Genomic DNA, 114,087 nt, shown 5'->3' on the forward strand with positions numbered 1-114,087 from the left:
GGAGACCGAGGTCGAATGGATCTCCAAGACCACCGGAGTCACCGCACCCGACCTGGTCGGTCACCCCACAGGGGCACATGTGATGATTGGCGAAGTGCGTGTCGATCTCATCCACACCCCTGGTCACACACCCGGATCGCAATGCTTCTTGGTTCACGATCACCTCGTTTCGGGCGACACGTTGTTTCTCGAAGGGTGCGGGCGAACGGATCTGCCGGGCGGTAATGCCGAAGACCTGTACTACAGCCTGACCCAGCGGCTTGCGAAGGTCCCCGACAGCGCCGTGTTGTATCCCGGCCATCGGTACTCGGCGATGCCGTCGGCGCCGATGGGGGAGACCCGAGCCCAGAACTTCGTCTTTCGGCCCCAGTCGGTCGAGCAGTGGATGATGATGTTCGGCAATGGGTGACGAAACCTCCGACCTGTCGATCTCGTCTCCAGCCTCCTCGGCGTCCGACGTGGCGTCCGATGCAGCGTCGACGATGATGAACGACGGATTGCCCGACACGTGGAACGCGACACGCCCGCCGCGATGGTTCCCGCGTGCGGTGCTCTACGTGATGCTCGGGGCCATCGGATTCATGGTGAGCCGAACGGTATTCGCCAATCTCTCGGACCTGTTGGTGCTGCTGTTGGTCTCACTGTTCTTGTCCTTTGCTGTCGAGCCTGCGGTGGACCGCCTCTCGGCCAGAGGGATGAAGCGCGGACTTGCTACCGGCCTGGTGTTCCTGTTGTTGCTCGTCGGTTCGTTCGTGCTCGTGTGGGTCATCGTCGATCTCGTGGTGCAGCAGGTCACCTCGTTGGTCAACGACGCACCGCGGCTGATCGAGGACGCGACCCGTTGGTTCAACGACACGTTTCACGCCAACGTCACGACCGACGATCTCGTGAAGCAGGTCCGCGAGTACGAAGGAGACCTGACGAGGTATGCCGGCGACGTCGGCGGTCGGGTCATGTCGGTGACCGGCACCGCGCTCGGCGTGGTGTTCAACATGTTCACGGTGTTCCTCTTCACCTTCTACCTAGTGGCAGAAGGACCGCAGTTCCGGCGCACGATCTGTTCGGTGGTTCCACAGGATCGCCAGGTGATGGTGCTCGGACTCTGGGAGCTGGCGATTTCCAAGACCGGCGGCTACCTGTACTCACGCACGATCCTGGCGGTGGTGTCGTCGATCCTCAGTTGGATCGCATTCGCCATCATCGGTGTGCCGTCCCCGCTGGCGCTTGCGGTATGGATGGGAATCGTGAGTCAGTTCGTTCCGGTCGTCGGGACCTACATCGGTGGTGCGCTGCCGGTGGTGATCGCATTGCTCGACAGCCCACCGAGAGCGCTGGCGGTGTTCGTGTTCATGATCGTGTATCAGCAGTTCGAGAACTACGTGCTGGCACCACGCGTCACCGCTCGCACGATGGAGATCCACCCGGCGGTCGCCTTCGGTGCGGTGCTCGCCGGCGGCAGCATCATCGGTCCGATCGGAGCGCTGTTGGCGCTGCCGGCAGCGGCAATCATCCAGGCCTTCGTTTCATCTTTCCTTAACCGACACGAGTTGGTCGAAAGCGAACTGACCCAACGGATGGTTTCGAGCAGTGGCAGCGACGATGCCATCCCGCCGACCGAACACCGCGGCGGCGCCTTCTGGGAACGCCTTCAGCGCGGGGCCAACAAGGCATCGAGTGCCCACGACGCTACGGTGTCGCGGGACTCGGACTCCCAGGACTGACGCTCGAGCGACCAGTACACACAGAGCGCCCCGATCGGATGACCGGTCAAGGTGAGCGGCACCATCAGCGCAGCACCGACCCCCAGATCGGCACCTGAAACGACGCGGTGTTCGGGTCGCTCCGTATGGTCAACGAGGGCCATCGGGAGCGCACCGGCATTGCGTACGAAGAGGTACTCGCGCGGCCGCACCGAGCCGAGGGACCACGGAAACCAGTGCAGTGGTACATCTCGGCGCTCGGCCAATGCAATCGCCATGCCGGACGCGACCCAACGGTCCAGCAGCGTTGCGCGGTGCTCGTCGACCTCGAACAACTCGCAACGCTGCGCCTCAAGGCGAACTGCGATACGAGCGAGGGTGGTGCGCAAATTGTCGGTGTCGTGGATGCCACCATCGCATCGCCTGCGATCCGATGGCACGTGATCGGTATTCCCCATGCACAGAAGGCTTCGGAAGGGGTGTTGCCCGATCTGAAGAATTCTGCGCCGGGTTCACCGGAATGCAGACGCCGGGGGTGCCGGACTATGAGGTCTTCGCCGGAGGGCGGTAGAACACCACGAGTTGGCCGATGCCGCCACCTACGCCGACGATCAGGGCGATGATCAGACCGGTCCAGCCCGACAAGGTGTCGGCGATGCCGAACGCGTGGTCGAGGGAATACTCACCCGGGCCGACCATGGCGATTCCCAGGCCGAATACCGCAAGGATGAAGTTGTATTCCCACCCACTCTTGACGATGAAGAAGCCGTTTTCGGCATGCACGGTGTAGCCGGCCACGATCATCAGGGCGATGAACAGACCACCGGCAAACGGTGTGAGTAGACCCAGGGCGATGGCGAGGCCGGAAGCAACCTCACTCGTCGCAGCCAACACGGCGTGCACCTTGCCGGGCCGCATGCCCATCGAGTCGAACCATCCGGCGGTGCCGGGGATACGCCCACCCTGAAAGAACTTCCCGTATCCGTGTGCGGCCATCGTGAGGCCGAACGCGACCCGCAGGATCAACAGGCCGACCGACAGTTCGGTCATCGACGAAAAAGCGACATCGGTAGCGAACATCATCGTTCCAGGTGCTTGAGGGGTGCAGGACCCCGTGGCTGCTTGCGCCGGTCGAACCTAGTCCCTTGCCGAACTTCTCGCACCTGACGGGGCGTGAGCACCGCCGGTAACCTTGCGTATCCCGTGCGATACCGCAGACCTGGAGAAAATCTGGTGACCACCTCGGAGTTGACGCTCGCCGCAGAATTCCCATCCGGCAGTCGAGAGCAGTGGCTGGCACTCGTCGACACCGTGCTCAAGGGGGCCGATTTCGATCGCAAGCTCGTCTCGAATACCTACGACGGGATTGCGATCCAGCCGCTGTACACCCAACAGGACCGCCCTCCGGCCGAGCAGCTTCCCGGCCAGGGCGACCTGACCCGGGGGGTCGGCGGACCGCGTGGAGATCTGCCATGGTCGATCGCCACGATCCAGCGACATCCGCTCGTCGAGGAGGCGAATCGCCAGGTTCTCACCGACCTTGAAGGCGGAGCGAACTCGCTGGTGCTGCGACTCGACGTTCACGGCGCCGGGGCCGTCGACGGAACGGTCATCGGTGCGGCCGACGACCTCGCCGCGGTGCTCGAGGGCGTCTATCTCGATCTGATCTCGGTCACGCTCGAGGCGGGACCCCTTGGCGCAACCGCCGCTGAGTTGTTGGTGGCGCTCTATGACGTCAAGGGGGTCAGCCCCGCGGAACGCGCAGGGTCGCTCGGGCTCGACCCCATCGGGGCGCTCGCTGCGACAGGCGCGTTGCCACAGGGCCTCGATGGGGCCTTCGCTGAGCTCCGCGAGTTGGCGAATCGGGTATCTGATGCGCCGAATCTCCGCACGATCAACGTCGATACCGCAGCGGTGGTCGACGCCGGGGCCAGCGAGGTCGAGGAACTTGCGGTGGCGATCGCGACGGCGCTCGAGTACGTCCGGGCGCTCTGCAGCGACCGACCTCTCGAGGCGGCCTTCGGTGAAATCGCGTTCACGTTGCAGTCCGACGCCGATGTCTTCGCTGGAGTTGCCAAGTTGCGGGCGGCTCGTCGGCTGTGGGCCCATGCGATTCGAGCAGCGGGTGTCGACCCGGTCGCGCTGGCAACACCGTTTGCGAGCCGGACGGCGACTCGCATGATGAGCCAGCGCGATCCGTGGGTGAACATGTTGCGCACGACAGCGGCGTGTTTCGCGGCGGGGGTCGGTGGTGCGTCATCGGTGGCGGTGCAGCCCTTCGACTCGGCGGTTGGACTGTCGGACGATCTGGCGCGACGCATTGCTCGAAACACACAACTGATCCTGCAGGAGGAGGCGAACCTCGGAGCGGTGATCGATCCCGCTGGTGGATCGAACTACATCGAGGCGCTCACCACGGAACTGGTCGAGCGGTCATGGGCCCGTTTCCAGGAAATCGAAGCGGCCGGAGGCATGGTGGCGGTGCTGACGAGCGGGGCCGAGGCGGAAACGCTGCAACTCACCCGTGAGGCGCGCCTGCTCAACATCGCTCGGCGCCGCGACCCGTTGACGGGGGTGAGCGAGTTTCCGAACATCGACGAGGCACCGCTCACTCGCGAGCAGATCGATCTCGTCGCGTTGCGGAACGCAGCGGTGGCCCATGGTGTCGTGCCCGCCGGACCGGCGACCACCATCGAGGCGCTTCCTGCGGTGCGCAACGGCAGCGAATTCGAGGCGTTGCGCGACGCGTCGGACGCGTTGGCAGCAACCGATGAGCGTCCGTCGATCTTCATGGCGAACCTCGGCCCAGTCGCCGCTCATACGGCGCGAGCGACCTACGCCAAGAACTTCTTCGAAGCGGGCGGAGTCAAAGCGGTTGGCGATGTCGGTCACGACACGGCCGACGCCGCCGCCGAGGCGTTCATCGCGTCGGGGCTCGAGGTCGCCGTCATCTGTGGCTCCGACTCGCTGTACGCCGAGTTGGCCGCGCCGGTGGCAACGGCACTGAAGAAGGCCGGCGCACGGCGCGTCTATCTGGCCGGCAATCCCGGCGATGCTCGAGGTGACTATGAGGCCGCCGGAGTGGATGAGTTCGTTTACGTGGGCGTCAATGTGCTCGACACCCTCACCCGACTTCTGAAGATGCAGGGAGCTTTGTCATGACCGGTCTTCCGGATTACACCGCCGTCGCCGGTCCCATCGTTTCCGATGATGCGGTCGATGGCGCTCCATCGCGATCCGCCGCGGCCGGCGAGGTCTGGGAAACGCCTGAGGGCATTGCGGTCGCGCCGCTGTACACCGCTGCGGACACCGCGGGCCTCGACTTCCTCGACACCTACCCGGGTATGGCGCCGTTTCTGCGTGGGCCGTATTCGACGATGTATGTCAACCAGCCGTGGACGATTCGCCAGTACGCCGGCTTTTCCACAGCCGAGGACTCCAACGCGTTCTACCGTCGCAACCTGGCGGCGGGCCAAAAGGGCCTGTCGGTAGCGTTCGACCTTGCGACGCACCGGGGGTACGACTCGGATCACCCACGCGTCGGCGGCGACGTCGGTATGGCCGGCGTCGCGATCGATTCGATCTACGACATGCGGGTGCTCTTCGACGGGATTCCGCTCGATCAGATGTCGGTGTCGATGACGATGAACGGTGCGGTGTTGCCGGTGCTGGCGCTCTACATCGTGGCGGCTGAGGAGCAGGGGGTGGCCCCGGACAAGCTTGCGGGCACCATCCAAAACGACATCCTCAAAGAGTTCATGGTGCGCAACACCTACATCTATCCGCCGGCACCATCGATGCGGCTCATCGGCGACATCTTCGCCTACACCAGCCAGCGGATGCCGAAGTTCAACTCCATCTCGATCTCCGGCTATCACATGCAGGAAGCCGGTGCGACCGCCGATCTTGAACTCGGATACACGCTTGCCGACGGGGTGGAGTACATACGGACCGGGCAGGCCGCAGGCCTTGAGGTCGACGCATTCGCACCGCGCCTGAGCTTCTTCTGGGCGATCGGCATGAACTTCTTCATGGAGGTCGCGAAGATGCGAGCGGGTCGCCTGCTGTGGGCCAAGCTCGTCAAGCAGTTCGACCCGCAGAGCAACAAGTCGTTGTCGCTACGCACCCACAGCCAGACCTCAGGGTGGTCGCTCACCGCTCAGGACGTCTACAACAACGTGATTCGCACCTGCGTCGAGGCGATGGCGTCGACCCAGGGCCACACCCAATCGCTGCACACGAACGCGCTCGACGAGGCGTTGGCATTGCCGACCGACTTTTCGGCGCGAATCGCCCGTAACACTCAGCTGTTTCTGCAGCAGGAATCCAACACCACTCGCGTGATCGATCCGTGGGGCGGCTCGTACTATGTCGAACGCCTGACCTATGAGCTGGCGCGTAAAGCCTGGGCGCACATCGAAGAGGTCGAACAGCTCGGCGGCATGGCCAAAGCCATCGAGGCCGGCATTCCGAAGTTGCGCATCGAGGAGGCGGCGGCTCGCACGCAGGCCCGAATCGACTCCGGACGCCAGTCGGTGATCGGTGTGAACAAGTTCCGTCCGGACGGCGACGAGATGATCGAGGTTCTCAAGGTCGACAACGCGACGGTACGCGCGAATCAGATCGCGAAACTCGAACGGCTGCGCGCCGAACGCAGCACCGACTCGGTGCAGTCCGCACTCGAGGCGTTGACGAAGTGCGCCGACAGTGGTGCGGGCAACCTGTTGGATCTTGCGGTCGATGCCGCTCGCAAGATGGCCACTGTGGGCGAGATCAGCGACGCGCTCGAAAAGGTGTGGGGCAGACATCGGGCCGAGATCAAGTCGATCTCTGGTGTGTATCGGAGCGAGATGGGCGCAGACAACGAAACGGTCGAACGGGTTCGGCGCAAGGTCGAGGCCTTCGAGGCGGCCGACGGCCGGCGACCGCGCATCCTGCTCGCCAAGATGGGTCAGGACGGCCACGATCGTGGCCAGAAGGTCGTGGCTTCCGGCTTTGCCGACCTCGGCTTTGTCGTCGACATCGGTCCGCTGTTCACCACGCCTGAGGAGGCGGCGCAGCAGGCGGTCGACGCCGATGTGCACATCGTCGGCCCATCATCGCTGGCCGCCGGTCACCTGACCCTGGTGCCGGAGTTGGTGGCGGCACTCGAGAAGTTGGGGCGGTCCGACATCATGATCGTCGTCGGCGGGGTGATTCCACCGCAGGACTTCGACGCGTTGTACGAAGCCGGAGCGACGGCGATCTTCCCGCCGGGGACCGTGATCGCCGCTGCGGCCGACGACCTGCTCGACAAGCTCGCCGCACAGTACGGCTACGACCTCGGCGTCGCCTGACCGGCGGGCGCCGATCGGGCGATCGGGCCTCGGTTGCGCCGATGCTCGCCGAGCTCTCCGATGAACGGTCGAGTTCAGTCGTCGGGCAGTGTCGCGAGCGGCAGGCGGATCCGAAATGTGGTCGGCGACGTCACGATGACGTCGAGCCGTCCTCCTTCGGCTTCGACGACTCGACGCGCGAGCGGGAGTCCGATCCCGTGTGCGGAATGACGTTCGGCCTCGGTGAAGAACCCGCCGACGGTCTCGGGGTCGACCGACCCTTCGTCGGTGACGGTGATGATGGCCCAGCGGGAATCCATCTCGGCTCGAACGACGATGAGCCCGCGGCCGTGGCGCACCGCGTTCCACAACAACACGTCGATCGCCTGGCCGACGGCGCCCGGCGCGGCCGCGATCGATAAGGCCGGACCCGGGGCGAATTCGATCGTACGGCGTTGGTCGCGCAAGGTGATTGCGACGTCGTTGATGTGAGCGGTGATGAACGGCCGCAGTTCGAAGCGCGTCGTCACCCCCGCCCGTCCGGTTCGAGAGAGCCGCAGGAGGTCGTCGATGGTGGATGAGAGCCGGTCCGCCTGCTCGAGTGCGGCGATCGCTTCCTCGCGAGTGTCCGGATCGTCGGTCATCGTGAGTTCTTCGATGCGCAACCGAAGGCCGGTGAGCGCCGAGCGCAACTGGTGCCCGGCATCGCTGGTGAAGCTGCGTTCGGCCCGGACCAGCTCGTCGATTCTTGAGGCGGTCCGGTCGAGGGTCGTGGCGAGGCTGTCGAGTTCGGCGATACCCGAGCGAGGGGCGGTCACCGAGAAGTCGCCGGAACCGAGGCGTTCCGCGGTCTGGGCCAGGTCGCGCAACGGCCCGTCGAGGCGTCGCGCTTCGGCCTGGGCGAGCAGCCACGTCGCCATGAGGCCGGCGAGACCGAGACCCCCGAGCACGAGCAAGGGCTCACGCATGCGCTGTTGGATGGCATCGACACCGGTGAAGGTCCGAACGGTCGAAACGTTGCCCTCGTTTCGAATCGTTGCGGAGATCACCTCGGAATCGCCCTCGGGGTTGCTCTGAACGACCGCCCCATCCGCGTAGCGAATCTCGGCTCCGGTGTCGCCAAGGACGAGCGCCTCAAGGTCCGAAACGCTCAGTCGCACACCGTCGTGATCGGCGGCGACCGCGCGATTCAGGACAAAGGATGCCTGATCGGCGAGCTGTGACCGAACCTCGTCGGTGGCGACGCGCTGGAGCAGGTAGCCCATGGGGATCGCCACAAGGACGAGCACGATAGCGGTGACGCCGAGGAACGAGGTGACGAGCCGCCGACGCATGGATGCTTACGCGCCGGTGGCCTCGAAGCGGAACCCCACACCGCGGACGGTGTGGATAAACCTCGGGGTGTCGGTGGCCTCCCCGAGCTTCTTGCGAAGCGACGACATGTGAACATCCAGGCTCCGGCTGGCTGCCTCGAGGTCGCCGGTCCACAGGTCGAGCAGAATCCGCTGACGAGAGACCACCTGGTCGCGACTCGTCATCAACATGACGAGTATCTCGTACTCCTTCGGAGTGAGGTGGAGTTCGTCACCGTCGAGCGTGCTGCGCCGGGCCCGGGTGTCGATCGACAGACCATCGGCCACCAGGATCGAGTCGTCGTGTTGGTTCAGGCGCAGACGGGCCCGAAGGCGGGCGGTCAGCTCGGCCATGGAGAACGGTTTGCCCAGGTAGTCGTCGGCACCGGCATCGAATCCGACGATGATGTCCAATTCGTCGCTGCGGGCGGTCAGCATCACGATCGGCGTCGTGTTGTCGATTTCACGCAACCTGCGGCACACGTCGAGCCCGTCGATGTCGGGCAGCGTGAGATCCAACAGCACCAGATCGACGTTTCCCCCGCGGAAGGTTGCGACCGCGTCGGTGCCGTTTGAGACTCGGGTGACCTCGAAGTCCTCGCGTGCGAGTGCTCGAGCGAGAGGCTTCGCGATCGCGTCGTCGTCTTCGACCAACAAAAGGCGTGCCATTTCATCGAGGGTAAACCGAAGTCGACGGTCGTGCACCGTTGGGGAGCGGATTCCTTGAACCATGCGCGGTTGCCTACCATCTCGCTATGCGTTCGTTGCCGTCCGCCGTCGAGTTGACCGAGGGAATTCTGCGGGGGGACCGAACCGTGTTGGCCCGCGGGATCACCATGATCGAGAGTCGCCGCGGCGATCACCGTGCCATCGCCGCGGAGGTGCTCGACAACATCATGGCGGCCACAGGCTCCGCGGTGCGCGTCGGAATCACGGGTGTGCCGGGTGTCGGCAAGTCGACGTTCATCGACCAGTTCGGCACCAACCTGACGGCCGCGGGCCATCGGGTGGCCGTGCTCGCGGTCGACCCGACCTCGCAGCGCACCGGTGGTTCGATCCTCGGCGACAAGACACGGATGGATCGGCTGGCCGTGGATGCCCGCGCGTTCATTCGTCCGTCTCCCGCTGGATCGACCCTCGGCGGCGTGACCCGCTCGACGCGAGAGACCATGTTGTTGTGTGAGGCGGCCGGATTCGATGTGATCCTTGTGGAGACGGTCGGGGTGGGCCAGTCCGAGACGATCGTCGCCGACATGGTCGACTTCTTCCTGGTGTTGATGTTGCCGGGTGCCGGCGACGAACTGCAGGGCATCAAGAAGGGGGTGCTGGAACTCGCCGACATGGTGGCGGTGAACAAGGCGGAGGGGGACAACGCGGCGCGGGCGCAACAGGCGATCGTCGACTATCGCCACGCCCTGCACCTGATGGCGCCGGCGACGCCGACGTGGACCCCGCCGGTGCTCGCCTGTTCCGGGCTGACGAACATGGGTCTGGCCGACATCTGGGAACAGATCCTGGTGCACCGGGCCAAGATGTCGGCGACCGGCGAACTCGACGACCGTCGGCGAACCCAGCAGGTCCACTGGATGTGGGCGATGGTGAAGGATCGTCTTCTCGAACTCTTTCGTGACGACCCGGGCGTGGCCGCGCTGCTCGTCGAGGTCGAGGCGCGGGTGGGTGCAGGCGAGATGCCGGCAACCGCCGCCGCCGATCGGCTACTTGAACGATTCGAGCACCGATCAACCTGAGCGCACTCACGAATGTGATGTAGTGAAAGGCCTTGTCATTCGTTGAGAAATCTGGTCATCTCACGGAGTGCTTCGCCGTGTTCCCCCTTCATCTCGCCCGCCTTTCGATGAGCGCACCAACGTTGCGAAGCCGCTCCTGGTCATCGGTGTGGCGGCACTGATCGGAGCGGCGATCGGAACCGAACTGGGCCGAGACGCGAATCAGGGCACCGGCGTCGGCGCTCAGGAGGTGTCGGTGCTGGGGGTCAGTATCGAACGCTCTGAACACGGCGAGGATGATTCGATGATCGGCGTCGACGTCGGCCGCGAAGCGTGGAGTGACTCGGTGGTTCGCATCCGCACCGATCGTTGCGATGCTCGCAATACGGTTGCCACCGGTGTGGTAATCGACGGGGTGGTCCTCACCAATCGCCACGTCGTGGAGGGTGCGGCGACCATCGAGGTGGAAACGTTGGATGGCCGACGCTTCGATGCGGTGTCGATGCGGCAATCGACCTGGATCGATCTCGCGGCGTTCAGCGTCGCCGAACTCGACGGGGGATTGGAGTTGGCGCTGGCTCAGTCTGCGCAGCGGCAGGTGCAGCACCCGGAGGGGCCGACGTGGACGATGCCGGGGTTCCCCGAAGGAGGCGCACTCGTCGTCGAGTCCGTCGCCGCAGTCGCAACGCGACGCGGCGTGGCATTTCCGGATCCTCCCGAGGCGGTTGAACTCAGCGACCGCGTGGTCCCCGGTCAGTCGGGAAGCCCCGTCATCGACTCGGACAACAAAGTCGCGGGGATCTTGTACGCGAGCGCCCATGACAGTGGGGCCGGACTGATGATCGACGCCGCGACCATCACTCAAGCCTGGCCACAGATGCGGCGCGTCGGGTTCAGTTCCTGTTCGTAGCGTCCCCGTCGGGTAGCGGGCGGGCCAAGAACTCGTCCGTAAGTCGCAGTGCCTCACGGGGTAATCGATCGCGGTCGAACAGGTCGAGTGCCGAGGTCATCAGTTCACGGGGTGACGCGTGTGCCAGGTCGCGGTCGAGTTCTACACCGATCGATGCCAGAAGCCACCACAGCACCGCACTCGTGGAGTCTCCGATCGCGTGGCGATCGGCCAGTGTGACCGCCCCGTCTCGCTTTGCGAGCCGCGTACCTCGCTCGGACATCACGAGTGGCACATGCGCGAAGCGCGCGCGAGCCGCCCCGAGCACCTCTCGCAAGAGCGCCTGAGTTGGGACCGTGTCGACGAGGTCGTCGCCCCGTACGACGAGGTCGATGCCCTGAGCGACGTCGTCGATGACCACGGCGAGGTTGTAGGCGGGCACTCCGTCGTTGCGTCGCAGCACGACGTCGTCCACGCATCCGCTGCGCTCGCCGAGCACCTCGTCGACGAAGACCGTGCATCGGTGGTCGCTTCGCAGCCTGATCGCCGCGGGGCGACCCTCGTCGCGGAGCCGTCGACGCCGTGCCTCGCTGAGGTTTCGACAGGTGCCTGGGTAGGCGCCGCTGGTCGCGGGGCCATTCGGCGCGCTCGCGGCCTGCGCGATCTCTCGACGCGTGCAGAAGCACTCGAAGGTCAATCCGCGTGCCTCGAGGTCGACCAGCACCTCGTGATAGCGATCGAATCGTTCCGACTGACGAACGACCACACCGTCCCAGTCGAGGCCGAGGGCCTCGAGGTCGGCGAGTTGCGACCGTTCGAACTCGGGCCGCGAGGTCACGCGGTCGAGATCCTCCATCCGCACGATGAAGCCACCGCGGTCGCGTCGGGCCCACAGCCATGCCAGCACGGCGGTTCGGAGGTTGCCGAGGTGGAGGTCGCCGGTCGGGCTCGGTGCGAATCTCCCGGTACTCACGGTGGCCATCATGACATCGCCGACCGGAATCAACCATCGCTTGGCGGCGCACCATCCGGCGCATCGCCGTAGTGTGCCCACATGCCTCGCCTGAAAGAAATCCGCCGAGCCGACGCACCCTCGCCGCTCGTCGAAACGATGTACGAATTCTTGTTCGGAGACCGTGATCCCGTGGAAGAGCCCGGAACGACCACCGGGACCCCCGGAAACTGGTGGACGGTCTTTGCCGCCGTACCGGACATCTTCCAGCATTCGGTCGACGGGTTCCGGGTGTATCGCAGCTCGCGCCGTTCACTCGACCCGGTGTTGCGTGAACTCGGCCAGACCCGCGCCGGATGGGCGTGTGGGAGCCAGTTCGTGTTCAGTCAGCACTGCAAGTCGCTTCGCTTGCTCGGCGTGCCGGAATCCAAGATCGAGGCGGTGGCGTACTGGCCGGCGTCGGACGAGTTCACCGACATCGAGCGTGCGGTGCTCGGCTACACCGACGCGCTCGCACTGCAGCAGGGTCGGGTGCACGACAAGTTGTTCGCCAAGCTGCAAGAGCACCTCAGTGACGAGGAGATCCTCGAACTGACCTACATCACGGGGCTGTACATCATGCACGCCATCATGAGTCGCGCGTTGCACACCGAGTGGGACGAGCGGGACGATCCGATCGTCGAGGTGGAGGGCCCCGACGGGTTCGCCGGCTACGACATCGGCGCCACCATCGCGGGTGGCAGCGACAAGGTGGAGGGATGACCTCCGCGCTGACCCCGACGGAGGCCGATGCGCTCCTCAGCGCGATGATCACCGACCCGGAGGCTCGCCAAGACCCTCCGGCCACCTTCCGACGCCTTCATGCGGAGCTTCCGGCGTGGGACAGCGCCTTGGGTATGACGGTGCTCGCGGGCTACCACGACGGACTTGAGACGTTGCGAAGCCCGAAGTGGGGCCGGGCCGAGGACGACATGGATCTGCCCGAGTCCTTCGGTACGGCCGAACGGGGCGATCGCGAGCGGATTCCGTCGATGCTGCTCATGAATCCGCCCGATCACACTCGGGTTCGTTCACTCGTGGCCCGAGCGTTCACCCCGAGGATGGTCGAACGACTTCGACCGCAGATCGAAGCCATTCTCGACCCGCTCCTCGATTGTTTGGCCACCGAACGCGAGTGTGACCTGATGACGACACTCGCGGTGCCGTTTCCGGTAGCGGTGATCTCGGCGCTGCTCGGTGTCCCGCCGGAGAAGGGGGCAGATCCGTCGTTCGTCCAACAGATTCGCCACCTGACGTCGTTCATCGATTCTGGGGCGAGTGCGGAGGACATCGCCGCAGCCCAGTTGGCCGCGGTCGAGGTGGCCGGATACTTCACCGAACTGGTCGAGGTGAAGCGGGCCGACCCCGACGACGCGATGCTGAGCGCGTTGATCGAGGTGGAGGAAGCGGGTGATCGACTCAGCCATGAGGAGCTCATCATCAACTCGATCCTCATGTACGCGGCCGGGTTCGAGACGACCTCGAACCTCATCGGCAACGGGATGTGGGCGTTGCTGCGCAACCCGGATCAACTCGAGCTGCTGCGTTCGGATCGGTCGCTCATGCCGGCGGCGATCTGGGAGATGCTGCGCTTCGACAGTCCGGTTCAAATCAACATGCGTTTCTCGCTCGAGCCGGTGGAATTCCTTGGCCGGACGGTGGAGCGGGGGCACTCTGCGATGGTGTTGCAGGGGGCGGGTAACCACGACCCGGCGGTCTACGACGATCCCGATCGCTTCGACGTGGGTCGATTCGCCGCCGAGGGTGTCCCGCAACCATTGAGTTTCGGATGGGGCGCCCACCACTGTCTGGGGGCTCACCTCGCCCGAGCTGAAGGTGAGATCCTGTTCACTCGGTTGCTGGACCGGTTCGGTTCGATCGAGTTGGTCGGCGAGCCGCCGCGGTATCGGGCCCATGCCACGCTTCGCGGCCTCGAATCGCTCCACGTACGCCTCGCGGAATAACGAAAGAACCTGTTCTCCGATAACCAGTGGTCGTGATCACGACCACTGGTTATCGGAGAACAGGCCTAACGAGAGTCTTTTGGTCGGGTTGAGAGGATTTGAACCTCCGACCTCTGCGTCCCGAACGCAGCGCTCTACCAAGCTGAGCCACAACCCGATGCGGTAGGGCAGTGTACCCCGTCGGCCGGTCGAGTACGAACCGCGTTCGACCGCCGCAAACCGTGTCTATGAGGTCACACCTCGAAGAGGGCGGAACCCTCTTCGAACACCTCGCCGCGCAACACCGTGTCGACGCCACGCTGAATCCGACGTGGCGTGAGTGGCTTGACCAGCCAGCCGTCGGCCCCCGACCGTTCGGCAAGGAACGTGTCGACGTCGCGATCCAACAACAGCACGATGTTCTGCGGGTCGATGCGACCGGCACCTTCCTCGTTGCGCAGGTCGTAGGTGACGGCGTAGGCACCCATCGATCCGATCTGCAGGTCCAGCAACACGATGTCGGGCTGCACTTCCTGAATCGCTGGGCGGACGTCGACCCCGGCGCGGACACGCACGACGGCGACATCGTTCGATCCGATTGCGGAATCAATCTCCGCGAACAGTTCATCGGAGTCGGTGGCTAACAAGACTCGTTGCACGCACGTCAGGGTAGTTCCCTGGCCGGGTAACTCCCAACCTGATGGTGCTCGCGGGGTGAACGGATTCTTTCGGGCGGACGCGGTGTCGACATCGCGGATCGGACCACTACCATCGTGGAACCACATGGCCGGCAACCGGAAGGAGCAGACCGTGGTCGAGGTGATGATCGTTCGAGAAGAGGCGGCGACGGTGTGTCGTCCGGCAGGTGAACTCGATGCGTACAGCGTCCAGGCTTTTCGAGACCATCTGGCCGAACTCGCCGGCGAACCCTCGGTGGTGATCGACCTGTCGGAGGTTCCGTTCATGGATTCCGCCGGGCTCGGAGCGCTGATCGGCGGTATCCGCAAGATCCGTGAGGCTGAAGGCGAGGTGGTGGTGGTGTGCGATCGCGCCGCGGTGTTGCGACTCCTTCACACCACTCGATTCGATCGCATGGTGAGCGTCGTGGCCTCCTGCGACGATGCCTACGCCGAGTTCAACTCGACCTTGGAGTAGACGGCACTTCGGCTAGTCGGCTCGCCCGAACATGTGGTCGGCGAGCAGCGCGAGTGAGTCGAGGTCGTGTACGTCAGTGCTCAAGAGCGGCACTTCGACGATCGGCGCCGGCTCGACCTGCATCGTGAGCGGTGCCAGTTCAAGTCGTTCGGCGCGCCCCAGGGCGTCGAGTTCGTCGAGGTTGCGCAGGTGGGCCCGCAACGCTCCATCGCCAGAGGCCTCGGCCGCGGTTCGTACGTCATCGGCCACTGGCTCGAAGGTTGGGTACATGCGGTTGACCACCACTGCAGCCACCGCCTGTTTCATGGAGGCCAGCTTGTTGGCGAAGAAGCTCGCCTCGATGACGGTATCGCGACGAGGTGAGGCGACGAGCACGAACTCGGTGCGCTCCTCGCCGAGCAAACGATCGACGAGACGAGCGCGTTCTTTGAACCCCTCCTCCATCCCGTCGAACGCTGCGAAAAAGGCGATGGCATCGGCGATGACCTCGCCACCGATGGCCTTTCCGAGTCCGCGCAAGATCGGCTGAGCGGCGTAATTGACCGCTTTGACGATGCCGCGCCCGGGGGCGGTCATCATCCGATATGCCGGATGATCGAGGAACCGCACGATTCGACCGGGTGCGTCGAGGAAGTCGAGCGCGTTGCGGCTCGGTGGGGTATCGACGACGATGAGGTCGAAGTCTCCGCTGGCGGCGAGTTCGTAGAGTTTCTCGGTCGCCATGTATTCCTGGGTGCCGCTGAGCGCCCCGGCGATGTTTCGGTAGAAGCGGTTCGACAGGATCTTCTCGGCCTGCTCGGCCGAACCGGCGTAGCGGGCGATGAGGTTGTTGAACGTCGACTCGGTGTCCAACATCAACGCCGCCAACGTCCCGATCCAGGGGCCGTCGATCGGCTTGGGTTCGTTCGTCAACTCGTCGAGACCGAGGGCGTCGGCGAGCCGCTTCGCCGGGTCGATGGTCACCACGACGGCCCGACGACCGAGCGTGGCGGCCTCCATGGCGAGAACCGCCGCTGTGGTGGTCTTGCCGACACCACCGGACCCACAGCACAGGATCACGTCGGAGTCGGCGCACAATCGCTCCAACGACTCCTGCGGTGTCGGTCCGCCCGCGGTCATATCGCCCTCACTTGATCGAGTACCGAATCGGACAGCGTGATGAGCGCATCGAGATCGAGGTCGGTGCGAAAGACGAACGGCAGCCGAAGCTGTGGCAGCGGCAGCTCTCGATTGAGCCGCTCGATTTGTGACACCTGGGCCGCTGTGCGTTCACGGCGAAGTGCGGACGCCGCAGCGAGGTCGGCGCTGAGCCGGGCGTCGAGGGTGACGCCCGCGGCGGCAGCGGCGTCGCCGGGAGCCACCTCGATGCCGTCGAGGTGCTCGTAATCCCCGTTGATCACCACGGGGCCGAGTTTGATGCCGATTCGATCCTCGAGGTTGTAGGCGGTTTCGACGAGTTCGTTGACTGGCGTCTCCTCCGGCAGGGTCACCAGCACCACCTGACAACGGGTCTCGTCGGTGAGCATGTCGTTCACCTCGCGGGCCTGGGATTCGATGGGGCCCACGTGAACGGCATCGAGGAGGCCCTTCGCGCTCGACAGGAACGTGATGGCGTGTCCGGCCGCCGGAGCGTCGACGATGATCGCGTCGTAGGTCCGCGATCGTTCGAGTTGTTTGACCTTGCCCAGCACGAGCACGTCCTTGATCCCGGGGGTTGCCGTGGCGACGATGTCGACCGCTCCGGAATCGGCGAGCCGCCTCGAGAGTCGCCGCATCCCGTGATCGCCGAGAAACTCCAACAGCGCGGCGTCGGGGGTGAGGGTCCGCGCCTGCACCGATCCGGCTCCGTGCAGGTCCTCGAACAACACGAGTTCCTCGTAGGAAAGCGCCGGCTTGTCGAACAGCGCCGGCAGACCGAACTTCCCCTCGATCTCGACGACGAGCACCCGCAACCCTGCCCGCGCGGCGGCGAGCGCCAGGGTGGCGGTGACGGTCGTCTTGCCCACCCCGCCCTTCCCGGCAACGATGGTCAGTCGTGGTGCAGTGAAAAACTGCGCAGGATCCACTTTTCCTCCGGAGGCCTACGGGTGCGCACAGTACTCAGCCGAACCATCTTCGCGGTATTGCTCGCGCTCTTTTCCTCGCTTGGCGTTGCTGCGTCCGCCCGTCCGGCCTCGGCCGCGGTGGCTCCATGCCCGAATGAAAACGGGTGCGTGCGGGCAATCACGGTCAACGGCTTCATCGATCAGATCAACGCTGATTTCATTCGTCGGGCCGCGTCGGAGGTCGCCGATGTGCCCGGATATTCGGCGATCATCCTGGTCATCGACAGCGAAGGGTCGGTCATCAGCGCTGAAGAACTGAACGATCTGGTCGTCGACCTGGTCGACCTTCCGTTGAAGGTCACCGCATGGGTCGGTCCGTCGGGGGCACAGGCGCTCGGCGGCGCCGCCGAGCTCGTCGCCGCGCTCGAACCGTCGATGGCCCCCAACACGAGGATCGGCGACGTCGGCGTGCCACAGCTCGACCAGCAGCGGTTCGGCGATCTGGTCACGTCGACCGACACCAGCCTTCGCGAAACGGTGATCGACAACGACGAGGCCGAACAGCGTTCATTGTCGTTGCGCACCGACGCCATCTTGGGCGACCACGCGCTCAACCGGGGCGACGTTGCGTTCAAGGACGTGACCGATGATGAGGGCCGCCCCAAGCGCGAACTGCTCACCACCAACATCACGATCGGCCTGCCGGTCACGACCCAACTGCTGCACACAGCGGCGAGCCCGGCGGTCGCCTACCTTGCGCTCGCCATAGCGATCGGCCTGCTGCTGTTCGAGTTCTTCACCGCTGGCGTCGGTGTGGCCGGCGTCGTCGGCGCGATCTGTGCGGTGATGGCGGGCTATGGGCTTGCCGAGTTGCCGCTTCGCTGGTGGGCCCTGGCTCTGTGCCTGTTCTCGGCGTTCGCGTTCGCCATCGACATCCAAACAGCGATACCTCGGTTGTGGACGTTGATCGGGCTGGTCAGCTGGTCGGTCGGCTCGCTGTTCCTGTTCGACGGCCTCCGTGCACCGTGGTTGGCGCTGTTGACCGGCCTGGGTGGCATGGCGGTGCTGATGCTGTCGGGGATGCCGTCGATGGTGCGGTCTCGCTTTGCGACCCCGACGTTGGGGCGAAGCTGGATGATCGGCAAGATGGGGACCGCGATCAGCGACATCAACCCGGAAGGCACCGTCGACGTCGACGGTGGCATCTGGCGAGCGATCACCAACCGTGCGACCCCGGTCATGGCCGGAGGGGAGCTTCGGGTGGTTGGCATCGACGGGATGACCCTGGAAATAGAACCTCCCGAAGGCGGCGCGATCGACTACCGCGATCGGCGGCCAGCAGCTTCCGATGACCCCGGTGACGAGCCCGATTCTGTGACCTGATTCACAGAAACTCTTTTCTCAACCTTGTTTGCATAATCCCGGCGGCGTATCCTGCGCCGTTGAAAAGGGGGAACAACGTTGAGTGCACAACCATCTTTTGATTCATGGCATCACCGGGGGGCATGCCGCGGACCACAGTCAGCGGTCTTCTTTCCGCCGCCGCACTTCGAACGCAAGCACGATCGAATCGCCCGGGAGCACCGGGCAAAGGAGATCTGTGCTCAGTGCCCGGTGGTGAGTGACTGTCTGAGCTTCGCCTTGGAGATCCGTGAACCACACGGAATCTGGGGCGGAACCAACGAGGTCGAGCGTCGAGCGATGCTCGAGGTCCGCAGCGCCTGAGGGTGTTCATCGTTCTCGGCACCGGGTTGCACGGAAGTCACGGAATCCAGCGGGGTACCATCGGATCGTGACTTTCGTGCTCCTGGCGCTGCTGGCGCTGTTCGTCGTCGAAGTCACCGTGATGATCGCGGTGGCGAACGCAACGTCGGTCATCACCATGTTCCTGGCGCTGACGCTGCTGTGCGCCGCTGGGGCGTGGGTCGTGAAGCGTCAGGGGTTCGCGACGTGGCGACGGATCAATGACGGGTTTGCTCGGGGTGAAATGCCGACCGACGCCGTGCTCGACGGATTGATCTGGATGGTCGCCGGTGCACTGTTGCTGGTGCCGGGATTCGTGTCGGACCTCGCGGCGCTCGTGTTGGTGCTCCCACCTACGCGGGCCCTGCTGCGACCGCTCGTTGTTCGACGTGCCCAGGTGCGTGCTGAGTCGACCTTCAACGGTTCTGCGGTGCGGTTCGCAACCTTCGGGTTCTCCACGGCCCGGGGCGGTTTCGACGACGACTTCCTGCGTCGGCGGCCGCGACACGATGACGGCATCATCGACCTGGACGCCGAGGAGATCTTCCTCGACGAGCCCCGCGGCGAACTCGGCCCGGGAACCTGACGCAATGTCGTTGAGCCTCCAGGTCGACGACCCACACGAGATCCCGATTCGCGACGCGGCCACGGTGATGCTGGTTCGCGACGGACGCCACGGTGTCGAAGTGTTCATGCTCCGACGCAATCTCAACTCCGATTTCGTCGGTGGCGCGTATGTCTTTCCCGGCGGGGCGGTCGACCCGGGCGATAGCGACCGTGCGATCGAGGCCCTGAGCGTTGGACTGTCCGACGCTCAGGCGTCAGAGTTGCTCGGTGTGGGTCGCGGAGGGCTTGCCTACTGGGTTGCAGCGATTCGGGAGTCGTTCGAGGAGGCCGGACTGTTATTGGCGGTCGACGAGGACGACCGCATGGTCGGGTTCGCCAACCCGGAGGTGGCCGGTCGATTTCATCGTCACCGGATCGATGTCGACACGGCGGTTCGTGCCCTGCGAGATGTCGTTCGCGAGGAACGGCTGCGTCTCGCCACCGATCGGATGCACTACTTCAGTCGCTGGATCACGCCGCTGGGTTCACCTCGGCGCTACGACACCCGCTTCTTCGTGGCCCACGCACCCGAGGGTCAGGTGCCATCTCACGACGACCGCGAGACGATCGCGAACCTGTGGATCCGGCCGACCGAGGCCCTCGAGCGCAACGAGGCGGGGGATTTCACGTTGATCTTCCCGACGGTTCGTACCCTCGAAGTGCTGGCCCGCTTCGATTCGGCTGAGGCCGTGGTGGCTCACGCCCGTTCGATCGCCGAGTTCCCAGCCATCCTGCCCCGGATCGTCGAGGACAGCGGGGGGCTGCGGATCGTTCTGCCGGGGGACGAGGTCTACGACGCGTTCAGCTCGAAACGTCTGAATTGACCGAGTCGTCGCAACGGTCTCGTTCGGCACTGTCGTGGGCATCGAGCGCCGCGGCGACCGCGTCGAGCAGGCGGGCCGAGCATCCAGTCAGATCGGTTGGGGGCGCGATGTCGGTGGTGATGCGCCGAGCGAGGTCGCGAAAGGCCTCGGCGGCGGGCCCGTCGCCGAGCGCGATCGGTGAGCCGGTGTCGCCGCCCTCGGCCACCGCATTTTCGATGGGGATCCGTGTCAGCAGCGGCGCCCCCGTGGTGGCGGCCAGGCGGTCGCCACCACCAGACCCGAAGATCGGGAACCGTTCGCCGGACGGTGCGACGAAATAGCTCATGTTTTCGATGATGCCGAGTACCCGCAGGTAATTCTTGCGGCCCATCGAGACGGCTCGTGCCGCCACCTTCTGGGCGGACAGCGAGGGCGTGGTGACCACGAGCATCTCGGCCCTCGGCAGGAGTTTCGCGAGGCCCATCTGGACATCGCCGGTTCCGGGGGGCATGTCGATGAGCAGGTAGTCGAGGTCGGATCCCCAAGCGACGTCTTCGAGGAAGTGCTGGACGGCTCGCTGCAAGATGAGCCCACGCCACATGAGCGCGTCTTCCTCGTTCTGTACGAGGAACCCCATCGACACCACTCGTAGTTCTCCGTCGCCGACGGTGCGGATCCTCGGTTCGATGGTGGCGTCGGAAGCGTCGGATCCGCCGACGCTGCCCGCGGTCCGCTCGTGCGCCTCAAGGCGTCCGTGAACGCCGAGCATCCGCGGTTGGCTGAAGCCCCAGATGTCGGCATCGATGACGCCGACGCGGTAGCCGAGGGCGGCGACCGCTGTTGCCAGATTCGAGGTCACCGCCGACTTGCCGACGCCGCCCTTGCCCGACGCCACCATGAGCACTTTGGTCGTGGAGGGAACCGCTGTTTCTGGCGGATGCTCGGCGATGTTGCGCCGGGCGACGGCCATCGCCGCGGCCTTCTCATCGGCGTCGAGTTCGGTCCAATCGAGTTTCACCTTGGTGACACCGGGCAACGACAGGACCCGATCGCGGACATCGCGCTGAATCTGGGCACGCAGCGGACAGCCTGCGGTGGTGAGCGCGATCTTCACAACGACGAGTCCGTCGTCGCCCACGCGCACGTCTTTGACCATGCCGAGCGCGACGATGTCGGACCCCAACTCGGGATCGATGACGCCTCGTAACAGTCCGGTGATCTCGGAGGTGCTCGGGCGGGGCGAGTCGGAGGGAATGCCCATCGGTCACGAGTTTACGACCCGGGGACTGGAAAATCTGCGGCCGAACCGGGAATATGTAGCGCCGAAACGGTGTTTGCGGAAGTGCCCGAGGTCCCATTTCGGCGCTCGGTTACACTGGCTTCACCCCTCGTCACGGCACCGCTTTGCAGGAGGCGCACGAATGATCACGCTCACCGATTCAGCCGCAACCAAGGTTCGACAGCTCATCGACCAGGAGGGCGACGAGTCGCTCGCATTGCGTGTTGCCGTTCGTCCCGGTGGGTGTTCGGGCTTCTCCTATGAGATGTACTTCGACAACGAGATCAAGACCGAAGACCAGACGAACGACTTCGACGGCGTGAAGGTCGTGGTCGACCCGACGAGCCTGCCCCTGCTCGTCGGCGCGGAGCTTGACTACAAGGACGGTCTCGAGAAGTCCGGGTTTGAGATCAACAACCCGAACGCCTCGAAGACCTGCGGCTGCGGCTCATCGTTCAGCTGAGTCGCTGAGCGTTCTCGTTGCAATTCGAACTCAACGGCGAACAGGTTGAGGTCGCCGATGACGGCGCCAGCCTGCTGGAGGTGCTTCGAGATCGTCTCGGTGTCACCTCGGTCAAACCAGGATGCAACCCGCAGGGTCAATGTGGATGTTGCACCGTGCTTGTCGACGGTGAGGCTCGTGTCGGTTGTGTGACCCCGGCGCGCCGCGTTGCGGGCCGGTCCGTGGTGACCCTTGAGGGGTTGAGCGACGAGCGCCGCGAGGCCTGGGGTGAGGCGCTGTGCGCGACCGGGGGCAGTCAATGCGGCTATTGCACCCCGGGCATCGTGATGCGCCTCGAAGGGACCGCAGGCAAGGGTGGCGATCTGTGCGAACGCGCCGTTGTCGATCGCGCCCTCGCTGCCCACCTGTGCCGTTGCACGGGCTGGCAGACGATCCGCGAGGCGGCCGTGATGGTCGCTACCGGCGCGGAGGTGCGATCAGAGAGTCGTGACTTCGACGCAGCGTCGCGGCGCGCAACGATCGAGGGGCACGCGCACCAGCGCGTCGGGCCCGATATCGGCTTGGGCATGGGTGGGTTTGCCGATGACGGCGCACCGAGCGATGCGCCCGTCGCGCTGCTCGCCGCGGATGGAACCTGGACGGTCGCCCCGACGATGACCGAGGCCCGCGCCGCGATCGGCAAAATCCAGGGACGCAACACGACGGTCGATGCCGTTGCGCCGATTGAGGTGCCCGACGGGGACTGGGCGCTCACCCTGCAGACGAACTGGGTCGAACCCGCGTATCTCGAGACCGACGCGGCCTGGGCGATTCCGGGTTCGGATCCGACCGATCCGTTGGCGAATGGTGGGGCCTTCGGTGGCAAGGTCGATTCGCCGGTGCCTGGTGACGCTGTCGAGCTGGCGGCTCGCGAAGGTGGTCCCGTGCGGTTGCGCTGGTCGCGCGAGGACGTGGTGCGTCGTGGCCCGAAGCGACCGCCGATGGCGCTGGGCATGCGCTCGGATGGTTCCGGTGTGGTGCGGGTCGCTCGCACGCCCGGAATCGTCGAAGCCATCGTCTCGGTAGCCCCACTGATCGAGGTCGAGGAGGTCGACATCGTCGGACCGCCGACCTCGACGGCGATTCGAGGGGCCGGCTGGGCCGAGGTCGCAGCCGTGCTCGCCTCGCTGGAATCCCTGGCCACGGACCAGCCCGGCACCGCAACCGTGAGGTCTCCCGAGGGTGCGTCGGCGACGGTTCGCATCGACGACGAGGGTGCGCACGTCGTCGTGCGCTGCGGCGAGGTGCTCGACACCTCCGTCGTACGTGCATATGCCATCGGCGCCGTGCATATGGGGTTGGGTCTCGTGACGTCGGAGCAGTTGTCGGTGGATGACCAGGGCAATCCGTTGAATCTCACGATCCGCAGCTTCGGTGTGGTGCGTCCCGTGGACATGATTCCGGTCGAGGTGACGGTGGTGGACGAACCCGGCATCGAGCCGGTGTCAGGGTCGGACGCGGTGTTCGCTGCGACCGCTGCGGCGATCTGGACGTTGCAGGGCACCCCGGGTGTCTGGCCGACGAAGCTCCCGGTCCGATTTTCGGATCCAGCCACGGCCTAGCCTTGAGCCATGAGCACGCCGGTTGGTCCCTACACACCCATCGTTCGAGCGGGATCGTTCCTGTATGCGAGCGGCCAACTCGGACTCCTCGACGGCGCGCTCGTCGAGGGCGTCGCAGCCCAGACTGCGCAGGCGCTGCGAAACCTGGCAGCGCTCGTCGAATTGGAGGGGGCAACGTTGGATCAGGTGGTGAAGACCACGGTGTTCCTCGCGGACATGGAGGACTTCCTCACGATGAACGAGGCGTACGTGGCCGGTTTCGGCGATCACCGGCCTGCCCGGTCAGCCGTCGCTGTGGCAGCGTTGCCGCTCGGTGCCGCGGTGGAGATCGAGGCGGTCATCCACATCGGCTGATCGTCGGCCCCGCCGGCCAGAACGTTCGGTGGACCGCGTCGGTATTGGCCCACGTGGGTTACTTCGGCCACAATGTGGCCATGGTTGGAGCCATCATCATCGTGATCGTGCTGCTCGTCGTGATCCCCGTGAGTGTCCTGGTATCGGGCGGCGCGCTCGCCGGCGTCATCGGTTTCTTTGTGCAAAAGGACGTCGACGACACGAACGAGGGTTCCGAACTCATCGACCTCAACGGCTAGCGGTCATGAGTCCCAACGGGCTGTATTCATGAGTCCCAACGGGACTTGCCAAACCGGTAGCCCACGCTTCTGACCGTGCCGATCATCTGAGCGTGTTGTTCGCCGAGCTTGGCGCGGAGGCGGCGGATATGGACATCCACCGTGCGGGCGCCGCCGTAGTACTCATAGCCCCACACCCGGCTCAGCAACGTCTCGCGGGTGAACACCCGCCCCGGATTCTGGGCGAGGAACTTCAACAGCTCATATTCCATGTAGGTGAGATCGAGCGGTGTCCCGTCGATCGAGGCCTGGTAGGTCTCGAGGTTCAACACGAGCGACTTGTACTGGATGATCTCGCTGTCGTCGCTCAGTAGTCCCTGGCGGGTCAGTAGGTGCTTCACTCGAGCCTCGAACTCGACTGGGTGAAACGGTGCGACGCAGAAGTCCTCAAACAGGTCGTGATGACGATCGAGGTCGGGGAGTTGTGAGCCTCGAACCAGCAACAGCAGCGGTGCGACGCCGAGGTTCGTGGCTGACAATCGACGTGCGTAGGTGAACGCCTCATCGGTGTCGTTCGACGCATCGACGATCGCTCCCGCCCACGTCGCGGCGGCGATGTCCGTATCGGTGGTGGCGGTTCCCCACGGGATCGACGCCAGCTCCAGGCATCTGACGATTTCGGGCGGAACGGGATCCGGCCAACAGAGCAATGGCTCCACGACGGTGCCTCCTACCAGTTACCGAGGTAACGGTCGAGTTCGAATTGGCTGACGTGTGCCTTATAGGCCGCCCACTCGGCGCGCTTGTTGCGCAGGAACCACTCGAAGATGTGCTCACCGAGTGCTTCACGAGCGAGTTCGGACTGCTCCATCAGGTCGAGCGCCTCGGCGAGCGAGGACGGCAGGAGTTCAATCGACTCATCGAGGTTGCCCTGTTCGGCGAGTTCGAAGAGGTTCCCGGTGGTTTCCGGCGCCAACTCATAGTTGCCTTCGATACCGGCGAGACCGGCGGCCAAAAGCACGGAGAATGCCAGGTACGGGTTGCACGCGGGGTCGAGCGCTCGGTACTCGATTCGCGTGCCAGCGGCCTCCTTGTTCGGTTTGGACACCGGTACCCGAACCAGGGCCGAGCGGTTGTTGCGGGCCCAACTCACGTGCACCGGGGCCTCGAAGCCGCCGATCAGCCGCTTGTAGGAGTTCACGAGTTGGTTGGTGACCGCAGTGATCTCGGGAGCGTGACGCAGGAGACCGGCGATGAACTGACGGGCGACCTCGGACAGGTTCGCATCGCCCTCGGAGTCGTAGAAGGCGTTCTCCTCGTCGCGAAACAACGAGATGTGGGTGTGCATCCCCGAACCCTGGACACCCGCGATCGGCTTGGGCATGAACGTGGCGTGAACGCCGTGTTGGTAGGCGACCTCCTTCACCACCACGCGCAACGTCATGATGGCATCGGCCATGGCGAGGGCGTCGTCGTAGCGCAGATCGATCTCGTGTTGCGACGGCGCGTCCTCGTGGAATGAGTATTCGACCGGGATGCCCGTGTTTTCGAGCTGGTGTATCGTCGCCCGGCGGATGTCGGAGGCGATGTCGCTGGTGGTGAGATCGAAGTAGCTGCCGTTGTCGAGGGTCTGTGGAGGTTGCGACGGGTCGTCGGACGCGAGGTAGAAGTACTCGACCTCGGGGGCACACATCAGCTCGAAGCCACGATCGCGGGCACGCTGGAGATTGCGCTTGAGTACCTGTCGAGGGTCGCCCTCGAACGGAGTGCCGTCGAGGTGGACGATGTCGCAGAACATGCGAGCACTCACCTCGCCGTCGCCCCAGGTCATGAGCTGGAAACTCGACGGGTCGGGCATGGCCAACACGTCGCTTTCCTGGACCCTGCTGAATCCGTCGACGGCCGATCCGTCGAACTGAATCCCGTCTTCGAACGCAGTCTCGAGCTCCACCGGGGAGATGGCGACGGACTTCAACTGCCCGAGCACATCGCAGAACCAGAGGCGAACCAGGTGGACCTTTCGCTCCTCGAGTGTGCGCAACACGTAGTCGTGGTGATGTCCCATGCCTCTACCTTCGCCGATGCGGGCCAAGAAATCCCAACGCAACGCGCCGAGTTAACACAGCGTTTACAACCGGGAAAAGGGCGAGAAATCGCGGAGGTGCAATGTGGCTCCCATCGCTTCGAGGAGTGCCCCGAACCGATCGCTGCTCGAAACGAGCGTTTCAACAACCCCCGGTCGACCGAGTCGGCCACAAACTCAGGATGGTGCCCCGTGCCATATCGTGCCGAATACATCTGGATCGACGGAACCGAGCCGACCCCGCTCATGCGATCCAAGACCAAGATCATCGAAGACGGCGGTGAGCCGGGGATCTGGGGATTCGACGGGTCTTCGACGAATCAGGCCGCGGGCAGCGACTCCGACTGTGTGCTGAACCCAGTGTTCACCTGCCCCGACCCGACCCGCGGTCCGGGAGACATCCTTGTGCTCTGTGAGGTGTTGTTGCCCGGGACGATGGAGCCCCACAGCACCAACACCCGCCGCTACTGCGCCGAGGTCGACGCCAAGTTTGCCGATCAGGCTCCGATGTTCGGGATGGAACAGGAATACACGCTTTTCCAGGAAGGTCGCCCGCTCGGGTGGCCCAAGGAGGGCTACTACTACCCGGCCCCGCAGGGCCCCTACTACTGCGGTGTCGGATCGGTGGAGATCGCCGGCCGCGACTTTGTCGAGGCCCACACTGAGGCCTGTATCGCTGCCGGCCTCAAGATCTGCGGGACCAACGCCGAGGTGATGCTCGGCCAATGGGAGTTCCAGATCGGTATCGCAGGAACCCTTGAGGTCGCCGACCACATTTGGATGGCCCGTTACCTCCTCTACCGGATCGGCGAGGACTTCGGCGTGAATGCATCGATCTCGGCCAAGCCGATCAAGGGCGATTGGAACGGCGCCGGCATGCACACGAACTTCTCGACCGCAGCGATGCGCGAAGGCTGGGATCCGATCATCGCAGCCTGTGAGTCGCTCGGCGCGCCAGGCAAGGTGGAGGAGCATCTCGCCGGTTACGGACACGGCTACGAGGACCGTCTGACCGGCCAGCACGAGACCGCCCACTTCAGCGAATACCGCTACGGGGTCTCCGACCGGGGCGCTTCGGTGCGTATCCCCTGGCAGGTGGGCGTCGACAAGAAGGGCTACATCGAGGACCGTCGCCCCAATGCCAACGCCGATCCGTACATGGTCTCCGCGCTGATCACCAACACGGTGTGCTCAGCGCTGGCGAAGTAGGACCTCGACGCGATCCGTGCTGAGACCCGTCGCCCACCCGGGCGGCGGGTCTCTTCGCGGCCCCGGTAGGTTGTCGCCGTGACCATCGTTCGCATCGCCTTGTGTCAGATCAACCCGACGGTGGGAGCGATCGTCGGCAACACCGACCGGATCATCGAGGTGCTCGCCGAGGCCGAGTCCGCCGGAGCGCACCTTGCGGTGTTCGGCGAACTCGCGCTCTGCGGCTACCCGCCCGAGGACCTGGTGCTGAAGCGCTCATTCGTCGCCGACTGCGAGGCGCAGTTGCAGCGCCTCGCTGCGGCGGCGGGGTCCTGCGGCGCAGTCGTCGGACTGCCAACCGTTTCCGCCGACGGCTCGCTTCGAAACACGGCGGCGATCTGTCGTCATGGACGCGTCGAGTACCGCTACGACAAGCAGGAACTGCCGACCTATGGTCCCTTCGACGAGGACCGGTGGTTTCGTCCGGGTCAGGTCGACCAGCCCTTGTTCGATCTCGACGGGATTGCGGTCGGCGTGTCGGTCTGTGAGGACATCTGGATCGCGGATGGACCGGTGTTTCGTCAGGGACAGTCGGGAGCGCGGTTGTTGGTGAACATCAACGCGTCGCCGTACCACCACGACAAGCTCGACCATCGCGAGGAGATGTTGCGCGAGCGCTCCATCGCCGCCGGCGCACCGATCGTGTACGTGAACCAGGTCGGCGGCCAGGACGAGTTGGTGTTCGACGGCGGTTCGTTCGTCGTGGGCGACGACGGCGAGCTGATCTGTCGTTTCCCCCAGTTCGTCGAACACGTCGAATTGGTCGACATCGATCTCGACGGTGCGTCTCAGAAGGCGGACCTGATCGCACCGCCCCTCGACGACATCGCGGAAATCTGGCATGCGCTCGTGATGGGCACCCGCGACTACGTCCACAAGAACGGGTTCAGCGACGTGGTCATCGGACTGTCGGGCGGTGTGGATTCGTCGATCGTCGCCGCGATCGCGGTCGACGCGTTCGGGCCCGAACACGTCCACGGCGTGCTCATGCCGTCGAGGTTCAGTTCGGATCACTCCATCTCGGACGCAGTGCGTCTGGCGGAGACCCTCGGTATCGATCACCGCACCATCCCGATCGAACCCGGGCACCTGGCGCTCGAGACGATGCTTGCGGAGTCCTTTGCCGGACGTGCTCACGACCTGACCGAGGAGAACCTGCAGTCGAGGATTCGCGGGATCACGCTGATGGCGCTGTCGAACAAGTTCGGTTGGATGGTGCTGACCACCGGCAACAAGAGCGAATCGGCGGTCGGGTACTCGACGCTGTATGGCGATACCGCGGGTGCGATCGCGGTGATCAAGGACGTCTACAAGACTCATATTTACCGGCTCTGTCGTTGGCGCAACTCCCGCGCCGGCCGCGAGATCATCCCCGAGAGCGTGTTGACGAAGGCACCGTCGGCAGAGCTTCGACCCGACCAGCGCGACGACCAGAGCCTGCCGCCCTACGACGTGCTCGACGCGATCCTCTACGCGTACATCGAAGGGGATCGCACGCTCGCGGACCTGATCGGCGAGGGGTTCGACCCGGAAACGGTCGAGCGCATCTGCCGGCTCGTGGACATCTCGGAGTACAAGCGGCGCCAAAGCCCGTTCGGGTTGCGTGTGAGTTCGAAATCGTTCGGCAAGGACCGCCGGATTCCGATGACGAATCGTTACCGCTGACGGCGCTCGAGGGCTCGAACGCAGCGAGGTTCAGCCGCAGCGGTCGAGGAAGTTCTGGATCATCTGGTGGCCGGCAACGGTGAGGATCGATTCGGGGTGGAATTGCACACCCTCGACGTTCAGTTCACGGTGACGCAGGCCCATGATGATGCCGTCGTCGGTTTCGGCGGTGACTTCGAGGCAGTCGGGCACCGAATCGGGGCGCACGCACAACGAGTGGTAACGGGTCGCTTCGAGCGGGTTGGGCAGTCCGGCAAACACGCCGATGTCGCGGTGGCGGATCAGCGAGGTCTTGCCGTGCACGATCTCGGGGGCGCGAACCACCTCCCCGCCGAACACCTGCCCCATGCACTGCATCCCGAGGCACACGCCGAACACGGGAACCCGCGACCCCCACTGCACGATGATGTCGTTGGAGATACCGGCATCGTCGGGCGTGCCCGGCCCGGGGCTGATCAAGATGCCGTCGGGCGCGATGTCGTCGATGTCGTCGAGTTCGAGCGCATCATGACGCCACACCACCGGATCCGCCCCGAGCTCGCCCAGGTACTGGACGAGGTTGTAGACGAAGGAGTCGTAGTTGTCGATGACGAGGATCTTCGGCACAGGCCAACACTACCGGGGCGCTTGGATGCCGCGACATGGCGTGCTGTGCCTATCCTTGAACGCACTATGGCCAAACCCGCAAAGCGACGTATCGAAGGCACCGACGACGGTGGAGAACTCGGCGACGACGTTTCGACGGTCGACGGGGAGCCCACGACCGAATCGAAGAAGCCGATCCAAAGCGCACGTGTCACCCCCAAGGGTGGCGCGTCCAAGTCGGGGTCGCCCAAGAACCGCGAGACCTCGGGTCGTTACACCCCGCCTGCGGTGAAGTCCGGCCAGGATCTGCCGAGCCCGATGTGGGTTCCGGTGCTGATGTTCTCCCTGTTCGGAATCGGTCTGCTCGTCATCATTCTCAGCTATTCCGAGGTATTGCCGGGCGGAGCGTCGGGTTGGTACCTGGTCGGCGGTCTTGCGGCGATTCTCGGCGGAATCATCACCTCAACGCAGCTTCGCTGACCGATTCCGACCAGCGAACACGTCGCCGCAAGGGCCTTATCCACAGTTTGTTGTGGATATGTGGGTAACTCGCGGGTTGACGTTGAATGTTTCACCTGACGTTGCGTCCGCGTCACCGAGCGGTCCGCGAGTGGTCATGAACGACACTCGATCGCAATAATCGACACGGGCGAAGCGGCGCAAGTCCCCAGAGTTATCCCCAGGCTGGGGACAACTCTCGACCCGCTCAGCCTCGCGGCGACGCCGTCTGCCGGTCAGATGTCGGGGGTTTCGATCTGTTCCATCTCCTCCATGCAGTGGCGTGGAGGCTCGGGAGTCTGCGATGCGGCGAAGGTCATGCGGACCTGTGCGCCGCAGATCTCGCAGCGGTAGGTGATCTTCACCTTGCGAAGCTCGCCCTCATCGGGAGGTTCAGGGATCGGCGTCGCCAAACTGCCGATGATCATCAACCCGACCTTCAAAATGGCGGCCGCAGCGGCGATGGCGACGATCGCGTTGAGCCACCCGGTGTCGAAAACGAATACAGCCACCGCAAATGCGGTGGCTGCACCCACGATCCAGGCGATGAGGGACACTCGCATGACGTCAGTCTCCCACGTCGCTCGACGTGAATCGGTTCTTCAGTCGAGACGCTCGATGATGGTGGCGTTCGCGAGGCCGCCGCCCTCACACATCGTCTGCAGGCCGTAGCGGCCGCCGGTGCGCTCGAGTTCGTTGATCAACGTCGCCATCAGCTTGGTGCCCGAGGCTCCGAGCGGGTGGCCGAGAGCGATCGCGCCACCGTTCACGTTCGTCTTCGCCAGATCGGCGCCGAGTTCCTTCGCCCAGGCGAGCACGACGGGGGCGAAGGCCTCGTTCACCTCGAACAGATCGATGTCGTCGATCGACAGGCCGGAACGTTCGAGCGCCTTCTGGGTCGATGGGATCGGACCGGTGAGCATGTACACCGGGTCGACTCCGGCGAGTGCGAACGTGTGGAAGCGGGCCCGGGGCTTGAGGCCGAGCTCGTTCGCCTTGTCCTCGCTCATGATGAGCGCGGCGGAAGCGCCGTCGCAGAGCTGGCTGGAGTTGCCGGCGTGGACCAGGCCGTCCTCCTTGAACGAGGGCTTCAGGCGTCCAAGGCCCTCGAGGGAGCTTTCGCGCACGCCTTCATCGATCGTGTGCATCTCGTCGAGGACCCGAACTTCGCGGGATTCCTTGTCGAGGACCTTCTTGCGCACGGGCACGATCTCGTTGTCGAACCGACCCTCGGCGATGGCCTGCGCGGCGCGGCGCTGAGATTCGAGGGAGAACGCGTCGAGTTCGTCGCGGGTGAGCCCCCACTTCTCGGCGATCATCTCGGCGGAGATGCCTTGGGGCACCAAGCCGCCGCGCTCGGCGTAGCGCAGACCCATCGCTTCGCCGAACGGGAATCCGGACTTGCCGTTACCGACCGATGCCCCCATCGGCACCAGGGTCATGACCTCGACGCCGGCAGCGATTGCGATGTCATAGGCGCCCGACATGACCCCCTGGGCCGCGAAGTGGGCGGCTTGTTGGCTGGAGCCGCACTGGCGGTCGATGGTGGTGGCGGGCACGCTCTCGGGAAAGCCGGCGGCCAGGACGGCATTGCGTCCGACGTTGAGCGCCTGGCCCCCAACCTGGCTGACGCACCCCATGATCACGTCGTCGATGAGCGCCGGATCGAGGTTGTTGCGCTCGGTGATGGCTTTGAGCGTCTCGGCGGCGAGGTCGGCGGGGTGCCAGCCTGACAATGCGCCGTTTCGCTTGCCGCCGGCGGTGCGTACTGCGTCGATGAGTACTGCGGTGGTCATGATGATTCGTCCCCTTGTCGTGGTCCCAACAAAACTAGACCGGTCGGTCAGGAGTGTGCTCCGCAGGTGCCTCGCCGGTCAATCAGGGCCACGTGGCTCGCGTCGTTTCCATGGGGCGTTCGTAACCAAAGTCACATCGCCGTTACGCTGATGTGGCTCGTACGCACGCTTACCGGCGTGTGGGACCTTCTCAAGGGAGATGCTCGATGGCTCAATCAACCGACGAACAACTGCGGTCGCTGGTGAGCGGCCGCACGGTGCTCTCCGAATTTGTCGCATCGGTCGCCGCCGCTGGGCCGAACACCTTCGTGCAGTGGTTGGACGGCGAGGAACTCGTCGGGTGGACCTTCGATGAGGTTGCCGACAAGGTCGCACGCGTCGCTCAGGGCCTGGTCGATCTCGGTGTGCAGCGGGGCGATTTCGTCGTGTTGATGATGCGCAACATCGCCGAGTTCCATGTCGCCGACCTTGCGGTGCTCGCCGCCGGGGCCACGCCGGTGTCTATCTACAACTCGTCGTCGCCGCAGCAGGTCGCCTACCTGATCAACCACTGCGGCGCCACCGCCGCGATCGTGGAAGACGACGACTTCTTGGCGAGATTCCTCGATGACGAGGCCCCGGCCAAACCGTCGCTACGCACGCTGGTGTCGGTTCGACCGTCCTCTGGTCACGACGCCAACGTTCACGACTGGAACCAACTGCTCGAGTCGTCGCCACTCGACCTCGGCGAGGCGGCAGCGGCGATCTCGCCGAGCGACATTGCGACGGTGATCTACACCTCTGGCACCACCGGCAACCCCAAGGGTGTCGTGTTGGATCACGAGAACATCTGCTGGACCGTCGAATGCCTGCGCGAAGGAGTCGGGATCATCGAAGAGGGTTGGAAGACCATCTCGTACCTGCCGATGGCCCATGTCGCCGAGCGTGCCGTCAGCCACTACGGCGCCATCAGCAACCGCATGGTGGTCACCTGCTGTCCGGACATGAACTCGATCGCCGCCTATGCGGGACGTGTGCGCCCGAACCTGTTGTTCGGCGTTCCGCGGGTCTTCGAGAAGATCTATGCAGGCATCAACGCCGTGTTGGCGGCCGACCCGGAAAAGGCCCAACAGGTGGCCGACGCGGTCGCCACCTCAATACCGATCCGCGAGAAGATGACCCTCGGCACCGCCTCCCAGGAGGAGATCGAAACGTTCGAGTTCCTCGATGCCGTGGCGTTTTCCACCATTCGTGAACTGCTCGGCATGAACGAGTTGGAGCTGATGGTGTCGGGCGCGGCTCCGCTCAACCCGGCGCTGTTCTCCTGGTTCCGCGGCATCGGCATCCCGCTCAGCGAGATCTACGGAATGAGCGAATCCTGCGGTCCGATCACCTTCACAGCGCTTCGCCCCAAGGCGGGCACCGTCGGCCAGGCGTTGCCGGGAGTTTCGGTGAAGCTTGCCGAAGACGGTGAGGTCATGTTCCGTGGCGGCAACGTGTTCAAGCGTTACCTCCACGATGAGGAAAACACCGCGGAGACCATCGGCCCGGACGGGTGGGTGCACACCGGCGACATCGGCGAGATCGACGATGAGGGCTATCTGAAGATCATCGACCGCAAGAAGGAACTCATCATCACTGCGGGCGGAAAGAACATCAGCCCCTCCAACCTCGAGAACGCGCTCAAGTCGATCTCGGTGATCGGGCAGTCGTTCGCCGTCGGCGATCAGCAGCCCTTCGTCGCGGCGCTCGTCGTGCTCGATGCCGACGGCGCCCGTGCCTGGGCGAACGCGAGCGGCAAGGCCGAACTGAGCCTCGAACAGTTGGCGAGCGATGTCGAGCTTCTGGCGCATATCGATGCCGAGGTTGCGCGCGTGATGGAACGTTTCAACAACGCCGAGCGTGTGAAGAAGGTGAAGGTGTTCCATGAAGAATGGCTGCCTGACACCGATCTGATGACCCCCACCCAGAAGCTCAAGCGGCGCGGCCTGCGAGCCAAGTTCGCCGACGACATCGCTGCGCTGTACTCCTGAGCGCAAGGGAGCTCAGATGACCAACGAGGCCAAGGCGTCGGTGTCCGGCGCGGTCGAACTGCGAACCGACCGTCGATTCCCAAAGATCGCCATGCTGGTTGCCCGGTTTCCGAAAGTGACCGAGACGTTCCAGCTTCGCGAGATGGTGACCTTCGAACAGCTCGGGGTCCCGATCGAGCTGTACGCGATCACGCATCACGACGACGGTGGAACGATTCAGGAGGATGCCCGCTCGCTCGACGCTCGGGCGAATTACTTCCCGCGGATCAGTTTCGAGATGATCCGTGCACAGTTCACGTGGATCCGCCGTAATCCGAGTGCCTACCTCAAGGCTTGGAAGTGGTCGTTGAAGACGTTCGCGTCGGCACCGGAGATGTTCGTTCGATCGTTCGTCGTGGTTCCGCTCGCCGCAACGATGGCGTTGCGGATGGAACGTGACGGGATCGAACACATCCACGCGCACTTCGCGACCTACCCGACCCAGGCAGCGCTCATCATCCATTGGTTGACCGGTCTGCCATATTCGTTCACCGGCCACGCACACGACCTTCAGATGCGACACGAGGGACTTCGGGACAAGATCACCGAGAGCGAGTTCTTCGTGACGTGCACGCAATACAGCCAGGATTCGTTGCGCGATCTGTACGGAGCGATCGTTCTCGACAAGGGCCATGTGGTTCATCACGGGGTGAACCTCGACAAGTTCACCTACCGCGAGCCGCCGGCGCCGACGAATGAAGACGGCTCGCCGCGACCGCTGCGGATGGTGTGCACCGCCACGTTCACCGAGATCAAGGGCCATGAGTACCTGATCGAGGCGATTCGGCTGCTGCGAGACCGCGGCAAGGACATCGACCTGAAGCTGATCGGTGGCGATCCGCCGCAGCAGTCGAACCTGCAGAACGAGATTCGGGCACAGGTGCGCGCAGCGGGTCTCGACGAACGCGTCGAGTTTCTCGGCAAACGCCCGTCCGATGAGGTCATGCGGTGGATCGAATGGGCCGACGTCGGGGTGTTGGCCTCGGTGCGTTCCGACACCGGTGACATGGACGGTTTGCCGAACGTGTTGACCGAATGCCTGGCGATGGGTCGGCCGGTGGTGTCGACGCGCCAGCCGGGCACGATGGAGCTCGTCGAACACGGCGTGAATGGTCTGCTCGCCAGGACTCGGGACGCGGAGGAACTCGCTGCGTGCATCGAGCAGATGTACGACGACCCCGACGCTCGTGTGCGGATGGGGATCGCGGGCCACGCCAAGGTGGTCGCGAACGAAAATGTCGTCGACCGCACCACGGAACTGCTGAACATCTACGCCGAACGCGTCGGCCGTCCTCTGTAGCGCATGGCCCCGAGGCGGGTATCGATCCGCGGCAGCCTTCGATTCTCCGCCGAGTCGTTGGGCTTCGCACTCGAGACGTTCGCTGGGCCGGTTGCGGCAGAGGCCTCGTTGCGCCGCCTGGCGGTTGACCCCCGCGATCGGCTGACGTCGTTCGTCGAGTCGGTCGGCCATCGCGTTCGCTTCGACGGCTCGCTCGTCGAGATCGAACCGGCCGCTGAGGATGGCACCCCACCGTGGAGCGAGCGGGCGGATCGGCTGTTCGCGACGCTGGTGCACTGTGCCGATGGGGGTTTGCTCAACGTCGAGTCGGCTGGCGAGTCGACGGTGGTGTCGGCCGGCCGAGCGGTGGCTCCATTGGTTGCGGGGGACTTCGAGTGGATCGAGCCGGACCCGAAACTGCCACCAGGGTCGCGCAGCGTTGCGATTCCCGACTGGGTGCGGCTGTCGTCTGCGATTTCGGAGCGGCAGTTCACGTTGTTGTCGCCGAGCCCGTTGGCCCCGGCGCTGCCCCCGTCGTTCGCCATGGTCGACCTTGGGGTGACCCCGGCGTCGGCGAACAGCGGTGCCTCCTCGTTCGTGGGACGCATCGGGGACGGCGAGATACTGATCGCGTGGCGACCGCTGGACGATGATCGCGGTCACCTCACCCGCGCGTTGCTCGAACGAAACGTCGATCACTCGGTGGGGGGTGCGCAGGAACTGCTCACTGCGATCGCCGCCGCACGGCTCTACGTCGGGGTGATCCTGTCGGACGACCCGAGTGGCGAGGACCCGCGACTCGGATTCATGGAGTCGGTCGCGGTGGAGCTCGGTGCGGTCGTGATGGATGGGGTTGGCCGGCTGGTGCGACAGCGCTGACCCATCACGAAACGTGTCGTCTGCGGCCAGCGTCTGGCTGAATCGTCGACTATTCGGGCGTGTCCGACGTGTCCGACGTGTCCGGCGATGACGGGTCGAACCAGGCCCCGGCCTCGGGGTCGACCTTGATGAACCGGGGGTCGATCTCACCCGGCTTGAGTGGCCGCCAGATGAGGTCGAATGCGGTCCAGAGCGTGTGGGTGACCGGCAGGAACAACGTCGGCAGAATGACTGCGGTGACGAGTGCTGCGAGGAACAACGGGAGGCCAGGAATGCCACCCTCGTTCTGATACGTGAGCAGCGACCCGATCAAGATGACCAGGAAGGTCGCGGTGAACGTCACGATGGTGTTGAGCCCGATGTAGCCGAGCGAGTGGCCGAAGATTCGTTCGAACTTGAGGGTGCACGTCGGACACTCGGGTCGCATCTTGAAGTACCTGTGATGCGTATTGCCATGCCCACAGGCGGGACACCGGATGAGCAACCCTCGCATGACCATTTTGAGATTCGACACGCCGAGTTGCTCGCTCGTTTGTGTCGGGTGCATGGAGTTCATGTGCCCATCATCGCCGCGCGTTGTCAGCGATGCCTCATCGCAGCGGTGGTTCGCTCGACCACGGGAAATTGATCCAGTCGTCGGTGCGCTTCCAGACGTAGTCGGGCGACAGCAGCGACCGAGGCTTCTCGTAGATCACCAGGGATCGGATCTCCGCGACGACCGGTGCGCAGGTGTCGACGACGAGCTTGAGGGTTTCGCCGGTGTCTGCCACGTCGTCGACGATGAGCAACTTGGTGTCCGCGAGATCCGCGAGGTTCAGCGCTGGCGGCAACATGACGGGCACGTCGAGGCGCTCGTCGACATCGGAGTAGAACTCGACGTTGACCACGCCGATGTTCTTGCAGCTCAACGCGTACGACACGGCCCCACCGATGAGCAGGCCTCCTCGGGCGATCGCAACGATCCAGTCGGGTTGATATCCGCTGTCGACGACCTGCTGGCTCACCTCACGAACCGCGACGCCGAAGGTCGCGTAGTCGAGGTCCTCGCGTGGGCCGGTCGTGACTGCTTCCATACCGAGATGTCCTTCTATGGTGCGAGACGCGGGGCTAGCCGATGCGAACCCCTGCCGACTGGAATGCCGCTCGAAGACTCCCATATTGGTCGAACCCGCAGCGAAGCCGCACGAGTTCGAGTTCGGTGGAGACGAACGCGGGGCCGTGAGGTTCGCTTTGGGGCACGGTCGTCGCCACGACGAGATGGGCGAGTTCGTGCAGCACCGTGAGCGCGTTCCATGAGCCGTCGCGGATAAGGATGATGTCGCCGCCTGCCACGGCGAGCGAGGAGCGAGCCGACCGGGAGCGTCGTTCGAGGGCCACGTCGAGGGGAGCGTCGGGAAACGCGTCGAGGTATCCGGGTGAGATCAGCACGGACTCGACGAATGATTCGACCTCGCGCCAACGACGTAGGCGCGGTCCGATTTGGTCGATGACGCTGTCTTCGGCGTGGTAGACGAGGAACTGTTGCGGGTCGTCGGCGTCGGGGCGACCGGTGTCGCGAGATCGTGTCACGGGGAGGCTCTTCGCCCGGGGAGGGCGGGGCGTGCTCCGAGACGAGTGTGGCCGATGTCGGCGCGGTTGCCCGCCGCGGTGCCGGCCCGATGTCCGGACCGCGAGGTACCCGCGCTGACCCGTGACGTGCGGATGTTCGGGTATCGGCGCCGAAAGTCGGTGTGGACAGCGTCGGCGCGGTCGGCGAGCACGAGATCGATCGAACGGCTACCGGCGGCCCCACGTTCGCTCGGACCTTGGTTGGTGGACGGGCCGTCGGCTTGGTTCGCGACCGCGTCCATCGCCCCGCGACGGTCCTGGATCAGGCGGCGGATCACGGTGTCGGCGAACGCGGAGATGAAGCTGCGTCGCCAGCTCGACACCTGGCTGGATGTCGCCGATCGCGGCTGGTCGGGGGAGTGGACCATCGCGGTCGAGAGTTGGACCAACAAGCTGGTGATCAGGGTCTCGACGAGGGTGAGGTCGGATGGAAAGCCGACGACTGAAATCACTTCGCCGCCTTGCCCCCCTCGTCGCAATCGAAGAGCTTGGCACCCGAAGGCCGAGGCCACGCCGGCGACGAGAATCGACTTCTGAGCGGTGAACGGGCGCAACAGCGTGAGGTGGATCTCATCGGGGACCTCACGATCAGCCTCGCTTTCGCCAGACCACAGCATCGCCGCATCGATCGCATAGCGCGCCATGAGTTCGGTGGCCTTGGCGGTGAACGCCTCGGCCTCGGCTTCGAAGGTCGTGGCGTCGGCCTTGGCCAACAACGCGCGGATGGTGTCGAGTCGGGCATCGGAGTCGCGGAGTTGGGCCATGGGCAACATTGTTGCCGCGACCCCCGACAGTTGGTGTCGCTAGCACCGTCCTCAGGGTGTTGGGAACAGATGGATGCCGGTGGCCGTTACTCTCGTTCGGCCGCTCGCAGCGATGACGGCCCGTGTTGGGCGACTGTGTCGCGAACCACGAGAGGGTGCCATGGCTCGTCACATCTGGAAGTTGCTCGGACTCGCCGGAGCGGCGGTTCTTGTCGTGAACCTGCTCGGGGTGAACCCGCTCGGGTGGGTCGCCGATGGCTTGTGGGCGAGCGACGATCCGCCGGCGGCGGCGGACACGATGCTGTTGTCGATCACCAAGACACAGGATCTGCGAGCGGCGACCGGCGAGTTCAGCGTGCCGGTCTACTTCGGGACCGAGCAGAACGGTTTCTTGAAGAAGATCATCCCGGACGCGTTCGATGCCGATTCGGGCATTGCGCTCTACCAGGGAAGCGTGGATGCCTTCATCGACCTCAGCGGGTTGACCGAGGATGACCTCGAGATCGACGAGGCGGCTAACACGCTCACCATCACCGTGCCGGATCCCACGCTGTCGACCCCGCGTCTCGATCACGAGAAATCGTCGGTGGTGTCGCAGGATCGCGGCGTGTTGACCCGACTGGGTGAGGTGTTCTCCGAGTCTCCGATGGAGGGGCGGGACAAACTCGACGAAACGGCGGTGAACGAGCTGGCGAAGGCGGCGGCGCAGAGCAATCTCCTCGATACCGCGCGCACGAACGGTGAGGACTTCCTCGTCGCGCTCGGCGAACAACTCGGGTTCGATCGCGTGATCATCGTGTTCGAGAAGCCGAGCAACCCCTGAGTTCTGGCTTGGCGTCGCGCTTGGCGAGCGCGGAACCCGTCAGCGATTCCAGGCGGTGACGAGCGCGTCGATCTGAGCGCGGCGATACGCCTTGGCGACCGGTGCCCACCGTTCGAGGTCGAAGCCGTGATAGGCCCCCTCGACCACCATGAGTTCCGCGTCCGAGCCGGCTTCTCGCAATCGGCACGCGTAGTCGAGGTCCTCGTCATGGAAGAGGTCGTTGGTGCCGACCCCGACCCACGCGCTCGGCAAACCGGTCAGGTCTTCGCAGCGCCCGGGCACCGCCCAGGCGGAGAGCTCCTCTGGACGTCGACCACCGAGGTAGGAGTCCCAACCGAGCCGATTGCTCGTCGTGCCCCACAGACGCAGCGTCGAGGGGGCGATGTCGTCTCGGTCGGAGCTGCGGTCGTCGAGCATCGGATACGACAGCACCTGGAAACACGGCTGGACCTCCCCGCGTTCTCTCGCCAGGATCGCGAGCGCCGCGGCGAGGCCTCCTCCGGCGCTCTCGCCGCCGATGGCGATTCGGTTCGGGTCGACGTCGGGCTGACGCGACAGCCATACGAGCGCGTCCCAACAATCCTCGACCGGAGCGGGAAACGGGTGCTGCGGCGCGAGGCGGTATTCGACCGACGCACACACGGCACCGTGGCGGCGGGCGATGTGGCGAAGCACACTGTCGGCCATCGACGCCGAACCGATGATGAGTCCTCCGCCGTGCATCCACAACAGCGCCGGACGGCCGGTAGATGGCAACGTCGGATCGGTCGGGCGGAAAACCCGAACGCTCGAGGTTGCCGAGCATCGTTCGATCTTCCCGCCGATCGGCGGTCGTCGGCCGGCGAGACAGGTCAGCCGTTGAATGGTCGGCATCGTGCGCTGGGTGATCGGCGAACGTGGAACGAATCGAGCCAGTCGGAGTTCAGGGTGGAAGCGGTCGGCGCTCACATCGCCTCGATTCGGATCAGTCGGCGGGCTTGAACGACTTGGTGTCGACGAGTCGTTGGATCCGGTCGCTGAGGTTCGGCGCGGCGACGGCGAGCGTCGCGACGGCACGAAGTTCGATCGGCGACACGAAACTCTCGGCGGTATTGCGTTGAATCGCCCGCACCACGCCCGCGGCGACGTCGTCGGGCGATTTCATGCGAACCACCCTGGGGAGCTGTACGCCATTGTCGGCGAACATGCCGGCGGTGGCGATGAAACTCGGCTCGACGATGCTCACCCCGATGCCGTGCTCGGCGACATCGTGACGCATCGCCAACGCGAAGCCGCGCAGGCCGAATTTCGTCGAGTTGTACAGACGCGTGTTCGGAGTCGGTGCGAGGCCCGACAGTGAGCCGACGAAGACGATGTGGCCCGTTCGGCCCTCGTCGATGAGGCGTTGCGCGAACTCGACGGAGAGGTGAATCGGGGAGCGCAGGTTGGTGTCGATGACGCGGTCGATGTTTTCGGCTGTCTCGCTGCGGATGCCGACGTCGTTGCCGGTGCCGGCATTGGCGATCAGGATGTCCGCAGCGCTCGCCGCCTCGATGAGCGTGGCGATGGATGTCGGATCCGTGAGGTCGGCGACGACGACGGACGCGTCGAGTTCGTCGGCGAGTTGGTTGAGTTCGGCCTCTCGACGACCCGTCAGAATGAGCGTGGCCCCTTCGCGTACGAGACGCCTGGCGATGGCGTGGCCGAGGCCACCGCTGGCACCGGTGAGCAGCACGGTGGACCCGGAGATGTTCATCGCGCCACGGTAGTGCGCGCCGCTCCACAGCGGTTGGGCGTCTGGTAACTGTCAGGGGTCCGCGACAGGGTGGAGGCCATGACCGACGTGGCGACCGATGCGACCCGACTGTTGAAACAACTCGCTGGGCCGAGCGCGCGGCTTCGGCCTGCACAGCTTGAGGCGATCGAGGCCGTGGTCGGGCAGCGGCGGCGGGCGTTGGTGGTGCAGCGGACCGGGTTCGGGAAATCGGCGGTGTACTTCATCGCCGCCAAGTTGTTGCGTGAACGCGGCGCCGGCCCGGCGCTGGTGGTGTCACCGCTGTTGGCGTTGATGCGCGATCAGGTAGCGGCGGCCGAACGGATGGGCGTGCGTTCGGCGACGATCAACTCCACCAACCTCGAAGAGTGGGCCGACATCGAAGCACAACTCGGCGCTGGCGAACTCGACCTGTTGTGCATCAGCCCCGAGCGGCTGAACCATCCGCGGTTCGCTCGTGAGGTGTTGCCGCGTCTCGCTGCGGGGCTCGGGTTGTTGGTCATCGACGAAGCGCACTGCATTTCGGATTGGGGTCACGATTTCCGCCCCGACTACCGCCGCATCCGCGATGCGATCGCCAACCTCGACCCGTCGACTCCGGTGATCGCGACGACGGCGACGGCGAACGAACGGGTGAGCCTCGACGTTGCCGAGCAACTTGGCGACGATGTCTTGGTCCTTCGCGGCACGCTCGATCGCGAGTCGTTGTCGCTCGGCGTGACGAACCTGGCGACCCAGGCCGAACGCCTGGCGTGGTTGGCGCAACGCATGGTGCAGGTGGAGGGGACCGGCATCGTCTATTGCTTAACCGTCGATCAGACTCAGCAGGTCGCCGAGTTCCTGCAGAGGGAGGGTCTCGATGCCCGGGCGTATTCGGGCAAGACCTCGACCGAGGAGCGCCTCATTCTCGAGGACGACTTCAAAGCGAACCGCCTGAAGGCCCTCGTGGCGACCAGCGCGCTCGGTATGGGGGTCGACAAGGCGGACGTGACGTTCGTGTACCACCTGGGGGCGCCACCGTCGCCGATCGCGTACTACCAACAGGTCGGCCGTGCCGGTCGCTCGGTCGATCACGCCGAAGGCTGGTTGTTGCCGGGGGCTGAGGACCGCGCGATCTGGGAGTACTTCGCCTCGGTCGGGTTGCCCCCCGAACGCCTGGTACAGCGGGTGCTTGAGGCGCTCGGCGATGCCACGGAGCGTGGTGCCGGACCCGTGAGCGTTGCCGCGCTCGAGCGACAGGTCGACCTTCGGCGCACCCGGCTCGAGACCCTGCTGAAGATCCTCGATGTCGACGGAGCGGTCGAGCGGACCTCTCAGGGGTGGGTGCTCACCGGTCAGCCCTGGGTATATGACCGCGAGCGCGTCGAGCGGGTGGAACAGGCGCGTCGCGACGAGGCCGATCAGATGGTCGCCTATGCGACGGCGGCGACGTGTCTGATGCGGTTCCTTCGTGAGGCGCTCGACGACCCCGAGGCCGTCGACTGCGGGAGGTGTTCGGTGTGCACCGGCTCGGGTGACCCGGTGGACCTCGACGAGGCGACCGTTCGTCGTGCCGTCGAGTTCCTCCGCGGCGTCGACGTCGTGGTGGACGAGCGCAAGCAATGGCCGAGGGGTAACGACGAGTCGATGCCCCGCGGCAACATCAAACCCGACCGCCGGGCGCAGGAGGGACGTGCGCTGTGCCGGGTAAACGACGCCGGGTGGTGGCCGCTCGTGTCCCGCTGTCGCGAGTTGGGTGAGGCCGATGACGAGTTGATTCGGGGGGTGTTCGCAGCGCTGAAGCGGTGGTCGTGGGGCGTACGCCCGACATGGGTGACCTACGTCGAGACGGAGGGGGTCGACCCAGCGTCGGGCGCCGCACACCTGGCACGTTCGGTCGCCGAGCGGATTGCCACCGCTGGCAAGTTGCAGTTAGCTCCGACGTTGACGTGGCGTGGGGGTGTTGGGACGTCGTCGAACTCGGCGTTTCGAGCGACCGACGTGTGGAACGGCCTCGTGTTGGAACACGAACCGCCGTCGCTGGCGGGGCCGGTGCTGCTCATCCTCGACGAGGTCGATAGCCGGTGGACCCAGACCGTGGCGGCCTATCGACTGCTTGAGGCCGGGTCGGGGCCGGTGTTGCCCTTTGCGTTGATACTGCGCTGAGTGCGACAACACGTCCGGCTATGAGCACGAGCGGTCGCCGTGTTGAAGCGAGTCGGCGCCATGCGTTGCGTGACATCGGTTCGAAGGGGGTGATTCGTGGCCTCACGGCAACGACCTTGGTGGAGGTGACATATGGCGGACACCCTCGTCCGGCTTTCGTGGGGTCTCGGTACCGTATGTGAGTATCAGTTCATATTCGGTGGGTGATGGTCGTTCTACTGGTTCGGGTTGTCGTGGTGTCCTTTGGTTGAGGTTGGCACGCTGCCTGCTGTCGGTGGTGATGTTGTCTGCGGTGCTCGCGGTTGTGGAACCGCAGGTTGCTTCGGCGGAGCCGGAGGCTGTTGGGGAGCCGGGGCGTGTGGGGGTGGATCCTGGGGCGTTGGTGTCGGAGCCGCGTGATCTGGGGTCGGAGTTTGCGGCGGGTGTTGTTGATGAGGGGTTTTCGGAGGAGGAGTTGGCGGTGTTGGCGGCTGGTACTGGTGCGCAGGCTGCCGCACGGCCAGGGCTGCGGTGTCACCGACACGGTGACCTACAGCGATCGATGCCGGAAGTTGGTTGATTGCGGTGTCCAACACGGTGACGTGATCGACCACGGTGTTCGCACCCGCGTTACCCGGCCGTAGAAGCGCGGCGAGTGTTTCGCCCGTCGCGTCAGCGAAACAGAACATCGGGTGGAACCCGAACCCGTGTTTGTAGGTCGCAGCAGTGTTCTGCTTGTTTTCGGAGTGGATCTCCACGAGTGACGCGTCGATGTCCAACACCACCGGCCCGCCAGCAGCGATGTTGGCGGTTCGCCGGATTTGAGTGGGGGGACGCCCCCCATAGAAGCGCCGCGGCTCTGTTTGTAGGTTGCTCGGAACGCGGGTCGCCCGGCCCGCCGTTGAAGGAGGACCCGTGAGGAAGAGCAGCCTGGCCGTCGGCGGGGCCGCGCGCCGATCGCCAGAGAGCAAGCCGTGAGGCGCAAGAAGAAGGTCAAGGTCGAAGTCGGAGGGATGGTGCACCGGGGTGGGCTGGAGTATCGAATCAACCTGCGTACCCACAGCAGGATTGTCGCCCGCGATCAACGTGCGTTCGGGCCGAGGAAGCTCGTGGTGGTGTTCGCCGAGATAGACGGGAACGTGATCAGCATCGCTCACACTGACCGGCTCGATCCGCCGGAGGCCGGGATCGTCCCGTGCATCGCTCGGCTCGGCTGTGATGCGAGTATTGCGATGGCGTTCTGCGACGAGGAGGTGGTCGCCGGACCGCCGCCCCACGACCTTCGTGAGCGGTTCAGGTACGCCTACGACGCCGCGTCGCGGTGGGGTGTGCACCTGCTCGACTGGGTTGCGTGCGATGACCTGTTGTTTCGCAGCACCCGGGCCGTGTTGTTTCCTGACGAGGACGAGTGGCCGTATTCGGCGTACTGATCGGGGTTCGATTTACGACGTCGCAGCGCCGGAGCTGCGCGGACGTCGTCGCTCCCATGCCCCGATCAGGTAGTGGGCTGCCACGGCGCATACCCATCCCAGGGCAGCGCCAGCGACGATGTCGAGGGGGAAATGGTTGCCGGTGTACATCCGAGCGATGCCGATGGCTCCGGCGAGGAGGGCGAGGGCGGCGCGCCATGGCCGACTCACGTGGAACGCCACCGCGGCGCAGATGGCCACGGCCATCGCGGTGTGCCCAGATGGAATGCCGCCGCCCGAGGCCAAGTGTCCGTGGAAGTTGGCCTCGGCCAGGAGGTCTCGCGGTCGACCGCGGTCGACGAGTGGTTTGAGCGATCGTTGTGTCAGCCAGGCGAGCAATCCGGCCAGCAGGACATGGGTGCTGATGTCATTGCGCTTCCACAACGACGCAGCCAGAGCGGCGATCAGTATTCCGACGGTGGTTCCGAACCACATCAGCGCGGCCAGCGCGTTTCCGACCGGGGACGGAAGCGTGTTGAAGAAGTCGAAGACCGAGATCTCCCATGCCGGGGGAGCCTTGGTTGTCGCCCCGAACCAACACACAGCGACGAGGAGCGCGGCGGCTCCAATGGTCGCTGCCATCGGAGCCGCCGTTCGGCTTGGTGTCACCGGGTTCGATGTGCCCATTGCTGGCCCCGCTAGGCGCTCGCCAACTCCGCGAGCATGGAGGTCAGCTGTTCGACCTGGCGGCGGGCCGTCGGAGCGTTGGCCAGGAGCGTCTCGCATCGTTCAGCGATGACGGAGTTCGCGTTGGCGACGGTGCGAGCGCCTGATCGGGTGAGGGTCGCGAGTGTGAGCCTCGCGTCGCGTTCGTGCTTCAGGCTGTCGACCATCCCGATCTTTTCTAGCGGTTTGAGCGCTCGGGTCACTCCCGATGGTGTGAGCCCGACTGCGTCGGCCAGATCGACTCGACTCGCTCGGTGATCGGGTGCAGCCGCGAGCGCGTTCAGGATTCGGTACTCGGAGTAGCTCACGCCGAGTACTCCTGAGATCGATCGGGAGAGCGAGCGTTCGATGTTGGCCCACGCCGCGGCGAGTTGTTCGGCCATCTCGACTCCGGGTGTCACTGAGTTATCCATGAGCAACACTGTAGCAATCCGTGAGGGCTCACGTATATCGATTTCGATCTCACAGCGCAGAGTAGAGGTCCGCTGCTACGTTGCAGCGCGTGGGCAGGCAACGTAACAACCACGCCGAGGCTCTACGGGGACGGCGGGTACTCATCACCGGAGCGGCGCGAGGCATTGGTGCGACGCTCGCGCATCGCCTCCACGAACGCGGAGCGATCGTCGCCGTCGCCGGGCTCGAACCCGAACTGCTCGCCGTGGTGGCGGACTCGGTCGAGGGGCCGCACTGGTATCTCGACGTGACGAACCGCGAACAGGTCGACGAGGTCGTCGACGACGCCGCACGCAGACTTGGTGGCCTGGACGTCGTCGTCGCGAACGCTGGCATCGCGGCACAACTCCCGATCGTCGACGGTGACCCGACGATTTTCGAACAGACGGTCGCGGTGAACCTGTTGGGCAGCTACTACACGCTGCGAGCCGCCGGTAGGCACGTGTCGCATCCGAACGGATACGCCGTGGCGGTGTCGTCGCTTGCCGCTGCGGTTCACGTGCCGTTGCTCAGCGCCTACAACGCTTCGAAGGCGGGGGTCGAGGCACTCGGCAACACCCTTCGACAAGAAATGCGCCCGTCGGGTGCCAGAGTCGGCGTCGCGTATTTCGCCGAACTCGACACCGACATGACCTCACGCGGGTTCGGAACGCAAGCGGCGAAGTCGTTCCTCGGCGAGCGGAGCCTCACCAGGGTGACGCCGCTGGTGAAGGGCATCGACGCGCTCGAGCGGGGGATCGCCCGACGGTCGCGCATCATCTATGCACCGTGGTTTGTCGCACCCATCCTGCCGACGCGTCGTATCGCGCAAGGCGTGGTCGAACTGGTGGCCAAGGGTCGCGTGGGAGATGTCTTGGAGATCGCTCGCGAGGAACACGTCGACCTCACGACGCCACAGCCGGAGAGCGAACCGCGGACGGGGTCGTGACCGAACCCGCCCGGATCGACCCGGGGGAACGCCGCGACGTCGGCTGGATCAACGCCGGGATCGCAGGCCTGCTTGGACGGGTGGCCGGTACGGCACCGCCGCACCTGTTCTTGACGCTCGGCCGCCATCGACGGCTGTTTCGAGGGTGGCTGATCTTCGGCGGCGCACTGATGCCGGGCGGCAGGCTTCGACGTCGCGAGACCGAAATGGTCATCATTCGAGTTGCCCACCGGCGAGGGTGCGCGTACGAACTCGAACATCATCGTCGTCTCGGGGCCAAGGCCGGGCTGACGCCGGCCGACATCGATGCCATCCTCGCTGACGGAACCAAACCCGACTCGCGTTGGAGCCCGCGGGAGTCGACGATGTTGGCGGCGGCCGACGAGCTGTTGGCGGAGCGCAACCTGAGCGACGAAACGTGGGCGCAATTGGCTCGACATCTCGACGAACGCGAAATCATCGAGTTCTCGCTACTCGTCGGCCACTACGACATGTTGGCGACGACGATCATGACCCTTCGCATTCAGCCGGATCGCCCGCGCCGCTGACGGGCATTACCCGTCGAAGCCTCGCAACATGGCGGTCTGGGTGACCGTGGCCACGTGTACCCCGGTTTCGCTCCAAAGGTGCAACACGCCGCGGGCGAGACCGTTTCCGACGTGGGTGCACATGGTGTCGATGCCGATCCAGGTGCCAACGATGGGGGCGAGGACCTGCAGGTCGATCTGCAGCGACACGCTGCCGACGGCTCGGCCACCGTCCTCAAGTGCGACCGACAGGGCCGAACCCAGCGCGTCGCCGGGAATGGGCAACAGCGCGGGATTCCACGCGACGTCGTCTGGCGCAGGCGGATCGTTGAACCGAAACCACAAGGCCATGCGCGGCACCGGATCGGTCGAGAACGGCGACACATCCGGGCCCACCGCAACATGCCATGCCGTGTTGTCGAGGAACCCGAGGGGAAACTGGTTGTCGACCGCCATGGCCGCGTCCGGGGGTGGGGCGATGGCCAGTTCTGTGCGCGGTGGAACCGGCGACTGGGACGGACCCGCCATCGCCGGGTCGGTGAACACTGCGCTGACCGACACGCTCACCGCCCCCTCGGGCGCGGTCTGGTCGCGCAACAGCCCATGCACCTGCGCGCCGCGTCGGCCGCTACGCAGAACATCGACCGAGGTTTCGACCGGACCGCAGGCGACGGGACGAACGAACGTCGCGCTCGCGCTGGCAAGCGACAGGTCCGGGCGGTCGAGCACGACATCCATCGCCCGCAAGGCGGCGGCCATCACGACCCCGCCCTGAGCGAAATACAGCCCCCACGCGTCGGTGATGACGGAGTGTACGAGCGTGGGGTCGCTTTCGTCGATGGCCGGCGTCGTGTCGTTGAGGATGTTCGGCGTCGTCATGGTTCCATTGTGGCCGCTGTCCACTACGTGGCACGCTGTTGGGGACATGAGGCCACCGGGAGGCGGCCGTTCGAATGTCGACGTCGTGGGGAGAACGATGCTGTCACGATTCAGGTTTGTTGCGGTCGCCGTCGTTGCGGGACTGATGCTCAGTTCCTGCGCACCACCGGCGAGCACCGCGCCACCGGCGGGGGCGACCGGTCCGTCGCCGGGTTGCGGGGTGACCACCCGCGGTCCCGTGAACGAACGGTCCGAGAAGATCAAGGCCGCCGGAGCGGTGCGCACCTATCGACTCACCGTGCCGAAGAACCACGTTGCGGGTACGAGTGATCCGATACCGCTGGTGCTCGACTTCCACGGTCTGCTCGAGGGTTGGGTGGGAACCCATCCGTACTCCACCCAGTTCAGTGCCCTCGCCCAAAAGGAAGGATTCGCGGCGGTATTCCCCGTCGGTTCGCAGAACGGCATTCACTGGAACGTCAACCTGACGGAAACCAACAGCGACCTGCGTTTCATCGATGCGCTGCTCGAACATTTGGAATCGACGATGTGCATCGATCGGTCACGGGTGTACATCACCGGGCTTTCCTACGGCGCCTCGATGACCTCGATGCTGATGTGCATGCGGGCGAACACGTTTGCCGCGGCCGCTCCGGTGGCGGGGATGATGAACCCGTGCACCCGCACGGAACGGGCGGTTCCGTTCGTCACGTTCCATGGGGACGCGGATTGGATCCTGCCGTTCGCGTTCTTCAAGGACACCCCGGGTGCCGTCGCCGCAAAATACGGATGCGAGCCCGACCCGGTGGTCACGACGTTGTCGCCGAACCCCGATCCGGTGACCCGCGGGCCAATCACCAAGACCACCTGGAATTGCGACGCCGTCGGCTCGGCGGCGGAGTTCTACATCATCGGAGGCGGCGGTCACTCGTGGCCGGGAAGCAAGTTCTTCACGCAGATTGAAGGCATCGTCGGCAAGACAGCGTCCTCGATCGACGCCACCGAGATCATTTGGGACTTCTTCTCCCAGCACCGCCTGCCCGACGCGCCTGCCTGAACCCATGCCTGACCCTGCGGAGAACGGATATCACTTCGCCGGTCGAAGCGCGGTGGTGACCGGCTCGAGTCGCGGTATCGGTCGGGCCGTGGCCCATGCGCTGGCCGTTCAAGGCGCGGCGGTGATCGTGAACGGTCGTGACCCGGAGGTGGCTCGCCAGGCCGCCGAGGAGATCGCCGGTGCTGCCGACGTGGTCGCGTCCGGCGGCACCGCGGTTGCCGTTTCCGGTTCGCCGTCGGAGCCCGAGGTCGCCGAGGCGCTCATCGCAGCGGCGGTGGAGGCGACAGGGCGGATCGATGTGCTCGTCAACTGCGCGGGAACGGCCGAACCATCCGGTTCATCCATCCTCAATGTGACGACAGCGCAGTGGAACGAGTTGATCGAGTCGCACCTGAACACCACGTTCCAAACCTGTCGAGTGGCCGCTTCTCAGATGGTCGCGGCCGGTGGCGGCGCCATCGTCAACACATCGAGTCATGCGTTCCTGGGGATCTACGGAGGCACCGGATATGCCGCGGGAAAGGGAGCGGTGAACAGCCTGACCGCAGCCATCGCCGCCGAGCTTCGAGAGCACAACGTTCGTGCCAACGTCGTGTGCCCCGGTGCGACGACCCGCCTGTCCACGGGCACGGACTACGAACAGCACCTGCGCGACCTCCACGAGCGGGGACTGTTGGACGACCTGATGCTCGCGGGGTCGCAGAACCCGGGGAGCCCCGAACACGTCGCATCGCTGTACGCCTTCCTGGCCAGCGATCTTGCCGCAGGAATCACCGGCGAGGTGGTCGTCGGTGCCGGCGGATATGTCGGCCGATTCCCGAAGTCCGCCGACGAGTTCGTCACCTGGCGGGACCACGCCACGAATCCGCCGTACACCCTCGAAGAACTGGCGGCGATCCTCGGCGGCTGAACGGAGAGCCGGTTCGCCCGGCGCTACCGGTTGGCGAGCAGCGTCGGACCGAGTTGCACGCTCCACAGCCAGACAAGGTCGACGGGATGTACCTCATGGCCCCACGCCTTGTCCTTTGCTGGCGTGGGGGACCCCGCGGGATCGCCGTCGACGCATACGGCATCGCTCGGAGGAATCGTGATCGTTCCGGGGATCGACGCTGCTACCTCGCGCAGGATCGTGTTGTGCCAGCGGGTCCATTCGGCGGCCTCGGCATCGCCGATCTCCAGACTCGAGCACGACCATTCGACCAGCGCCGTGCGTACCCCGGCGGCCTCAGCGGAATCGATGCAGTATTCGCCGCTGACACGTCCGCCCCGATCGGGGTCGATCATCGTCCAACCCGGGGCTCGGACGAGGACCCCACACCCCAGCACCCCGGCGTCGATGACCGAGTCGATGTACGGCGGCAGATCCTTGCGTGGGATCGGCGGGTGGGCGGCGGCGAACGCCTGACTGTCGCCAGCGGTCATCACGCGCATCGGTGCCTGGGGAGCCGCGGTCGTATCCGGTGCAGCAGTGTCGAGGGGCGCGGGCGTCGGCGACTCCGTTGCAGGAGATTCGGTTGTTGGCGGCTCGGTCGATGCGGCCTCGAGCGCGGCGCGTGCCGATTCGAGTGCTGCGGCTGCCGACTGCTCCTCGATCGACAGGGTCCACGCGTGTCGCAACGGTGATGGCTGGGGTGCCCAATAGGACGTTCCGTTGAAGATCTGGTTCCAGTTCGCCCACCAGGTCATCGTCGCGAAGCCGTCGCGGGCGATTCCGGACGTGGATGCGAAGACCACCACGACCGTGAGCACGAGCACCGAGACAGCGGGAACCAGACGTCGGATGCGCCAGCCCCACCAGGTGGTGAGTTCGGTGACGTTGGACGGGGTTCGATCGAGGAGCAGCCCGGTGATGAGAAATCCCGAGAGTGCGAAGAAGCCGTCGACCGTGGCGAACATCGCGGGAGCGAACCCGAGGTGGTACGCCAGGATGCCGAGCACCAGTACGCCGCGGAGACCATCGAGGCCGGGCATGTGGACCTTGGCGGTGACATTCGGTGTGGGTCACGCCTCCGGCATCGCACGATGTTGTCGCGCAAGACCAGAGGTGTCCATCGTGTTGGGTTCTGTTCCCGCACGCGGAGGATTTTCACGACGTTGCTGGTGGGCTTTCGGGAGTTTCGAATCCGTGTGGGGTGCTCCGTTGGCGGCGCGCTCGGTGGTCACCGTCGGCGTGGCACGCTGGAGCGGTGCGTTGGAACACCGACAATTCGTTCGTTCGAGAACTTCCCGAGCTCTATGCCGAGTCTGAGCCGACACCGGTGCGAGCCCCCGAGTTGGTGGTGCTCAATGAACAACTCGCGGATCAACTCGGTTTGAGTGTCGACGAGCTCCGCAGCCCCGACGGCGTGGCGGTGCTTGGCGGCAATGAGATCCCCGACGGTGCACATCCGATCGCCCAGGCATACGTCGGCCACCAGTTCGGCAACTTCAATCCGTCGCTCGGCGACGGTCGCGCCCACTTGTTGGCCGAGGTGATCGACCGCGACGGCAACCGCTACGACATCGGACTGAAGGGCTCGGGCCGCACGCGGTTCTCGCGAAACGGAGACGGACGTGCGGCGCTCGGCGCGATGTTGCGCGAGTACATCGTCAGCGAGGCGATGCACTCGCTACACATTGCGACCACCCGCTCGCTCGCCGTGGTCGCCACCGGCGAGACGGTGATTCGTCAACCACCGAGCCCCGGTGCCGTCCTCACCCGGGTCGCTGCGTCGCACATCCGCGTCGGCACGTTCGAGCTCTTCCGAACCTCGGGGGATGCGGCGCTATTGGCTCGCCTCGTCGAGTACGTGCGCGCTCGCCACTATCCCGACCTCGAGGAGGGTGAGGCCGCTGCGCTGCTCGAGGCGGTGGTCGGTCGTCAAGCGGAACTGATCGCCGCGTGGATGTCGGTCGGGTTCATCCACGGCGTGATGAACACCGACAACATGACGCTGTCGGGCGAGACGATCGACTACGGGCCGTGTGCGTTCATGGAGGGATACGACCCCGACGCCGTGTTCAGTTCGATCGATCACAACGGCCGCTACCGCTACCGGAACCAACCTCAGATCGCGGTCTGGAACCTGGCGCGTCTCGCCGAGGTGTTGTTGATGCTCACCCCGGAACCGTCGCAAAACGACATCGCTCGTTACGAGGCGATACTCGGCGCATTCGATGGCCGCTATGAGGCGGCGCGGCTCCGTCTTTTTCGGGCCAAGCTGGGAATCGACGACCGGTCGGATCGAGGTGGCGTCGACGGTGACTTTGATGCCGCCGATACGGAGCTGATCGACGACCTGCTGGTGTGGATGGCAGCTGAGCGTCGAGACTTCACCTCGACGTTTCGCAACCTCGCCCAGTCGCTGCGTCACTCCAACTCGAATCTCGATGCGATCGTCGCGTCGTCACGTGATGGCGAGACCTTCGTTCGGTGGCGGAACCGTTGGTTGGATCGACTCGGCGACGTCGATCGCGACGAGATCGCCGAAGCGATGGATCGGGTGAACCCGATCTACATCCCACGCAATCATCTGGTGGAGGCCGCGTTGGCTGCCGCGAACAAGGGCGATCTCGCGCCGACAAACGCGCTCATCGAGGCCATTCGACAGCCGTTCAACGAACGTGAGGGGCTTGAGGCGTTCGCCGAGCCAGCCCCCGACTCGTTCACGTCCGGCTACGTCACCTACTGCGGCACCTGATCGAGAGCGGAGAGGTCGGGAGCGACCGGCGCGGTCGTGGTAGGAACTGATCGTGGCCGACAAGATCGATTTCAAGAAGACGCTCGACCGCTACAGGGCCCGGCGCGGCGAGTTCCGGGTCCTGGATGTTCCCGACGCGACCTACCTGATGATCGACGGCCACGGCGACCCGAACACCTCCGTGGAGTTCACCGAGGCGATCGAGACGCTCTACCCGGTTGCCTACAAGATCAAGTTCGCGAGTAAGCAGGAACTCGGTCGAGACTATGTCGTCGCGCCGCTGGAGGGATTGTGGTGGGCGCAGGACATGGACACCTTCACCACCGCGCGCGACAAGTCGCAGTGGGAGTGGACGTTGATGCTGTTCGTGCCCGACTGGATTGACCGGACCATGTTCGACGCGGCGATCGCCACGGTGGCGGCGAAGGGAGCACCAAAGCGGCTGGGCGATGTACGGATGGCGGTGCTGAACGAAGGGCGCTGTGTGCAGACGCTGCACATCGGATCGTTCGACGACGAGGCCGCTGTGTTGGAGCGGATGCACGAGGAATTTCTCCCCGCCGAAGGGTTTCAGATGACCGGCAAGCACCACGAGATCTACCTCAGCGATTTCCGCAGGGTGGCGCCCGACAAGCGGCGTACGATTCTGCGTCAGCCCGTCGAGCCGATCGATTTCGCGCGCTGAGTTCGGCCCGCGTTCCCTCGGCTGGTGAGGTCCCATGAAAGCAGTGTCAGCGGGCGTTCGGAAATGACGCCCTCGCGGCGGGCGGAGGTTGCTGCCGGAGTCCAGGCCTCGCTGGCGGCCGGGCTCGGGATGTACCCCATCGGCATCGCGTTTGGCTTGTTGGTCGTGCAGGCCGGACTGCCGTGGTGGGTGGCGCCTGCTCTATCGGTGTCCGTCTATGCCGGCTCACTGGAGTTGTTGCTGATCGGGATGATCACGACGGCGACGCCGCTGGCGACGATCGCGTTGACGACGTTGCTGGTGAACTTCCGACACGTGTTCTACGCCTTCACGTTTCCGCTGCGGGTCGTGCGGAATCGATTCGCCCGCATCTACTCGATGTATGCACTCATCGACGAGGCCTTCGCCGTCACCGCGGCCAACCCTCACGGATGGACCGCGTGGCGGCTATTGGCACTGCAAATGTCGCTGCAGACCTATTGGGTCGGTGGCGGTCTGACCGGTGTCGCCATCGGATCGTTGCTTCCGATTCGTCTCGAAGGCCTTGAGTTCGCGCTGTGCGCACTGTTTGTGACGTTGACCCTCGACGCGTGCCGCACGAAGTCCGAGTTGCCATCGCTGCTGTTGGCCGCCGCCAGCTTCTCGTTCGCGCGACTGGTGGTCCCCGGCGAGGCGTTGTTCGTGGGGTTGGTGGTTTTCGTCGCCAGCTTGGTCGCCCGGTACGTGCTCGTCGGACCGCCGGAGCCGACCGATGCCTGAGACGTCCTACATCGCCTCGGTCCTGGCCATCGGGTTCGCCATCACCTTCGCCCTGCGAGCGGTCCCCTTCGCCGTGCTGGAGCCATTGCGTCATTCACGATTCGTGACGACGATGGCGGCATGGATGCCAGCGGGGATCCTCGCGATCCTCGCCGTGAGCACCCTTTCGGATTCGGTCGGCACGAGTGTCACCAGCAGGCTCGCAGCGGCGTCTGCGGTAGCTGTCACCGTCGCGGTGCACCTGTTGTCGGGTCGTCGCACCCTGTGGAGTGTGGGTACGGGAACCCTCGTCTACATCGTGGCGGTGAACCTCGGCTGAGCAGTGGTCGCTCAGAATGCGGGCCGGAGGGGGCCACGCGGTCGAATCGTCACGGACTATTCCAGCGTGCAGTGTGAGTTCAACATCGCCACGGGCGGAAGCACGTAGTACGAACCGGTGTCGGCGTGGCTGTGGCGGGTCAATTCGTCGCGCGGACCCTCGATGCCGGCCATTCGTTCCAGCATGCGCTGCATGACGGCCTGGTCGTTCGTGAGCCCGACGAACATCGTGCCGTGACGTGACGCCGTGCCATAGCCGAGATTGCGGCGGACGATCTTGCCGATCTCGTCCTGATCGGTTCGAGCAGCGTGGGAAGTCTCCGGCTTGGGGTCGAGTTCGATGTCGTCCGCCTTCGTACGTCCAATCGCCGCTTCCTGGTCGGCGTCGGAGAGTTCGGACCATGACGATTCGTGGGCCCATTTCTGAACCAGCAACAGGCTGGCTCCGGCGGCGGGTCCGTCGGAGAAGAGCGCGACATCCGGTACCTCGGCGAGCGCGGGGTTCTCCGTTCCGTCGACGAATCCGGTCAGGTCACGGTGGCCGTGATAGGCCCACCCTGCTTCCTCCTCCGCGACGACGGCGTGGTCGGCGAGCTGAGCGATGGCGTCCTTTGCTCCGTCAAACACCACGTCGCGCGAGCCGCCGGCGAGCCACACGATGAGATCGTGTTGGGTTGCCGGCATCGTGAATCCGTCGGGCCCGACGATGGGTTCGTTGAACCCATGGACGCCGTCGGGGCATGCCCCCGGTTGGATGCGCCCCAACAGTTCCGGCCGCAGCCCGATGACGACCATGTGCCCCGCACCGGTGGTGATAGCGCCAGCGAGATTGCCCAGCACATTGGCCAGGGTGTCGAGATCGGCTTCGGGACGAAGGTCGAACTCGATGTAGGCGTGGTTGGTCGTGCCGAATGCCAAGATTCCAGGCTGGGCCAAACCGGCGGCGGTGACTGTGGAACTCATCAGTTGGTCTCCGTTTCCGTCGGGGGATCAACGACCTGGAGGACGCGACGCCGACTCGATCCGCGGCCAATCGTATCCGCCGATTGTTCCGGTGGTCGTCGGACCGACGGCCAGCTATTCGCCCGGCTATTCGAGGAGTCCGGATTGGATGACGCAGTCGGCCAGCTTCTGTTCGCCCGCCGAGTTCAGGTGCAAATCGGTGGCGCTGAGCGAGAGGCCTGGTAACAGCCAGCCGTCCTCATCACTCAAGTACGAGTCGCAGTCGAGGTAGCGATCTCGAAACACCTCGGCGAAGCTTGCGTTCAGTTCTTGGCGTTGGTTCTCGGTACGCGCGACCCGGGCATCGCGCGGGTAGGGCACGACTCCGATCACGGTGTATTGAGCGTTGGCGGCGTCCAATCTCGCCTTCCATGCGGTGATGGGTTCGAGCAGGTCCTGAGCCAACCAGTGGTTGTTCAAGTCGTTGACGCCGGCCATCACCACGATGTGGTCGGCGTGGTTATTGAGGTGTTGTGCAGTGCGGTCGTCGATCGTCTGGTTGGTTCGTGCCGAGCGTTGGCGCCATCCGCCGCCCCCCATCCCTGCAGCTCCGTTGGTGACTCCGGGGATGCGGTCGGCCCACGACGGGCCACGTTGTGGATGGTCGTGAACAGATGTCTGGCTGTCTCCGATCGCGACAATTGACGTGGAGTCTTCGTAAACACCGACGGTTCCGCTCGCGGGCGATTCGAGTCGGCAGCCTGTTGCAGCGAGCGCTATGACCGCAGACGCGGTGATCGCGATCAACGGGTTCCGGCCTGGCCCCTTGATGGTGGCGATGGTGATTCGTGGTCTCATGGCGGTCAATCAATCAGTCGGTCGGTCACTACAAACATGAACATCGGCCACGACACATATGAAATGAGGGCTGGTGGAGGCTCGAAGTGTGACCGGCACTGATTGTCCGGAAGTGAGATTACTGAAGATGCGCGTAAACTTGCCGAAAAATCGGTCAACCCAACGTCAGGCGGGACGATCCGCCACGATCGACTTGAGTGGGGCGAGATCGCTTTCCCGCTTCACGTCCGCCTCCGCCAGAATGGCCGCCAACTTGGGCAAGCTCTCTGGATCTCCGGCGAATGCGTCGACAGCGTCGGGGATCGCCGTCATGACGGTGCTGACGGCGGTCGGTATTGCGACGATCTGGTGGACCTCCGTAGAGAGTTTGAGAACCCCTGCCCACCCTTGAAAACCCTATCTTTGCGCAGGTCACGCGGCTTCTACAAGCAGGACCGTCGTTCGTCGGGGCCGACGGTGACGGACTCGCGGGGTCGGATGGTGCGGTCACTTGAGATGGCTCAAACTCTTCTGCGCCCCGAGCAGGTCAACGATCTGGTGGCGGACTACCACGCGGGAGCGACGCTCGTGGAGCTGGCAGCGCGGTTCGGAGTGAACCGCCGAACGGTGGCCGCCCACCTGACTCGTCGGGAGGTCCCGATCCGACGGGGACGCTTCGACCCTTCCCGCATCCATGAAGCAGCCGACCTCTACCTCAGCGGGTTGACGCTAGTAGAGGTCGGCGTGAAGGTCGGGGCAGGGCCTCAGGCTGTCCGGCGGGCTCTCGCATCGCACGGCATCGTGATCCGGCCCGGCGGCGGGCGTCGGTCGCGCATCGCCTCGTCCCCGGTCGCAGTCGGGTGATTCTAGGCGTGCAGAACCGGGACGCGAGCATCTGCCTCGGTGGAGGCCTCGCGGCGCTGACGGCGACGGATGGTGGCGTCGTGCAGGCGTACGCGGACGAGCAGCACAACGCTCACGGGTCCCATGATGATGAACTTGAGTGCGTTCCAGCACGCCCACAGCACGATTAGGTGCAGCCAGCCGGGACCGCCGCCGGCGACCGCGGACGAGCAGGCGTAAGCAATCAGGAAGTACGGGAGAGCAACCAGCATCGCGGGTAGCCCCCACTTGAGTCCGCGTCGGGTGCGGATGGCAGCGAGCAGTCGGTTGCTCGGCATGTAGCGATGCAGGTAGTCGCGAGTGCGAACGCTGAGCGTCCAGATGAAGCGGAACATGACGGGCCTCTCGTCACACGTGTTTCTCCGTCGAGGAGGCAGAACGTGTGTGAGTGCCCGAAGGCCGTCCCGGAGGACCCGCAATATGAGGAGAACCTGCCTCGCCATCCACTGTACGCCGGGGTCGGCGTTCATGGAAACACTTCGCGGGCAACCTGACATGAGGCACCTCGCCCTCCTCCGGCCCCCGCGTCGTCGCGCGCACCTCTCTGTAGGAGTGAGAGGACCCGACGATGACGAACCTGAGCCAGGTAGTCCAAGACGAGCGCACAGCGCGGATGGTGCTGTCGATGATCGTCGAACCCGACGACGCCGTGACTGGCCGTCTCCTGGGCGAACTGGGGACGCTTGAGCTGTTTCGGCTTGTCGAGCGTGATGACGTGGTGCCGGGCCTCAGTAACGTTGACGCCCAGGTGTGGCGTTCCCAGTTCCAGCGCTCAGACGCACGGACACTTGAGCAGCACATCGTCGAAGCCGAGCGCGCTGGTATCGGCACGCTGATCCCTGGCGACAAGCAATGGCCATCTGCGCTCGACGATCTTGGCGACCGACGGCCATACGTCCTATGGACTCGCGGCACGCCTTCTTTCCTCGCGCGACCAGTCGGTGATCTGGTCACGATCACCGGCGCAAGGGCCTCGACCTCCTACGGCGAGCATGTGGCCGGAGAACTGGCTTCCGACCTCGCCAACGCTGAACGGGTAGTGGTTGCCGGCGGCGCGTACGGCATCGAAGGTGCTGCCCATCGAGCGGCGCTGGCATCCGGTGGCGACACGATCGCGGTCATGGCGAACGGCCTTGATCGCTGCTACCCGATGGGCCACCGTGAACTGCTTCAGCGAGTTGCAGACCTCGGCCTCATGGTCAGCGAGGTTCCGCCGGGTGCCGTGCCTACGCGCCACCGCTTCCTCGCGCGTGCGCGGCTAATGGCTGCCCTCTCCGCAACGACCGTCGTGGTCGAGGCCAGCGTTCGCTCGGGATCAATGACCGTCGCCCGGCGCGCTCACGAACTCGGCCGCACCATCGGAGCTGTTCCCGGTCCAGTGACCAGCGCGACGAGCGCAGGCCCACACCTCCTCCTTCAGGATGGCCTCGCGAGGCTGGTCACCGGCACCGGCGATATCGAGTCGTTGGTCGCGCACAAGAACGGTCCCGACCCAGGTCAAGCGATCGGTCGCCGAGATTCACAGCGGCAACCAACCGCGGACCGTTCTCGACCCGCCTATCGGGACACAGCCTGCTTGGCGACACCGGTGGTGTTGTAACGGAAGCGCGCCATCTCGACCGTCACGTCGTACTGGCTGGCAATTTGGTCAACGGGCGTTCGTCGACGCGCTGCACTGAGAAGCAGTGGGCGCGGGAGAAGAAGTGTGCCCCCGAAGGCCGTGGCCTCCTCCTCTTCCTCTGGTTTGCAGGTCCGGAAGGGCATCCCGTTGAGCTCACGAATTTCAGCAAGGTCGTGTTTCAGCATGATGTGCGCCAGTTCGTGCGCAATATCGCTGTTCTGCCGACCCGGAGTCCGGAGCGGGCTAACGACAACGATCCGGCGATCCTCGATCTCGAAGGTCGCGGCGGAGAAGGCGAACGCTTGCAGTCGCTCCAGCTCTTCGAGCTCGCTGATGTCCACCAAGTCTGCGGCATCAACGATCGACACATTCAGGTGTTTGGCGAGATCGCGCGGATCAAGGTGATCGTGCGAGGCGAGTCCAAGTTCCTTCCGAACCCGCGCGGCCTCGCGTTCGGCCTCTGCCTTGAACCCGCGACGTAGCGTCACAGCTCCCCAGCCGAAACGCGCGCGGCCAACTTGCTGTGCATCTCACCCAAGAGTGAGTTGAGCCTTTCGGGCACCCCGGGCCGGAGCATCGAAGCGGCGCGGAGGTGGCAAGCAACCACCTGGCGCTGAGCCGGCGCCTTGGCCAGGACGTCGTACATGCTGCGCAGCATCTCTGCGATCTTGGAGGCAGCATCCGGTTCAAGGCGCGGATCGGAAGCAAGATGCGCGATCGCCTCATCGATTGGCGCCACCTCGCGCAACGCCGTCGGCATGAAGAACTGCCCGGGCGACACGCCGAGCCACGCGCACAGCAGGGTGAACGAGGTCAGGTCGGGCTGAGCACCTGCCTCGATTCGAGTGAAGGTGCTAAAGCTGACGCCAGCCTCGGCAGCCGCTTGACGAAGCGACAGCTTCCCGCGACGTTCGCGGAGCATCGCACCTAGTTGTGTTAGGTCGAGCCGCTCCATGCCCGGGGCGGTGTCGGAGGTCCCTGTCATGCTGGACTCGCCTTGTTAGCCGCCTCTGTCCGTCTCCGTTCCATGAGCGCAAGCCTAGCGCGTCGTTGACTCGTTACTGATACGACACGGCGTGTCTCAACGAGACTGATGCCGCTTTGCTGATACAGTCGTGACGTGCTCCAACCTGGAGGCACGCCATCGAGCGCGAACTACAGAGGAGGTGAGGAACATGGCAGGCAAGCGAGGACGCAGCGCGGTCACGGGCCGGTTCGTGAAGCAGTCCACGGTGAAGCGTCACCCGAAGACCACGACTAACGAGAGCACCGGCAGGGGCAGCAAGAAGAAGTAGGCACCGTGCCGCGCTCCGCACCGCACAGCAATGTCGGTGGCAGTGGCTACGGTGATCGACCAGACGAACCAATCAGGAGAACGACTATGAGCGTGACTGACGCCTTCAAGACCTTCCAGGACGTCGTGAACGCCGACATCACGCACGTCCGCGAAGCCCGCACTCGACGCGATCTCTTCAAGGGTGCCTTCGGGGCCGAGGTCGACGTGAAGGAAGTCATCGCGTCCGGATCGCTCGCGCGAGGGACACACAAGGATCCGATCCATGACGTCGATGTGATCGTCGTCTTCGATCAGGAGGAGCATCCTGAGTGGGGAACTCCGGGAAGTTCCGCCGCGGATGCTCTCGATTACACGCGCGGGCGTGTCAACGCGCTGCTCGGGGCGACGAACGGCACCTACGACCACGCCGTCCGGCTGGCCCGGTGGCGCAACCATGCCGTCAAGTGCTTCCTGGATGACCCCGACGATCCTGACGCGTTCACGGTTGATGCCATGCCTGCGCTGCGCCGCGATGGGCGGCTCCTTATTCCGGAAGCACTCTCGGAAGACTGGGTCGCTTGCGACCCAGAGTTCCTGATCGCCGAAGTGGCGGATCGGCACGCGCAGTGGAACAAGTTCGCCGGCACTGTTCGGATGCTCAAGTGGTGGGCCGCCGAGCAAGACACCAAGATCAAGTCTCTCGTCATGGAGGTCCTCGCGCTCGACTTCCTGCCGACGGACGTCAACCAGCCCGCTGCGATCAAGCAGTTCTTCGTCAGTGCCTGCTACCACATCGAGGGCGGGAACGAAGTCGCCGATCCCGCTGGACTCTGCGGACCGATTCAGCCCGACATCGACTACGACGCGTTCGCCGACGCCCTACGGTCCGCCCGAGACAACGCCATCAAGGCGTTCCAGGCGCAGGCGAACAACGACACTGCGGCTGCGATCAAGCACTGGGGTGAGGTCTTTGGGGACGATTTCCCGAAGCCTCCTGCCTCCACCGGCAACCCGGCGCCCGCGGTCGTGCCCGCTTCGCCCCGTCCTGTGAAGGACACTCCGCAAGGATGACCCGCGCAACAGGTCCAGATCGCGGCACGGGCACTACGCCGCTTAACCCCGTCCTCTGGACTGAGCGCGAACCCGCGCGACTGGCGCGCGATCAGAGTGAGGTCCAGGCGTTCGCCCCATTGCTCGAGTACCAGACCCCCGCAGACGACGGCTTGCCGCACGGCGGATGGATGGGTGTCCTCCCCCGCTGGCCTTTCGAGCGGCCGAGGCCCGAAGCTCTCGATGAGTTGCTCGGGGACCGGGAACTGCAGGTGCTCGTCGTCTACTCCGCAGCGCATCCGATGGTTCCGCCGACCATCTACTCCCTCGATCCGGAGCCGTCGGTCTGGGAACAGACACAGTCCGCATGGCACGTAGCCCCAGGAGGATCGCTCTGTCTGCTCCAGAGCGATGGAGGCTGGCAGCCCGAGGCCAGCCTCACCGAGCTTCTGGCGAAGGCATCGGGGTGGCGGATCGAGTACGCCCTCATGAAGGCTGGGGTCATCGATGAGATGTCGGTCAATGGCATCGTCTCTGACCCCTCGCACGACCACCTGATTGACCGAGCGATTCAGCGAGTAGCTGAAACACCGGGCCCGGACGAGGTTGGAGGCGCGGATGTCTCCCCGTAATCCCTACATCGTGATGCCCCGAGACGCGGTCACCAAGATCGCAGGCTCCGACCTCTCGCGCGGATCACTGGTGCTCCGCCGCGTTCCCGCAGACGATATGTACGTCGTCCAGACCGTGGAAACCGGCAAAGACATCCGCCTTCCAGCCGAAGTCCCACGCGAATACGCCGCGCTTCGTTCAGGCGACCCCCACCATGCAGCTCAGTGGATCAGGGTGGCCACTAACGACGCCCATCTTCACCATCTCTTCTTGTCCAGACGCCCCGATATCTCCATAGGGTTCAAAGAATTCAGGGAGCTGGTGCCAGGCGTCTCCGACCCCGGCAACAACCTTGGCGTGGTCGTCACTCACGACCCCGACCTTCCACCAGAGCTGATGGAGGCCGGGGCTCCGGAGTTTGCGGGATGGGCTGTCCGACGCGACGGTGTGGAACCGCTCCCTATCGAGATCGAGCCAGAAGTTCTTGGCCTGGCACAGTTGACCGGCAAGTGGCCGATCGAGCAGCTCGCCGCCAACAGCATCCTGGTCGTGGGCTGCGGCAGCATCGGCAGCGCCGCAGCAGAGGCGCTCGCAGGATACGGAGTCGGACGTGTGGAACTTGTCGACCCGGACCGATTCCTCTGGCACAACATGCTCCGCCACACTCTCGGACCCGAAAGCGTCGGGCGATTCAAGGTAGCGGCGATGAAGGACCACCTCGCCCAGCACTGGCCGCAGCAGACAGTGGTGGCTCACAGACGTGACGTGGTTGCCGAGGCGCACTACATCCGGCCCATCGTCGACCGAGTCGATCTCGTGCTCTGTGCCGCAGACGGTATTGCTCCCAGGCGTGTCGTCAGCCACCTCTCCAGGCGCGCACGGAAGCCGGCGATCTTGGCGTGCGTGCTCGACAATGGCTCGATCGGAGAAGTCATCAGGCTGCGACCAACACCCCGGTTCGGCTGTCTCCTCTGTCTACGGCAGCAGCTTGCAGATCAAGGAGCGATGGACGCTGAGGCGGATCAAGAGTTGGATTACGGCACCGGGCGCGTCCACCAGCCGATGACGGCTGTGCCGCCCGATCTCCGATACGTCGGCACGTTCGCCGCAAAAGTAGCGATCGCGACACTGCTGGAATCACTTCACGGCGACCACACCCAGCAGGTTCCCGGCGAACACGCCATCATCGGTCTCCGACCAGCAGGTGACCTCGCAGACCCTTTCGACCTCAGCCACGCCGGCGATGTTCGCTGGTCGTCCATCCCCAGACCTCGCGCATCGTGCCCGACCTGCTCGCCAGCATGACAACTTGGAGAGAGGCACCTCCGGTGACGATCACTGACGTCGCACTCAGCGCAATCGCGCGCGAGGCGTTGCGGTCCGCCGATGGACTCGAAACTGGCGGCATCCTGCTCGGGGACGATGCGACTGATGGGATCGTCGTCCGACACGCGGGCGGACCTGGACCCAACGCCACCCGCGGCGAACGCACCTTCATGCGCGACCTCGACCATGCCCGGCGTCTCGCGGACTTCGCGTGGTCGGAGGACCGTAGCCAGTGGATAGGCGAATGGCACACCCACCCGACCGGAGGGCTTTCCCCGAGCGAGGTCGATCTCCACTCCTACATGCGCCATCTGCACGACCCTGAACTGGGGTTCGACAAGTTCGTCGCGATCATCGCTGGATTCGATTCATCGGCACGTGTGGTCGCTGCAACTTGGCTCGTAGAACGGGACTGCATCGTGGCAGTGGTACCCGAGAGGCTTCATACGGCGCCTGCCGTGAACAGCGCGCACGCCAGTGATGCGGCGAGGCACGCCGCCTCCGTAGCTGAAGAACACAAGGAGACGCCATGACATCCGATTCCGCCACCCCAGACCCAGCAGACCCCGTCTTCATCTCGTACCGCCAGAAAGACGGTACTGGTGTTGCTACGGAGCTCGCCTGGCTCCTCCGTACCGCCGGCATCCCTGTCTGGCGGGACCGAGACGATCTGCCGCCAGGCGACACCGAGGCCCGCCTCAAGCAAGCGATAGAGGCCGGCATCTCCGGCGGCGTTCTCGTGACGACACCGGACGTGGTGAACAGCAGAGTCGTGAAGACGCTGGAAGCACCTCAACTCCTTGAGCTACACCGCGACCACGACGTGTTTGCACTCGGCATCATCAATTCGGTGAAAACAGAAGACGACGGAACAGACTACGACGCTCCTGACCGGCTCCTAGAGATTCGTCCCGGCACCTTGAGCGGTGTAGACCAGCAATCCGCCGAGCGCGATGGTCTGCTGGCATTGATCCGCGGTTTGGTCTGGCATCGGATCGCGTCTCTTCGCAAACGAATCGAGGCAACCGACCAGACGTTCCACCTGAGCCTCCAGACCAGGAACACGCCACAGGTCTATGACCGAACCGGTGACGAACTGGACATCCGGCTCAGGCCCTCCGATCACGAACGGCTTCCGAGCGCCGATGGGCTCCGAGACCTCAAGGACACCATCGGTCTCCTCCCCGATGCCGTGACCCGTTCCGGCGCACATCGCCTACGTGTTGCTGGAGGGGCTCATCTCTCCGTTGCCTTCGCAGTCGGGGCAGCCTTGCCTTCGTCGCGAATCGGACACATGGACGTGATCGACCAACAGGGCGCCACCTGGGCGAGCGATGGCGAAGCACGGTTCGTCACGCAACCGCAAGTGCAAATCGCAGCTCAAGGCGGCGATCCATCTGCAATCACGACCGGCCGCCCCTCCGTAGCCGTGTATGTCGATCTCCTGCCCCAACGCAGCGACACCGCCTTCACCCGCTATATCGAAGACCATAGGCCCTTTCTCTCGGCCTGGCGTCATCTCACAAGTGCGAGCGGCACGCTCCTCGACCCCGCTGATGCAGGCTTGATCGCCGCCGATGTCGCCGCGCACATCCGTGCCCTGTCGAACGACAACTCCAACGCCGAGGTGCACCTCCTGCTGCGGTGCCCGTTCCCACTTGCGCTTCTCATCGGGCGATTGACCAACACCCTGCGCGTCGTAGTCCATGAATGGGACGACTCCGACCCCATCGACGGCGAAGACTACCGCGCAAGGTACGTGCCCACCTTGCGTGTACGCACATCTGCAAGCTCAGGCGTCATCGAAGACGTGCTCCTCCCGGACGCGTCATGACTGCGCCAGCCGACTTTGCGGTCGTCCGTAACACCAAGTTGACCGCCACTCTCGCGTGGAGGATTCGCTCGACGTTGAGACAACGGCGCTCCGAAGGACGCGGGCGTCTATGAGCTTCTCGCGCGACCCGGGCTTGCCCTACTCGGCATTCACTCAAGCGTGCCGCGCCTTCAAACCCAGCGAGCTGATCCCGGCGATCGCGCAGGCCTCGGCAGCGCTTGGCGAACCGCCGTATCCAGATGCTGTGAAACATCGGATGCCGCCGTGGGGATTGGCTGCGGCCGCGCGAGATTCGCTTCTCTACGGCAATGAGTATCGCTCGAAGCCCGTAGACGAGAAGGCGCTGCAGAAGCTGATGCACAAGTTTCAGATCGCGATGGACATCGACGATGCCGATGTGGGGTCCGCGGACTTCCTCGTCAGACTGATGACTCGGGTCACGTACGAGCAGTTCCCCTACCAGGAGTCGATGTTCGAGGAACTTGCTCGCTCCCACGCCTGGATGGTCGAGGGCCTGCCCGACGTCGAGACCCGAGTGATCACGGAGGACTCGCTGGCGACCATGCTCGACGGAGTTCCGTTCCGCGAGGCAATCGGCGCGACGTTCTTCCTCCAAGTGGGTGCCTTCCAGAACGGTGGAGCATACAAGCCCGGCTGGCTGGATCAGCCAAACTTCACTGAAGTGCTGAAGCTCTATCCGCGGACGAACATAGAGAAGATCGCCTCTCGACTCACCACGACACCCGCAGCGTTTCGGACTGCTTTCAACGACCACTCGGTCGGAACAGCCACAGCGGCCCGATTCGATTACAACCCGTTGATGGCGACGCCGTTCGTGGACATGGGCGACGGGGAGCCGGTCGCTCCAGCGACGCGTCTGATCATGCGGACGGTCACGCCAGGAGGCTTGTACTACGCCGGGATGACCCAGCATGGCAAGGCTTTCGCGGATGACCTCGGAGGCCTGTTCGAGCACTACATTGGTCGACAACTCAGACTGATCGAGGACGCGGAGGTCGAACCCGAGATTGTCTTCGGCAAGGGTGGCGGTCACAAAAGCGTTGACTGGTTTGTGATCCTGCCCAATCTGGTCATCTTGGTTGAGGTCAAGTCTCGCCGCCTCGGCCCGGCAGCACGGGCCGGCGATGCGACGCTGATGAACTCGCTCAGCGAGACCCTGGGCGGCGCACGGAAGCAGTTGACCCGGACTGTCAGCCATCTTGCTGACAGTCACCCGGCGTTCACGCACATCCCAACGGACCGCCCCATGTTGGGGTTGATCGTCACGGCGGAGCCGTTCTATACCGGGGCCGCGTACCTTCTCGACCATGACGTTGCGACTATCCCTGGCGGGAGGCTCCCAGATGTTCCTGTAACCGCGGCGAGCGCGCGTGAAGTCGAGTGGCTCGTGACACACGGCAAAGACCTTGAGCCGCTGCTCCTCGCAGAGATGGCGAAGAGTGCAGGAGGTGTCGTCAGCCTGCGTGACATCGGCAAGAAGACTGATACCGAGAATCCGATTCTGTTGAACGCTTGGAATGCGTATCCTTGGCCGACCGGCAAAGGACATGGCGGTGGACAATCATCAGCGACGCCGACCGGCAATGGCTGACCCTCACAGTCAGATCAAGTCGATTGCAAGCTGCGGAAATGCCGAAATCGCACCACGCTTACAACGAGCGCTCGACGTCCTCGCGTCCCGGTGAATGCTGCGGTACATCGCTCGCTTGGATGATGAAGCCACGTGCTCGATCGAAAGCAGTTCGTGCACGGGCGGCGTCAATGCTCTGCGCCGTGGACTGCGGCGGCGGTCCCAGCGGTCGGTCATCCGTGACGCCGTATCTGTCGCGGTAGGCCGCGACGGTGCGCCCGTAACGTCGCCACGCAGCGGCTTGGCGCTGATCGCGGGGTGGCTCGCCAAGATGCTGCACCCACGCTTCGCCGGTCTCGCGTGCGGTGTCGAGCACGGCATCAGCGCGAGCTTCGATCATCTCGCGCCGCTCATCGAGGGCCTGCCGCATATCGTCGGTCATCGGGCCGTCCGCAGCCGGGATCAGTCCGGCGATCAGCCGCGGCGTCTTGCGAGCACGACCCGAGCCCGCCGGGCGGGCGGTGGCGCGCGCAACGCGGTAGTGCAGGACGGAGGCGATGTCGTCGGCATCGGTGAGCCCGCGCGCGGCCACCAGGCGCGGAAGCAGGGTGTCGAGGTTGTGGTGGTTGGCCTCGGCGCGGCGCAGCTGGGCGGTGAGTGCCCCGAACGCCTCGGACTCGATCGCGGTGTCGGCTTGTTCGGGGGTCAGACCAGAGGCACGGATGAGGGTGGCCCAGCGGTCTCGTTGGGCTGCGGCGGCAATGGTCTCGTACTCGGCGGCGAGCTGAGCGATCGAACCCCACTGCTCCTGTTCGGTGGTGATGGTCTCGTGCGCGGACAGCTCCGCGCCGACGTGCTGCAGCACACCGAACATCACGGATCGGCCGGTGGCGTCGGGGGTGTCGCCCGGATGCGGGTGGGCGTGCTCGTCGGCCCGGTCGAGGATCACGTAGGCGTGGTTGGCCTGCTTGCCGCGGGTCATCGCGACGTAGAAGTTCTCCCTCGTCGTGGTCGGCTCCACCAGCACATGCGCGGTATCGACAGTGACGCCTTGCGCCCTGTGCGCCGTGACCGCATAACCCAGATCGACGTGATCGGCCACATAGGCGGCGGGCAGGTCGATGGAGCCGCCGAACCTGCGGCCGGTCTTGCGGATGGTGATCGAGCCGTCGTCGCGGATGCCGGTGATGGTCCAGGTGTCGCCGTTGCGCACCCAGTCCTTGCCGTTGCGTAGGCGGCGGTCGTTGCGGCGGGTGATGATCGTGTCCCCAGCCCCCGCCGTGGTCCCGTCGTTCAGCTCGACCTCCCGACCCGGCTTCAACGCGCCGTCGAGAATCAGATCGGCACGAGCGCGCTGGTTGAGGGCGGTCACGTGGTCGCGGGTCTCGGCGACCAGCACCGACGTCAAACCCCGCTCCCGGTCCGCGCGCCACGCGGTGTAGGCGGCGTCGGTCATCGCCTCGGCCTCACCGTCATGGATGCGGTCGTGGGCGAGGTAGGTGTCGATCACCTGCGTGCGACCGTGCCGCAGGGCGAGGGAGGCGGTCTTCTCCCACTCGTGGATGAACCGGTGCACGTCGACCAGCTCGGGCGCATCATCCCGGTCACCGACGAGGAGCCCGAAGGCGCCGCCGGCATCCACCGACTGGAGCTGGGCGTAGTCGCCGATTAGCAGCACCTTCGCCCCGGCGCGTTCGGCGAGGTGGGTGATGCGGTCCAACGAGAGGGTTCCGGCGAGGGAGGCTTCATCGATGATGATGAGCTGACCGGCCTCGAAGTCGGTGCCGTGGACGAGGTGGTTCTGCCACCACTTCGCTGTGTTCTCCGTCGCAATCCCCAGGTCGTCAGCGAGAACCTGCGCGGCCACGGCGGACGGTGCCAGCCCGACCACGGACCCGGTGCCGTGTTCCTTCTCCCACGCACGCCGCAACGCATTCATCGCCGTCGTCTTCCCGGCGCCCGCCGGTCCCACCAGCACATCGAGCATCCGGCCAGAGACCGCGATCTTCATGAGCGCGTCGGCCTGATCCTCCCCAAGCATCCGCCCCTCATTATCAGGACGGCCGGTGATCCTCTCCACCGTGTCGACCGGGACGGTGGGTGCGGTCATGGTGCGAGAGCGGTCGAGTAGCAGGTCCTCGGCTGCGAGCAGCAGTTCGGAGGAGAACACGGTGGAGTGCTTGGGCCGGAACACGCTGGTGCCGTCCATCCGCCGAAACGCGGCCGGGCTGGTGGCGAGGTCGGGCGGCGTCAGCCGCAGCGATGCTTGTTCGGCGGCGTCGGCGATCATCGCCACGACGGCTTCGCGGTCTTGCATGGTGGCGAAGCGCCAGCCCATCGTCTGCCGAGACGCCTCAGCCATAAGGTTCCACCGCCGCCAGGTGGACCGCTTCTGACCCACCACCTCGACCACCGACTGCCCGAGTTCCCCGATGGCGTCCAGGGGCACGTCATCGGCGCGGAGCAGCAGCGGCTTGTCGTTGCCGGTGATCGTGCGCGCCCAGCCGGTGGCGTCGTGGCCGAGCACCCCGGTGGCGCGGGTGCGCCACTCGGCGGTGAGGTCGGCCAGCGACCGCACCTGCTTCTCCGGGCGTGTGGCGAGGGTGGCTTGGGCGCGGAGCCTGATGATCGTGGCTGTGGAGGGTTGGCGGCCGTGTCGGGCGACGTACTCGGCGATCAGCCGGTCCTTCTCGGCGTCGATGTGCCGGGCGCGGGTGGAGAACTCCTGGACCAGCTCCTCCGGGACGGTGCTGATCGCCCATGCCGGGTTGCGGTCACGGCCCATGTCCCTTGCTTCCCACTCGACGCCGAAGGTGCGGGTCATGTGGTCGGCGAACACCGCCTCGTGCAACTCCGACAGCGCGACCACGGCGGCGTGCATCGGCCGCCCATCCAGGGATCGCCACTTGCCGTCGAGGACAGTCTGGACCTTGTTGGAGATGACGACGTGCGTGTGCAGGTGGGGGTCGCCGGCGCGGGAGTCGAAGTGATCGAACGCCGTCGCCACCAACCCGGTGACATCGACCTGCGCAACCGCACCGTCACCGGCGGTTGCACCAGACCGCGTGGCGGCAACCTCACGCTCCATGAACGCAACCACCTCTGCGACCGCCGCATGATGCGCCTGACCGATGAGCGCCTGCGTACCGGCGTCGGCGACCGCCCACAACGCCGAGGCGGACTTCGGGACCGAGAAGGTGAAGTCGAACCCGGCCACAGCCCGCCGTCTGCCGCGTTCGGTCTCCTCGGCCTCGATCTGCGCGACCGCCTCGCCCTTCGCTCCGGGACTCAGCTCGGGGTCGAGGTCGGCGATCCGGGCCTCGATCCGCTCCGGCACCGACTTGTAGGCCGGGAACGCATGCCCGAGCGGGTCGCCGGTCATCGGATCACGGCCCATGCCCATCAAGAGCTGGAGCTGAGCCTCCGACACCCGATCACCCACCGCGAGCTGACCCTTGCCGAGCGAGGCGACGCCAGAGCCGAGCCATTGGCCCGGTGGTGTTCCCGCCTCCACGTAGTACCTGGTCAGCGGTGTTGAAAGAGTGCGGTCGCCGTCTGCGGCCGCGACGGTGCGCAGCAGGTACTTGTAGCCATCGCCCGCCGACATCACGCGCATCGAGACCGTCACCACGCCACCGCCTTCCGACGATCAGGTGAGCGGGCGTTGACCGCGCGAACGCCCTGTCAACTTTGGTTGACAAACCTTGACCTGCAAGACGCGTGTGGGCTCAGAAGGAGTTCGGAGCAAGGGCCTGGGGACGAGGCGTCGGTGACGGTGCCAACGGGTTCTGGGCGAGGTGGCTCCGGTCGGCGTGGACGGTCATCGGATGCGTGTCGGAGTCGTGCACCTGACAGGTGACCAGCTCGGCATCAGATCTCGACGAGGCACCGGATGTCGGGGACGACCGTCAGCCGGAGCGCTCTTTATGCACGAACCCAACGACAGCAGCGATTCGCCACTCAGGATCGGGTCGCTGTTCAGCGGCTACGGCGGCCTCGACCTCGCCGTCGAGCACGTCTTCAACGCCAGAACGGTGTGGTTCTCCGAACTCAACGAGCCCGTCGCCCGAGTCTTCGCCAAGCACTGGCCCGACGCGCCGAACCTGGGCGACATCACCACCATCGACTGGCGCCAGGTCGAGCCAGTGGACATTCTCATCGGCGGGTTTCCTTGCCAGGATGTGTCCACGGTTGGCAAGCGCGCTGGCCTCGCGCCCGGCACGCGCTCGGGACTCTGGGCACACATGGCCGAAGCGATCGACGCGCTCCAACCCGAATGGGTCGTCATCGAGAACGTCCGCGGGCTGCTGTCCTCACCCGCCACGAGGCCACCCGTAGAAGGAGACGATCATGAACAACGCAACCCCGGTGACGCAACCCCCGACGGCGCAACCCTTCGCGGCCTGGAACCCGACCCGTGGCGTCTGGGAGACGACGCAGCTCGACCTCTACGGGCTATGGGCGCCCTTCTCGGGGATATGGCCGACCTGCGGATGGATGTGCGATGGGTCGGTCTACCGGCTTCCCTTGTCGGCGCTCCTCACCAACGCTTCCGCATCTTCGCCCTCGCCCGGCGCGCTGTTCCGCACCCCGCTGGCGAGCGACTCATCGCGCGGCGGGGAGACACTCGATCAGGTGCGAGCCCGGCGTGGGACGATCGCGCTCTCGCACCAGATCATCGACTTCGCACTTCACGGGCCGGCTGGCTCGTCGAGCAGGCGAGCCGAGTCGGAGACGCTGTGGTCCCTGATCGACGGACTGTTCAACGCTGGGGACGCTACGCCGACGCCATCGCCCGCTGGGAACACATCACCGGACGACCCGCACCCGCGCCAGCGCTCCTGAACGACGGCGAAGGCCCGCGCCCAGCACCGGCATTCGTGGAGTGGCTGATGGGCCTGCCGACCGGCTGGGTCACTGCCAGCGACGAGTTGACGCAGAACCAGCAGATCACGGCACTTGGCAACGGGGTGCTACCGCTCCAGGCCGTGACCGCGCTTTCGCTGCTCACCGCCTGACCGGCTGGCGACTATGCGGGAGGTTCGTCCTCTGGTGTGCCCGGCGTCGTCCCGAGAGCGGCGAGGAGACGGGTCCGGATGCGCTGTTTGCGCTGCTCAAAGAACGCGGTGAAGTCGCCGAGGTCGAGTGGGAGCCCGTCGAGGTCGTTCTCGGCCAGGTATGTTGCCCGCTTTTCGTCGCTGGGGAACGCGGACTCAATCCATGCGGCAGGGAGGCTGTCTTGCTTCTCGATGTTCGCGGTACCTGCGAGGAGCTGGAGGTTGGGCAGGAGGTTCACGGCAGCCAGGTAGTCGTCGATCTTGTCGGCGGGAACACCTGCCTCGGTGAGCTTCTTCTTGGTGAAGCGCGACTTCGGGAAGATGTGGTCCTCGTGGAACTTCTTGCTCAGGTCCAGCCCGGGATACAGCACTGAGAGAACCGAGAACGTCCGCTGGCCGGCGTACTTGAGGTTCAGCAGTTCGTCGATCTCAGCGTTGTCGAACGCGAGGCTCTTGCCGACGGCTGCCATGGCCTCCTCGACCGCTGCTACCGGGAAGTCACCCTCCGCGTTCGTGCGGAGGACATCGCGGATGCGTGTCAGGAGGGTGTCGAGACCCGATCCCCAGATGCCGCGCTTGACCAGCGACCGGGTCACCCATCGTTGGAGGGCCAGCCTGTCGGCCGCGTCCGCGGTGGAATCGAGATAGGAGTCGCCCGCGCCTCGCAGATGCAGGTAATGCGCGACGGGCACGATCACGCTGTTCGCGGTGAGGTTGCGCTCGTTGTACCCGAACTGCTGCAGTAAGGTCGCGGCCCGGAGCAGGGCACCCTTGATCTGCGGCCAGGCCGCCTCGACCTTCGCCATGTTCCCTTGCGTGAAGTTGGTGACCTTAAACCGCACATCGACGTCAGCGATCGTCAGCGCTGTTTTCAGCACCACATCCTTCGAGAAAGAGAACTGTCGCCCGGCGTTGCTGTTGATCTCCGAGACCAGCGAGCGGACCTCTTCGCGGGCGTCCAGCTCTTGCCACTGGTTCGTAGCCATCGATAGCAGCAGGTCGGAGTACGACAAGGTCGTGCCGCCGCTGTTGACCCGGACGAAGATTTCCAGCACCTTGTCGGCATCCTGATCGGTGACCAGGAAGTAGTTCATCGGCTTCAAGACACGTACAGCCTCATACAGGTCGTAGAGCCGCTGGAAGGCGTCGGCCGAACCCGCGATCCCACGCTGCTCCAGTTCACGCATGATCGCCGGACCCGCGTTGGCGAGATCGAGCACCGCCCCGACGCGGAACCACTTGTTGGCCTCGCCTTCGGCAGGTGCCGCCTCCCGGTCCGTGAGAAACCGCAGGTCGTACTTCGTTCCGAGCTCTTCGTCGTCAGGCTCATCGACGAGGTTCAGGTAGAGACGCTTGACGGGGAACGCGTCAGCACTGTTCCACCACGCGTACTTCTTCTTCTCCGCGTAGCTGCCGTACAGGGCGATGTTCAACGAAGTGAGTCGCTGCTGCCCATCGAGGACAGCGGTGGTTCCGCTCCCGGAAGGCACCGTTGCCTTGTCTGCGTACGGGTTATCGCGCTCGTGGTAGTTCGTCAGGAACTCGTAGAACGTGTACGACTGGGCGGTCTCCGGCTTGACATCCCAGAGCAGGAACGAGCCGACCGGGTACCCGCGCATGAGGCTGTCGACGAGCTTGGTGATTTGGTCAGCACCCCAGACGAACTCACGCTGGATCGCAGGCATCAAGTACTCGCGCTTGTGGATGGCAGTGAGCATCTCCTCGATGCTGCGCGGGGTCTGAAACGACATGCGGTATCTCTCAGTCAGGCTGGCGGAAGGTCAGACGATGGTCTCGTCATCGATGGCGACCACGGTGTCGTAGAGGCCGTAGTGCCGCAGGCCCTTGTGGGATTCGATGCCGGTGTAGGACAGGGATGAGTCTTCGTAGCGGCGGAAGGCGAAGACGGCTTGGTTCATGTGGGTGGCGTTGAAGACTCCCAGGTTGACGAGGAGGTGGAAGTCCTCGACGGTCAGGCCGGTGACGGTTCGGAAGAGCCCGGGTTCGAGCTTGGTGATGACGTCCTGGAGGGTGTTCTCGCGGAAGTCGGTCAGGTACATGAACGCCGGAATACGGGTGGCGAACTTGACCAACTTCTCCTGAATCTGCTTCCGCTTGGACTTGTACTCCTTCTCCTCCGCCGTGAGTTCCTTCTTCTCCGCCGGAGTGATGTCCTCGCCCTTCTCCTTCTTCGCCTTCTTCACGGCGTCGCTCTTGTTCACGACGGTCTCGAAAATGTCGTTGCCCAGCGCGCGGAAGCCTTCGATGTTCATGACGGCGTTGAGGGCGTCGGGGTTGTTCATGATCTTGCGCAGGGTGTCATTGTCGACGTTGACGAGGATCGCGGACTCCCACTTGCGGGCCAGGAGGGTCGCAGAGGTGCCCGACATGGCGATGTCGAGGATGCCGCCTGCATCGACCTGGGTCATGTTCGACCCGTCGTAGGCCAACACGGGCAGGAACTTCACGAGCTCTTCGACGGCTTGCTCGGGGTTCGGCGTCTCCGGCGAGAGACCAGCCCCGTAGTCGGCGATCTGACGCAGCGCGCGGGTGGGCGCGAAGTCGAACACGAAGCACACGGGCTTGAGGACTGCTTCGGCGCTCGGGTTGTCTCCGTCGGGGTTCTTGATCGACCACGGTGACTGCACGCGGAACGCTGCCTGGAAGTACGTCTCGGGTGAGTTGAGGTTGCGCAACATCAGGATCGAGGACCACTGCTTGACGGTGACACCCGTAGTGAGTTTGCCGCACGACAGGGTGATCGTCTTGGTGTCGTGGCCGTCGCCGATCGCCGCCCGCACTGGCGGGAGAGCATCCAGCCCGATGCCCGCGCCGGCGCCCGCGACGACGAGGACCTTGTAGTCGTGCCAGAACACGTTCTGCTTCTCCGCGAGCAGGTTCGACATTGCCTCGCAGGCAGCAACATTGGGTAGGAACCAGAACGAGTGCTGGAGGTACGGCAGGAGCCGGACATCGGAGTACGGGAATGGCGGGCGGGTGCCCATCCGCATCGCGTCGACCTGGGTGGGCAGGTGAGCACCGCGGATGAGATCGAGCCACTTCTGTACGTCGGTCTTGTGGGTGAACTCGGCGTCCTTGCCGATCCCCTTTGCCTCGAAGAACTCGTTGAGGTCGAACTCGTCGAACTCGCCCTGGTTCGCAACGGCAATCAACTCGTCAGGCATCTGATAGGTGAACAGGCGCATCTCCGGGAGCGCCCCGTACGGATTCCAGGCGTCCGGGTGCGCGACGGCGTACTCGGCTTTGGCGCGCTGCTCGTCGGTGTAGGTCCAGTTGAAGATTTGCTCCTCGATGAACTCACCGGTTGCCAGCGCCTTGAACGGTGTGCCCGACAGGTACAGGTAGGCGCGGGTCGTGATCGGCAGGAAGTCGTCCTCGTCGTTGCCGAGCTCGTCGAGCTCCTCGTCGAAGGCCACCAGATCATCGTTGTACTCGGCGGCCAGTTCCTTCTGCTTGACCTTCTCGTCCTCGCCCTCGAACAGCTCCTTGGCGGACTCTCGCCAGGCACCGAAGTGGTACTCGTCGAAGATGACGAGGTCCCAGTTGGTGGTGTGAACCCACTCGTTCTTCGCTTTGATCAGCCCGGTCTTCCGGTCTCGCCCAAGCAGGTCCTGGAACGATCCGAAATAGACCAGCGGCCTCGCCTTGTCGGCATCGTCCGGGCTACCCCCGGTAGCCGAGGAGAGGTACTGCCAACCGTCGAAGTCAGCGTGCGACTCCAAGTCGGTCTGCCAGGCATCCTCCACCGCAGGCTTGAAGGTCACCACGAGGATGCGTTTGGCGCCGAGTCGCTTCGCGAGCTGATAGGAGGCGAAAGTCTTTCCGAAGCGCATCTTGGCGTTCCACAGGAACCGCGGCACCGCCTGGGAATCCTCGGACCAGATCGAGTCGTAGTAGGCCTCAGCCTTGTTCACGGCGCTGGCCTGCTCCGGGCGCATCGGGAACGTCTCATGATGGGTGCCGCTAAGTTTCACGCCGGTGCGAAGCTCTGTGATCGCCGTGCGCACATCATCCGGGTTGCAGCGCATCCACTCTCGCGCTGAGCCGAACGTCGGATTCTCGAAACCCTTGTCGATCAGACGTTGGCGCACATCCGAGTCACGGAACACTGACCCGTCGCCACGTTCGGCGAGTTCATCAATGTGCAGCGTGTAGGCCTGCTGCATCTGCCCCTGCGACTCGCGGATGCGCGCGTTCACGTCCGCCTTCGTCGTCTGACCCACCTTGAGGAGGCCCGCGTATCCGGCTGGCGGATCGTTCGGCGACCACGCGTAGATGCGCAGCCTTGATTCGGGTTTCTCAGGAAACAGTCGACTCATGCGATTGGCGGAGTCCAACTCGTTCGCAGCCACAGCTAGTCTTCCCACGCAACCGGCTTGACCAACATGTCGATGAGCGCGATCTCTTCGTCCGTAATCTGATAGCGCGCGTAGAGTGCTTGGTCGTCCCAAGGGACTGAGAAATCGAGTTGCGGCACCAGCCGGTAGACACGCTGAGTCACGTGCTGGGAAGCACGCAGCGCGAGGACGAGGAACCGAAACAACTGCGTCCTCATATAGGAGCGTGCGTTGAGGCACTCGCGCTCACTGCTGAAAGGACCAACCACGAGGTAGGTCTCGGTGCAGGCTGTTCCGGGGCCACCCACAAGCGGGTTCGACAGAACGAGGTGCGGATAGTCGTCGCTTCCAGGGCTGGCGTACGGGACAAACAGTTTCCATTGGTTCGCCCACTGCGCGTTCTCCACCAGCTGCTGTTCCGAGACATATCCCGCCGCGCCAAATCGGCGTAGTTCGATCGCTCGAAGATCTGTAGGCTTCGACGAGAAGTCAGCGAAATTGGTCGGTAGCCCGAACGGCTTCCGCGCCGAGACCAATGTAGCGAAGGATTTTGACCCGGGCAGAGCCAGGTCGTGATCCTGCCCCGTTTCTACTTGGATGACCTTGGCAAGAATGTCAACAGCAGTGCCGAAGCGAATGAACGTGTCCAAACCTGGTTCCAGCAGAGGCCGGGCCGTAGACCCGAAATCCGTGTTGCCCATATGGTTCGTAACGGTGACATGGCCGCGGCGATCCCTTTCCCAGAGAAAGTACATGATGCCACCGCGGACGTTGAGGCCAGGGAAAACGTCGTTAGTGTCGGGGTAATCGTGGATGACGGAGAGCCTCGAATCGGTCAGCATCTCCTGCCGAAACTCATTGAGACCTTTCCCGCCCGCGTACCATCGAGCGGGTATCACAAGTGACAGGTAGCGCGGATCGAGCGACTTCGCAGACTCCACAAACTTGTTGTAGATCGGCTGCGCGCTGGAACCAGCCCCTCCGTCATCCAACTGGTAGGGCGGATTGCCAATGATGACGTCGAACTGCATGTTGTCTCCGAACAGCTCCGCGATGCGAGCTTTGATGTCGTCGGTGTGGATGAAGGCGTAGGCGTGAGTCTCAAGGTCGTCACCGCGTGCGTAGTCGTCCTCGCCCGCGCCGCAGTAGATGCACTTGCGGTTGGTATGGACGATGACTTCTTCGCTGGTCAGCGGATCGGATCGGAACTCTCGTTTCCCGCCGCCCCAGGTGTGCTCGGTGCGCTCGAACCAGATGTTGCCGCCCTCGGTCGTGAAGGACTTGGCGATCGAGTGCGGGCCGTTGGCGAACTTCGAGCAGTAGACGCTCCGGCGCGCAAGCAGCGCAGTGAGCTGGGTGATCCCGATGCCGAACACCTGATGGGTGAGGATGTGATCGACGCGTTGGTCGAGGTCGGGGATTGCCAGGACCAGTCCGTCGGTGAGTCGACGGACGATCTCGCGGAGGAACACGCCGGACTTGGTGAACGGATCGAGGAACGTGACATCGGGGTTGGCCCAGATGTCTGCGCCGTCGTTGGCGTCTGCCCACGCGGTTGTGAGCGTATCGAGCATCTGGTTCGCGAACTCTGGCGGGGTGAAGACCTCGTCGTTGGACAGGTTCGCGATGCAGGTCAAGACATCCGGGTTGTGCCCTCGGAGAGTGAAAGGTGCAAGGCTCACGCGGCGGCCTCCGCGATCTGGCTGAAGGTCATCGTCGGATAGGTCTGCGCGGGAACGAACAGGTCGTCGTCGTCGAGTTCGCCGAACAGTGTCCCCTCGTACGAGGCGCGCTGAGTGAGATCGTCGTAGCGGAAGTCCCGCCTCTGGAACTTCCCCTTGCCGAGGTAGCCCCACTCAGGAAAGGTAATCGGCTGACCGCCAGGCACGGTCATAGTCAAGGCATCGCCCTGGACGATGTTCACGGCTAGAACCGCGCGTGCCGCTCGCGCCCACGGGTCATCGCTGCCGATATCCAAGAACGTGTTGAACACCTCGGCAAGATTGTCCCGGCACTCCTCGGCATTGTCTCCGAGGAGCTCAATGCCGTAGGTGCACATCAGCGCGAACAGCGCGTAGTGACGCTTCTCGAAGTCGCTTCCGCCATGGCGAAGCTGGACGGTCACGAGCTTGCGGGCCAGAACCGGGACAAGGAAGTTCCCCGAGCCGCAAGCGGGCTCAAGCACGCGAGAATCGATCCGCTCAGACTCATGCTTGACGAGATCGAGCATGTCCTCGACCATCCACCCCGGCGTGAACACCTCGCCGTGATCCGCAACGCGCTGCTTGGACTTCACCAAGCGCTGGGCTTCACTCAGCGTCATCGTCTCCCCTTCCCGTACTCGCTGTCACGATCGTAGGAGCGACCGCTGACATTCGCGTGGGCTGCTGAGCGGTCTCGTCGTCGCTGGCCGCCGCTCCCGCACGCACCCACTCGTCGATCTCGCTGGCTTGGAACTTCCAGAGGCGCCCGACCTTGTGGGCGGGCATGGCCTTCTCGGCGATCCAGGTGTAGACGGTGTCTTTGGTGACCCCGAGGTGGGCGGCGATGTCGTCTGCGGACAGCCACGGCTCAGCCACGTTGGTCCTCCCTCGCTCTATGGCCCAGGCAGGCCAACACTCTCGATGATACCGGTGGAGGTACTGCTTGAGTTGGGTTTCTCCGGGCGTGGCCGAACGAGATGGGTGCCGAGCGGAGCCTCTGCTCGGCCCATCAGCCCCGGACACGCGCCCGTTGCCAGGTCGTCACTGCCTCATGCCAACGGTCGGAATCGGTGTTCCAGGAGAGCGTGTGCCCGGCGTCGAAGGTCTCAAGGGACACGAGTTCGGGGCGTTGGTCTCGGAGTGTTTGTGAGAGCCGGACCGGCACGGAGTCGTCGTGCACGCCGTGGAGGATGAGTGTGGGCGTGGCGAGGTCTGCGGCCCTCGCGGTCCAGTCGAAGGATCGGAGCGGGATGCGGCTCGGTAGGCCGGCGAGGCGAACGAGCGGCTCAATCGTGAGCCACGGGACGGCGAGGTAGCCGACCGCGGCGGGGAGCCCGCTGCGTGCGCAGTTCGTCTTGATGACTTCGGTCCAGTCGAGGACCGGCGAGTCGAGTATGAGTGCAGCGATCAAGCCCTCGTGTCGGGGCCGGTCGGCGAGTTGCAGGGCGATCGCGGCTCCCATTGACCACCCGAACAGCATGATCTGTCGGGCTCCTCGTCGGACGGCGTATCCGATGGCTTCGTCAACGTCTGCGGTCTCGGTGTGGCCGAGGGTGGATCGGCCCGTACCGAGGCGGGGGCCTTCTGCGGTGTTGCGGTATGTGACGACGAGGGAGTGTAGCCGAGGTCGGTTGCAGCGAGGACGCCACGGAGGGTGCCCGCGCGGGTGCTGCCGAGGCCGTGGATGTGGATGGCCCAGGTCGAGGGGTCGCCGTCGATACGCCAGGCCGGGCATTGCCCTGCGGGAGTGGTGATGGTGATGTCGCGGGTTTTGAGTCCGGCGTCGGCTGGGGTGGCGTAGTAGATGCCGCTCCACGAGGCTCGATCACCGTGCGTGAGCGACAGTCCTGGTGAAGTCCCGGTGACGGTGCGGGCGATCTGGCCGGGGCCGCGATCGGATACTTCTGCTGCGAGTTGCACCCAGCCGCCGTGTTCAATCCAGAGGTTGTAGATGCCTCGGGCGGTGGTCTGGTCGTTTCGGTCGAGCACGATCCGCTGGTGGCCGTCGTCGTCTTGCTCGATGTCATGGATCGTGAGGTCGAAGCTGCGAGGGCCGGCTGGTGCGGTGAGGCGTCGCGTGATTGCCCAGCCGGTGCCGAGTGCGCTGGCGGTGAGGAGTCCGGCTCCGAGAGCGATGGCCCGTTTCATGAGGGGCGTTCCTCGTTGGGTGGTGCTGCGTCGTCGTCTCCGCCTCTGTCGGGTGCGGTATCGGGGTCTTGTTCGCCGAGGAGGTGTTGTTCGGCGGTTTGGAGCAGCGCACGCTCGTTGTCGGTGATGGTGAAGGTGACGCGGCCGTCGATCATGGCGTCGCGGATTTCGACGATCTTGCGGTGGAGACGCCCTTCGGGGTCGTCGGCCTGCGCGGCGCGGGGTTCGGCTTGGCTGAGGCCGGGCCGAACATCGGTGGCGCGTTCCCAGACTGGTTCGAGGCCGGTGGCGAGAGCTGTTGTGTGGCGGCGGCGTGCGTGATGCTGGGCGAGGCGCACCACGGGCTGTGCGGTGAATCCTGCGCAGAGGAACCCGAAGGTGAGCAGCGAGAGCAGCCCGTAAGTGGGCTGGACGGCATACATGAGGTTGAGTTGCCCGGTGACGTGGGCGATGTCCATGACGATCACCGCGACGCACAAGGCAACACCGAACGCCGAGCCCAGGGTCAGCAGTCCGGCGGGGAGTCGTTGGATGCCGTCGCTGCTGCGGTACTGGCGGGCGGCGAGGACCATCATGGTGGCGATCACGACGCCGCAGTAGACGAAGTTGATGATCGAGTACGCAGCGGTAGCGGGCTGGTCACCAAGGTCTGCCATGAACCGGGTGGTCGTCTCATCGCGGTCGATGAAGAAGAACGCGACCGTGATCGCGGCCAGTGACACGAGCAAGATGGGCAGGCTGACCGTGACGCGAACGAGTTGAGGCCGGTAGTGGCCGGTGTGCATGACACCGCGGCCGAGGAAGAACAGCCCGGTCATCAGCAGGGCGTCCGCGATGAGGGTGGCGATGTTGGTTCCTCCCAGGAGCGGATCGACGGACTCGTAGACGGCGTCCACGTTCAGAGTCATCGCGATGGCGATGGTGATCGCGGCGTAGGTGACGCTGTGGTCGGCGCGTTTGCGGCGGAAGATGAGCAGGCTCGCCACGAGCGCCCACATCAGGGCCGCGACGAGCGTCTGGATCATCCGAAGACCTCCGAGTAGCGGGTCTCGGCGAACACCGATCCTCGAATGCCTGCGGCAAGGCGGTCGGCGAGGGACTCGGCGGCGATCTCGGTCTCACAATCGATGTCTTGCCGCTTGAGCAGTCGCCCGCGGGTGTAGGGCGGGATGTTGGGCAGGAGCAGGTCCTCGGCCGGGCAGTTGTCGCCTTCGCAGTGGCCGAGGATCATGTGGGCGAACTCGTGCAGGACGAACTGCTGGCGGTGCAGCGCGGAGTCGCTGCGGGCGTGGAGCACGATGTCGTCGGTATCGGTGACCAGCCAGACCGCGCAGATGCCGTCGCTGGTGTCGAGGTCGGCGAGTTCGACGATGCGGAGCTGACGGTTTCGGCGCGCACGTATCGCGGTGAGGAGGTCGTCGAGGGTGAAGGTGCTGCCGAGCTGTAGGCCCGCGACGGCCGCCGATACTGTCTGTTCGATATTCACGGTTCGCCCCTCTCTGTGGGGAGCAGGGACCGGTATCGGCACCGTGTCGCGCGACACCTGTCAGTGCTCGGGCATGTGGCTCATTTCCTCGTCCAGGAACTTGGTGATGGCGTGGAGTGCTTTCGGCGAGACGTCACCGAGGGTGCGGGCGGCGTAGGACTTCACCTTCGCTGCCCGCATGGACCGCACGAGGTCGAGCTGAGCTGCGACCTTCTCCGGAGTCTCGGCACCGTCGGCTCCCATGAGGAAGGCGGCATCGACATCGAAGAACGCGGCCAGTCCGTCGAACACGGCGGGGTCTTGGACGTAGCGGTGACCGTTGATCATGTATGTCCAGCGCGACCGGGACAGGTTGGTGCCTCGTTCTTTGAGGTAGCCCGCGATCTGCGAGTAGGTCGGTTCCGAGCCGGACTCGGCCTCGGCGACGTCCATCAGGAGACGCAGACGCTTGGCGAGGTCTTCAGCCGCAGCCTGGCTCTCGTCTTCGGTCATGGTGGCTGACCCCCTTCCCTTCGCGACGGGCAAGGCATCGATGTAGTCCACCCTCACGGGTGGTTGTGCATGCTCAACGCTACTCGTTGGGCATGCACAAATCAAGGCTTGCGCATGCTCAACGGTCGTGCTGCAATGGGAACTCCGGCCTCATTGAGCATGCTCAACAGACTGGTCGGGTGGGTCGTTCTCGCCAGAGAGGAGATGACGGATGCTGTGTTCCGCGCCGATCCCGGGCGGCTCTTCGCGCAGTCGCGCCGCTGTGCCAGGCCGCCCAGTGTCGCTGGCCTGGCAGGTGCGCTCCGGCCGTGGCGGGAGGGGTTGCCTACCTCGAAGGTGTACCGCCGCGCCCACGCGTGTCGTGGTGGTCGCGAGAGGAGACCCGGTCATGGCATCGACACTGGAGCAGCGGGCGGCGCGTGAGGCGAAGCTTGAAGAGTTGCACGAGAAGTTGACGGGCGCGGTAGAGCAGCTCGTTTCCGGCGACGACTGGCGCGACGCACTCGCGTTCGCTGCCCGGTTCCGCTCCCGCTCGTTCAACAACACGATGCTCATCTGGGTGCAACACCAAGTCGCGTTCGAAGCCGGTCGGGTACCCGACCCGTTCCCGATGCTCGTCGCTGGCTACCGGCAGTGGCAGGCGTTGGGGCGTCAGGTGATGAAGGGCCAGCCGGGCTACATGATCTTTGCTCCGGTGACGGGCAGGTTCGCCACGGCCACGCCGTCGGATGCCGGGTCGTGGCGGCGGCTGGGGCCACGGGAGAAGCCGCAGCCCGGTGAGGTGGTGCGCTCCCGCATGGTCGGCGCCCGGCCCGCGTATGTGTGGGATGTCTCCCAGACCGACGGTGAACCCCTCCCCGCCACGCCCATGCCGGTGCTGTTGGAAGGCGAGGCCCCGGCAGGGCTCTGGGAGGGCCTCGCCGAGCAGATACGGGCGGCCGGATTCGAGGTCGCGTCCGTGCCGGACGAGATGGCGATCATGGGCGCGAACGGCATGACCGACTACGAGGCGCGCACCGTGTCGGTGCGCGAGAACATGCCTGCTGCTGCACGAGTGAAGACGCTGGCGCACGAACTCGCGCATGTGCGGATGCACGATCCCGACGACATGGAGGCACGGCAGCATCGCGGCATCCGCGAGGTCGAAGCCGAGAGCGTCGCGCTGATGATCGGTGCCGCGCACGGCATGACCACCGATGGGTACACGATCCCGTACGTCTCGACCTGGGCCGCCCGCGTAGACGGCCAAGAGGCCGCCCAGGTGGTGCAGGCTACCGGCGAACGCGTCCGCAAGACCGCACTGGCGATCCTCGACCAGCTCGACACCCCACAACTCAGCGACGGCACCCCACCCGGCCTGGAACGCGACACCCCGGCAGCGAAGCCTACCCGCGCGTCGTCTCGGTCGGTTGAGCCTGACCGGCCGCATACTGCACCGGTGCTGGCGGGACGGGGGCTGTGATGCCCGACCCTCTCGACGTTCTCGCCGCGCTCATCGGAGTCGACCGGGCACCGGACCTCGCAGAAGCCGCACGAAGGCTTGCAGCGGCGGGCGTCCCGGTGTTCCCATGCGAGCCCGATGGGAAGCGACCGCTCACCCGTCGCGGGTTCCTCGATGCGGGCAGCGACGCTGCGCAGGTCGCGGCGTGGTGGTCCCGCACCCCAAACGCGAACATCGGCATCCCGACGGGTGCCGCATCGGGTGTTGTCGTGGTGGATGTCGATGTCCACGGCCCTATCGATGGTCGCGTGGCCTGGAAGCGCGCCGCCGACGCGGGACTCGTGGATGGGGCGGGTCTGCTGGTGCGCACCCCGACCGGCGGCACGCACGCCTACTTCCCGGCGACCCCAGGTGTGGAGCAGCGCTCGTGGCAGGCCGCCAACGCGGGTGTCGATTTCCGTGGTGACGGCGGCTACATCATCGCCCCGCCCTCCCAACGGACCATTGACGGCACCATGCGGCGCTACCGGATCGCCGACATCGCCGCCCACTCGATCGGCGCTGTGGACGCAGGTCGGCTGCGGGATTTCCTCGACCCCCGCCCCGCCGCCCCAACGCGTGCCAGCGGCGGCGAGGTGGCTGTGGATGCTGAGCGGCTCGCGGCCTGGGTTGCCGGGCGGGGTGAGGGCGAACGGAACCGGGGCCTATTCTGGGCCGCCTGCCGCCTTGCCGAGAACGGCACCCCATCCACCGACGCACTCGATGCGCTCGGCCCTGCCGCAGCACAGGCCGGACTCAGCGAGCGTGAGATCACCACAACCGTGCGCTCGGCCTACCGAGCCACCCAACCCACACCCGCTCCGCGCCCCTCGGCCGATGCGCCTCGTGGTGGGGCGGATCACTGGTGCAGCCGCTCCGCAGCACCGTCGGCGGTCTCTCTCGGCAGGGCAGGGCTGTGATGCGTGAGACGAGTCCGCAACGCTGGGCCGCTGGAACAGCGGTCGCGGGGACGGTGTTCATCGCCGCCGGGGCATTCTGGCTGTCCTTCACCTCACTGGCCGATCTGGCCGCACGCTCCGGGATCGGGGCCGGGCAGGCGTGGGCGTGGCCGCTGATCGTGGACGGCATCATCGTCGTCGCCACCGTCGCCGTCGTCGCACTCGCGGGTCAACGTTCGGCCTGGTACCCGTGGGCGCTGCTGGTCGGCGGCGCGCTCGTGTCGGTGACGGCGAACGCGATCCATGCCGTCGTCGCCGCTGACGCCGACGTGCCACGCATCCTCGCCGCATCGGTCGCCGCTGTCCCTCCCGTGGTGCTGCTCGCGATCACCCACCTCACCGTCATCCTCACCCGCGCCCCGGTTCCCCCACCAGAATCTGACGCGCCAGACCAGGCCGGCGTCACCGTGCGTGCCGGGACTTCCGCCGAGTCAGCGTCGAGCCCACTGGAAGCAGTCTCGGCATCTGCCGGTCCCGGCGAACTCTTCCCGGTCCCTGCCGAGGCCGACTCGCTCGATCCGGCGGACCGTCGAGCCGCTGGGTGGGAGCTACGGGAGGCGGGGTGGTCGAACAAACGGATCGCCCGCGAGCTCGGCGTGCACCCCTCGACCGTCGGCCGCTGGTTCGCGCCCGCACACCTTCCCACTGACATCACCGAGTCCGCCGACGAGCGGGAGGAGACCACCTCATGAACAGCACCGACAACCCGCAGCACACCGACCCCCGCCATGACCGGCAGCGCGTCGCGCCGAGCCCAGCCGACGAGGCACTCTCCGTACCTCGGGATCGCCCCGAACCCGAGGCCGCGACGACGCCGGAGGCAGTGCGGGCCGCGCAGGTCGCTCGAACCGGGAAGCAGCAGACCGCCGCGGTGCGTGGCCGGGGCGTGGAGTGGGTGCGCCCGACCGATCTGATCGCCCGCCACTCCGCACACGCCGCGGGGCGTGGTCTCGATTTCCAGGCCGAGCTGGCCCGCCGCACCCGCACGCCGCTGCGGATCGGGATGCAAGCCGCTCGGGATCGGGCACGTCGCCTGCCGCCGATCACGGCGTTCGGGCGACGCACCGTCACCACGTCGGCCCCAACGCGGCCTGGGGTCGGGATGGGGTGACAGGTTGTGGTCAAGACGGCAACCACCGCAGGAGGGCGCGTTCGTGGGAACGGGCGCGCACCTACCTGCCAGGAGGTGCCGACACCATGACCACAACCACCACCCCCAGCGGCGAGTTCGAAGCCGAGGACTTCACGACCGGCGAGGGCCTTCGTGCCCTGCTGCACCGGCTCCACACCGGCGGTGAGCACGCCTGGGTCAACGATCCGGTCGCCCGCGACCTGATGGAGTTCGCCGCCGAGAAGTACAAGGCGCTGGCGCGCAAGCACCGCCTCGATACCTGGGAGGCTGTCGCGGCGGCGTTCGACGCGATGCAGAACCGCTCCACCCGCGAAGCCAACGACCCGTGGGCGATCATCACCCACGCCGTGCGGATCACCTGCATATACGAAGAACGCGCCCAAGGCCTCCTCTGCTCAGTGCACCAGGCCCGCCGCTCCCACGTCTCCGCGTTCCACGACCCCGAACGATTCTCCGACCGCGACACCGCACTGGCCGACTACCATCCCGCACTCCAGGTCCGCGACGACCTGCCCAGCGACCTTGAAGCCGACCCACATGAGCTGCTGGGTTCGGCGCAGGCGTGCATGTCAGCCATATCCGCTGCGGAGGACGCGATCGCGCTGCTGTGCCTGCTCGACTGGCCCGCCGACACCGCGCGAGCCTCGGTCGAACACGTCTGCGGGGCACTCACCAAAGCCGGAACCCGCCAGTCCGCGTACGAGGCGCTCCGCCGCGACCGGCACGCCCGCGCGCTCCTCGACCTGCCCCGCCGCACCTGGACCGTACTGCTGCGAGCGTTGCTCGGGAACGCGCACCCCGCCTACGCGGCCACCACGACCGGGCGCGGAGTGCTGCTGCGGCTGCTCCTCGGCGAGACCGTGGAACTGCTGCTGCGCGACGACGACCTGATCCTCGCCCTCGCCATAGCTGCGCCCAGAGCCCGGGGCGGTGACCAGCGATGACCGACCCGCAGACCGGTATCCAGCTCGACCGGGCCGTCGATTCCCTGACCGTCGGTCAGCGCCACCGCACCGACCTCGGCGATATCGACGCCCTCGCGGCGTCTATCGACCGTGATGGGCTGCTGCAACCGTTGACGATCACCATCGACGGGGTGCTTGTCTGCGGGGCACGCCGCCTGGCAGCGATCAAGATGCTCGGCTGGCGCACCGTCAGCGTCTGGGTACGTGGTGGCCTGTCGGACAGGCTCGGGAAACTCCTCGCCGAGCAGGACGACAACATGCTCCACAAGCCCTACACCCAGCTCGAAGCCGCCGGTCTCTACCGCGAGATCAAGGAAGTCATGGCCGAAGACGCCGCCCGCCGAAAGTCAGCAACCCGGTTCAGCACCGAAAACCAGCCAGGAAACGACGGTCCCGCAAAATTTGCGGGACCGTCAGGTGCGCTCGGCGACGCACGAGAACTCGCCGCCGCGATGATCCCCGGTGGCGCTTCACATACCACGCTGGAGAAGGTCGGCTACATCGAAGAGATCGCCGCCAACCCCGCCCAGCCCGAGACGATTCGCGCGGAAGCGGCGGCGGCGTTGGAACGGATCGAGGCAGGCGACCCCGTGCATCCGCTCTACCAGGCGATCCACGAATCCGCCGAGGCCGCGCGTGAAGTGCGCGAGGCGACGATGCACGCACTCGCCGAGGATGCCGTCGCCCGCGCCAACGCGATGAAGAAGGGCAAGAAGCCCAAACCCAGACTCAAGCCAGGCGTGCCCGACGACGCACCACCCGTGCGGTACCCGGTTCGAGCATTCGTCCAGACCTGGGGCGAACTGGCCAACTGGTGGACCCACTACGACGCCGACACCCTCGCGAACGAGCTGACCGACGAGCAGTTCGACAACTTCCTCACCACCGTCGAGGGCACCACGCGCTTCGCCAACGACCTCCACGCCGCCCGCGACACCCACGCCGCAAAGCCGATCCTGCGCGCCCTCTGACCACCGGCACGGGTGCCGGGTGCGCACCTGCTCGGCATGAGCCCTGCACCCACTGATCCCCGGAACCGCCGCCGACTCGTCGCCCTCATCGCCGCCGGCATCGTCCTGCTGCTCCTGGCCGGCGTCGGCGTCTACGGACTCCTCACCGGCCCCCGCACCACGACTTCGAGCATCGACGATCCGAAACCCGGCCCGGTCACGACGGAGGCGCCGACCGTGCCGCCGGGTACACCCCGAGCGCCCCAGGTTCCGGCGGTTCCGCGTTCCGCCGACCCCGAGACTTTCGCTCAAGGCGTCGCGTCCACGCTGTTCGCGTGGGACACCGCCTCGGGGCTGTGGCCGCTGGACTACACCTCGGCGATCCTCGCGGTCGGTGACCCCAGCGGTGACGAGCAGGCCGGGCTCGCCTCCGACGTTGCCGCCTACCTGCCGAACCGGGACGCCTGGATCGAGCTGCGCCAGTACGCCACCAGCCAGTACCTCACCATCGACATCGCCTACGTGCCGGACGCTTGGGCTGATGCCGTCGAGCAGGCACAGCCAGGACAGCTCGCCCCCGGAACGGTCGCAGTCACGATCGAGGGCACCCGCCACCGCGAAGGCGTCTGGAACGGGCAGCCGGTCACCTCAGAGCATCCGGTCGCGTTCACGGTGTTCGTGGTCTGCGGCCCGACGTATCCGACCTGCCATCTGCTGCGGTTGTCGCAGCTCGACAATCCGCTGCGCTGACAGGTGGCGTCGTGTTCCGCAAACTCGCCATCGCAGCCCTCGCGCTCCTGTTCTTCGCGCCCGCCGCAACGCTGCTCGGCATCGGTGTGCTGATGAACCCCGCCGCCGCCCACTGCGCCACGCCCGCTGGGAGCGTGAACCTCGGACCCGTCCCGGACTCGCTCACTGTGACCACCGCGAACGGCGAGACCTTCACCCTGAACCGTCAGCAGCTCACGCACGCGGCCACGATCATCGCCATCGGCAACGGACTCGACGACGTGGGGCGGCCGGGAATCAAGATCGCGCTCATGGCCGCGCTCACCGAGTCCACGCTGCGGATGCTCACCAACACCGGCACCTACCCCGAGTCGGCGAACTATCCGAACGACGGCAACGGCGGCGACCACGACTCCCTCGGCCTGTTCCAGATGCGCCCCCAATCGGGCTGGGGCACCGTCGCAGAACTCATGGACCCCAGCTACCAGGCCCGAGCGTTCTTCGGCGGGCCGACCGGCCCGAACTACCCCTCACCACGCGGCCTGCTCGACATCCCCGGCTGGCAGCAGATGGACCCCGGCGAAGCCGCCCAAGCCGTCGAAGTCTCCGCCTACCCCGACCGCTACCGCAACTACGCACCCGTCGCCGAAACCATCCTCACCGCCCTCACCAGCAGCAGCGGCAGCGGGTCTGGGCTCGGAACCGGTGGCCCTGCAACAGTGTCGTCGGCGTCGTCGCGGGTGGTGTTCCCACTGCCCGAGGGCACCTGGGTTGCCACTTCGCCGTTCGGGATGCGGGTGCACCCGATCACGGGCGAACGGAAGATACACACCGGCACCGACTTCGCCGCGCCCGACGGCACCCCGATCCTCGCCGCCGCGGACGGCACCGTCACGCACGCCGAGTTCTCCGGCGGCTACGGCGGCCTCATCATCATCGAGCACACCATCGACGGGCGCACCGTCGCGACCGCGTATGCGCACACATGGGAGAGCGGCATCCACGTCCGTGCCGGCGACCGGGTGAGCGCCGGGCAGCACATCGGCGATGTCGGCTCCTCGGGCATGAGCACCGGCGCACATCTGCACTTCGAGGTCCGGCCCGGCGGCACGAACGGCGAGGCCATCGACGCCGCCGCCTGGCTCAACCAGCACGGGGCCGCGAACCTGCCGACAGCGACCAGCGGATCACCCGCCGCCTGCAACACCGCCACGGCGGGCGCGCCGGCCGGCGTCGATGGAGACCCCGACCGGCTCGTCGACGATCCCACCAGCTCGGGCAAGATCACCGCCCGCATGCTGCACCTCTACCAGCAGACCCTCGCCGCGTTCCCCGACACCGGCTGGGGCTGCTACTCACCGCGCCCCGGCACCAAGTCCGAGCATCCCCTCGGCCGGGCGTGCGACATCACCTTCGGCAACCAGATCGGCCAACGCCCCAACCCCGCCCAGCTCGACGCCGGCTGGAGGGTCACGAACTGGATGAAAGACAACGCCGACGTTCTCGGCGTCCAGTACCTCATCTGGCAAGGCCAAATCTGGTCCGTCGCCCGCGACGCCGACGGCTGGCGACCCTACAACGGCGGCGGCATGCACGACCCCGCCTCAATCACCGGCGGCCACTTCGACCACCTCCACGTCACAGTCAAAGCAGGTGCGTGATGGGCGTCTTCCCCGACTTCGACGGCCTCGGCGGCATCGGAGACCTCCGTGCCGTCGTCGGAGCGCTCTTGACCTTCGTCCTCATCGTCGCTGTCCTGATGCTGATCGTCTCGGCGATTGTGTGGGCCATCGCGACCGCCCACGGCAACTACGCCACCGCAAGTAAAGGCCGAACCGGAGTCCTCGTCTCCCTCGGCGCTGCCGTCCTCGCTGGAGGCGGCGTCGCCTGGATGAACTGGCTCCTCAACCTCGGCCAGCAACTCTGATTCCAACCTTCTTCGAGCCCCCAGCGGTGCCCGCGTCCTCGACGGCGTGGGCACCGCTGTTTCTGCTGACTGCGGGTCGGGAGGGCGGGCGCACCTGTCGCTTGTACCCCGTCTGCGAGTTCGTGGGCGGGTCACCCGTCGCCAAGGAGACCTACCGTGTTCGATCTGCTCACCAACGTCATGTCCGCGCCTCTGCTGGTGCCGATGGACATCAACATCGACCCCAACACCAACGGGCTGCCGGGGATCAACCAGCTGCGCACCATCGTCGGCGCGGTCATGACCATCGGCCTGATCCTCAGCGTCCTCGCACTGATCGTGTCCGCGATCGTGTGGGGCTTCGGCGCCAACTCGTCCAACCCGCACCTCGCTTCGCGCGGGAAGATCGGCGTGCTCGTCTCCTGTGGCGCAGCGGTGATCTGCGGCGCGTCGGTGACGCTCATCAACTTCTTCTGGAACGTCGGCCAGCAGGTCTGACCCGCCTGTCGTCGAGAGCTGGAGTTCGAGATGGGCGTCTGCGACGTTCCCGTGATTTCGTCGGTGTGCGATGCCGTCGGCGAAGGTGCCGCTTCTCTGGTTGCGGCCCCGTTTGACTGGCTCGCCCAGGCGATGGGTGCCGCCGCCGGGTGGCTGTTCGAGGCGGTCTGGTCGGTGTTCGACACCACCACGCTGGTGGATGTCACCAAGCCCGGCTACGTCGCCGTCTACAACCTGCTGTTCGGTATCGCGGTCTTCGTGATGCTGATCTTCTTCTGCCTCCAACTCCTCACTGGACTGATCCGCCGCGACCCCACCGCGCTCACCCGCGCCGCGCTCGGGCTGGCGAAATCCGTCCTCGGATCGTTCGTGGTCATTACGCTCACCGCGCTGCTGCTGGAAGTCGTCGACCAGCTGTGTATCGGGATCGTGCAGGCCGCCGGGGAAACCACCGAGTCGATGGGCGACAAGATCGCCCTCCTCGCAGCGGGACTGGTCGGCATCAACATCGCCGCACCTGGTGTCGGAGCGATCATCACCATCTTCATGGCCGGCCTTGCCATCACCGCCGCCGCCATCGTGTGGCTGTCCCTTCTCGTCAGGAAGGCGCTGCTGCTGGTCGCGGTCGTGTTCGCGCCGCTCGCGTTCAGCGGAGCATCCTGGGACGCCAGCCGGGGATGGATCGGGAAGTGGGCGATGTTCGTCGTCGCCCTGATCTGCTCCAAACTCGTCCTCGTCGTCATGTTCCTGGTCGCGATCACCCAGGTATCCGCGCCCATCGACGCGGACCTGGCGTCGGTCAGCGATCCCATCGCTGGGATCGTGCTGATGGCGATGGCCGCGTTCGCGCCGTATCTGACCTACAAGTTCATCGCCTTCGTCGGGTTCGACATGTACCACGCGATCGGCTCCGAGCAGGACGCCAAGAGCGCACTCAACCGCCCGATCCCGGTCCCGTCCAAGCCGCAAGGCGGCGGCGATCCGAAGAAGGTACTCGATGGGGCAGGTAGCGGCGGCAACTCCGGTGGAGGCGCTGGCGGAGGGAGCGGGAGCAGCGCACCGCCGCCGCCGAAGACCCCGGCACCGACACCGGCCGTGAGCAGCGGCGGCGCGGCAGGGGGTGGCGGTGCCGCAGCGAGCGGAGGCGGCGCAGCCGCAGCCGGTCCCGTGGCCGCAGGCGTGGTGATCGGAGCGAGCGTCGCCAAGGGCGCCGCCACTGCCGGACCCAAGGCCGGGACGGCACTGGGCGCCCAAGGCGAGCACGCCGCCGACGCAGCAGCGCAAACACCACCACCGCCACCGTCCGCAACGCCAACGGCGGCACCGCCGTCGAGCCCCGCGCCGCGCCCGCCGAGCGGCGACCCGTCACCACCGCCGAAGCAGCCCCCGCCGCCCGCGCCACGCCCAACGAAGGAGTAGACGATGAGCAGCACGAACAACGACCGGCCCACCGGGGGCGAGCTGGTGCCGGTGAAGTTCTCCCGACTCACCCGACGCGGTGTCCTCCTCGGCCTGTCGCTGACCCAGCTCATCACCCTCGCCATCGGCGGAGCCACGCTCATCGGCGCGTTCTACGCAGGCGGCGGGATGCTGCTCGCCTACACCGCCCCGGTCTGGGTACTCGCCGCCGCACTGACCTGGATACCCATCGCTGGCAGGCCGATCGTGGAATGGCTACCCGTCGCCTGCTGGTGGCTGTGGCGCACCACCGGCGGGCAACTCCTATACCGGCGCCGGATCGTGGTGCCGCGCCCCGTCGGCACTCTCGCGCTGCCTGGCGACATGGCGCGGCTGCGCGAGTACACCGACCCCGACACGGGTGCCGGGATGATCCACGACCCGCACGCCGCCACCCTGACCGTCGTGTGCGAGGTCACGCATCCCGCGTTCGTGCTCCTCGACCCCGGCGAGCAGGAACGCCGCGTCACCTCCTGGGGCCGCGTCCTCGCTACCGTCTGCCGCTCCGGACGCATCGCGACCCTGCAAGTCCTCGAACGCACCCTCCCAGACTCCGGCACCGGCCTGGCCGAGTGGTGGGCCACACACGGCACCCCCGACGGGTCATGGGCAGCCGACACCTACGCAGAGTTGATCGACCGAGCCGGCCCCGCCGGCGAACGCCACGCCACCACCCTCTCGCTGTCCCTGGACATGAAGACCGCCGCCCGGCAGATCAGAACCGCTGGCGGCGGGATACGCGGGGCAGCCGCCGTTCTGCGACAAGAGATGAACACCCTCGTCGCCGCACTCCGCTCCGCCGACCTGTCACCCTCGGGATGGCTCACCCCAGGGCAGATCGCAGTCATGCTGCGCTCCGCCTACGACCCGGCCATCGCCGCAACACTGGAACGCCACGGCCGGCTCGGACAGTCGCTCGCCACGGCGGGACCGGTCGCCGTCACCGAGACCTGGGGCCGGCTGCGCACCGACTCCGCTCACCACGCGGTGCTCTGGGTCAGCGAGTGGCCGCGGTCGCTGGTCTATCCGGGGTTCTTGTCGCCGGTGCTGCTGTCCACAGGCATCCAACGCTCGTTCTCACTGATATGTACGCCGATCCGCTCTGACCAGGCCGCTCGCGACATCCGCAAGAAGAAGGTCGAGCACATCTCCGACCAAGCCCAGCGCGCGAAGATCGGCCAGATCGAAGACGCCTCCCAGACCGCCGAGTACCACGACGTGCTCCAGCAAGAAGCCGACCTCACCGCCGGTCACGGCATCCTGCGCTACACCGGCCTGGTCGCTGTATCCGCACCCACCGTCGAGGAACTCGACGCCGCCGTTGCCGCCATCGAGCAAGCCGCGATCCAAGCATCTTGCGAGACCCGGCTCCTCGTCGGCCAGCAAGCCGCCGCGTTCACCGCAGCCGCACTGCCACTCTGTCGGATCGTGTGATGCGGTTTCTGAAGCTATATCCGCAGAGTCGTCGGTGTCTTGATGGTCTTCCCGGTGCCGAGTGTCACGGACATGTATACACCCTGGATCCGCTCCTGAAGAGCGTCGCGCGAAACGGCAATCAGTCTGTGCCCAAGCTCCGCGTCCACAAACCAACTTGAGTTCGTTCCGGCTTCAAGACGATGAGGAAGCTCCGGGCCAATCAGTTCCCCCTGAGGGACGAAGCGAACCTCGCCGCCTCTTGGGCAGAGGGCAACCGATTCGACCATCACTGGTGCCCGGCCGTGGCTGGTGACCTGAACTCCGATGATCTCGGGGCCGTTGAACCCCTGATTGCGCAGGTTCTTGACGTTGCGAGGCGCCCCCGTCTTTTCAACTGGGCCGGTGACAACGCCTCCGCCGCCTTGCACTCCGTGTAGCAGCATTGCCTTCGGACGACCAGCAGACAGAAGCCACTGCGCGATCTGCCACCCAAGCGACAGCCCTGCAACCAGTAGCGAAATGCTCGCGATAACGAGCGCGATGACCTCCGGACTCATCTTCCAAGCCTACGGACAGGTACCGACATTCTGTCGGGGTGTCGAGCACACCTCCTGGTCACACGACTTGCGAGGAGGCCGACCATGCCCACGTTCTTCGATTCGACTGCCGACGCCGCTGAGGCGTCCGAAGCCTTGCGCGGACTCGCTCACGCGAGCCGGGGGTTCGATCAGCCCGCCGAGATGTACGGGGTGATCGGTGATCTGTCCTCGGGGATGCGGTCGCTGCGGCAGGTGCTCGACCAGATCGCCGATGTTCACGAGCGCAAGGCCGCGCACGCCTTCAACGACGCCGGCAACCACGAGGCCGGAGTGCGGGACGCGCTCGCTGCTGCGGAGGAGTTGCGCCAGGCGGCGAATCTCGTCGACCGGGCGTATGACCGGCTCGCGGAGGGGTTCATCGCTGCGGGGCGGATCGCTTGGCACCCCGAGCCCGCCGTCGAGGAGGCCGCGCCGTCGCGGTGGGTCAGCGTGGTGTTCCTCCAGGGCGAGGAGGCCGACCGGCCGTTGCGCATCCTCGGCGAGCTGGGACATGTCGATGCGGTGGACTTCCTCGCGCAGTGGGACTACGGCGACGAGACCACGCAGGCCGCGCTGGAGAACGGGTACGTCTACGACGAGCCCGGCGAGGGCACCAACGACCAGGTGGCGCTCTCGGGCGACTACGCGCTGGTCGTCAACCCGCACGTCGGCTACGTCTCGCTGCTGCGCCGCTACACCGAACCCGGGACCGAGCCCCAGGATGCCGAGCTGGTCGGACCGGCTCCGGTGCAGGCTGGGCCGGAGTTGCTGGTGTCGTACTCGTCGCCGGGTGCTCCGAGGCGGGCCGATGTGCCGACGGCGAAGCGGGATGGGTCGTGGTTCGAGCCGGCCAAGATCACGGCGGTCAAGCAGGCGCGGGGGCTGGTGCTGTGACCGAGGATCGCGCGCGGCTGCACACCGCCGTTCTGGTGGCACCGTCGAAGGAGCGGCGGAAGCTCCGCAAGCAGCGCCGCAAGGCAGAGGCCCGGCTCCACGCCGAGCAGCGCAAGGCCGCGCTCGCCGCCGCGAAGGCGAAGGCTGAGCAGGAGCGTGCCGAGCGCCGCGCCACGATCTACCTGCCGAAGGCCGGCGAACCGGGCGCTGCGCGGCTGCGCACTCCGGGCCGGTTCCATCTGACGCGGCATCAGGACACGTCGGCGACGCTGGCGGGTGCGTATCCGTTCGTCGCCGAGGGCGGTCTCGGTGCCGATGGCGTGTTCGTCGGCCAAGACCTGTACTCGGGCGGGAGCTTCGTCTACGACCCGTGGGTGCTCTACGCACGCGGGATCATCACCGCACCGAACGTGGTGCTGGCCGGGATCGTCGGCTCCGGCAAGTCATCGCTGGCCAAGTCGCTCTACACGCGGTCGCTGCCGTTCGGGCGGCGCGTGTACGTTCCCGGCGACCCGAAGGGCGAACACACCGCCGTCGCCAACGCCGTCGGCGGACGCGCCATCGTCCTCGGCCACGGACTCAACACTCGCCTGAACCCACTCGACGAAGGCCACCGGCCCAGCGGACTCTCGGATGAGCAGTGGGCCTCGACCGTCGCGGCCCGGCGCCGTGACCTGATCGGCGCGCTCGCGGAGACCGTGCTCGCGCGCGGCTTGTCGCCGTTGGAGCACACCGCGATCGACATCGCCCTGACCCAGACGGTGCGGGAGAACGACGTGCCGATCCTGCCGATGGTCGTTGATCGCATCCTCGCCCCGAGTGCGGATGCCGACGGCAGGTTGGCCGAGGACGGCAGGCTTGTCGGCCATGCGCTGCGCCGCCTCGTGGCCGGTGACCTGGCCGGGCTGTTCGATGGGCCTTCGACGGTCGCGTTCGATCCGTCGTTGCCGATGATCTCGCTCGACCTCTCGCGGGTCACCGAGAACTCGACGCTGATCTCGGTGTTGATGACGTGCTCGTCGGCGTGGATGGAGTCCGCGCTGCTCGACCCGAACGGTGGGCAGCGGTGGGTGATCTACGACGAGGCCTGGCGGCTCATGTCCCACCCGGCGTTGTTGCGGCGGATGGATGCGCACTGGCGACTCGCCAGGCACTACGGGATCGCGAACATGCTGATCTTCCACAAGCTCACCGACCTCGACAACGTGGGCGACCAAGGCTCCGCCATGCGCTCCCTGGCGAACTCACTGCTCGCGAATGCCGAGACGCGGATCGTGTACCGGCAGGAGTCCGACCAGCTCGGCCCGACCGCGACCGCGCTCGGCCTGACCGGCACCGAGCAGCAGCTCTTGCCGAACCTCGGCGTCGGCCAAGGCCTGTGGCGGATCAAGGCCAGAAGCTTCGTCTGCCAGCACCAGCTCCACCCCGACGAACTCGCCCTGTTCGACACCAGCAGCCGCGCAGCGGGAGGCCACCGATGAACCTCACCAGCCCGCGCCGATCCACCCCGAACGACGACGAGCAGACGGCTCCCGTCGAGCTGCCGCACGTCCTCGTCACCGTCGCCGAAGACGGCACCCTCGCCGCGACGGTCGATGGGACACCATTCGCGTCGCCGGACGGGAGCGCGTGGACGCGGGCGACGTTCGGGCCGCTCATGGATGCCATCACCAAGGACCGCACCATCGCGGTCCGGGTCGAGGTGCGCGAGAGCGACGGGAGCGTCTTCACCGACATCCTCCGCACCCGCAAGCCCCGACGCGCAGTGGCACCGACCGAGAACCCGGTGCCGGAGACTCGTCGGAGTCGTCACGCCCGACGGGTGCCGCGCTTGGCCGAGGTCACCGCGGGCGGGTTCGTCCCCGGCGAGGATGTCGCCGTCGCGACGATCGTCTCCCACACCGACGCCACCGGAACCGGCGAGGCCCGCGCGCTCATCGACCTCGACGACCTGCCCGACGGCACGCACGAGGTGATCCTGTTCGGGCGCATCTCGGGCACGCTCGCGGTGCGGCGGCTGACATGAACCAGCGACAAGCCGGGGGCATGGGCGACGAACTCACCAACGCCGCCCTCATTGGCCTGATCGGCATGTTCGGGATCGCTCTCGTCCTCCGCGCCGCTGGCAGCGTCGCCGCGTTCCTCACCGGCACACCGCAGCCCGACGCCGGCGCAGCGGCGGGGCTCGCCGTGCTGTTCAACCCCGGCGACCCCGCGACCGCGCTCGGTGCCGACGGGCTCAACCCGGTCGTCTACTGGCTCGTCAGCACGGCACTGCTCGGCGGACTCGCCGCCGGGATCGTCTGGGTGTGGATCGTGCTGCGCCGCCACACGCGGAAGACCGAGACCGACCCGCACCGACTGGCCGGGATCGCGACCAGCCACGAGGTCAAGACCGCCGCATCCGCGAAGGCACTGCTTCACCGCGCGGCCACGCTGCGGCCCTCCTTGGAGTCGCCAGCACCGCAGGATGTCGGCTACCTGCTCGGTGCCAGTCGTGGCACGAAGGTCTGGGCATCGGTCGAAGACTCGATCCTGCTGATCGGCCCACCCCGCTCCGGCAAGGGCCTGCATGTCGTCATCAACGCGATCCTCGACGCACCCGGCGCGGTCGTCACCACCAGCACCAGGCCCGACAACCTCACCGCGACCCTCCGCGCCCGACGCCGCAAGGGCGGGCCGGTCGCCGTGTTCGACCCGCAACACCTCGCCGAGGGCATCCCCGCCGGGCTGCGCTGGTCACCCATTCGCGGCTGCGACGACCCGCTGACCGCGATGATCCGCGCCAACGGCCTCGCCGCCGCCACCGGCCTCTCCGCTGGCGGGGTCGAGTCCGGCGGGTTCTGGGAAGGCAAGACCCGCACCGCACTCCAGAGCCTGCTGCACGCCGCCGCGCTCGACGGCCGCCCACCCGCCGAGCTGTTCAGATGGACCCTCGACCCCAGCGCCGCGTCGGAGGCCGTCGCCATCCTCAACTCCCACCCGAACGCGGCGATGGGCTGGGACGACTCGCTGGCTGCGATGATCGACGCCGACCCCAAGACCCGCGACAGCATCTGGCAAGGCGTCTCCCTCGCCCTCGCCGCGCTCGCCGACCCGCGCGTGCTCGATGCCGTCACACCAGGCCCGCACGAGCACTTCGACCCCGAGACCTTCCTCACCGAGCAAGGCACCCTCTACCTGCTCGCCACCGGAGCCGGAGCAGGAGCCTCCGCGTCGCTGGTCGCGGCGTTCGTCGAAGACCTCATCGAAACCGCCCGCCGGCTCGCCGCCCGCTCGCCCGGAGCCCGGCTCGATCCGCCGCTGTTGCTCGCGCTCGACGAGATCGGAAACCTCGCGCCGCTGCCGTCACTGCCGACGCTCATGGCCGAAGGCGGCGGCACCGGCATCACGACCATGCCGGTCCTGCAATCCCTCGCCCAGGCGCGCGACCGGTGGAGCGAGCACCAGGCCGGCGCGATCTGGGACGCCAGCATCGTCAAGATCATCCTCGGCGGCGCATCCAACAGCCGCGACCTCCAAGACCTCTCCACCCTCATCGGCGAGCGCGACGAGTACACCGACAGCGTGACCCTCGGCGACCACGGCACCCGCTCCAACCAACGCTCCATCCGCCGCGTCCCGATCCTGCCGCCAGACCGCATCCGCACCCTGCCGTTCGGCACCGGCATCACGATGCTCCGCTCCGCACCACCCATCGTCACCGACCTGCGCGCCTGGCCCACCCGGCCCGATGCCGCGCAGCTCCGCAACGATCGCGACGAACTCGAAGCTCTCCTGCGACGCCCCACACCCTGACGACTCTGGGGGCCGGAGCGCACCTGCCTGACACAGCGACCACATGCAGCTGGCCGCCCAAGTTCAGGAGGACGCCATCATGGCCATTCACACCCAGGAATCACTGTCTGGCTTCATCGCCTCGGAGCCGTTGCTCACCGAGACGGCCAAGGGCGACGCGAGGTTCTTCGCTCGCATCGGTAAGGAGCACTTCCGCCGGGAGGAGGACGGCTCGTTCACCCAGACCGAGACGACCTACCACCACCTGGTGATGTTCGGACGGTCGGCCGAGCATGCGCACGCGAACTTCGCCCAGGGCGACAACTTCGTGGCCGAGGGCTACACGCGCCCGGTCAACTACGAGCGCAACGGCCAGGCGATCGAGGGCGAAGAGTTCATCGCAAAGAAGATCGGCCACGACGTCGCGCGAACCCGCTACGAGGTGGACCGTACCCCGCGCAACTCAGCCGGACGAGACGCAGCCGCCTACGAGTCGCCGCAACGGACGAACGCTGTGGCTCAGGCCGCTCCGGTCAGCATGTGAGTTCAGGAGCCACGCCATGACGAACGATCAGAACCAAGAACCCACAGCACCCGATCTCCCCGTTGGCCCGTCCGAAGTGGATGAGCCCGACGTGTTCGACGGGCCGCCCCAGGTCACCAACGCCGACATGCCCGACCCGCCTCACCCAGTGAACTGGAACCTGCTGACGGCTCACGAGCTGGAGCAGGAATGGCTCGCGCTGAACCGGTGGGTGGACTGGCTGCGCCGCACCTACGGTCTGCAAGTCTCTGTGATTCCGCCGTTCTGGCATCACCATCCGGAGATGGTCTGGGAGTTGTCGGCACTGCACCTGCACTGGCTTGGTGCCTACGACCCCGAGCAGAACGCGTCCGCACCTCTCGGCTGGCACCGCGACTTCGCCGACGCGCGAGACCGCCTTCGCTACTGGGTCACCGCTTGCAGCACGCGCGGGGACCGCGACCGTCCCACCCGGCAGGCCGCCTGGCCCGGCGAAGAGTCCCTTTCAATCCAAGAGGTGAAGTTCGACGACAGGGACGAGGAGTTCGCGGACTTCGTGATCGCCCAAGTCCGCAAGCGGCAGGAAGCCGAAGACGAGTTCTACGCCAGTCTCGCCGACGACGAGGGTCCGTAGACCGATGAGCCGCTACGTCAAGAAGACCGACCGCCGCTCCTACGAGGAGCGGTCGTTCTCCGTCCGGGCCGTCCACCGTGAACGCGCCGACTTGCACAAGCTCGCCGAAGTGCTGATCCGGCTGACGTTGCAGGAGACAGGTGATAGCCGAGCCGCCCGCGAAGCGGTCCGGGTGCCCGACACCTACCGGGCGACTCCCGGTGACCTGGCCGCCTCCGAGGCCGCCCGGTAGAATGAACCTTGCAAGCCTCGCAATGCGGGGTGTTGTGGCTCAAACCTCGTCATCTGGCGGGCAACACGCACCGAGACCATCGGGTCTCGCCCTACAGCCTTCACCGGCTGCTCTCACGATCAACACCCCTCCCACCGCAGTGGGAGCGCGAGGGTCGAACCGCGTGAGAGTGAGCCCCCGATGACCACCGTCGCCGATGATCCAACGGCCAGCCTGATCGACCCACCCCGAAATGCTGCCGTCGCAGTGTCCTACCTTCGGGTCTCCACCCGAGAGCAAGCAGAGAAGGGCGGCACCGACGAGGGATTCTCGATCCCCGCCCAGCGCGATGCCACCCGGCGCAAGGCCGAACAGCTCGGCGCCGGCATCGTCGAAGAGTTCATCGACGCAGGAGCCTCCGCCAAGTCATCCGACCGGCCCGAGCTGATGCGGATGATCCAGTACGTCAAGGCCAACAAGGTCTCCTACTGCATCGTCCACAAGGTCGACCGGCTCGCCCGCAACCGCGCCGACGACGTGAGCATCCACCTCGCACTCCAACAGTGCGGGGTCATGCTCGTATCCGCGACAGAGAACATCGACGAGACGCCCTCCGGGATGCTGCTGCACGGCATCATGTCCACAATCGCCGAGTTCTACTCCCGCAACCTCGCCACCGAGGTCACCAAGGGCATGACCCAGAAGGCCATCGGTGGCGGCACGAACGGACGGGCTCCCATCGGCTACCTCAACGTCCGCAAGCGCGACGAGATGGGACGCGAGCTCCGCACCATCGAACTCGACCCCGAGCGCGCGCCCATGATCGAGTGGGCCTTCAAGGCATACGCCTCCGGGAACTGGAGCGTCAGCCAGCTCCACGACGAACTCACCTCGCGCGGACTGCGCAGCCTGCCCACGCCGAAGAGGCCGGCGAAGCCCTTGGCCGTGTCCACCATCCATCGCCTCCTGACCAACCCGTACTACAAGGGCGATGTCGTCTACCGGGGCACCCGCTACAAGGGCAACCACCCGGCGCTCGTGCCTGCCGAGGTCTGGTACCAGGTCCAGTCCGTGCTCACCGCGCACCAGTGCGCCGTCGAGGCAACCCAAGTCCACGGCCACTACCTCAAAGGCACCATCCACTGCGGCCAGTGCGGCTCCAGGCTCATCGTCTCCAACGCGAAGAACCGCCACGGCAACGTGTACTGCTACTTCGTATGCTCCGGGCGCCACTCCAAGCGCACCGACTGCACGCGCCAGGCGATGCTCATCGAGGACATCGAGAAGCTCGTCGAGGACTACTACTCGCGCGTCCAGATCACGCCGGCTCAGCAGGACGCACTCGCGGGGATGCTCCACCACGAGTTCGACCGGCTCATGGCCGCGGAAACCGAGGAACTGGAACGCCTCACCACCAACCGCGACCGGCTCGAAAGCGAGCAAGACCGCCTCATGCAAGCGTACTACGCCGACGCGATCCCGCTCTCCGTGCTCAAGCGCGAGCAAGACCGCATCGTCGCCGAACTCGACCAGGTGACCCGCCGTATCGACGCCCACTTCGGTGACTACGCCGACGCTCGCGCCCACCTCGACGACGCCCTCGGCCTGCTCGCCAACTGCGCTGACATCTACACTCGCTGCGACGACACCAACCGGCGGCTATGCAACCAGGCGTTCTTCACAAAGGTCTACATCGACGAGGACAACGAGCTGCGCGTCGAGCACAACCGGCCCTTCGAAATGCTCCTCGATCCGCAGGTCAACGCCAACGCGCTGACCTGGGCCGCAGACGTGAACAAGGCCCGAACCTCTGCCAACGTTTCCATTGGCAAGGGTTCGAGCCTCGTGCGCGGGGTGGAGGAGATGGGACTCGAACCCACGACCCCCTGCTTGCAAAGCAGGTGCTCTAGCCAACTGAGCTACACCCCCAAGGGAATCTTTGATTCTAGGCGTGCACCGGGCTCCCTGGGTAATCAGGTGCCAGCCCGCCCGGAGCCGGCGCCCACCGCGCCCGAGGGCCTAGCGTTCCTCGGTCTGCGCGGGGACGAGCCCGACCTGCCCGGGGTGGCCTTCAACGTCGAGTTCACCCGACTCGCCAACAACCACGTTGGTGGTCGCGGTGGTGTCGACATCGTCGCGCGATGTCTGTTGGCCACCGACCTTCACCTCGGGAGCGGAGTCGTCACCTCCAGCGATCTGCCAGATTCCGATGACGATCAGTCCCAGCGCTACGACGATTGCGGGAACAGCGATGATCCGCCGCAGCCGGTGCGGGTTGGAATCGTTTGAACTTTGGCCGTCGCCCTCGGTCACCAACGCATTGTCTCCTCGATCAAGCCGTGGTCGAGCGTAGTGCGGCCATCGGTCGGCGCCCGATCACTGGTGCAACTCGCCTTCCGCGACGAGCTTGTCGAGCCGAAGGTCCGGCTCCTCGGCGACGAGGCGATCGAGCCAGTAGGTCGATTCGAACAGTGCCAACAGGGCGCCATCGGAACGTTCGAGCACCTCGACCCCGCGCATGGACTTGAGCCGTTCGCGCCCGTCGTCGTCGGTGAGCCGGCACACGCGGTACGCCGTCGGCTCGAGTTCGACCTCGGCCCCGAACTCCGACTGGAGTCGGTACGCTACCACTTCGAACTGCATCGGCCCGACCGCGGCGAGAATCGGTGCTTGATCGCCGCGCATTTCGTTGCGTAGCACCTGCACGACACCTTCCTCGTCGAGCTGGCTGATGCCCTTGCGGAACTGCTTGTAACGACCCGTGTCCTTCACTCGGGCGATCGAGAAGTGTTCGGGAGCAAACGCCGGAATCCTCGGAAACTCGACTGGCGGGCTGACGAACAGCGTGTCGCCCACGCGCACCTCGTTCGCGTTGACGAGGCCGACGACGTCTCCGGGGAATGCCTCCTCGACCGTCTCGCGATCCTGTCCGAAAACCTGGTGTGCGTACTTGGTGGCGAACGGTTTGCCGGTGCGCTGATGGGTGACGACCATGCCGCGCTCGAAACGTCCCGAACACACCCGGAAGAACGCGATGCGGTCCCGATGCGATGGATCCATGTTGGCCGCAACCTTGAACACGAACCCGGAGAACGGGTCGTCGAGTGCCCGGGTCTCACCCTTGGTCGTCGTCGGCCGGGGGGCGGGCGGAGGAACCAGATCGATCACCCCATCGAGCAACTTGCCGACCCCGAAATTCGTCATCGCGGATCCGACGAACAGCGGGGTCGTCATTCCGGCGAGGAACGTCTCGTCGTCGAAGTCCTGCCCCGCGGCTTCAAGGAGTTCGAGTTCCTCCATACATGCCTCCCACGCCGAACCCTCTTCGATAGCGGCGCGCTCGGGATCGACGAGCTCCTCGGGGGCGATGGTCGCGCCGCGCGCGGTGCGGGTGAAACGGGTGTACTCGCCGCTTCTGCGGTCGACGACACCACGAAAGTCGCCGGGAATCCCGACCGGCCAGGTGACCGGCGTCGGCTGAACTCCGATCATCGTCTCGATCTCGTCGAGCAACTCCAGGCCGTCGCGCCCCGGACGGTCCCACTTGTTGATGAAGGTCAACAGCGGAAGGCCACGGTCGCGACAGACCTCGAACAGCTTGAGCGTCTGGGGCTCGATGCCCTTTGCCGCGTCGAGCACCATCACCGCGGCGTCGGCCGCGGTCAACACCCGGTAGGTGTCCTCGGAGAAGTCGCGGTGCCCGGGGGTGTCGAGCAGGTTCACGGTGCATCCGCGGTACGGGAACTGCAACACGGTCGACGAGATGGAGATACCGCGCTGTTGCTCCAGCGCCATCCAGTCGGAGGTGGCGCTACGGCGGTCGCCTCGTGCCTTGACCGTGCCCGCCTCCTGATTGATCGCACCGCCATACAGGAGAAACTTCTCGGTCAACGTGGTCTTGCCGGCATCGGGGTGCGAGATGATGGCGAAGGTCCGCCGCTTGGCCGACTCGGTAAGGATGTTGGTCACGCTCGTGCCTGTTCGATCGAGAAGGTGCCGACGCGTCGAAAATCGGCCCGCTCCATAGTGGCCGAACGACCGCGGCAACCCGAAGTTCGCGGCGACGGGTCGAGGTGGTCGACCGTCAGTCGATGGCGATCACGCTGAACGTGGCAAGACGCCGGATGGTCCCGGCCGAGGTTGTGGCCTCGACCAGCAGGGTGTGCGAACCGGGCTCCAGCGTCGAGAAGGCGAAGCCGTCGGCGGCGAGGTCGAACGGTGCGGTGGTCTCGATGACCGGTGTTCCGTACCCGCTCGGGTCGTTCAACCAATACCGAACAGCGCTGACGCCGGGCTCGTCGAAGAACGCCCAGACGGTGCCGCCCACCTTGGCTCCGTTCAGCGGGACACGGGCTCGATGGCTGGCGTAATTCGACACGTAGATTCCGTCGGGCCCCGACACCACCGGCGTGCCCACGGGGGCCGTGGTGGTCGTCGCGGCAGGCCGACTCGTCGTGGTCGGCGAATTCCTGCGTGGGGCAGTCGTGGAGGATGTGCTCGACGGCGGGTCGAGGGGCGTTGTCACCTCGGGTTCGGTGGCAGGCACGCTCGGTGACGGTTGGGTCGTCGTGGTCGTCGTTGTCGAGGTGGTCGTCGGCGTGGTCGTCGCACGTGGCTCGGACGGCGGTGGCGCGACATCGCTCGGGGCCGCGATGTCAGCGTTTCGGGCCTTGTGGGCTTGATAGGCGAGCGGACCAGACACCGCCGTGGTCACCGACGTTGACACGACGAGCGCGAGAACGACGCGGAATGTCAACATTCCGCTCAGGATTCCCATCCAAGTTTTGATCTTGGCGTTCATCGTTCAGTCATCGTCAAAGTCGGTCGCTCGAAGGGGTCCGGCGACGGGTGGTGGCATCTAGCCCTGGTCGAGTTGGATGATCCCGAGGCGCACCGCGCTGAGCACGGCGTGGGTCAGGCTCTGGGTGTCGAGTCGCCGGTAGATCGCGTTCAGATGGTTGTGAACCGTCTTTTGGGTAATGCCCAATTCGCGTGCGACCTGCTTGGTTCCGTGGCCGTTCGCGACCATCTGGAGGATTTCGACCTGCCGGTCGCTCAGGAGATCGTCGGTGACGGAGGCGGATTCGACCGCGCGCAGCATGGACACGGCGAGGGCCGGGCTGAGGAACGTCTCGCCGGCAGCGACGATACGGATGGTGTTGAGTACCTCGGCAAAGGAGGTTCCCTTCGTGAGATACCCCGAAGCGCCGGCGGAGATCGCCCCACGGGTGCGGGCCGGGTCGTCGTGCATCGTCAACACCAACACCTTGACCTCGGGCAACTCCGTGGTGATTCGGCGGGTCGCCTCGATGCCATCCATGACGGGCATCGACAGGTCCATCAAGACGACGTCCGGCAACAAGGTGCGTGCGAGTTCGACCGCTTCCTCTCCGTTGCCCGCCTCGCCGATGACCTCTTCGCCGGCGGCTTCGAGCCCCCGCCGAATGCCCTCACGGAGGATCTGATGGTCATCAGCCAACAAGATTCTGAGCATGTGTGTCTTCCTTCCTCGCCGGGGTGGTGCCGACTTCAACATGAATGGTTGTTCCGTGGTCCGGGGCGCTGTCGACCGAGATGCGCGCACCGATGACATCGGCGCGTTCGCGCATTCCGACAAGCCCATAGGCGCTCTCTCGCACCCCGTTGGACGGATCGAACCCGCGGCCGTCGTCGGTGACCGTCAGCGAAGCCGTCGGACCGTTGACGTTCCATGTCACCGAAACGTTGCCCGCTTGGGCGTGCTTGTCGATGTTGTTCAACGTCTCCTGCAGGATTCGCAGGAGTTCGTTCTCCACCGGCACCGAGAGCCGCGATCGTGGGTGTTCGACGGTGAACTCGACCTCAAGGCCAGTGCGTTCAGCGAAACGCTCGATGTGTTCGGCGGCCACCTCGGAAAACGGTCGCTCCCGCGTCACGGTGGAGCGAAGCTGGCGCAGGGTCTCTCGTAGTTCGTCGAGCGCGGTCTGGACGTCTCCGTGGAGTTGTTCGAGCTGCGGATCGCTCGGGCCGTGATCGTCGATGTAGCGCTCGAGTTCGAAACTGATGTAGGTGAGCCACTGACCCAGCCGGTCGTGGAGGTCTCGAGCGATCCGGACCCGTTCCTCCTCGGCCCCAAGCGTCCGGAGCCGCCCGAACCAGCGCGCATTGTCGAGGGTGAGGGCCACGATGTCGGCCATCCCCGCCAGGACGATCCGGTCGCTTTCGGAGTACTGCCCGGGCGTCGGATGTTCGAGCGCCAACAGGCCCACGGTGCGACCACGCGCAACCAACGCGGTGTACAGACCCGAACCGGAGTGGCGATTGATTCCGGGAGTGTCACCCAGTCGGAGGTCGCCGACGAGACACGGTCCCCGGCTCTCGAGTGCCCGACGTAACGGTGCGGGCAGGGTGTGGAGCCGATACGCGGTTTCGACGGTGGCGCCTTCGGAGAGTTTCGGCACCCATTCCTCGGAGGGGTCGTCATATTCGAAGAGGCACAGCACCCGGTTGTGAAACGTGTTGACGAGTTGCTGACGAGCGTTGTCGAGTACATCGCGTTGGCTGAGCGAGGCGGGAAGCGTGCGGGCCACCGAGTTCAACATGGTGAGCAGATCGTTTGCCTCGGAGAGGGCGAGCATCTGACCGGACATCGCCAGGCGACGCTCATGGGATTCGATGAGTCGGCTGCGAACGAATGCGCTGCCGGCGACGACGAGGACCGCAGCGATCGCCATGACCAGGAATTCCTGGAGGAATGCGTCGCCGAGATCGCCGCCGAATGCCATCGTCGACATCAAGGTGACCGTCCAGCCGAGGCACCACCCGAGTGCTCCGAGGCGGTATCCCCATCCGAGTGCGGGGACGGCCAAGGCGACGAGGAAACAGAAAATGAACGGCGATGTAGGCCCCGCACTGATCCCCACCCCCAGGCCGAAGATCGCGACGTCGATCAGTGCGACGATCTGAGCGCCCCGATCGGGGGCACCGAGCTGAGTCGGAATGATCGAGCGCCAGCTCGTCAGGAACAGACAAACGGTCAACGACACCACGACGCTGTAGGAGCCGCCGAATGCCTGTTGGGCGCCGAAAATCATGCCGTACGCGATGGCGGCCCACCGAGCCGCGGTAATCGCTGGTGGAAGGGCGGCGTGGGCCTCCGGAGAGAGCTTCAAGTGGCGAGATGCGGTATCGGTGCCACCGAGGCGAAGCGTCCTCAACGCGGTAAATACTTCTTCAGGGTCGTACGCTGTCGACGCGCTCGAAACAACGCCAGCGGCCGCGGCGCGGCCCATCGTTTTCGGGTTGCCTGATTCGAGCATCGAGTCCTCCGCGAGCCGACGAGGCCGCGAGTTGCCACGCGAGTCGTCGCGGGCGCATGTGCATGCTGCAGGCGCGAGCGATGAACCGCAATAAATCGTACCGGAATTAGGACAATTGCCTGTCAAGCAGGGTAAAAGCCTACGGCTCGATGGGTAGGATGACTCATCCGTAATCGAGGCAGGTTGAACCGATGGAATCCACGACCGATTCGATTGATGAGAAGTCGCTCGGTGTTCTTGCCGGCAGCGAAGCCGCGGCGGTGCAAATCCCGGGTGCCCGTCGTCCGGATCGCCGAACCTCACTCGACGTAGGGGGACTCTCGATCTCGAGGGTTGAATGGGGGCCACCGGACGCCCCGCCACTGCTGTTCGCCCACGGGGGGTTCGATTTTGCCGAGACGTTGAACGTCTTTGCCCCCAAGCTCGTCGAACGCGGTTGGCGCGTGGTCAGTTGGGACCACCGTGGACACGGTCATTCGGAGTGGGCACAGCTCTACAGTCTCGAGGCCGATATTCGAGATGCGGCGTTCGTCGTGGAGTCGGTTTCAGCCGAACGATTCCCGCTCATAGGCCATTCCAAGGGCGGGGCCATGTGCCTCCAGCTTGCGGTGTTGTTTCCCCACAAATTCACCCACCTGGTGAACCTTGACGGACTTCCATCCCGCAAGACGATGCCAGATGTCGCCGAACATCAGCGGATTCGAATGGTCGCATCCGCGCTCGAGAATTGGCTGGGCCACCGGGCTTCACTGGTCGATCGACAACGCCCAGCGGGCACGATTGCCGAACTGGCACAGCGGCGCGGGCGGATGAACACGCGAGCGACAACGGAATGGTTGCAGTATCTGGTCACGGTCGGGGGGCGGCGTGATGTCGATGGGTGGCGGTGGCGGATCGACCCGACGCTTCGAATGGGAGGGTTCGGACCGTGGCGTCCCGAATGGTCGATGTACCGACTCCCCGAGGTGACGATGCCGCTGTTGGCCATCTTGTGCGGCGAACCGGAACTGATGGGATGGGGCACCCGCGTCGAAGACGTCGAACCGTACCTTCCCATCGGTGCCGAGTTGATGGAACTCGCGGGCATCGGACATTTCATGCACATCGAACAGCCGGACCTGTTGGTACAGATCATCGGTTCGTTCATCGGAGATCCGCAATGATCACCCGGCTGCAACACGGACGAGTGGAACTCGCGCTACACCGGTTGCGAGACGGCGACACGACCACCCCGTTGCTGTTGTTGCACCCGCTGGGGTCGCGCACCCCCGAAGTCGCTCCGAACTGGAGCGACCGGTGGCCCGGTCCGGTGTTCGGGTTGGACTTCACCGGCCACGGAGCCTCGACCGTTCCTCGAGGCGGCGGCTACTCGGCCGAAGTGCTGCTCGCAGACGTCGACACCGCCTTGACCCACCTCGGCGCCGTGTCGATCGTCGGTCGGGGACTGGGCGGATACGTCGGACTGCTTGCGGCGGGTGCCCGCCCGTCTGGCGTGCGCGGAGTGGTCATCGATGACGGTCCCGGTCTGACCGGAGGGGGAACGGTGCCCTCCAGCCCATCGTTTGTGGCTCCGGTATTCGGGTCCTCGTCGAGTCCGGACCCGTTTGCGCTTCAGGAACTGTCGCGAGACATTCGGCCACCCGACTACGTGCGGAATTTCGCTCGATTCGCCTTGGAAGGTTCACCGGCGGCCGAACCGATCATCGTTTCAGCGAGGATTCTGCCGGCATGGTTGGAAGCGGTCGCGGACGAACACGGCGTCGTTCGATGTTCGTTCGAGGCCGCGGTCGAACGTCTCGGTCGCTGAGCAACCCGCGTTTGCGAACCGGATTGTTGTTCGCACGGATTTCAGTCGTCGGTCTCGAGATCCGCAACGATCTCAGTCACCCGTAGCCGCGCCCGTTCGAGGCGTTCCCGGCACAGCGAGACGAGTTGTGATGCTCGTTCGACCCGGTCGGCCAAGATGTCGATGTCGACGTCTGGGCGGTCGAGTTCCGCGAGGATCGCTTCGAGTTCGGCCATCGCGTCGACGTAACCGATGGATTCATCGGAGGAACCCGATGAGGGGGGCGATGTTGTGGTCATGTTTCGTTTCCTTCGAGGGAGTCGACCGTTGCGGTCAGCGCTGCGTCGTGCAGCGTGATGAAGAGGCGGTCGCCGACCGCAATGTTGGCGGCCGTTGCGAGCGCACCCGTCGCGGTTCGCGTGATGCTCCAGCCACGCGCCATGGCCGCGGACGGGTCGTAGGCGCGCAACACCGCCTCGATCGCGTCGAGTTGGACGACCCGTTCAGCGAGTCGTTGGGGCGCTGTTCGGGTGACAAGGCCCGCCGAGCGTTCGACGCGTTCGGATGAGGTCCGGATAGATCCCTCGGCGAGTCGGGTGATGGAGATCGCGGCGCTCAACAGACGTCGGTCGGCGCGTCGCAGATCGGTTCCGGTTGACGTCGAGACCTGGGCGCTTGCGAGCCGCAACCTTGTTTCGCCTCGTTGAAGGGCCGACCCGACGGCATCGAGGATCTGCTCGAAGGTCCCGTCGAGCGCCCGAGCGGCGTCGCGAACCGTGTCGATGACCCCCGCGGCGCACGCGGTTGGTGTCTTGAATGACCGTTGGGCGACCTCATCGGCGACGGTCCGGTCGGTCTCGTGACCGAGGCCCACCCAAACCGGGATCGGGCAGGTGGCGATCGCCCGAGCAACCCGCTCGTCGTCGAAGGCCACCAGGTCGGTCCGAGCCCCACCGCCACGAGCGATCAGGATCAGATCGGGGTCGAGCAGTTCGCCGCGTTCGATCGCCGTCACGATGGATTCGGGCGCGTCGGCACCTTGGACGCGAGCGTCGATCGTCGTCAGATCGAACCCGAACCCCGACTGACGTAACTCATCGAGCGCATCGGCGTGCGCGGCGCTGCCGATACTTGTGATGATCACGACCCGAAGCGGCAGCGGCGGTGTTTCGAGGCGCTGTTGGGCTTCGAGTAGACCCTCGTCTTGGAGCGCTGCGAGCAAGCGGGCGCGGTCTGCGGCGAGCGATCCGAGCGTGAAGACCGGGTCGATGCCGCTCATGCGCAGTTGCAGTTGGCTGCGTGCGGAGTACACCTCCACGGTGCCGCGTATGCGAACGCGAACCCCATCGCCCATGCGGACGGATCCGCCGCTGCGTTTCAGGTGGCGATTCACGTTGACGCGGTGCCATTCGAACAGGGTGACGGCGAGGGTGTGGGGTGAGCGTTGCCGCTCATCGAGATCGCGTTCGATCAGTGTGAAGTAGACGTGGCCGGCCGCAGAGCGTTGAAGGTTGGAAATCTCCCCTTCAACCCAGACTTCTCCACCGAGTGAGTTCGCCACGACGGCGTTCACCCAATCGATGAGTTGTGGAATTTTCCACGTGGTGGTCTCGGTCACGCCGGTGAGGCTACCGATGACCTCCGACGGTCTCGTGCATGTCCCGAGCGTCTCGTTGGTTACTGTGGGGTCACTTCGGAGGTTGCGGGGGCGCGATGTCGGCAACGAGTGAACCTGCATCGGACCCGATCCTGCGTTCGTCAGGCGGATTCGACGGTGGCCAGCCGACGGTGGCCGCCGACGAGGTGCGCCCGCCTCGTCGCTGGATGTCGGTTCGCGACCCTTCGGCGCAGGCGCGCACAACCGTCGGCGGAGTGCTGTTCTGGCAGATCTTGGCGAACAGCGTCGGGGTCGCGCTGGTCGCGCTGTACGTGATGGTGCTCTTTCCGTCGGGATCCGAGGAGCGGGTCCGTTTCACGGCGCTGGTGTTCGTGATCTATGTGACCGTCATCGTGGTGGTCGGGGTGCCGATCAACGTGTTCCTGCTCGGCCGCGCCGTTCGCTGGGTTCGCGAAGGGGTGCAACCAACTCCGAGCCAGCGGCGTTTGCTGTTTCGCCTCCCCCTGTACGAGACCCTCCCGTGTGTCGTGTGGTGGATCGGCGGTTCGGTCATCTTCGGAGTCCTCAACAAGACGTCGTCGCGCGTGTCGATCGGGATCTTCTTCGCCGGTTTGGTGACCTGTGCCGCGCTGTACCTCCTCGTCGAATCCCATTTCCGACCCGTGTTCGCCCTCGCTCTACGCCACGCCGACCTGCCCGACGGCCGCCGAGATCTGCTGCCGCGCCTGATGCTGACGTGGGCGCTGGGAAGCGCGGTGCCGATCGCCCTGTTGGGGATTGCTCCGCTCCTGAACGACAACTTCGAGGCGCGCCGCATGCCGTGGATTGCGGGGTTCTCGGTCCTCGGAGGCGGTGCGGTCATGGTCATCGGGACGCTGTCGGTATCGCGTCCGCTCACGCGGGTGCGCGAAGCGCTGTGGGACGTGGAACGCGGGCAACTCGACATCGAATTGCCCATCGACGACCTCGGTGAGATCGGACGGCTCTCCAAGGGAGTCAACGATATGGTCGCAGGGCTGCGCGAACGCGAACGGCTCCGCGAGCAGTTCGGCCATCAGGTCGGCCGGGGGGCCTTTGAGGTGGCCCAAGGATCTGAGGAGGCGCTGAGCTCGGTGGGGGTGTTACGAACGGTTGCGGTCCTGTTCGTCGACCTCGAGGGCTTCACGCGCTACAGCGAACGCCACGACCCGGGTCAGGTCGTCGACATGTTGAATCGTTTCTTCGAGGTCGTGGTGACCACGGTCAACCGGGAGGGCGGGTGGGTGAACAAGTTCGAAGGGGACGCAGCGCTGTGCCTCTTCGGGGTACCCGATGTCGAGGAGGACTACGCCTCGCGCGCGCTGATTGCGGCGGCGAGGATGCGCAGCGACCTCCAGCGGGTGCGGTTCGACCCGAACGGTATCGCCGAGGAACGACTGAATGCGGGGATTGCGGTGGCGACCGGGCCCGTGATCGCCGGGTTTCTCGGGACTCCCGAGCGGTACGAGTACACGGTGATCGGCGACTGTGTGAACCTCGCGTCACGCCTGTGTGACCTCGCCAAGACCGTTCCAGGTAAGACGCTCGTGACCCGCGAGGCGTGGGAGCAGGCCGGCCGACCGGATGGCTGGCGGATGGGGTCGACGCTTCGGGTTCGCGGTCGCCGCCAGCGGGTGTCGACGATGGAGGCGCAGACCGAGTTGCGAATCGGACGTCGGCCGATCCGTCGCTCGTAAGCGGGGTGGGTTGACCGTGAGCGCGCGGCGCTCAGTCGTCGCGGTTGAGCGTCGTGTACAACTCGCGGTAAAGGCCCTCGGACGCGAGGAGTTCGAGATGCGTGCCGCGTTGAACGATTCGCCCTTCGTTCATCACCAGGATCATGTCGGCATCGATGATGGTGGACAGTCGGTGAGCGACGACGAGTGCGGTGCGCCCGGCAAGTGCGCGGGCCAGCGCCAACTGCACGAGGTGTTCGTTCTCGGCGTCGAGGTGGCTCGTCGCCTCGTCGAGCACGACGATGGCCGGATCCTTCAACAACATCCGAGCGATCGCGAGGCGTTGCTTCTCGCCGCCGCTGAGCCGATAGCCGCGTTCGCCTACGACGGTGTCGAACCCGTCCGGCAGCCGTTCGATCACCTCGAGAACCTGAGCCGCAGCGGTCGCCTCGCGCAGTTCCTCCAGGGTGGCACCCTCGCGTGCGAATCGCAGGTTCTCGGCCACCGTCGTATGGAACATGTGGGAATCCTGCGCAACCACGCCGATCGATGCCCGCAGCTCGCGTTGTGACACCTCGCGAACATCGACGCCGTCGATTCGAACGGCGCCCTCGGTGACATCCCACAAGCGACTGACCAATGAGACGAGCGTCGACTTCCCCGAACCCGACGGTCCGACGATCGCCGCCATCTGTCCCGGCTCGATGGTGGCGACGATGTCGTGCAACACGGGGAGCTCCTCGCCCTGGTGTTGTCCGAAGCCGCCTTCGAGCGAGGCGATCGAGTCGGGGCTCGACGTCGGGTATCGAAACGAGACGTGATCGAACTCGACGCGTCCCTGCACCGGTGACAATGCGGTTGGCTCGGCCGGGTCGGTGATCGACGAAGGTGCGTCGAGAATCTCAAAGACGCGCTCGAAGCTCACCAACGCGCTCATGATGTCGACTCTGGCATTGGTGAGTCCGGTGAGCGGTTCGTAGATTCGGACAACGAGCGCTGCGAGAGCGGTCAGGGTGCCCAGGGTGATCGCGCCGTCGATCACCTGCCGTCCGCCCCACCAGTAGATGGCGGCGGTACCGACCGCGCCGAGCAGCCCGAGCACCGCCATGAAGATTCGGGTGAACATGGCAGAACGCACGCCGATGTCTCGCACATGGGCGGCCTGGGCGGAAAAGCGCGCGAGCTCGCGGTCCTCGTCGCCGTAGGTCTTGACCAGCAATGCCCCCGAGACGCCGAACCGCTCGGTCATGAGGTTGTTCATCTCGGCGTTGTGTTGCATACCCGATCGGGTGATGGCGGCGAGGCGTGTGCCGATTCGCCGGGCGGGCAGGATGAACAGCGGCAGCAGCAGCACCGACGCGATGGTGAGTCGCCATTCGAGACGGGCCATCGCGGCGAGCGTCACGGCGACGGTGACGAGGTTCGACACGACGGTGCCGAGCGTGCCGGTGAAGGCGCGCTGAGCTCCGATGACGTCGTTGTTCAAGCGACTGATGAGCGATCCGGTTTGGGAGCGGGTGAAAAACCCGAGCGGAAGGCGTTGGACGTGGTCGTAGAGCTGACGACGCAGGTCATAGATGAGCC

Annotated in this window: 116 protein-coding genes, 2 tRNA genes and 2 pseudogenes (2 of these 120 running past the window's edge); 66 read left to right on the top strand and 54 right to left on the bottom strand. The window is 65.5% G+C overall.

Annotated elements, in window-relative coordinates; genetic code table 11:
- Together M9952_01140 and M9952_01145 are read left to right on the top strand one after the other, a co-directional pair.
- Positions 1-409, top strand: partial view of an MBL fold metallo-hydrolase gene (locus M9952_01140; GenBank protein MCO5311531.1) — the 3' portion only. The gene continues 311 nt to the left of window position 1, outside the view; only the last 409 of its 720 coding nucleotides appear in the window; its start codon lies off the left edge, out of view; its stop codon occupies positions 407-409.
- A complete protein-coding gene (locus M9952_01145) occupies positions 402-1,721 on the top strand; it encodes an AI-2E family transporter (protein MCO5311532.1) in 1,320 nt (439 codons plus the stop codon). The genes M9952_01140 and M9952_01145 overlap by 8 nt, the downstream gene beginning before the upstream one ends.
- Here M9952_01145 and M9952_01150 read toward each other — a convergent pair.
- Together M9952_01150 and M9952_01155 are read right to left on the bottom strand one after the other, a co-directional pair.
- Complete coding sequence (locus M9952_01150) at positions 1,649-2,158, bottom strand: GAF domain-containing protein (GenBank protein ID MCO5311533.1); 510 nt, start codon at positions 2,156-2,158, stop codon at positions 1,649-1,651. The two genes, M9952_01145 and M9952_01150, sit on opposite strands and share 73 nt — an antisense overlap.
- Positions 2,159-2,243: 85 nt before the next feature.
- Positions 2,244-2,750 carry a DoxX family protein gene (locus M9952_01155; GenBank protein ID MCO5311534.1) on the bottom strand — a complete coding sequence of 169 codons (507 nt, stop codon included), beginning with the start codon at positions 2,748-2,750 and terminating at the stop codon, positions 2,244-2,246.
- A gap of 183 nt (positions 2,751-2,933) precedes the next feature.
- Here M9952_01155 and M9952_01160 point away from each other — a divergent pair, with 183 nt between their 5' ends.
- Together M9952_01160 and scpA are read left to right on the top strand one after the other, a co-directional pair.
- Positions 2,934-4,862 carry a methylmalonyl-CoA mutase subunit beta gene (locus M9952_01160; GenBank protein ID MCO5311535.1) on the top strand — a complete coding sequence of 643 codons (1,929 nt, stop codon included), beginning with the start codon at positions 2,934-2,936 and terminating at the stop codon, positions 4,860-4,862.
- Positions 4,859-7,036, top strand: a complete 2,178-nt coding sequence (gene scpA, locus M9952_01165; GenBank protein ID MCO5311536.1) for a methylmalonyl-CoA mutase — start codon at positions 4,859-4,861, stop codon at positions 7,034-7,036. Before M9952_01160 ends, scpA begins: the two co-directional genes overlap by 4 nt.
- Before the next feature lie 74 nt (positions 7,037-7,110).
- Here scpA and M9952_01170 read toward each other — a convergent pair whose 3' ends face one another.
- Positions 7,111-8,349, bottom strand: coding sequence for a HAMP domain-containing histidine kinase (locus M9952_01170; protein ID MCO5311537.1), 1,239 nt, complete (start codon positions 8,347-8,349; stop codon positions 7,111-7,113).
- A gap of 6 nt (positions 8,350-8,355) precedes the next feature.
- The gene (locus M9952_01175) at positions 8,356-9,036 is read right to left on the bottom strand and encodes a response regulator transcription factor (protein ID MCO5311538.1); all 681 of its coding nucleotides are present in this window, start codon (positions 9,034-9,036) and stop codon (positions 8,356-8,358) included.
- Between the two features lie 86 nt (positions 9,037-9,122).
- Between M9952_01175 and meaB the strand changes: the two genes are divergently transcribed.
- Positions 9,123-10,115 carry a methylmalonyl Co-A mutase-associated GTPase MeaB gene (meaB, locus tag M9952_01180; protein MCO5311539.1) on the top strand — a complete coding sequence of 331 codons (993 nt, stop codon included), beginning with the start codon at positions 9,123-9,125 and terminating at the stop codon, positions 10,113-10,115.
- A 148-nt stretch (positions 10,116-10,263) separates the two neighbouring features.
- A complete protein-coding gene (locus tag M9952_01185) occupies positions 10,264-11,004 on the top strand; it encodes a serine protease (GenBank protein ID MCO5311540.1) in 741 nt (246 codons plus the stop codon).
- Here M9952_01185 and gluQRS read toward each other — a convergent pair.
- The gene (gluQRS, locus tag M9952_01190) at positions 10,988-11,956 is read right to left on the bottom strand and encodes a tRNA glutamyl-Q(34) synthetase GluQRS (protein MCO5311541.1); all 969 of its coding nucleotides are present in this window, start codon (positions 11,954-11,956) and stop codon (positions 10,988-10,990) included. The genes M9952_01185 and gluQRS overlap by 17 nt on opposite strands.
- Before the next feature lie 81 nt (positions 11,957-12,037).
- On the opposite strand from gluQRS, the gene M9952_01195 reads away from it, so the two are divergent.
- Together M9952_01195 and M9952_01200 are read left to right on the top strand one after the other, a co-directional pair.
- Positions 12,038-12,697 (top strand): carboxymuconolactone decarboxylase family protein, encoded by a 660-nt coding sequence (locus M9952_01195; protein MCO5311542.1) that lies wholly within the window; start codon positions 12,038-12,040, stop codon positions 12,695-12,697.
- Positions 12,694-13,938: a cytochrome P450 gene (locus tag M9952_01200; protein ID MCO5311543.1), complete on the top strand. Its 1,245-nt coding sequence runs from the start codon at positions 12,694-12,696 to the stop codon at positions 13,936-13,938. Before M9952_01195 ends, M9952_01200 begins: the two co-directional genes overlap by 4 nt.
- An 80-nt stretch (positions 13,939-14,018) precedes the next feature.
- On the opposite strand, the gene M9952_01205 is transcribed toward M9952_01200, so the two are convergent.
- Positions 14,019-14,095 (bottom strand) — tRNA-Pro (locus M9952_01205).
- Between the two features lie 76 nt (positions 14,096-14,171).
- Positions 14,172-14,576 (bottom strand): hypothetical protein, encoded by a 405-nt coding sequence (locus M9952_01210; GenBank protein MCO5311544.1) that lies wholly within the window; start codon positions 14,574-14,576, stop codon positions 14,172-14,174.
- A 124-nt stretch (positions 14,577-14,700) separates the two neighbouring features.
- Between M9952_01210 and M9952_01215 the strand changes: the two genes are divergently transcribed.
- Positions 14,701-15,072 carry an STAS domain-containing protein gene (locus tag M9952_01215; GenBank protein MCO5311545.1) on the top strand — a complete coding sequence of 124 codons (372 nt, stop codon included), beginning with the start codon at positions 14,701-14,703 and terminating at the stop codon, positions 15,070-15,072.
- A gap of 12 nt (positions 15,073-15,084) precedes the next feature.
- Here M9952_01215 and M9952_01220 read toward each other — a convergent pair whose 3' ends face one another.
- Together M9952_01220 and M9952_01225 are read right to left on the bottom strand one after the other, a co-directional pair.
- Positions 15,085-16,191 carry an AAA family ATPase gene (locus M9952_01220; GenBank protein ID MCO5311546.1) on the bottom strand — a complete coding sequence of 369 codons (1,107 nt, stop codon included), beginning with the start codon at positions 16,189-16,191 and terminating at the stop codon, positions 15,085-15,087.
- Positions 16,188-17,138: an AAA family ATPase gene (locus tag M9952_01225; protein ID MCO5311547.1), complete on the bottom strand. Its 951-nt coding sequence runs from the start codon at positions 17,136-17,138 to the stop codon at positions 16,188-16,190. The genes M9952_01220 and M9952_01225 overlap by 4 nt, the downstream gene beginning before the upstream one ends.
- 21 nt (positions 17,139-17,159) lie before the next feature.
- Between M9952_01225 and M9952_01230 the strand changes: the two genes are divergently transcribed.
- The 4 genes from M9952_01230 (at position 17,160) to M9952_01245 (ending at position 20,290) form a co-directional block, all read left to right on the top strand.
- A complete protein-coding gene (locus M9952_01230; protein MCO5311548.1) occupies positions 17,160-18,500 on the top strand; it encodes a hypothetical protein in 1,341 nt (446 codons plus the stop codon).
- 78 nt (positions 18,501-18,578) lie between these two features.
- A complete protein-coding gene (locus M9952_01235; GenBank protein ID MCO5311549.1) occupies positions 18,579-18,842 on the top strand; it encodes a WhiB family transcriptional regulator in 264 nt (87 codons plus the stop codon).
- A gap of 67 nt (positions 18,843-18,909) precedes the next feature.
- Positions 18,910-19,446 (top strand): FxsA family protein, encoded by a 537-nt coding sequence (locus tag M9952_01240; protein ID MCO5311550.1) that lies wholly within the window; start codon positions 18,910-18,912, stop codon positions 19,444-19,446.
- Between the two features lie 4 nt (positions 19,447-19,450).
- Complete coding sequence (locus M9952_01245) at positions 19,451-20,290, top strand: NUDIX domain-containing protein (GenBank protein ID MCO5311551.1); 840 nt, start codon at positions 19,451-19,453, stop codon at positions 20,288-20,290.
- Here the strand turns inward: M9952_01245 and M9952_01250 are convergent.
- Positions 20,268-21,530: an Mrp/NBP35 family ATP-binding protein gene (locus M9952_01250; GenBank protein ID MCO5311552.1), complete on the bottom strand. Its 1,263-nt coding sequence runs from the start codon at positions 21,528-21,530 to the stop codon at positions 20,268-20,270. The two genes, M9952_01245 and M9952_01250, sit on opposite strands and share 23 nt — an antisense overlap.
- Positions 21,531-21,690: 160 nt before the next feature.
- Between M9952_01250 and erpA the strand changes: the two genes are divergently transcribed.
- The 4 genes from erpA to M9952_01270 all read left to right on the top strand — a co-directional run bounded on the left by erpA (position 21,691) and on the right by M9952_01270 (position 24,205).
- Positions 21,691-22,011: an iron-sulfur cluster insertion protein ErpA gene (gene erpA / locus M9952_01255; GenBank protein ID MCO5311553.1), complete on the top strand. Its 321-nt coding sequence runs from the start codon at positions 21,691-21,693 to the stop codon at positions 22,009-22,011.
- 17 nt (positions 22,012-22,028) lie between these two features.
- Complete coding sequence (locus M9952_01260) at positions 22,029-23,612, top strand: 2Fe-2S iron-sulfur cluster-binding protein (GenBank protein MCO5311554.1); 1,584 nt, start codon at positions 22,029-22,031, stop codon at positions 23,610-23,612.
- 9 nt (positions 23,613-23,621) lie between these two features.
- Positions 23,622-23,966, top strand: coding sequence for a Rid family detoxifying hydrolase (locus M9952_01265; protein MCO5311555.1), 345 nt, complete (start codon positions 23,622-23,624; stop codon positions 23,964-23,966).
- An 80-nt stretch (positions 23,967-24,046) separates the two neighbouring features.
- Entirely contained in the window at positions 24,047-24,205 is a 159-nt protein-coding gene (locus M9952_01270) for a hypothetical protein (GenBank protein ID MCO5311556.1), read from the top strand.
- Between the two features lie 26 nt (positions 24,206-24,231).
- Here M9952_01270 and M9952_01275 read toward each other — a convergent pair whose 3' ends face one another.
- Both M9952_01275 and M9952_01280 read right to left on the bottom strand, forming a co-directional pair.
- Positions 24,232-24,903, bottom strand: coding sequence for a response regulator transcription factor (locus M9952_01275; protein MCO5311557.1), 672 nt, complete (start codon positions 24,901-24,903; stop codon positions 24,232-24,234).
- Between the two features lie 11 nt (positions 24,904-24,914).
- Positions 24,915-26,249: a glutamine synthetase family protein gene (locus M9952_01280; protein ID MCO5311558.1), complete on the bottom strand. Its 1,335-nt coding sequence runs from the start codon at positions 26,247-26,249 to the stop codon at positions 24,915-24,917.
- Between the two features lie 210 nt (positions 26,250-26,459).
- Between M9952_01280 and M9952_01285 the strand changes: the two genes are divergently transcribed.
- Together M9952_01285 and M9952_01290 are read left to right on the top strand one after the other, a co-directional pair.
- Entirely contained in the window at positions 26,460-27,476 is a 1,017-nt protein-coding gene (locus tag M9952_01285; protein MCO5311559.1) for a glutamine synthetase beta-grasp domain-containing protein, read from the top strand.
- Positions 27,477-27,554: 78 nt separating this feature from the next.
- Positions 27,555-29,180: an NAD+ synthase gene (locus M9952_01290; protein ID MCO5311560.1), complete on the top strand. Its 1,626-nt coding sequence runs from the start codon at positions 27,555-27,557 to the stop codon at positions 29,178-29,180.
- 30 nt (positions 29,181-29,210) lie between these two features.
- Here M9952_01290 and M9952_01295 read toward each other — a convergent pair whose 3' ends face one another.
- Positions 29,211-29,786: an aminodeoxychorismate/anthranilate synthase component II gene (locus tag M9952_01295; GenBank protein ID MCO5311561.1), complete on the bottom strand. Its 576-nt coding sequence runs from the start codon at positions 29,784-29,786 to the stop codon at positions 29,211-29,213.
- A 66-nt stretch (positions 29,787-29,852) separates the two neighbouring features.
- Between M9952_01295 and M9952_01300 the strand changes: the two genes are divergently transcribed.
- Complete coding sequence (locus M9952_01300) at positions 29,853-30,245, top strand: cell division protein CrgA (GenBank protein ID MCO5311562.1); 393 nt, start codon at positions 29,853-29,855, stop codon at positions 30,243-30,245.
- A gap of 254 nt (positions 30,246-30,499) precedes the next feature.
- Here the strand turns inward: M9952_01300 and M9952_01305 are convergent, their stop codons facing one another.
- Both M9952_01305 and M9952_01310 read right to left on the bottom strand, forming a co-directional pair.
- Positions 30,500-30,826 (bottom strand): hypothetical protein, encoded by a 327-nt coding sequence (locus tag M9952_01305; GenBank protein MCO5311563.1) that lies wholly within the window; start codon positions 30,824-30,826, stop codon positions 30,500-30,502.
- 39 nt (positions 30,827-30,865) lie between these two features.
- The gene (locus M9952_01310; protein ID MCO5311564.1) at positions 30,866-32,059 is read right to left on the bottom strand and encodes an acetyl-CoA C-acyltransferase; all 1,194 of its coding nucleotides are present in this window, start codon (positions 32,057-32,059) and stop codon (positions 30,866-30,868) included.
- 206 nt (positions 32,060-32,265) lie between these two features.
- On the opposite strand from M9952_01310, the gene M9952_01315 reads away from it, so the two are divergent.
- Genes M9952_01315 through M9952_01325 form a run of 3 tightly spaced genes read left to right on the top strand, consistent with a single transcriptional unit; the run spans position 32,266 to position 36,268 of the window.
- On the top strand, positions 32,266-34,071 hold the full coding sequence (locus tag M9952_01315) for an AMP-binding protein (GenBank protein MCO5311565.1): 1,806 nt from the start codon (positions 32,266-32,268) through the stop codon (positions 34,069-34,071).
- A 16-nt stretch (positions 34,072-34,087) separates the two neighbouring features.
- Complete coding sequence (locus M9952_01320; GenBank protein ID MCO5311566.1) at positions 34,088-35,410, top strand: glycosyltransferase family 4 protein; 1,323 nt, start codon at positions 34,088-34,090, stop codon at positions 35,408-35,410.
- A gap of 3 nt (positions 35,411-35,413) precedes the next feature.
- Positions 35,414-36,268, top strand: a complete 855-nt coding sequence (locus M9952_01325) for a hypothetical protein (GenBank protein ID MCO5311567.1) — start codon at positions 35,414-35,416, stop codon at positions 36,266-36,268.
- A gap of 49 nt (positions 36,269-36,317) precedes the next feature.
- Here M9952_01325 and M9952_01330 read toward each other — a convergent pair whose 3' ends face one another.
- The 4 genes from M9952_01330 to M9952_01345 are packed head-to-tail and all read right to left on the bottom strand — an operon-like array spanning position 36,318 to position 38,640.
- The gene (locus tag M9952_01330) at positions 36,318-36,824 is read right to left on the bottom strand and encodes a hypothetical protein (GenBank protein MCO5311568.1); all 507 of its coding nucleotides are present in this window, start codon (positions 36,822-36,824) and stop codon (positions 36,318-36,320) included.
- 34 nt (positions 36,825-36,858) lie between these two features.
- Positions 36,859-37,341, bottom strand: a complete 483-nt coding sequence (locus M9952_01335; protein ID MCO5311569.1) for a phosphoribosyltransferase — start codon at positions 37,339-37,341, stop codon at positions 36,859-36,861.
- Between the two features lie 34 nt (positions 37,342-37,375).
- Positions 37,376-37,837 (bottom strand): hypothetical protein, encoded by a 462-nt coding sequence (locus tag M9952_01340; protein MCO5311570.1) that lies wholly within the window; start codon positions 37,835-37,837, stop codon positions 37,376-37,378.
- Positions 37,834-38,640: a DUF2786 domain-containing protein gene (locus M9952_01345; GenBank protein ID MCO5311571.1), complete on the bottom strand. Its 807-nt coding sequence runs from the start codon at positions 38,638-38,640 to the stop codon at positions 37,834-37,836. Before M9952_01345 ends, M9952_01340 begins: the two co-directional genes overlap by 4 nt.
- A 160-nt stretch (positions 38,641-38,800) precedes the next feature.
- On the opposite strand from M9952_01345, the gene M9952_01350 reads away from it, so the two are divergent.
- Positions 38,801-39,463 (top strand): DUF4230 domain-containing protein, encoded by a 663-nt coding sequence (locus M9952_01350; protein ID MCO5311572.1) that lies wholly within the window; start codon positions 38,801-38,803, stop codon positions 39,461-39,463.
- A gap of 39 nt (positions 39,464-39,502) precedes the next feature.
- Here M9952_01350 and M9952_01355 read toward each other — a convergent pair whose 3' ends face one another.
- On the bottom strand, positions 39,503-40,411 hold the full coding sequence (locus M9952_01355) for an alpha/beta hydrolase (GenBank protein ID MCO5311573.1): 909 nt from the start codon (positions 40,409-40,411) through the stop codon (positions 39,503-39,505).
- A 16-nt stretch (positions 40,412-40,427) separates the two neighbouring features.
- Complete coding sequence (locus tag M9952_01360) at positions 40,428-41,198, bottom strand: SDR family oxidoreductase (protein ID MCO5311574.1); 771 nt, start codon at positions 41,196-41,198, stop codon at positions 40,428-40,430.
- Positions 41,199-41,276: 78 nt separating this feature from the next.
- Here M9952_01360 and M9952_01365 point away from each other — a divergent pair, with 78 nt between their 5' ends.
- Complete coding sequence (locus M9952_01365; protein ID MCO5311575.1) at positions 41,277-43,361, top strand: RecQ family ATP-dependent DNA helicase; 2,085 nt, start codon at positions 41,277-41,279, stop codon at positions 43,359-43,361.
- A 545-nt stretch (positions 43,362-43,906) separates the two neighbouring features.
- Here the strand turns inward: M9952_01365 and M9952_01370 are convergent.
- Positions 43,907-44,128, bottom strand: a pseudogene (locus M9952_01370) (transposase).
- Between the two features lie 186 nt (positions 44,129-44,314).
- Here M9952_01370 and M9952_01375 point away from each other — a divergent pair.
- A complete protein-coding gene (locus tag M9952_01375) occupies positions 44,315-44,770 on the top strand; it encodes a hypothetical protein (protein ID MCO5311576.1) in 456 nt (151 codons plus the stop codon).
- Positions 44,771-44,782: 12 nt separating this feature from the next.
- On the opposite strand, the gene M9952_01380 is transcribed toward M9952_01375, so the two are convergent.
- Both M9952_01380 and M9952_01385 read right to left on the bottom strand, forming a co-directional pair.
- Positions 44,783-45,391: a phosphatase PAP2 family protein gene (locus M9952_01380; protein MCO5311577.1), complete on the bottom strand. Its 609-nt coding sequence runs from the start codon at positions 45,389-45,391 to the stop codon at positions 44,783-44,785.
- Between the two features lie 56 nt (positions 45,392-45,447).
- Positions 45,448-45,888, bottom strand: coding sequence for a MarR family winged helix-turn-helix transcriptional regulator (locus tag M9952_01385; protein MCO5311578.1), 441 nt, complete (start codon positions 45,886-45,888; stop codon positions 45,448-45,450).
- A gap of 89 nt (positions 45,889-45,977) precedes the next feature.
- On the opposite strand from M9952_01385, the gene M9952_01390 reads away from it, so the two are divergent.
- Positions 45,978-46,856, top strand: coding sequence for an SDR family NAD(P)-dependent oxidoreductase (locus tag M9952_01390; GenBank protein ID MCO5311579.1), 879 nt, complete (start codon positions 45,978-45,980; stop codon positions 46,854-46,856).
- Positions 46,853-47,404: a carboxymuconolactone decarboxylase family protein gene (locus tag M9952_01395; protein ID MCO5311580.1), complete on the top strand. Its 552-nt coding sequence runs from the start codon at positions 46,853-46,855 to the stop codon at positions 47,402-47,404. Before M9952_01390 ends, M9952_01395 begins: the two co-directional genes overlap by 4 nt.
- A 6-nt stretch (positions 47,405-47,410) precedes the next feature.
- Here M9952_01395 and M9952_01400 read toward each other — a convergent pair whose 3' ends face one another.
- A complete protein-coding gene (locus tag M9952_01400; GenBank protein ID MCO5311581.1) occupies positions 47,411-48,262 on the bottom strand; it encodes a thioesterase family protein in 852 nt (283 codons plus the stop codon).
- A gap of 238 nt (positions 48,263-48,500) precedes the next feature.
- On the opposite strand from M9952_01400, the gene M9952_01405 reads away from it, so the two are divergent.
- Both M9952_01405 and M9952_01410 read left to right on the top strand, forming a co-directional pair.
- Entirely contained in the window at positions 48,501-49,319 is an 819-nt protein-coding gene (locus tag M9952_01405) for a prolyl oligopeptidase family serine peptidase (protein MCO5311582.1), read from the top strand.
- A 4-nt stretch (positions 49,320-49,323) separates the two neighbouring features.
- Entirely contained in the window at positions 49,324-50,229 is a 906-nt protein-coding gene (locus M9952_01410; GenBank protein ID MCO5311583.1) for an SDR family oxidoreductase, read from the top strand.
- Between the two features lie 23 nt (positions 50,230-50,252).
- On the opposite strand, the gene M9952_01415 is transcribed toward M9952_01410, so the two are convergent.
- Positions 50,253-51,290: a hypothetical protein gene (locus M9952_01415; protein ID MCO5311584.1), complete on the bottom strand. Its 1,038-nt coding sequence runs from the start codon at positions 51,288-51,290 to the stop codon at positions 50,253-50,255.
- A 215-nt stretch (positions 51,291-51,505) separates the two neighbouring features.
- Between M9952_01415 and M9952_01420 the strand changes: the two genes are divergently transcribed.
- The 4 genes and pseudogenes from M9952_01420 to M9952_01435 all read left to right on the top strand — a co-directional run bounded on the left by M9952_01420 (position 51,506) and on the right by M9952_01435 (position 54,762).
- Positions 51,506-52,999, top strand: coding sequence for a YdiU family protein (locus tag M9952_01420; GenBank protein ID MCO5311585.1), 1,494 nt, complete (start codon positions 51,506-51,508; stop codon positions 52,997-52,999).
- Between the two features lie 52 nt (positions 53,000-53,051).
- Positions 53,052-53,684, top strand: coding sequence for a GyrI-like domain-containing protein (locus tag M9952_01425; protein ID MCO5311586.1), 633 nt, complete (start codon positions 53,052-53,054; stop codon positions 53,682-53,684).
- Positions 53,685-53,759: 75 nt separating this feature from the next.
- Positions 53,760-54,443 (top strand): annotated as a pseudogene (locus M9952_01430) (AzlC family ABC transporter permease).
- Positions 54,436-54,762, top strand: coding sequence for an AzlD domain-containing protein (locus tag M9952_01435; GenBank protein MCO5311587.1), 327 nt, complete (start codon positions 54,436-54,438; stop codon positions 54,760-54,762). The pseudogene M9952_01430 and the gene M9952_01435 overlap by 8 nt, the downstream one beginning before the upstream one ends.
- A gap of 56 nt (positions 54,763-54,818) precedes the next feature.
- On the opposite strand, the gene M9952_01440 is transcribed toward M9952_01435, so the two are convergent.
- The 3 genes from M9952_01440 to M9952_01450 form a co-directional block, all read right to left on the bottom strand.
- The gene (locus tag M9952_01440; protein ID MCO5311588.1) at positions 54,819-55,724 is read right to left on the bottom strand and encodes a Dyp-type peroxidase; all 906 of its coding nucleotides are present in this window, start codon (positions 55,722-55,724) and stop codon (positions 54,819-54,821) included.
- 126 nt (positions 55,725-55,850) lie between these two features.
- Entirely contained in the window at positions 55,851-56,561 is a 711-nt protein-coding gene (locus M9952_01445) for an SGNH/GDSL hydrolase family protein (protein ID MCO5311589.1), read from the bottom strand.
- A gap of 165 nt (positions 56,562-56,726) precedes the next feature.
- Positions 56,727-56,873, bottom strand: coding sequence for a hypothetical protein (locus M9952_01450; protein ID MCO5311590.1), 147 nt, complete (start codon positions 56,871-56,873; stop codon positions 56,727-56,729).
- 183 nt (positions 56,874-57,056) lie between these two features.
- Here M9952_01450 and M9952_01455 point away from each other — a divergent pair, with 183 nt between their 5' ends.
- Entirely contained in the window at positions 57,057-57,404 is a 348-nt protein-coding gene (locus tag M9952_01455) for a hypothetical protein (GenBank protein ID MCO5311591.1), read from the top strand.
- Between the two features lie 2 nt (positions 57,405-57,406).
- Here the strand turns inward: M9952_01455 and M9952_01460 are convergent, their stop codons facing one another.
- Positions 57,407-57,778, bottom strand: a complete 372-nt coding sequence (locus M9952_01460; GenBank protein ID MCO5311592.1) for a hypothetical protein — start codon at positions 57,776-57,778, stop codon at positions 57,407-57,409.
- 233 nt (positions 57,779-58,011) lie between these two features.
- Here M9952_01460 and M9952_01465 point away from each other — a divergent pair, with 233 nt between their 5' ends.
- Positions 58,012-59,043, top strand: coding sequence for a DNA-protecting protein DprA (locus M9952_01465; GenBank protein ID MCO5311593.1), 1,032 nt, complete (start codon positions 58,012-58,014; stop codon positions 59,041-59,043).
- Here M9952_01465 and M9952_01470 read toward each other — a convergent pair.
- Complete coding sequence (locus M9952_01470) at positions 59,001-59,552, bottom strand: ImmA/IrrE family metallo-endopeptidase (protein MCO5311594.1); 552 nt, start codon at positions 59,550-59,552, stop codon at positions 59,001-59,003. The genes M9952_01465 and M9952_01470 overlap by 43 nt on opposite strands.
- Positions 59,549-60,049 carry a helix-turn-helix domain-containing protein gene (locus M9952_01475; protein ID MCO5311595.1) on the bottom strand — a complete coding sequence of 167 codons (501 nt, stop codon included), beginning with the start codon at positions 60,047-60,049 and terminating at the stop codon, positions 59,549-59,551. The genes M9952_01470 and M9952_01475 overlap by 4 nt, the downstream gene beginning before the upstream one ends.
- Before the next feature lie 396 nt (positions 60,050-60,445).
- Here M9952_01475 and M9952_01480 point away from each other — a divergent pair, with 396 nt between their 5' ends.
- The 6 genes from M9952_01480 to M9952_01505 all read left to right on the top strand — a co-directional run bounded on the left by M9952_01480 (position 60,446) and on the right by M9952_01505 (position 66,774).
- A complete protein-coding gene (locus tag M9952_01480; protein MCO5311596.1) occupies positions 60,446-61,411 on the top strand; it encodes a nucleotidyltransferase domain-containing protein in 966 nt (321 codons plus the stop codon).
- Positions 61,408-62,022, top strand: coding sequence for a hypothetical protein (locus tag M9952_01485; protein MCO5311597.1), 615 nt, complete (start codon positions 61,408-61,410; stop codon positions 62,020-62,022). Before M9952_01480 ends, M9952_01485 begins: the two co-directional genes overlap by 4 nt.
- A gap of 70 nt (positions 62,023-62,092) precedes the next feature.
- Complete coding sequence (locus M9952_01490; protein MCO5311598.1) at positions 62,093-63,307, top strand: ThiF family adenylyltransferase; 1,215 nt, start codon at positions 62,093-62,095, stop codon at positions 63,305-63,307.
- Entirely contained in the window at positions 63,283-63,861 is a 579-nt protein-coding gene (locus M9952_01495) for a Mov34/MPN/PAD-1 family protein (protein ID MCO5311599.1), read from the top strand. The genes M9952_01490 and M9952_01495 overlap by 25 nt, the downstream gene beginning before the upstream one ends.
- Positions 63,858-65,162, top strand: a complete 1,305-nt coding sequence (locus tag M9952_01500; GenBank protein ID MCO5311600.1) for an SAVED domain-containing protein — start codon at positions 63,858-63,860, stop codon at positions 65,160-65,162. Before M9952_01495 ends, M9952_01500 begins: the two co-directional genes overlap by 4 nt.
- 109 nt (positions 65,163-65,271) lie before the next feature.
- Positions 65,272-66,774, top strand: coding sequence for a hypothetical protein (locus M9952_01505; GenBank protein ID MCO5311601.1), 1,503 nt, complete (start codon positions 65,272-65,274; stop codon positions 66,772-66,774).
- Between the two features lie 58 nt (positions 66,775-66,832).
- Here the strand turns inward: M9952_01505 and M9952_01510 are convergent, their stop codons facing one another.
- Positions 66,833-70,381, bottom strand: a complete 3,549-nt coding sequence (locus M9952_01510; protein MCO5311602.1) for a relaxase domain-containing protein — start codon at positions 70,379-70,381, stop codon at positions 66,833-66,835.
- 298 nt (positions 70,382-70,679) lie between these two features.
- Here M9952_01510 and M9952_01515 point away from each other — a divergent pair, with 298 nt between their 5' ends.
- Positions 70,680-71,771, top strand: coding sequence for a DNA cytosine methyltransferase (locus tag M9952_01515; protein MCO5311603.1), 1,092 nt, complete (start codon positions 70,680-70,682; stop codon positions 71,769-71,771).
- 11 nt (positions 71,772-71,782) lie between these two features.
- Here the strand turns inward: M9952_01515 and M9952_01520 are convergent, their stop codons facing one another.
- The 10 genes from M9952_01520 to M9952_01565 form a co-directional block, all read right to left on the bottom strand.
- Positions 71,783-73,495, bottom strand: coding sequence for a DUF262 domain-containing protein (locus tag M9952_01520; protein ID MCO5311604.1), 1,713 nt, complete (start codon positions 73,493-73,495; stop codon positions 71,783-71,785).
- 96 nt (positions 73,496-73,591) lie between these two features.
- Complete coding sequence (locus M9952_01525) at positions 73,592-76,183, bottom strand: hypothetical protein (GenBank protein ID MCO5311605.1); 2,592 nt, start codon at positions 76,181-76,183, stop codon at positions 73,592-73,594.
- Positions 76,184-76,185: 2 nt separating this feature from the next.
- Entirely contained in the window at positions 76,186-77,850 is a 1,665-nt protein-coding gene (locus tag M9952_01530; GenBank protein MCO5311606.1) for an Eco57I restriction-modification methylase domain-containing protein, read from the bottom strand.
- Entirely contained in the window at positions 77,847-78,491 is a 645-nt protein-coding gene (locus M9952_01535; protein MCO5311607.1) for an SAM-dependent methyltransferase, read from the bottom strand. Before M9952_01535 ends, M9952_01530 begins: the two co-directional genes overlap by 4 nt.
- Entirely contained in the window at positions 78,478-78,747 is a 270-nt protein-coding gene (locus tag M9952_01540) for a helix-turn-helix domain-containing protein (GenBank protein ID MCO5311608.1), read from the bottom strand. Before M9952_01540 ends, M9952_01535 begins: the two co-directional genes overlap by 14 nt.
- A gap of 133 nt (positions 78,748-78,880) precedes the next feature.
- Positions 78,881-79,387: a lysophospholipase gene (locus tag M9952_01545; GenBank protein MCO5311609.1), complete on the bottom strand. Its 507-nt coding sequence runs from the start codon at positions 79,385-79,387 to the stop codon at positions 78,881-78,883.
- Positions 79,279-80,019: a hypothetical protein gene (locus tag M9952_01550; GenBank protein MCO5311610.1), complete on the bottom strand. Its 741-nt coding sequence runs from the start codon at positions 80,017-80,019 to the stop codon at positions 79,279-79,281. Before M9952_01550 ends, M9952_01545 begins: the two co-directional genes overlap by 109 nt.
- The gene (locus M9952_01555) at positions 80,016-81,044 is read right to left on the bottom strand and encodes a hypothetical protein (GenBank protein MCO5311611.1); all 1,029 of its coding nucleotides are present in this window, start codon (positions 81,042-81,044) and stop codon (positions 80,016-80,018) included. Before M9952_01555 ends, M9952_01550 begins: the two co-directional genes overlap by 4 nt.
- The gene (locus M9952_01560; protein MCO5311612.1) at positions 81,041-81,505 is read right to left on the bottom strand and encodes a hypothetical protein; all 465 of its coding nucleotides are present in this window, start codon (positions 81,503-81,505) and stop codon (positions 81,041-81,043) included. The genes M9952_01555 and M9952_01560 overlap by 4 nt, the downstream gene beginning before the upstream one ends.
- Before the next feature lie 60 nt (positions 81,506-81,565).
- Positions 81,566-81,997, bottom strand: a complete 432-nt coding sequence (locus tag M9952_01565) for a hypothetical protein (GenBank protein MCO5311613.1) — start codon at positions 81,995-81,997, stop codon at positions 81,566-81,568.
- Positions 81,998-82,385: 388 nt separating this feature from the next.
- Between M9952_01565 and M9952_01570 the strand changes: the two genes are divergently transcribed.
- The 12 genes from M9952_01570 (at position 82,386) to M9952_01625 (ending at position 93,508) form a co-directional block, all read left to right on the top strand.
- Entirely contained in the window at positions 82,386-83,459 is a 1,074-nt protein-coding gene (locus M9952_01570) for an ImmA/IrrE family metallo-endopeptidase (GenBank protein ID MCO5311614.1), read from the top strand.
- Positions 83,459-84,397: a bifunctional DNA primase/polymerase gene (locus M9952_01575; GenBank protein MCO5311615.1), complete on the top strand. Its 939-nt coding sequence runs from the start codon at positions 83,459-83,461 to the stop codon at positions 84,395-84,397. The genes M9952_01570 and M9952_01575 overlap by 1 nt, the downstream gene beginning before the upstream one ends.
- Positions 84,397-85,128, top strand: coding sequence for a DUF2637 domain-containing protein (locus tag M9952_01580; protein MCO5311616.1), 732 nt, complete (start codon positions 84,397-84,399; stop codon positions 85,126-85,128). Before M9952_01575 ends, M9952_01580 begins: the two co-directional genes overlap by 1 nt.
- A complete protein-coding gene (locus M9952_01585) occupies positions 85,125-85,547 on the top strand; it encodes a hypothetical protein (protein ID MCO5311617.1) in 423 nt (140 codons plus the stop codon). The genes M9952_01580 and M9952_01585 overlap by 4 nt, the downstream gene beginning before the upstream one ends.
- Before the next feature lie 86 nt (positions 85,548-85,633).
- Positions 85,634-86,512 (top strand): hypothetical protein, encoded by an 879-nt coding sequence (locus tag M9952_01590; GenBank protein MCO5311618.1) that lies wholly within the window; start codon positions 85,634-85,636, stop codon positions 86,510-86,512.
- Positions 86,509-87,504 (top strand): ParB N-terminal domain-containing protein, encoded by a 996-nt coding sequence (locus M9952_01595; GenBank protein MCO5311619.1) that lies wholly within the window; start codon positions 86,509-86,511, stop codon positions 87,502-87,504. Before M9952_01590 ends, M9952_01595 begins: the two co-directional genes overlap by 4 nt.
- Before the next feature lie 36 nt (positions 87,505-87,540).
- Complete coding sequence (locus tag M9952_01600) at positions 87,541-88,233, top strand: hypothetical protein (protein ID MCO5311620.1); 693 nt, start codon at positions 87,541-87,543, stop codon at positions 88,231-88,233.
- An 11-nt stretch (positions 88,234-88,244) separates the two neighbouring features.
- On the top strand, positions 88,245-89,873 hold the full coding sequence (locus M9952_01605) for a M23 family metallopeptidase (GenBank protein MCO5311621.1): 1,629 nt from the start codon (positions 88,245-88,247) through the stop codon (positions 89,871-89,873).
- Positions 89,873-90,139 (top strand): DUF6112 family protein, encoded by a 267-nt coding sequence (locus M9952_01610; protein ID MCO5311622.1) that lies wholly within the window; start codon positions 89,873-89,875, stop codon positions 90,137-90,139. The genes M9952_01605 and M9952_01610 overlap by 1 nt, the downstream gene beginning before the upstream one ends.
- A 156-nt stretch (positions 90,140-90,295) precedes the next feature.
- Positions 90,296-90,616 carry a DUF6112 family protein gene (locus M9952_01615; protein MCO5311623.1) on the top strand — a complete coding sequence of 107 codons (321 nt, stop codon included), beginning with the start codon at positions 90,296-90,298 and terminating at the stop codon, positions 90,614-90,616.
- A gap of 30 nt (positions 90,617-90,646) precedes the next feature.
- A complete protein-coding gene (locus M9952_01620; GenBank protein ID MCO5311624.1) occupies positions 90,647-92,035 on the top strand; it encodes a hypothetical protein in 1,389 nt (462 codons plus the stop codon).
- A 3-nt stretch (positions 92,036-92,038) separates the two neighbouring features.
- A complete protein-coding gene (locus tag M9952_01625) occupies positions 92,039-93,508 on the top strand; it encodes a PrgI family protein (protein MCO5311625.1) in 1,470 nt (489 codons plus the stop codon).
- Between the two features lie 14 nt (positions 93,509-93,522).
- On the opposite strand, the gene M9952_01630 is transcribed toward M9952_01625, so the two are convergent.
- A complete protein-coding gene (locus tag M9952_01630) occupies positions 93,523-94,047 on the bottom strand; it encodes a hypothetical protein (protein MCO5311626.1) in 525 nt (174 codons plus the stop codon).
- Between the two features lie 84 nt (positions 94,048-94,131).
- On the opposite strand from M9952_01630, the gene M9952_01635 reads away from it, so the two are divergent.
- From M9952_01635 to M9952_01665, 7 genes are all read left to right on the top strand, one after another.
- Positions 94,132-94,962 carry a hypothetical protein gene (locus M9952_01635; protein MCO5311627.1) on the top strand — a complete coding sequence of 277 codons (831 nt, stop codon included), beginning with the start codon at positions 94,132-94,134 and terminating at the stop codon, positions 94,960-94,962.
- Positions 94,959-96,443: a hypothetical protein gene (locus M9952_01640; GenBank protein ID MCO5311628.1), complete on the top strand. Its 1,485-nt coding sequence runs from the start codon at positions 94,959-94,961 to the stop codon at positions 96,441-96,443. The genes M9952_01635 and M9952_01640 overlap by 4 nt, the downstream gene beginning before the upstream one ends.
- The gene (locus M9952_01645) at positions 96,440-96,988 is read left to right on the top strand and encodes a hypothetical protein (GenBank protein MCO5311629.1); all 549 of its coding nucleotides are present in this window, start codon (positions 96,440-96,442) and stop codon (positions 96,986-96,988) included. The genes M9952_01640 and M9952_01645 overlap by 4 nt, the downstream gene beginning before the upstream one ends.
- Positions 96,985-98,760 carry a TraM recognition domain-containing protein gene (locus tag M9952_01650; GenBank protein ID MCO5311630.1) on the top strand — a complete coding sequence of 592 codons (1,776 nt, stop codon included), beginning with the start codon at positions 96,985-96,987 and terminating at the stop codon, positions 98,758-98,760. The genes M9952_01645 and M9952_01650 overlap by 4 nt, the downstream gene beginning before the upstream one ends.
- A gap of 79 nt (positions 98,761-98,839) precedes the next feature.
- The gene (locus M9952_01655; GenBank protein ID MCO5311631.1) at positions 98,840-99,283 is read left to right on the top strand and encodes a single-stranded DNA-binding protein; all 444 of its coding nucleotides are present in this window, start codon (positions 98,840-98,842) and stop codon (positions 99,281-99,283) included.
- A gap of 16 nt (positions 99,284-99,299) precedes the next feature.
- On the top strand, positions 99,300-99,896 hold the full coding sequence (locus tag M9952_01660) for a hypothetical protein (GenBank protein MCO5311632.1): 597 nt from the start codon (positions 99,300-99,302) through the stop codon (positions 99,894-99,896).
- 4 nt (positions 99,897-99,900) lie between these two features.
- Positions 99,901-100,128, top strand: a complete 228-nt coding sequence (locus M9952_01665; GenBank protein MCO5311633.1) for a hypothetical protein — start codon at positions 99,901-99,903, stop codon at positions 100,126-100,128.
- A 405-nt stretch (positions 100,129-100,533) separates the two neighbouring features.
- Here the strand turns inward: M9952_01665 and M9952_01670 are convergent, their stop codons facing one another.
- The 5 genes from M9952_01670 to M9952_01690 all read right to left on the bottom strand — a co-directional run bounded on the left by M9952_01670 (position 100,534) and on the right by M9952_01690 (position 104,524).
- Complete coding sequence (locus M9952_01670) at positions 100,534-101,694, bottom strand: hypothetical protein (GenBank protein ID MCO5311634.1); 1,161 nt, start codon at positions 101,692-101,694, stop codon at positions 100,534-100,536.
- Positions 101,695-101,962: 268 nt separating this feature from the next.
- Positions 101,963-102,036, bottom strand: a tRNA-Ala gene (locus tag M9952_01675).
- Between the two features lie 90 nt (positions 102,037-102,126).
- Complete coding sequence (locus tag M9952_01680) at positions 102,127-102,420, bottom strand: hypothetical protein (GenBank protein ID MCO5311635.1); 294 nt, start codon at positions 102,418-102,420, stop codon at positions 102,127-102,129.
- Positions 102,421-102,483: 63 nt separating this feature from the next.
- Positions 102,484-104,076, bottom strand: coding sequence for a peptide chain release factor 3 (locus M9952_01685; GenBank protein MCO5311636.1), 1,593 nt, complete (start codon positions 104,074-104,076; stop codon positions 102,484-102,486).
- Between the two features lie 115 nt (positions 104,077-104,191).
- Positions 104,192-104,524, bottom strand: a complete 333-nt coding sequence (locus M9952_01690; protein ID MCO5311637.1) for a hypothetical protein — start codon at positions 104,522-104,524, stop codon at positions 104,192-104,194.
- Between M9952_01690 and M9952_01695 the strand changes: the two genes are divergently transcribed.
- Entirely contained in the window at positions 104,517-104,789 is a 273-nt protein-coding gene (locus tag M9952_01695; protein MCO5311638.1) for a hypothetical protein, read from the top strand. The two genes, M9952_01690 and M9952_01695, sit on opposite strands and share 8 nt — an antisense overlap.
- 176 nt (positions 104,790-104,965) lie before the next feature.
- Here M9952_01695 and M9952_01700 read toward each other — a convergent pair whose 3' ends face one another.
- Together M9952_01700 and M9952_01705 are read right to left on the bottom strand one after the other, a co-directional pair.
- Positions 104,966-105,601 (bottom strand): response regulator transcription factor, encoded by a 636-nt coding sequence (locus M9952_01700; GenBank protein ID MCO5311639.1) that lies wholly within the window; start codon positions 105,599-105,601, stop codon positions 104,966-104,968.
- Positions 105,579-107,405: a GAF domain-containing sensor histidine kinase gene (locus tag M9952_01705; protein ID MCO5311640.1), complete on the bottom strand. Its 1,827-nt coding sequence runs from the start codon at positions 107,403-107,405 to the stop codon at positions 105,579-105,581. The genes M9952_01700 and M9952_01705 overlap by 23 nt, the downstream gene beginning before the upstream one ends.
- Positions 107,406-107,596: 191 nt before the next feature.
- On the opposite strand from M9952_01705, the gene M9952_01710 reads away from it, so the two are divergent.
- Both M9952_01710 and M9952_01715 read left to right on the top strand, forming a co-directional pair.
- On the top strand, positions 107,597-108,568 hold the full coding sequence (locus tag M9952_01710) for an alpha/beta hydrolase (protein ID MCO5311641.1): 972 nt from the start codon (positions 107,597-107,599) through the stop codon (positions 108,566-108,568).
- Positions 108,565-109,212 carry an alpha/beta hydrolase gene (locus tag M9952_01715; GenBank protein MCO5311642.1) on the top strand — a complete coding sequence of 216 codons (648 nt, stop codon included), beginning with the start codon at positions 108,565-108,567 and terminating at the stop codon, positions 109,210-109,212. The genes M9952_01710 and M9952_01715 overlap by 4 nt, the downstream gene beginning before the upstream one ends.
- A 41-nt stretch (positions 109,213-109,253) precedes the next feature.
- On the opposite strand, the gene xseB is transcribed toward M9952_01715, so the two are convergent.
- Both xseB and xseA read right to left on the bottom strand, forming a co-directional pair.
- Positions 109,254-109,490 carry an exodeoxyribonuclease VII small subunit gene (gene xseB, locus M9952_01720; GenBank protein ID MCO5311643.1) on the bottom strand — a complete coding sequence of 79 codons (237 nt, stop codon included), beginning with the start codon at positions 109,488-109,490 and terminating at the stop codon, positions 109,254-109,256.
- The gene (gene xseA / locus M9952_01725; GenBank protein ID MCO5311644.1) at positions 109,487-110,809 is read right to left on the bottom strand and encodes an exodeoxyribonuclease VII large subunit; all 1,323 of its coding nucleotides are present in this window, start codon (positions 110,807-110,809) and stop codon (positions 109,487-109,489) included. Before xseA ends, xseB begins: the two co-directional genes overlap by 4 nt.
- A gap of 95 nt (positions 110,810-110,904) precedes the next feature.
- Between xseA and M9952_01730 the strand changes: the two genes are divergently transcribed.
- On the top strand, positions 110,905-112,524 hold the full coding sequence (locus M9952_01730; protein ID MCO5311645.1) for an adenylate/guanylate cyclase domain-containing protein: 1,620 nt from the start codon (positions 110,905-110,907) through the stop codon (positions 112,522-112,524).
- Between the two features lie 31 nt (positions 112,525-112,555).
- On the opposite strand, the gene M9952_01735 is transcribed toward M9952_01730, so the two are convergent.
- Positions 112,556-114,087, bottom strand: partial view of an ABC transporter ATP-binding protein/permease gene (locus M9952_01735; protein MCO5311646.1) — the 3' portion only. The gene runs 298 nt beyond the window's last position; 1,532 of the gene's 1,830 nt are visible here — the last part of the coding sequence; its start codon lies off the right edge, out of view; it ends in the stop codon at positions 112,556-112,558.

Source organism: Microthrixaceae bacterium, from assembly GCA_023957975.1.
Classification (GTDB): domain Bacteria; phylum Actinomycetota; class Acidimicrobiia; order Acidimicrobiales; family Microtrichaceae; genus JAMLGM01.

Excerpts from the sequence above, each read along its gene's own strand:
- M9952_01145 (MCO5311532.1), top strand. The coding sequence starts at position 402 with ATGGGTGACGAAACCTCCGACCTGTCGATCTCGTCTCCAGCCTCCTCG.
- M9952_01150 (MCO5311533.1), bottom strand. The coding sequence starts at position 2,158 with ATGGGGAATACCGATCACGTGCCATCGGATCGCAGGCGATGCGATGGT.
- M9952_01155 (MCO5311534.1), bottom strand. The coding sequence starts at position 2,750 with ATGACCGAACTGTCGGTCGGCCTGTTGATCCTGCGGGTCGCGTTCGGC.
- scpA (MCO5311536.1), top strand. The coding sequence starts at position 4,859 with ATGACCGGTCTTCCGGATTACACCGCCGTCGCCGGTCCCATCGTTTCC.
- M9952_01170 (MCO5311537.1), bottom strand. The coding sequence starts at position 8,349 with ATGCGTCGGCGGCTCGTCACCTCGTTCCTCGGCGTCACCGCTATCGTG.
- M9952_01175 (MCO5311538.1), bottom strand. The coding sequence starts at position 9,036 with ATGGCACGCCTTTTGTTGGTCGAAGACGACGACGCGATCGCGAAGCCT.
- meaB (MCO5311539.1), top strand. The coding sequence starts at position 9,123 with ATGCGTTCGTTGCCGTCCGCCGTCGAGTTGACCGAGGGAATTCTGCGG.
- M9952_01195 (MCO5311542.1), top strand. The coding sequence starts at position 12,038 with ATGCCTCGCCTGAAAGAAATCCGCCGAGCCGACGCACCCTCGCCGCTC.
- M9952_01200 (MCO5311543.1), top strand. The coding sequence starts at position 12,694 with ATGACCTCCGCGCTGACCCCGACGGAGGCCGATGCGCTCCTCAGCGCG.
- M9952_01215 (MCO5311545.1), top strand. The coding sequence starts at position 14,701 with ATGGCCGGCAACCGGAAGGAGCAGACCGTGGTCGAGGTGATGATCGTT.
- M9952_01220 (MCO5311546.1), bottom strand. The coding sequence starts at position 16,191 with ATGACCGCGGGCGGACCGACACCGCAGGAGTCGTTGGAGCGATTGTGC.
- M9952_01245 (MCO5311551.1), top strand. The coding sequence starts at position 19,451 with ATGTCGTTGAGCCTCCAGGTCGACGACCCACACGAGATCCCGATTCGC.
- M9952_01250 (MCO5311552.1), bottom strand. The coding sequence starts at position 21,530 with ATGGGCATTCCCTCCGACTCGCCCCGCCCGAGCACCTCCGAGATCACC.
- erpA (MCO5311553.1), top strand. The coding sequence starts at position 21,691 with ATGATCACGCTCACCGATTCAGCCGCAACCAAGGTTCGACAGCTCATC.
- M9952_01265 (MCO5311555.1), top strand. The coding sequence starts at position 23,622 with ATGAGCACGCCGGTTGGTCCCTACACACCCATCGTTCGAGCGGGATCG.
- M9952_01270 (MCO5311556.1), top strand. The coding sequence starts at position 24,047 with ATGGTTGGAGCCATCATCATCGTGATCGTGCTGCTCGTCGTGATCCCC.
- M9952_01280 (MCO5311558.1), bottom strand. The coding sequence starts at position 26,249 with ATGGGACATCACCACGACTACGTGTTGCGCACACTCGAGGAGCGAAAG.
- M9952_01300 (MCO5311562.1), top strand. The coding sequence starts at position 29,853 with ATGGCCAAACCCGCAAAGCGACGTATCGAAGGCACCGACGACGGTGGA.
- M9952_01305 (MCO5311563.1), bottom strand. The coding sequence starts at position 30,826 with ATGCGAGTGTCCCTCATCGCCTGGATCGTGGGTGCAGCCACCGCATTT.
- M9952_01310 (MCO5311564.1), bottom strand. The coding sequence starts at position 32,059 with ATGACCACCGCAGTACTCATCGACGCAGTACGCACCGCCGGCGGCAAG.
- M9952_01315 (MCO5311565.1), top strand. The coding sequence starts at position 32,266 with ATGGCTCAATCAACCGACGAACAACTGCGGTCGCTGGTGAGCGGCCGC.
- M9952_01320 (MCO5311566.1), top strand. The coding sequence starts at position 34,088 with ATGACCAACGAGGCCAAGGCGTCGGTGTCCGGCGCGGTCGAACTGCGA.
- M9952_01325 (MCO5311567.1), top strand. The coding sequence starts at position 35,414 with ATGGCCCCGAGGCGGGTATCGATCCGCGGCAGCCTTCGATTCTCCGCC.
- M9952_01330 (MCO5311568.1), bottom strand. The coding sequence starts at position 36,824 with ATGAACTCCATGCACCCGACACAAACGAGCGAGCAACTCGGCGTGTCG.
- M9952_01335 (MCO5311569.1), bottom strand. The coding sequence starts at position 37,341 with ATGGAAGCAGTCACGACCGGCCCACGCGAGGACCTCGACTACGCGACC.
- M9952_01345 (MCO5311571.1), bottom strand. The coding sequence starts at position 38,640 with ATGGCCCAACTCCGCGACTCCGATGCCCGACTCGACACCATCCGCGCG.
- M9952_01350 (MCO5311572.1), top strand. The coding sequence starts at position 38,801 with ATGGCTCGTCACATCTGGAAGTTGCTCGGACTCGCCGGAGCGGCGGTT.
- M9952_01360 (MCO5311574.1), bottom strand. The coding sequence starts at position 41,198 with ATGAACATCTCCGGGTCCACCGTGCTGCTCACCGGTGCCAGCGGTGGC.
- M9952_01365 (MCO5311575.1), top strand. The coding sequence starts at position 41,277 with ATGACCGACGTGGCGACCGATGCGACCCGACTGTTGAAACAACTCGCT.
- M9952_01380 (MCO5311577.1), bottom strand. The coding sequence starts at position 45,391 with ATGGCAGCGACCATTGGAGCCGCCGCGCTCCTCGTCGCTGTGTGTTGG.
- M9952_01385 (MCO5311578.1), bottom strand. The coding sequence starts at position 45,888 with ATGGATAACTCAGTGACACCCGGAGTCGAGATGGCCGAACAACTCGCC.
- M9952_01400 (MCO5311581.1), bottom strand. The coding sequence starts at position 48,262 with ATGACGACGCCGAACATCCTCAACGACACGACGCCGGCCATCGACGAA.
- M9952_01410 (MCO5311583.1), top strand. The coding sequence starts at position 49,324 with ATGCCTGACCCTGCGGAGAACGGATATCACTTCGCCGGTCGAAGCGCG.
- M9952_01415 (MCO5311584.1), bottom strand. The coding sequence starts at position 51,290 with ATGCCCGGCCTCGATGGTCTCCGCGGCGTACTGGTGCTCGGCATCCTG.
- M9952_01435 (MCO5311587.1), top strand. The coding sequence starts at position 54,436 with ATGCCTGAGACGTCCTACATCGCCTCGGTCCTGGCCATCGGGTTCGCC.
- M9952_01440 (MCO5311588.1), bottom strand. The coding sequence starts at position 55,724 with ATGAGTTCCACAGTCACCGCCGCCGGTTTGGCCCAGCCTGGAATCTTG.
- M9952_01445 (MCO5311589.1), bottom strand. The coding sequence starts at position 56,561 with ATGAGACCACGAATCACCATCGCCACCATCAAGGGGCCAGGCCGGAAC.
- M9952_01450 (MCO5311590.1), bottom strand. The coding sequence starts at position 56,873 with ATGACGGCGATCCCCGACGCTGTCGACGCATTCGCCGGAGATCCAGAG.
- M9952_01455 (MCO5311591.1), top strand. The coding sequence starts at position 57,057 with ATGGCTCAAACTCTTCTGCGCCCCGAGCAGGTCAACGATCTGGTGGCG.
- M9952_01460 (MCO5311592.1), bottom strand. The coding sequence starts at position 57,778 with ATGTTCCGCTTCATCTGGACGCTCAGCGTTCGCACTCGCGACTACCTG.
- M9952_01465 (MCO5311593.1), top strand. The coding sequence starts at position 58,012 with ATGACGAACCTGAGCCAGGTAGTCCAAGACGAGCGCACAGCGCGGATG.
- M9952_01475 (MCO5311595.1), bottom strand. The coding sequence starts at position 60,049 with ATGACAGGGACCTCCGACACCGCCCCGGGCATGGAGCGGCTCGACCTA.
- M9952_01480 (MCO5311596.1), top strand. The coding sequence starts at position 60,446 with ATGAGCGTGACTGACGCCTTCAAGACCTTCCAGGACGTCGTGAACGCC.
- M9952_01485 (MCO5311597.1), top strand. The coding sequence starts at position 61,408 with ATGACCCGCGCAACAGGTCCAGATCGCGGCACGGGCACTACGCCGCTT.
- M9952_01500 (MCO5311600.1), top strand. The coding sequence starts at position 63,858 with ATGACATCCGATTCCGCCACCCCAGACCCAGCAGACCCCGTCTTCATC.
- M9952_01505 (MCO5311601.1), top strand. The coding sequence starts at position 65,272 with ATGAGCTTCTCGCGCGACCCGGGCTTGCCCTACTCGGCATTCACTCAA.
- M9952_01515 (MCO5311603.1), top strand. The coding sequence starts at position 70,680 with ATGCACGAACCCAACGACAGCAGCGATTCGCCACTCAGGATCGGGTCG.
- M9952_01520 (MCO5311604.1), bottom strand. The coding sequence starts at position 73,495 with ATGCCTGCGATCCAGCGTGAGTTCGTCTGGGGTGCTGACCAAATCACC.
- M9952_01535 (MCO5311607.1), bottom strand. The coding sequence starts at position 78,491 with ATGACGCTGAGTGAAGCCCAGCGCTTGGTGAAGTCCAAGCAGCGCGTT.
- M9952_01550 (MCO5311610.1), bottom strand. The coding sequence starts at position 80,019 with ATGAAACGGGCCATCGCTCTCGGAGCCGGACTCCTCACCGCCAGCGCA.
- M9952_01555 (MCO5311611.1), bottom strand. The coding sequence starts at position 81,044 with ATGATCCAGACGCTCGTCGCGGCCCTGATGTGGGCGCTCGTGGCGAGC.
- M9952_01565 (MCO5311613.1), bottom strand. The coding sequence starts at position 81,997 with ATGACCGAAGACGAGAGCCAGGCTGCGGCTGAAGACCTCGCCAAGCGT.
- M9952_01570 (MCO5311614.1), top strand. The coding sequence starts at position 82,386 with ATGGCATCGACACTGGAGCAGCGGGCGGCGCGTGAGGCGAAGCTTGAA.
- M9952_01575 (MCO5311615.1), top strand. The coding sequence starts at position 83,459 with ATGCCCGACCCTCTCGACGTTCTCGCCGCGCTCATCGGAGTCGACCGG.
- M9952_01580 (MCO5311616.1), top strand. The coding sequence starts at position 84,397 with ATGCGTGAGACGAGTCCGCAACGCTGGGCCGCTGGAACAGCGGTCGCG.
- M9952_01585 (MCO5311617.1), top strand. The coding sequence starts at position 85,125 with ATGAACAGCACCGACAACCCGCAGCACACCGACCCCCGCCATGACCGG.
- M9952_01590 (MCO5311618.1), top strand. The coding sequence starts at position 85,634 with ATGACCACAACCACCACCCCCAGCGGCGAGTTCGAAGCCGAGGACTTC.
- M9952_01595 (MCO5311619.1), top strand. The coding sequence starts at position 86,509 with ATGACCGACCCGCAGACCGGTATCCAGCTCGACCGGGCCGTCGATTCC.
- M9952_01600 (MCO5311620.1), top strand. The coding sequence starts at position 87,541 with ATGAGCCCTGCACCCACTGATCCCCGGAACCGCCGCCGACTCGTCGCC.
- M9952_01610 (MCO5311622.1), top strand. The coding sequence starts at position 89,873 with ATGGGCGTCTTCCCCGACTTCGACGGCCTCGGCGGCATCGGAGACCTC.
- M9952_01620 (MCO5311624.1), top strand. The coding sequence starts at position 90,647 with ATGGGCGTCTGCGACGTTCCCGTGATTTCGTCGGTGTGCGATGCCGTC.
- M9952_01625 (MCO5311625.1), top strand. The coding sequence starts at position 92,039 with ATGAGCAGCACGAACAACGACCGGCCCACCGGGGGCGAGCTGGTGCCG.
- M9952_01630 (MCO5311626.1), bottom strand. The coding sequence starts at position 94,047 with ATGAGTCCGGAGGTCATCGCGCTCGTTATCGCGAGCATTTCGCTACTG.
- M9952_01635 (MCO5311627.1), top strand. The coding sequence starts at position 94,132 with ATGCCCACGTTCTTCGATTCGACTGCCGACGCCGCTGAGGCGTCCGAA.
- M9952_01645 (MCO5311629.1), top strand. The coding sequence starts at position 96,440 with ATGAACCTCACCAGCCCGCGCCGATCCACCCCGAACGACGACGAGCAG.
- M9952_01650 (MCO5311630.1), top strand. The coding sequence starts at position 96,985 with ATGAACCAGCGACAAGCCGGGGGCATGGGCGACGAACTCACCAACGCC.
- M9952_01655 (MCO5311631.1), top strand. The coding sequence starts at position 98,840 with ATGGCCATTCACACCCAGGAATCACTGTCTGGCTTCATCGCCTCGGAG.
- M9952_01660 (MCO5311632.1), top strand. The coding sequence starts at position 99,300 with ATGACGAACGATCAGAACCAAGAACCCACAGCACCCGATCTCCCCGTT.
- M9952_01665 (MCO5311633.1), top strand. The coding sequence starts at position 99,901 with ATGAGCCGCTACGTCAAGAAGACCGACCGCCGCTCCTACGAGGAGCGG.
- M9952_01700 (MCO5311639.1), bottom strand. The coding sequence starts at position 105,601 with ATGCTCAGAATCTTGTTGGCTGATGACCATCAGATCCTCCGTGAGGGC.
- M9952_01705 (MCO5311640.1), bottom strand. The coding sequence starts at position 107,405 with ATGCTCGAATCAGGCAACCCGAAAACGATGGGCCGCGCCGCGGCCGCT.
- M9952_01710 (MCO5311641.1), top strand. The coding sequence starts at position 107,597 with ATGGAATCCACGACCGATTCGATTGATGAGAAGTCGCTCGGTGTTCTT.
- M9952_01715 (MCO5311642.1), top strand. The coding sequence starts at position 108,565 with ATGATCACCCGGCTGCAACACGGACGAGTGGAACTCGCGCTACACCGG.
- xseB (MCO5311643.1), bottom strand. The coding sequence starts at position 109,490 with ATGACCACAACATCGCCCCCCTCATCGGGTTCCTCCGATGAATCCATC.
- M9952_01730 (MCO5311645.1), top strand. The coding sequence starts at position 110,905 with ATGTCGGCAACGAGTGAACCTGCATCGGACCCGATCCTGCGTTCGTCA.